The sequence below is a fragment of the Pseudomonas sp. GL-B-12 genome (genome assembly GCF_019955895.1).
In the GTDB taxonomy this organism is placed as follows: domain Bacteria; phylum Pseudomonadota; class Gammaproteobacteria; order Pseudomonadales; family Pseudomonadaceae; genus Aquipseudomonas.
In genome coordinates, this window is the sequence record NZ_JAHBCX010000008.1 from 1 (window position 1) to 110451 (window position 110451).

At 57.5% G+C, this 110451-nt stretch carries 96 protein-coding genes and 6 pseudogenes; 46 read left to right on the top strand and 56 right to left on the bottom strand.

What is annotated here, in order from left to right; all coding sequences use genetic code 11:
* Positions 1 to 663 precede the first annotated feature (663 nt).
* Positions 664 to 2868 (bottom strand): OsmC domain/YcaO domain-containing protein, encoded by a 2205-nt coding sequence (locus tag KGA85_RS04585; RefSeq protein WP_223459410.1) that lies wholly within the window; start codon positions 2866 to 2868, stop codon positions 664 to 666.
* Positions 2869 to 2945: 77 nt separating this feature from the next.
* Positions 2946 to 3824, bottom strand: a complete 879-nt coding sequence (ptrR, locus tag KGA85_RS04590; protein WP_223459412.1) for a putrescine utilization regulator PtrR — start codon at positions 3822 to 3824, stop codon at positions 2946 to 2948.
* Positions 3825 to 3924: 100 nt separating this feature from the next.
* Between ptrR and KGA85_RS04595 the strand changes: the two genes are divergently transcribed.
* The 9 genes from KGA85_RS04595 (at position 3925) to KGA85_RS04635 (ending at position 13267) form a co-directional block, all read left to right on the top strand.
* Positions 3925 to 5316: an aldehyde dehydrogenase family protein gene (locus KGA85_RS04595; protein ID WP_223459414.1), complete on the top strand. Its 1392-nt coding sequence runs from the start codon at positions 3925 to 3927 to the stop codon at positions 5314 to 5316.
* Positions 5317 to 5718: 402 nt separating this feature from the next.
* Positions 5719 to 6495 carry an ABC transporter substrate-binding protein gene (locus tag KGA85_RS04600; RefSeq protein ID WP_223459416.1) on the top strand — a complete coding sequence of 259 codons (777 nt, stop codon included), beginning with the start codon at positions 5719 to 5721 and terminating at the stop codon, positions 6493 to 6495.
* Between the two features lie 92 nt (positions 6496 to 6587).
* Positions 6588 to 7277, top strand: coding sequence for an ABC transporter permease (locus KGA85_RS04605; RefSeq protein ID WP_223533718.1), 690 nt, complete (start codon positions 6588 to 6590; stop codon positions 7275 to 7277).
* Positions 7278 to 7291: 14 nt separating this feature from the next.
* Complete coding sequence (locus KGA85_RS04610; protein ID WP_223459420.1) at positions 7292 to 7990, top strand: ABC transporter permease; 699 nt, start codon at positions 7292 to 7294, stop codon at positions 7988 to 7990.
* Positions 7991 to 7998: 8 nt separating this feature from the next.
* Entirely contained in the window at positions 7999 to 9111 is a 1113-nt protein-coding gene (locus KGA85_RS04615) for a succinylglutamate desuccinylase/aspartoacylase family protein (protein WP_223459422.1), read from the top strand.
* 18 nt (positions 9112 to 9129) lie between these two features.
* Positions 9130 to 9894 carry an ABC transporter ATP-binding protein gene (locus tag KGA85_RS04620; RefSeq protein WP_223459424.1) on the top strand — a complete coding sequence of 255 codons (765 nt, stop codon included), beginning with the start codon at positions 9130 to 9132 and terminating at the stop codon, positions 9892 to 9894.
* 119 nt (positions 9895 to 10013) lie between these two features.
* Positions 10014 to 10922 carry a MurR/RpiR family transcriptional regulator gene (locus KGA85_RS04625; protein ID WP_223459427.1) on the top strand — a complete coding sequence of 303 codons (909 nt, stop codon included), beginning with the start codon at positions 10014 to 10016 and terminating at the stop codon, positions 10920 to 10922.
* Between the two features lie 319 nt (positions 10923 to 11241).
* The gene (locus KGA85_RS04630) at positions 11242 to 12366 is read left to right on the top strand and encodes an acyltransferase family protein (protein WP_223535167.1); all 1125 of its coding nucleotides are present in this window, start codon (positions 11242 to 11244) and stop codon (positions 12364 to 12366) included.
* A 463-nt stretch (positions 12367 to 12829) separates the two neighbouring features.
* Positions 12830 to 13267: a transcriptional regulator gene (locus tag KGA85_RS04635; protein WP_223542946.1), complete on the top strand. Its 438-nt coding sequence runs from the start codon at positions 12830 to 12832 to the stop codon at positions 13265 to 13267.
* Here the strand turns inward: KGA85_RS04635 and KGA85_RS31250 are convergent.
* Complete coding sequence (locus KGA85_RS31250; RefSeq protein ID WP_317850319.1) at positions 13234 to 13590, bottom strand: hypothetical protein; 357 nt, start codon at positions 13588 to 13590, stop codon at positions 13234 to 13236. The two genes, KGA85_RS04635 and KGA85_RS31250, sit on opposite strands and share 34 nt — an antisense overlap.
* Positions 13591 to 14303: 713 nt before the next feature.
* Between KGA85_RS31250 and KGA85_RS04645 the strand changes: the two genes are divergently transcribed.
* The 3 genes and pseudogenes from KGA85_RS04645 to KGA85_RS04655 all read left to right on the top strand — a co-directional run bounded on the left by KGA85_RS04645 (position 14304) and on the right by KGA85_RS04655 (position 17567).
* A complete protein-coding gene (locus KGA85_RS04645; protein ID WP_223459433.1) occupies positions 14304 to 14978 on the top strand; it encodes an alginate O-acetyltransferase AlgF in 675 nt (224 codons plus the stop codon).
* An 18-nt stretch (positions 14979 to 14996) separates the two neighbouring features.
* Entirely contained in the window at positions 14997 to 16406 is a 1410-nt protein-coding gene (locus KGA85_RS04650; RefSeq protein WP_223535163.1) for an MBOAT family O-acyltransferase, read from the top strand.
* Positions 16406 to 17567: pseudogene (locus KGA85_RS04655) on the top strand (alginate O-acetyltransferase AlgX-related protein). Before KGA85_RS04650 ends, KGA85_RS04655 begins: the two are co-directional and overlap by 1 nt.
* Here the strand turns inward: KGA85_RS04655 and KGA85_RS04660 are convergent.
* Genes KGA85_RS04660 through KGA85_RS04675 form a run of 4 tightly spaced genes read right to left on the bottom strand, consistent with a single transcriptional unit; the run spans position 17564 to position 21134 of the window.
* Positions 17564 to 18403 (bottom strand): sugar phosphate isomerase/epimerase, encoded by an 840-nt coding sequence (locus KGA85_RS04660; RefSeq protein ID WP_223459437.1) that lies wholly within the window; start codon positions 18401 to 18403, stop codon positions 17564 to 17566. The pseudogene KGA85_RS04655 and the gene KGA85_RS04660 overlap by 4 nt on opposite strands.
* A gap of 1 nt (position 18404) precedes the next feature.
* Complete coding sequence (locus tag KGA85_RS04665; protein ID WP_223533716.1) at positions 18405 to 19646, bottom strand: NAD(P)/FAD-dependent oxidoreductase; 1242 nt, start codon at positions 19644 to 19646, stop codon at positions 18405 to 18407.
* A gap of 18 nt (positions 19647 to 19664) precedes the next feature.
* Positions 19665 to 19985, bottom strand: coding sequence for a MocE family 2Fe-2S type ferredoxin (locus KGA85_RS04670; RefSeq protein ID WP_007991153.1), 321 nt, complete (start codon positions 19983 to 19985; stop codon positions 19665 to 19667).
* Positions 19986 to 20021: 36 nt separating this feature from the next.
* Positions 20022 to 21134 carry a fatty acid desaturase family protein gene (locus KGA85_RS04675; protein WP_223459440.1) on the bottom strand — a complete coding sequence of 371 codons (1113 nt, stop codon included), beginning with the start codon at positions 21132 to 21134 and terminating at the stop codon, positions 20022 to 20024.
* A gap of 181 nt (positions 21135 to 21315) precedes the next feature.
* On the opposite strand from KGA85_RS04675, the gene KGA85_RS04680 reads away from it, so the two are divergent.
* Entirely contained in the window at positions 21316 to 22365 is a 1050-nt protein-coding gene (locus KGA85_RS04680) for a substrate-binding domain-containing protein (RefSeq protein WP_223459442.1), read from the top strand.
* A 31-nt stretch (positions 22366 to 22396) separates the two neighbouring features.
* Here the strand turns inward: KGA85_RS04680 and KGA85_RS04685 are convergent, their stop codons facing one another.
* Entirely contained in the window at positions 22397 to 24400 is a 2004-nt protein-coding gene (locus tag KGA85_RS04685) for a sigma-54 interaction domain-containing protein (protein WP_223533720.1), read from the bottom strand.
* A 211-nt stretch (positions 24401 to 24611) separates the two neighbouring features.
* Here KGA85_RS04685 and KGA85_RS04690 point away from each other — a divergent pair, with 211 nt between their 5' ends.
* From KGA85_RS04690 to KGA85_RS04700, 3 genes are all read left to right on the top strand, one after another.
* A complete protein-coding gene (locus tag KGA85_RS04690; protein WP_223542947.1) occupies positions 24612 to 25634 on the top strand; it encodes a Gfo/Idh/MocA family oxidoreductase in 1023 nt (340 codons plus the stop codon).
* On the top strand, positions 25631 to 26419 hold the full coding sequence (locus tag KGA85_RS04695) for a TIM barrel protein (protein WP_223542948.1): 789 nt from the start codon (positions 25631 to 25633) through the stop codon (positions 26417 to 26419). The genes KGA85_RS04690 and KGA85_RS04695 overlap by 4 nt, the downstream gene beginning before the upstream one ends.
* Positions 26420 to 26519: 100 nt before the next feature.
* Positions 26520 to 27446, top strand: coding sequence for a sugar ABC transporter substrate-binding protein (locus KGA85_RS04700; RefSeq protein WP_223459448.1), 927 nt, complete (start codon positions 26520 to 26522; stop codon positions 27444 to 27446).
* Positions 27447 to 27560: 114 nt separating this feature from the next.
* Here KGA85_RS04700 and KGA85_RS04705 read toward each other — a convergent pair whose 3' ends face one another.
* A complete protein-coding gene (locus KGA85_RS04705) occupies positions 27561 to 28013 on the bottom strand; it encodes an Lrp/AsnC family transcriptional regulator (RefSeq protein WP_223459450.1) in 453 nt (150 codons plus the stop codon).
* 185 nt (positions 28014 to 28198) lie between these two features.
* Here KGA85_RS04705 and KGA85_RS04710 point away from each other — a divergent pair, with 185 nt between their 5' ends.
* The 3 genes from KGA85_RS04710 to KGA85_RS04720 are packed head-to-tail and all read left to right on the top strand — an operon-like array spanning position 28199 to position 30183.
* The gene (locus KGA85_RS04710) at positions 28199 to 28816 is read left to right on the top strand and encodes a LysE family translocator (RefSeq protein WP_223542949.1); all 618 of its coding nucleotides are present in this window, start codon (positions 28199 to 28201) and stop codon (positions 28814 to 28816) included.
* Between the two features lie 25 nt (positions 28817 to 28841).
* Positions 28842 to 29684, top strand: a complete 843-nt coding sequence (gene panB / locus KGA85_RS04715; protein ID WP_223459454.1) for a 3-methyl-2-oxobutanoate hydroxymethyltransferase — start codon at positions 28842 to 28844, stop codon at positions 29682 to 29684.
* A 13-nt stretch (positions 29685 to 29697) separates the two neighbouring features.
* Positions 29698 to 30183 carry a MaoC family dehydratase gene (locus tag KGA85_RS04720; protein ID WP_223459456.1) on the top strand — a complete coding sequence of 162 codons (486 nt, stop codon included), beginning with the start codon at positions 29698 to 29700 and terminating at the stop codon, positions 30181 to 30183.
* A 105-nt stretch (positions 30184 to 30288) separates the two neighbouring features.
* Here the strand turns inward: KGA85_RS04720 and KGA85_RS04725 are convergent, their stop codons facing one another.
* The 12 genes from KGA85_RS04725 to KGA85_RS04780 form a co-directional block, all read right to left on the bottom strand.
* Positions 30289 to 31311, bottom strand: a complete 1023-nt coding sequence (locus KGA85_RS04725; RefSeq protein WP_007986627.1) for an ABC transporter permease — start codon at positions 31309 to 31311, stop codon at positions 30289 to 30291.
* Between the two features lie 56 nt (positions 31312 to 31367).
* Positions 31368 to 32933 (bottom strand): sugar ABC transporter ATP-binding protein, encoded by a 1566-nt coding sequence (locus KGA85_RS04730; RefSeq protein ID WP_223459458.1) that lies wholly within the window; start codon positions 32931 to 32933, stop codon positions 31368 to 31370.
* A 70-nt stretch (positions 32934 to 33003) separates the two neighbouring features.
* Positions 33004 to 33930, bottom strand: a complete 927-nt coding sequence (locus tag KGA85_RS04735) for a sugar ABC transporter substrate-binding protein (protein WP_007994285.1) — start codon at positions 33928 to 33930, stop codon at positions 33004 to 33006.
* 156 nt (positions 33931 to 34086) lie between these two features.
* A complete protein-coding gene (locus tag KGA85_RS04740) occupies positions 34087 to 35139 on the bottom strand; it encodes a Gfo/Idh/MocA family protein (protein WP_223459460.1) in 1053 nt (350 codons plus the stop codon).
* A gap of 110 nt (positions 35140 to 35249) precedes the next feature.
* On the bottom strand, positions 35250 to 36110 hold the full coding sequence (locus KGA85_RS04745; RefSeq protein WP_223533742.1) for a sugar phosphate isomerase/epimerase family protein: 861 nt from the start codon (positions 36108 to 36110) through the stop codon (positions 35250 to 35252).
* 135 nt (positions 36111 to 36245) lie between these two features.
* Positions 36246 to 37271, bottom strand: a complete 1026-nt coding sequence (locus KGA85_RS04750) for a Gfo/Idh/MocA family protein (protein WP_223455744.1) — start codon at positions 37269 to 37271, stop codon at positions 36246 to 36248.
* 42 nt (positions 37272 to 37313) lie between these two features.
* Positions 37314 to 39245 (bottom strand): 3D-(3,5/4)-trihydroxycyclohexane-1,2-dione acylhydrolase (decyclizing), encoded by a 1932-nt coding sequence (gene iolD / locus KGA85_RS04755; RefSeq protein ID WP_223455743.1) that lies wholly within the window; start codon positions 39243 to 39245, stop codon positions 37314 to 37316.
* Between the two features lie 151 nt (positions 39246 to 39396).
* Positions 39397 to 40218 (bottom strand): TIM barrel protein, encoded by an 822-nt coding sequence (locus tag KGA85_RS04760; RefSeq protein WP_223455742.1) that lies wholly within the window; start codon positions 40216 to 40218, stop codon positions 39397 to 39399.
* Positions 40219 to 40243: 25 nt separating this feature from the next.
* Complete coding sequence (locus tag KGA85_RS04765) at positions 40244 to 41746, bottom strand: CoA-acylating methylmalonate-semialdehyde dehydrogenase (RefSeq protein WP_223455741.1); 1503 nt, start codon at positions 41744 to 41746, stop codon at positions 40244 to 40246.
* Positions 41747 to 41790: 44 nt separating this feature from the next.
* The gene (gene iolB / locus KGA85_RS04770) at positions 41791 to 42600 is read right to left on the bottom strand and encodes a 5-deoxy-glucuronate isomerase (RefSeq protein ID WP_223448554.1); all 810 of its coding nucleotides are present in this window, start codon (positions 42598 to 42600) and stop codon (positions 41791 to 41793) included.
* Entirely contained in the window at positions 42597 to 43490 is an 894-nt protein-coding gene (iolE, locus tag KGA85_RS04775; RefSeq protein ID WP_223455740.1) for a myo-inosose-2 dehydratase, read from the bottom strand. Before iolE ends, iolB begins: the two co-directional genes overlap by 4 nt.
* 72 nt (positions 43491 to 43562) lie before the next feature.
* Complete coding sequence (locus tag KGA85_RS04780; RefSeq protein ID WP_223542950.1) at positions 43563 to 45500, bottom strand: bifunctional 5-dehydro-2-deoxygluconokinase/5-dehydro-2-deoxyphosphogluconate aldolase; 1938 nt, start codon at positions 45498 to 45500, stop codon at positions 43563 to 43565.
* Between the two features lie 311 nt (positions 45501 to 45811).
* On the opposite strand from KGA85_RS04780, the gene KGA85_RS04785 reads away from it, so the two are divergent.
* Together KGA85_RS04785 and KGA85_RS04790 are read left to right on the top strand one after the other, a co-directional pair.
* Entirely contained in the window at positions 45812 to 46732 is a 921-nt protein-coding gene (locus tag KGA85_RS04785) for a MurR/RpiR family transcriptional regulator (protein ID WP_223448551.1), read from the top strand.
* Between the two features lie 159 nt (positions 46733 to 46891).
* Positions 46892 to 48007 carry a Gfo/Idh/MocA family protein gene (locus KGA85_RS04790; RefSeq protein ID WP_223533744.1) on the top strand — a complete coding sequence of 372 codons (1116 nt, stop codon included), beginning with the start codon at positions 46892 to 46894 and terminating at the stop codon, positions 48005 to 48007.
* Positions 48008 to 48092: 85 nt separating this feature from the next.
* Here the strand turns inward: KGA85_RS04790 and KGA85_RS04795 are convergent, their stop codons facing one another.
* The 5 genes from KGA85_RS04795 to treP all read right to left on the bottom strand — a co-directional run bounded on the left by KGA85_RS04795 (position 48093) and on the right by treP (position 55528).
* Positions 48093 to 48389, bottom strand: coding sequence for a PTS transporter subunit EIIB (locus KGA85_RS04795; protein ID WP_223455737.1), 297 nt, complete (start codon positions 48387 to 48389; stop codon positions 48093 to 48095).
* A gap of 2 nt (positions 48390 to 48391) precedes the next feature.
* Positions 48392 to 50926 carry a phosphoenolpyruvate--protein phosphotransferase gene (gene ptsP, locus KGA85_RS04800; protein ID WP_223455736.1) on the bottom strand — a complete coding sequence of 845 codons (2535 nt, stop codon included), beginning with the start codon at positions 50924 to 50926 and terminating at the stop codon, positions 48392 to 48394.
* A 61-nt stretch (positions 50927 to 50987) separates the two neighbouring features.
* Positions 50988 to 52211 carry a maltoporin gene (locus KGA85_RS04805; protein ID WP_223455735.1) on the bottom strand — a complete coding sequence of 408 codons (1224 nt, stop codon included), beginning with the start codon at positions 52209 to 52211 and terminating at the stop codon, positions 50988 to 50990.
* 95 nt (positions 52212 to 52306) lie between these two features.
* Positions 52307 to 53956: an alpha,alpha-phosphotrehalase gene (treC, locus tag KGA85_RS04810; protein WP_223455734.1), complete on the bottom strand. Its 1650-nt coding sequence runs from the start codon at positions 53954 to 53956 to the stop codon at positions 52307 to 52309.
* Positions 53957 to 54085: 129 nt separating this feature from the next.
* A complete protein-coding gene (gene treP, locus KGA85_RS04815) occupies positions 54086 to 55528 on the bottom strand; it encodes a PTS system trehalose-specific EIIBC component (RefSeq protein ID WP_223455733.1) in 1443 nt (480 codons plus the stop codon).
* Between the two features lie 227 nt (positions 55529 to 55755).
* Here treP and treR point away from each other — a divergent pair, with 227 nt between their 5' ends.
* Positions 55756 to 56460, top strand: coding sequence for a trehalose operon repressor (gene treR, locus KGA85_RS04820; RefSeq protein WP_223455732.1), 705 nt, complete (start codon positions 55756 to 55758; stop codon positions 56458 to 56460).
* A 179-nt stretch (positions 56461 to 56639) separates the two neighbouring features.
* On the opposite strand, the gene KGA85_RS04825 is transcribed toward treR, so the two are convergent.
* The 6 genes and pseudogenes from KGA85_RS04825 to KGA85_RS04850 all read right to left on the bottom strand — a co-directional run bounded on the left by KGA85_RS04825 (position 56640) and on the right by KGA85_RS04850 (position 62861).
* Positions 56640 to 57080 (bottom strand): CBS domain-containing protein, encoded by a 441-nt coding sequence (locus KGA85_RS04825; RefSeq protein ID WP_150727255.1) that lies wholly within the window; start codon positions 57078 to 57080, stop codon positions 56640 to 56642.
* 101 nt (positions 57081 to 57181) lie between these two features.
* Positions 57182 to 57568, bottom strand: coding sequence for a nitrite reductase small subunit NirD (nirD, locus tag KGA85_RS04830; protein WP_223448538.1), 387 nt, complete (start codon positions 57566 to 57568; stop codon positions 57182 to 57184).
* A complete protein-coding gene (gene nirB / locus KGA85_RS04835; RefSeq protein ID WP_223542951.1) occupies positions 57568 to 60129 on the bottom strand; it encodes a nitrite reductase large subunit NirB in 2562 nt (853 codons plus the stop codon). The genes nirD and nirB overlap by 1 nt, the downstream gene beginning before the upstream one ends.
* A gap of 470 nt (positions 60130 to 60599) precedes the next feature.
* A pseudogene (locus tag KGA85_RS04840) lies at positions 60600 to 60737 on the bottom strand (short-chain dehydrogenase); the annotation flags it as partial.
* 80 nt (positions 60738 to 60817) lie between these two features.
* On the bottom strand, positions 60818 to 61408 hold the full coding sequence (locus tag KGA85_RS04845) for a Tar ligand binding domain-containing protein (protein WP_223455730.1): 591 nt from the start codon (positions 61406 to 61408) through the stop codon (positions 60818 to 60820).
* A 55-nt stretch (positions 61409 to 61463) separates the two neighbouring features.
* Positions 61464 to 62861 (bottom strand): coniferyl aldehyde dehydrogenase, encoded by a 1398-nt coding sequence (locus tag KGA85_RS04850; protein WP_223455748.1) that lies wholly within the window; start codon positions 62859 to 62861, stop codon positions 61464 to 61466.
* A gap of 237 nt (positions 62862 to 63098) precedes the next feature.
* On the opposite strand from KGA85_RS04850, the pseudogene KGA85_RS04855 reads away from it, so the two are divergent.
* From KGA85_RS04855 to KGA85_RS31355, 4 genes and pseudogenes are all read left to right on the top strand, one after another.
* Positions 63099 to 64083: pseudogene (locus KGA85_RS04855) on the top strand (flavin reductase).
* The gene (locus KGA85_RS04860) at positions 64080 to 65408 is read left to right on the top strand and encodes a spinster family MFS transporter (protein WP_223455729.1); all 1329 of its coding nucleotides are present in this window, start codon (positions 64080 to 64082) and stop codon (positions 65406 to 65408) included. The pseudogene KGA85_RS04855 and the gene KGA85_RS04860 overlap by 4 nt, the downstream one beginning before the upstream one ends.
* 107 nt (positions 65409 to 65515) lie before the next feature.
* Positions 65516 to 66148 (top strand): TetR/AcrR family transcriptional regulator, encoded by a 633-nt coding sequence (locus tag KGA85_RS04865; protein ID WP_223455728.1) that lies wholly within the window; start codon positions 65516 to 65518, stop codon positions 66146 to 66148.
* A gap of 954 nt (positions 66149 to 67102) precedes the next feature.
* Positions 67103 to 67408 (top strand): winged helix-turn-helix domain-containing protein, encoded by a 306-nt coding sequence (locus tag KGA85_RS31355; protein ID WP_223455726.1) that lies wholly within the window; start codon positions 67103 to 67105, stop codon positions 67406 to 67408.
* Positions 67409 to 67748: 340 nt separating this feature from the next.
* Here the strand turns inward: KGA85_RS31355 and KGA85_RS04875 are convergent.
* Positions 67749 to 67877, bottom strand: a pseudogene (locus KGA85_RS04875) (cell wall hydrolase); the annotation flags it as partial.
* Between the two features lie 335 nt (positions 67878 to 68212).
* Between KGA85_RS04875 and KGA85_RS04880 the strand changes: the two are divergent.
* The 3 genes from KGA85_RS04880 to KGA85_RS04895 all read left to right on the top strand — a co-directional run bounded on the left by KGA85_RS04880 (position 68213) and on the right by KGA85_RS04895 (position 69809).
* Complete coding sequence (locus KGA85_RS04880) at positions 68213 to 68455, top strand: hypothetical protein (protein ID WP_223455725.1); 243 nt, start codon at positions 68213 to 68215, stop codon at positions 68453 to 68455.
* A gap of 204 nt (positions 68456 to 68659) precedes the next feature.
* A complete protein-coding gene (locus tag KGA85_RS31360) occupies positions 68660 to 69112 on the top strand; it encodes an MAPEG family protein (protein ID WP_223542952.1) in 453 nt (150 codons plus the stop codon).
* Positions 69113 to 69599: 487 nt separating this feature from the next.
* A complete protein-coding gene (locus KGA85_RS04895) occupies positions 69600 to 69809 on the top strand; it encodes a hypothetical protein (RefSeq protein ID WP_223455723.1) in 210 nt (69 codons plus the stop codon).
* 54 nt (positions 69810 to 69863) lie between these two features.
* On the opposite strand, the gene KGA85_RS04900 is transcribed toward KGA85_RS04895, so the two are convergent.
* The 5 genes from KGA85_RS04900 to KGA85_RS04920 form a co-directional block, all read right to left on the bottom strand.
* A complete protein-coding gene (locus KGA85_RS04900) occupies positions 69864 to 70049 on the bottom strand; it encodes a tautomerase family protein (RefSeq protein WP_223455722.1) in 186 nt (61 codons plus the stop codon).
* Between the two features lie 69 nt (positions 70050 to 70118).
* Complete coding sequence (locus KGA85_RS04905; RefSeq protein ID WP_223455721.1) at positions 70119 to 71093, bottom strand: 2-hydroxyacid dehydrogenase; 975 nt, start codon at positions 71091 to 71093, stop codon at positions 70119 to 70121.
* A gap of 26 nt (positions 71094 to 71119) precedes the next feature.
* The gene (locus tag KGA85_RS04910) at positions 71120 to 71992 is read right to left on the bottom strand and encodes an oxaloacetate decarboxylase (RefSeq protein ID WP_223455720.1); all 873 of its coding nucleotides are present in this window, start codon (positions 71990 to 71992) and stop codon (positions 71120 to 71122) included.
* Positions 71993 to 72116: 124 nt separating this feature from the next.
* The gene (dctA, locus tag KGA85_RS04915) at positions 72117 to 73424 is read right to left on the bottom strand and encodes a C4-dicarboxylate transporter DctA (RefSeq protein WP_223455719.1); all 1308 of its coding nucleotides are present in this window, start codon (positions 73422 to 73424) and stop codon (positions 72117 to 72119) included.
* A gap of 102 nt (positions 73425 to 73526) precedes the next feature.
* Positions 73527 to 74696 carry a mandelate racemase/muconate lactonizing enzyme family protein gene (locus KGA85_RS04920; protein WP_159389631.1) on the bottom strand — a complete coding sequence of 390 codons (1170 nt, stop codon included), beginning with the start codon at positions 74694 to 74696 and terminating at the stop codon, positions 73527 to 73529.
* A gap of 99 nt (positions 74697 to 74795) precedes the next feature.
* On the opposite strand from KGA85_RS04920, the gene KGA85_RS04925 reads away from it, so the two are divergent.
* Entirely contained in the window at positions 74796 to 75674 is an 879-nt protein-coding gene (locus tag KGA85_RS04925; RefSeq protein ID WP_159389630.1) for a LysR family transcriptional regulator, read from the top strand.
* A 23-nt stretch (positions 75675 to 75697) separates the two neighbouring features.
* Here KGA85_RS04925 and KGA85_RS04930 read toward each other — a convergent pair whose 3' ends face one another.
* Entirely contained in the window at positions 75698 to 76288 is a 591-nt protein-coding gene (locus KGA85_RS04930) for a TetR/AcrR family transcriptional regulator (protein WP_223542953.1), read from the bottom strand.
* A gap of 167 nt (positions 76289 to 76455) precedes the next feature.
* Between KGA85_RS04930 and KGA85_RS04935 the strand changes: the two genes are divergently transcribed.
* The 4 genes from KGA85_RS04935 (at position 76456) to KGA85_RS04950 (ending at position 80429) form a co-directional block, all read left to right on the top strand.
* Complete coding sequence (locus tag KGA85_RS04935; protein ID WP_223542954.1) at positions 76456 to 77556, top strand: alkene reductase; 1101 nt, start codon at positions 76456 to 76458, stop codon at positions 77554 to 77556.
* Positions 77557 to 77630: 74 nt separating this feature from the next.
* Entirely contained in the window at positions 77631 to 78419 is a 789-nt protein-coding gene (locus KGA85_RS04940; RefSeq protein WP_223542955.1) for an SDR family NAD(P)-dependent oxidoreductase, read from the top strand.
* A 96-nt stretch (positions 78420 to 78515) separates the two neighbouring features.
* Entirely contained in the window at positions 78516 to 79385 is an 870-nt protein-coding gene (locus tag KGA85_RS04945) for an alpha/beta fold hydrolase (protein WP_223455714.1), read from the top strand.
* Positions 79386 to 79430: 45 nt separating this feature from the next.
* Positions 79431 to 80429, top strand: coding sequence for an NADP-dependent oxidoreductase (locus KGA85_RS04950; protein ID WP_223455713.1), 999 nt, complete (start codon positions 79431 to 79433; stop codon positions 80427 to 80429).
* A gap of 209 nt (positions 80430 to 80638) precedes the next feature.
* Here KGA85_RS04950 and KGA85_RS04955 read toward each other — a convergent pair whose 3' ends face one another.
* The 5 genes from KGA85_RS04955 to KGA85_RS04975 all read right to left on the bottom strand — a co-directional run bounded on the left by KGA85_RS04955 (position 80639) and on the right by KGA85_RS04975 (position 84417).
* Entirely contained in the window at positions 80639 to 81181 is a 543-nt protein-coding gene (locus KGA85_RS04955; protein ID WP_223455712.1) for a DinB family protein, read from the bottom strand.
* Between the two features lie 239 nt (positions 81182 to 81420).
* A complete protein-coding gene (locus KGA85_RS04960) occupies positions 81421 to 82170 on the bottom strand; it encodes a hydroxypyruvate isomerase family protein (RefSeq protein WP_223455711.1) in 750 nt (249 codons plus the stop codon).
* Positions 82171 to 82497: 327 nt separating this feature from the next.
* Positions 82498 to 82698: a hypothetical protein gene (locus tag KGA85_RS04965; protein ID WP_223455710.1), complete on the bottom strand. Its 201-nt coding sequence runs from the start codon at positions 82696 to 82698 to the stop codon at positions 82498 to 82500.
* An 83-nt stretch (positions 82699 to 82781) separates the two neighbouring features.
* The gene (locus KGA85_RS04970) at positions 82782 to 83240 is read right to left on the bottom strand and encodes a metallophosphoesterase family protein (protein ID WP_223455709.1); all 459 of its coding nucleotides are present in this window, start codon (positions 83238 to 83240) and stop codon (positions 82782 to 82784) included.
* 274 nt (positions 83241 to 83514) lie between these two features.
* Positions 83515 to 84417 carry a LysR family transcriptional regulator gene (locus KGA85_RS04975; RefSeq protein WP_223455708.1) on the bottom strand — a complete coding sequence of 301 codons (903 nt, stop codon included), beginning with the start codon at positions 84415 to 84417 and terminating at the stop codon, positions 83515 to 83517.
* 116 nt (positions 84418 to 84533) lie between these two features.
* Between KGA85_RS04975 and KGA85_RS04980 the strand changes: the two genes are divergently transcribed.
* From KGA85_RS04980 to KGA85_RS04995, 4 genes are all read left to right on the top strand, one after another.
* The gene (locus KGA85_RS04980) at positions 84534 to 84953 is read left to right on the top strand and encodes a nuclear transport factor 2 family protein (RefSeq protein ID WP_159389643.1); all 420 of its coding nucleotides are present in this window, start codon (positions 84534 to 84536) and stop codon (positions 84951 to 84953) included.
* Between the two features lie 3 nt (positions 84954 to 84956).
* Positions 84957 to 86024 (top strand): SDR family oxidoreductase, encoded by a 1068-nt coding sequence (locus KGA85_RS04985; RefSeq protein ID WP_223455707.1) that lies wholly within the window; start codon positions 84957 to 84959, stop codon positions 86022 to 86024.
* Between the two features lie 170 nt (positions 86025 to 86194).
* Positions 86195 to 86737: a histidine phosphatase family protein gene (locus tag KGA85_RS04990; RefSeq protein ID WP_223455747.1), complete on the top strand. Its 543-nt coding sequence runs from the start codon at positions 86195 to 86197 to the stop codon at positions 86735 to 86737.
* Positions 86738 to 86930: 193 nt separating this feature from the next.
* Entirely contained in the window at positions 86931 to 88124 is a 1194-nt protein-coding gene (locus KGA85_RS04995) for an MFS transporter (RefSeq protein WP_223535148.1), read from the top strand.
* Between the two features lie 155 nt (positions 88125 to 88279).
* Here KGA85_RS04995 and KGA85_RS05000 read toward each other — a convergent pair whose 3' ends face one another.
* Together KGA85_RS05000 and KGA85_RS05005 are read right to left on the bottom strand one after the other, a co-directional pair.
* Positions 88280 to 91411, bottom strand: coding sequence for an efflux RND transporter permease subunit (locus KGA85_RS05000; RefSeq protein WP_223535145.1), 3132 nt, complete (start codon positions 91409 to 91411; stop codon positions 88280 to 88282).
* The gene (locus tag KGA85_RS05005) at positions 91408 to 92517 is read right to left on the bottom strand and encodes an efflux RND transporter periplasmic adaptor subunit (RefSeq protein WP_223542956.1); all 1110 of its coding nucleotides are present in this window, start codon (positions 92515 to 92517) and stop codon (positions 91408 to 91410) included. The genes KGA85_RS05000 and KGA85_RS05005 overlap by 4 nt, the downstream gene beginning before the upstream one ends.
* Positions 92518 to 92733: 216 nt before the next feature.
* Here KGA85_RS05005 and KGA85_RS05010 point away from each other — a divergent pair, with 216 nt between their 5' ends.
* On the top strand, positions 92734 to 94191 hold the full coding sequence (locus KGA85_RS05010; RefSeq protein ID WP_223533622.1) for an efflux transporter outer membrane subunit: 1458 nt from the start codon (positions 92734 to 92736) through the stop codon (positions 94189 to 94191).
* Between the two features lie 90 nt (positions 94192 to 94281).
* Here KGA85_RS05010 and KGA85_RS05015 read toward each other — a convergent pair.
* From KGA85_RS05015 to KGA85_RS05025, 3 genes and pseudogenes are all read right to left on the bottom strand, one after another.
* A pseudogene (locus KGA85_RS05015) lies at positions 94282 to 95552 on the bottom strand (OmpP1/FadL family transporter).
* Positions 95553 to 95751: 199 nt separating this feature from the next.
* Positions 95752 to 96378: a TetR/AcrR family transcriptional regulator gene (locus KGA85_RS05020; protein WP_090454520.1), complete on the bottom strand. Its 627-nt coding sequence runs from the start codon at positions 96376 to 96378 to the stop codon at positions 95752 to 95754.
* A 136-nt stretch (positions 96379 to 96514) separates the two neighbouring features.
* Positions 96515 to 96922 (bottom strand): winged helix-turn-helix transcriptional regulator, encoded by a 408-nt coding sequence (locus KGA85_RS05025; protein ID WP_223542957.1) that lies wholly within the window; start codon positions 96920 to 96922, stop codon positions 96515 to 96517.
* Between the two features lie 101 nt (positions 96923 to 97023).
* Here KGA85_RS05025 and KGA85_RS05030 point away from each other — a divergent pair, with 101 nt between their 5' ends.
* Positions 97024 to 97773, top strand: a complete 750-nt coding sequence (locus tag KGA85_RS05030) for an NADPH-dependent F420 reductase (protein WP_223455702.1) — start codon at positions 97024 to 97026, stop codon at positions 97771 to 97773.
* A 231-nt stretch (positions 97774 to 98004) separates the two neighbouring features.
* Here the strand turns inward: KGA85_RS05030 and KGA85_RS05035 are convergent, their stop codons facing one another.
* Entirely contained in the window at positions 98005 to 98922 is a 918-nt protein-coding gene (locus KGA85_RS05035) for an AraC family transcriptional regulator (protein ID WP_159389636.1), read from the bottom strand.
* A gap of 165 nt (positions 98923 to 99087) precedes the next feature.
* On the opposite strand from KGA85_RS05035, the gene KGA85_RS05040 reads away from it, so the two are divergent.
* From KGA85_RS05040 to KGA85_RS05050, 3 genes are all read left to right on the top strand, one after another.
* Entirely contained in the window at positions 99088 to 100137 is a 1050-nt protein-coding gene (locus tag KGA85_RS05040; protein WP_223455700.1) for an NAD(P)-dependent alcohol dehydrogenase, read from the top strand.
* Between the two features lie 54 nt (positions 100138 to 100191).
* On the top strand, positions 100192 to 101214 hold the full coding sequence (locus KGA85_RS05045; RefSeq protein WP_223455699.1) for an alpha/beta hydrolase: 1023 nt from the start codon (positions 100192 to 100194) through the stop codon (positions 101212 to 101214).
* An 86-nt stretch (positions 101215 to 101300) separates the two neighbouring features.
* Entirely contained in the window at positions 101301 to 102500 is a 1200-nt protein-coding gene (locus KGA85_RS05050) for an MFS transporter (RefSeq protein ID WP_223455698.1), read from the top strand.
* A gap of 73 nt (positions 102501 to 102573) precedes the next feature.
* Here KGA85_RS05050 and KGA85_RS05055 read toward each other — a convergent pair whose 3' ends face one another.
* Entirely contained in the window at positions 102574 to 103317 is a 744-nt protein-coding gene (locus KGA85_RS05055; protein WP_223455697.1) for an SDR family NAD(P)-dependent oxidoreductase, read from the bottom strand.
* A 12-nt stretch (positions 103318 to 103329) separates the two neighbouring features.
* Complete coding sequence (locus KGA85_RS05060; protein ID WP_223455696.1) at positions 103330 to 103737, bottom strand: DoxX family protein; 408 nt, start codon at positions 103735 to 103737, stop codon at positions 103330 to 103332.
* A 143-nt stretch (positions 103738 to 103880) separates the two neighbouring features.
* Here KGA85_RS05060 and KGA85_RS05065 point away from each other — a divergent pair, with 143 nt between their 5' ends.
* The gene (locus KGA85_RS05065) at positions 103881 to 104213 is read left to right on the top strand and encodes a winged helix-turn-helix transcriptional regulator (protein WP_411741653.1); all 333 of its coding nucleotides are present in this window, start codon (positions 103881 to 103883) and stop codon (positions 104211 to 104213) included.
* A 115-nt stretch (positions 104214 to 104328) separates the two neighbouring features.
* Here KGA85_RS05065 and KGA85_RS05070 read toward each other — a convergent pair whose 3' ends face one another.
* The 3 genes from KGA85_RS05070 to KGA85_RS05080 all read right to left on the bottom strand — a co-directional run bounded on the left by KGA85_RS05070 (position 104329) and on the right by KGA85_RS05080 (position 107211).
* A complete protein-coding gene (locus tag KGA85_RS05070; RefSeq protein ID WP_223533624.1) occupies positions 104329 to 104865 on the bottom strand; it encodes a cupin in 537 nt (178 codons plus the stop codon).
* 380 nt (positions 104866 to 105245) lie between these two features.
* A complete protein-coding gene (locus tag KGA85_RS05075; protein WP_223542958.1) occupies positions 105246 to 106115 on the bottom strand; it encodes an oxaloacetate decarboxylase in 870 nt (289 codons plus the stop codon).
* A 166-nt stretch (positions 106116 to 106281) separates the two neighbouring features.
* On the bottom strand, positions 106282 to 107211 hold the full coding sequence (locus KGA85_RS05080; protein WP_223542959.1) for a LysR substrate-binding domain-containing protein: 930 nt from the start codon (positions 107209 to 107211) through the stop codon (positions 106282 to 106284).
* 229 nt (positions 107212 to 107440) lie between these two features.
* On the opposite strand from KGA85_RS05080, the gene KGA85_RS05085 reads away from it, so the two are divergent.
* On the top strand, positions 107441 to 108727 hold the full coding sequence (locus KGA85_RS05085) for a dicarboxylate/amino acid:cation symporter (protein WP_223455745.1): 1287 nt from the start codon (positions 107441 to 107443) through the stop codon (positions 108725 to 108727).
* Between the two features lie 10 nt (positions 108728 to 108737).
* Positions 108738 to 110249: an amino acid racemase gene (locus tag KGA85_RS05090; protein WP_223455692.1), complete on the top strand. Its 1512-nt coding sequence runs from the start codon at positions 108738 to 108740 to the stop codon at positions 110247 to 110249.
* Between the two features lie 59 nt (positions 110250 to 110308).
* Here the strand turns inward: KGA85_RS05090 and KGA85_RS05095 are convergent.
* Positions 110309 to 110451 (bottom strand): annotated as a pseudogene (locus KGA85_RS05095) (LLM class flavin-dependent oxidoreductase); the annotation flags it as partial.

Consider the following 110451-nt stretch of genomic DNA (forward strand, 5'->3'; position numbering starts at 1 on the left):
GCTCAGCAATCGTTGGTTACATCTTTGATTTCTCGCGGAGTAACTTGTGATGCTGATAATCTGTTGACTAGCAGTCTGACTCCACAAGCACCCACACGAATTGCTTGATTCAGTTGTTAAAGAGCGGTTGGTTAAGATCTTTCGTCTCAACCGAGGCGCGCATTCTACAGCAGCCTCATTTGCTGTCAAGTGGTATTTTTCAGAAGCTTTCAAAGTTTCCTTTGTAACTTCAACCACTTGCGCCTCAGATCTCTCGTCAGCGGGAGGCGAATTCTACAGCGTTACACGCCGCTGTCAACACCTCTTTTTCAACTCCCTTTCGGCTTCGATGACCTGAAGCAACCTGCTGCCGAAAACTGCGTAACTCATTGTTTACCAAGGAGTTTTCCGTTTCGACTGCGCCGGAAGTGGGGCGAATTATAGGCTTCCAGAATCTGCCGTCAAGCGTTGATTTAGGTTTTCTATCAATAAGCTGCAGAATGCAGCAAAACACGCCCCAAAGGACGCCTATATAGAAGAGCCAAAACGCCCTTCTATATAGAAGAGCTTCCTCACAGGCAGCCACAGCCATGTCATAGCCAAAAAGTGGGACCACAGCGTACAGACGATTAGCCGGCCGCCAAAAAACAAAAAAGCACCCGAGGTGCTTTTTTGTTATCACTATCAGCTGGACAAAGCCGCCACCCTCGCCCGCACCATGTGCAGCTTTTTGTAGCTGTCGATCAGGCGAAGGTGTCTGTCGAGCCCTTCCAGTTTCATGCTCGTCGGCGTCAGACCGTAGAAACGTACACTGCCATCCACGGACCCTATCGCCGCGTCCATCCGCTCGTTACCGAACATCCGGCGGAAGTTGACCTCGTAGTCGCTCAGTTCCAGATCATCGTCCAGCTGCATTTCCAGCACGACGTTCACGGCTTGATAAAACAAGCCGCGCTCGACGGTGTTGTCGTTGTATTGCAAGAAGGCTTCCACCAGATCCTTGGCCTGGTCAAACTTCTGCAAGGCGAGATAAATCAGCAACCTCAACTCCAGGATCGTCAACTTGCCCCAAGGCGTATTGTCGTCGAACTCGATGCCGATCAAGGTGGTGATGTCGGTGTAATCATCCAGCTCGCTGTTTTCCAAACCCTGGGCCAGCGTTCTCAGGCCGACTTTGCTCAGGCTGTGCAGATTGAGGATGTCAGCGCGGAACTGCAGCGCTTTGTTGGTGTTATCCCAGATCAAATCTTCTACCGGATAAATTTCCGAGTAATCCGGCACCAGAATGCGGCAGGCCTTGGCGCCGATGTGCTCATAGACCGCCATGTACACTTCTTTGCCCATGTCTTCGAGAATGCCGAACAAGGTGGCGGCCTCTTCGGTATTGGAGTTTTCGCCTTGACCGGAGAAATCCCACTCAACGAATTCGAAATCCGGCTTGGCACTGAAGAAGCGCCACGAGACCACACCACTGGAGTCGATAAAGTGCTCGACGAAGTTGTTCGGCTCAGTCACCGCCTGACCTTCGAAGGTTGGCTGAGGCAGATCGTTCAGGCCTTCGAAACTGCGGCCTTGCAGCAGTTCCGTCAGGCTGCGCTCCAGCGCCACTTCCAGGCTTGGGTGCGCGCCGAACGAGGCAAACACGCCACCGGTACGCGGGTTCATCAAGGTGACGCACATCACCGGGAACTCCCCGCCCAGCGATGCATCCTTGACCAGCACCGGGAAGCCCTGCTCTTCCAGGGCCTGGATACCGGCCAGAATGCCCGGGTATTTCGCCAGTACTTCCTGCGGCACATCCGGCAGGGCCATTTCGCCTTCGAGGATTTCGCGTTTGACCGCGCGCTCGAAGATCTCCGACAGGCACTGCACCTGAGCTTCGGCCAGCGTGTTGCCGGCGCTCATGCCATTGCTCAGGAACAGGTTTTCGATCAGGTTGGACGGGAAGTACACCACCTCATTGTCCGACTGGCGCACAAACGGCAGTGAACAAATGCCGCGCTGGGTGTTGCCGGAGTTGGTGTCGTACAGATGCGAGCCACGCAACTCGCCATCCCGGTCGTAAACCTTCAGGCAGTACTCGTCGAGGATTTCAGTCGGCAGTTCGTCCTTCGGGCCCGGCTTGAACCAGCGCTCGTCCGGGTAATGCACAAACGCCGCGTTGGCGATGTCCTCGCCCCAGAACTGGTCGTTGTAGAAGAAGTTGCAGTTGAGCCGCTCGATAAACTCGCCCAGCGCCGATGCCAGCGCGCCTTCTTTGGTCGCGCCCTTGCCGTTGGTAAAACACATTGGCGAGTGCGCATCCCGGATGTGCAGCGACCACACATTGGGAACGATATTGCGCCACGAAGCGATTTCAATCTTCATGCCCAGGTCGGCCAGGATGCCCGACATGTTGGCGATGGTTTGCTCCAGCGGCAGGTCCTTGCCCACGATGTAGGTGCCCGCTTCGCCAGTCGAGTGCGGCATCAGCAACGCCTGGGCATCGGCGTCGAGGTTTTCGACCTCTTCAATCACAAACTCAGGCCCGGTTTGCACCACCTTCTTTACCGTGCAACGGTCGATGGAGCGCAAGATCCCCTGACGGTCCTTGGCGGAGATGTCCGCCGGCAATTCAACCTGAATCTTGAAAATCTGGTTGTAGCGGTTTTCCGGATCAACAATGTTGTTCTGCGACAGGCGGATATTTTCGGTGGGGATATTGCGAGTTTCGCAATACAACTTCACGAAGTACGCCGCACACAACGCCGACGAAGCCAGGAAGTAATCGAACGGCCCCGGTGCCGAGCCATCGCCCTTGTAGCGAATGGGTTGATCGGCAATCACCGTGAAGTCGTCGAACTTGGCTTCAAGTCGAAGGTTGTCGAGAAAGTTGACCTTGATTTCCATGTGCGATTACCAGAATAACGAGCTAAACAATTTGGCCGCCATTATCCGGTTTTTCGGCACTGACCGTTAACTTTCCACTATTTTTCGATCAACACCACACCGCGTTCCTCAAGCAAGCGCACAAACATCGTCAGGCTCTGCGACACCGTCCCCCTACGCCACACCAGCCAAGTGCGTAAATAGCGGAACGACTCCGACAACGGCCAGACGCTGACCGTCGTGCACCCAGGCATGCTTTCGAGCATGCTGCGAGGCATCAGCGCCAGGCCGGCACCGGCGCTGACACAGGCCAGCATGCCGTGATAGGACTCCATTTCGAAAATCTTACCGGGCACCGCCGCACCATTGGCGAACCAGCTTTCGAAATGATGGCGATAGGAGCAGTTGGAGCGGAAGGCATAGATGTTTTCGCCATTCACATCCTTCGCCCGATGAATCGGCTCATGGTTGAGCGGTGCGATCAGGACCATTTCTTCCTCGAATGCAGGCACGCCCTCCAGTGCCGGATGCAGCACCGGACCATCGACGAAAGCAGCGGCCAGCCGCCCCGACAGCACCCCGTCGATCATGGTCCCGGAGGGGCCGGTGGACAGGTCCAGTTCGACCTTGGCGTGCTTCTGGTTATAGGCGGCCAATAGCTCTGGAATACGTACCGCTGCAGTACTTTCCAGCGAACCCAGGGCGAAGGCTCCCTGGGGTTCTTCACCCGCCACGGTGGCGCGCGCTTCCTGAACCAGGTCGAGAATACGTCGAGCGTAATCCAGAAAGCTCCAGCCGGCCGGCGACAGGCGCAGGCGACTCTTCTCGCGGATAAACAGGTCCACACCCAGGTCCAGCTCAAGCTGCTTGATTCTGGTGGTGAGATTCGATGGCACCCGATGGATATGTTGGGCAGCCACGCTGATGCTGCCGTGCTCGGCGACAGCCTTGAAGATTTCGAGCTGAACCAGATCCAAGTCATTCTCCAAACGTGAACGTTATGCTCAGTATTATTCAGTTTCCAGAAAACATATAGCCCCATAACCTGAGCACATTCCTACCTCGCAGGACGGTGCCATGACCAACGTATCCAGCCTTACCCATGCCATTTCGATCAACCCGACCACGGGCGAGCAGATCGGCCATTACCCTTTCGAATCCGATTCGGCATTACAGGTCGCGCTGACGCGGGCCGCTACCGGGTTTCGCGCCTGGCGCAGCAAGCCGGTTGAACAGCGCGCGCAGCTTTTGATCAACCTCGGCCAGGCCTTGCGCAACAATGCAGAGGCCATGGCGAACATGATCACCCAGGAAATGGGTAAGCCGATTGCCCAGGCCCGCGGTGAAATTGAAAAATGTGCGCAGCTCTGCCAGTGGTACGCCGAACACGGCCCCGCCATGCTGAGCCCGGAACCGACCCTGGTGGAAGGCGGCAAGGCACACATCGAATATCGCCCCCTGGGCCCGATTCTCGCCGTGATGCCGTGGAACTTCCCCATCTGGCAAGTCCTGCGCGGCGCGGTCCCCACGTTGCTCGCCGGTAATACCTACGTGCTCAAGCACGCGCCCAACGTCATGGGCAGCGCCTACTTGCTGCTGGACGCTTTCAGGCAAGCGGATTTTCCCGGAGGTGTTTTCGAGGTCATCAACGTCACCCCGGAAGGTGTATCCAAGGCTATCGCCGATCCACGCATCGCGGCCGTCACCCTCACCGGTAGCGTGCGTGCGGGCATGGCCATCGGTGCTCAGGCCGGAGCCGCATTGAAGAAATGTGTATTGGAACTGGGTGGCTCCGACCCATTTATCGTGCTCGACGACGCGGACCTCGATGAGGCGGTGAAAGCCGCCGTGATCGGGCGCTATCAAAACACCGGACAAGTCTGCGCCGCCGCCAAACGCCTGATTGTCGAGCAAGGCATTGTCGAGGAATTTACCCGCAAATTCGTCGAAGCCACCCAACAACTGGTTGTCGGTGATCCACTGGCTACCACCACCTATATCGGCCCGATGGCTCGCTTCGATCTGCGCGACGAACTGGACCAACAGGTGCGCGACACACTGGAAGAAGGCGCGACGTTGCTGCTGGGTGGAAAGAAGGCTGAAGGCCCCGGCAATTACTATGAGCCCACCGTACTCGGCGACGTGACCGATCAGATGACATCATTCAAACAGGAGTTGTTCGGGCCTGTGGCTTCAATCATCACGGCCCGAGACGCAGCCCATGCGCTGGCGCTGGCCAATGACAGTGAATTCGGTCTCACCGCCACCCTCTACACGCGCAATGCCGAACTCGCCCGGCAGATGGCAGGCGAACTTGAAACCGGCGGCGTGTTCATCAACGGCTATAGCGCCAGCGATCCGCGTGTCAGTTTTGGTGGCGTGAAGAAGAGTGGCTTTGGCCGGGAACTCTCGCATTTCGGCGTGCGCGAATTCTGTAATGCACAAACGGTTTGGCTGGATCGGCGCTAAGGACAGTGCAGTACTGCGAACTGGCTCAGTTTCCTACTGCTTCCCCGGAGCTCAGCCTGGCTGGCATTTTCTTATAGTTGCACTGAACGACAGGTATGCCGGGCTGGACCAGAATCCAGTGTGAGCTTATCCCGACAGCGCAAAAACCTTGATACCGGAATGAAAAAACGGGCGCCTTATCGGCGCCCGTTTTTTGTTCAAAGGTTCGGTGGCATAGGTGGGGTTACTGTCCACCAGTACCCTGCATGCCGCCTCATTTTGATATGTTTTTTTTCACGATGATTGATTTATGATTTTTATTATGTCATTTATACCCTCGTGAATCATCGGGACAGTCCACATTGCCAGACCGGACGGCAGCCCTCCCTACCACCCAAACGTCCCATCCAAGGAGTCAACAATATGTACAAGACAGAACTTCTAGGTGCTCTGGCACTGTGCGTCGCAAGCTTGCTGGCACACGCCGACGACGACAGCCTGCGTATCGGTATCGAAGCCGCCTACCCACCCTTCTCCTTCAAGACGCCAGAGGGCAACGTCAGTGGCTTCGATTACGACATTGGCAACGCTCTGTGCGAAGAGATGAAGGTCAAATGCGAGTGGGTCATCCAGGAATTCGACGGCATGATCCCGTCGTTGAAAGTGCGCAAGATCGATGCTGTTCTGTCGTCGATGTCGATCACTGAAGACCGTATGAAGTCGGTCGATTTCAGCAAAAAGTACTACCACACGCCGGGCAAGTTCGCGATGAAGTCCGGCAACGTGATCAACGACCCGCTGGTCGATCTCAAAGGCAAGAAACTCGGCGTGCAACGCTCCTCGACCTATGACCGTTTCGCCACCGAGCAGCTTGAGAAAGCCGGTGTCGAGGTCGTGCGCTACTCCTCGCAAAATGAAGCCTTCCTCGATCTGGCGTCGGGTCGTCTGGACGCCACGCTTGCAGACATCGTCAACACCGATGAGAGCTTTATCAAAACACCATTAGGTAAAGGTTTCGTGCTGGCAGGACCAGACATCAACGATCCGAAATACTTCGGCAGAGGCGCCGGGATCGCGGTGCGAAAAGGCGACAGTGCGAACGCTGCACGCCTGAGTGCAGCGATTGACGCGATCCGCGCCAATGGCAAGTACCAGCAAGTGATGGGCAAGTACTTCGCCTTCGATATCTACGGCGAATAAGCCTTACTCCGAAACCCTGGCGCCGGCCCCTTGCGGGCGCCGCTTTTGGCTTGTCTCGCGCGCCTCCCGGCGCTCGCTTGAGGAATTTCATCATGCTCCACGGCTACGGATCGAGCATTCTCGATGGCGCCTGGCTGACCATTAATCTGGCCCTGACCTCCATGACCATGGCCATTTCCCTGGGACTGATCGGCGCGGCCTTTCGTTTGTCGCCGTTTAAATGGCTGGCGGTCCTGGGCGAAGGTTATACAACCCTGATTCGCGGTATTCCTGACCTGGTGTTGATCCTGCTGATCTTCTACGGCGGCCAGGATCTGATGAACCGCATTGCCCTCGCACTCGGTTACACCCAGTACATCGACATCAATCCCTTCATCGCAGGCGTCTGCACCATGGGTTTCATTTTCGGTGCCTATCTCTCGGAGACCTTTCGTGGCGCCTTCATGGCGATCCCTAAAGGTCAGGGCGAGGCTGGCGCGGCCTATGGCATGAATGGCGCCCAGGTGTTCTGGCGAATTCTGGTGCCGCAGATGATTCGTTTCGCCATTCCCGGGTTCACCAACAACTGGTTGGTGCTGACCAAATCCACCGCGCTGATCTCGGTGATCGGTTTGCAGGACATGATGTTCAAAGCCAAAAACGCAGCGGACGCCACCCATGAGCCGTTCACGTTTTTCCTCGCGGTTGCCGCGCTCTACTTGATGCTGACCAGCGTGTCATTGCTGGTGCTGCGCTATCTGGAAAAACACTACTCGGTCGGCATCAAAGCCGCCGAACTGTGACAAGGAGCACACCCATGATTCTCGACTACAACCTGATCTGGGAAAACCTGCCGCTGTATTTCAACGGCGCATGGGTGACCCTGAAGGTGCTGCTGATTTCCTTGGCCGCCGGCCTGGTGCTTGCGGTTCCCATAGCGCTGATGCGCGTATCCCGATCACCGCTGATCAACTTCCCGGCCTGGCTCTACACCTACGTGATTCGCGGCACCCCGATGCTGGTGCAATTGTTTCTGATCTACTACGGGTTGGCGCAGTTCGAAGCGGTACGCCAAAGCGCGTTCTGGCCATATCTGTCCAGCGCCACCTTTTGTGCCTGCCTGGCTTTCGCAATCAATACCAGCGCCTATAGTGCGGAACTCCTGGCCGGCAGTTTGAAGGCCACGGCCCACGGCGAGATCGAAGCCGCCAAAGCCATGGGCATGTCGCGCCTGACCTTGTACCGCCGCATCCTCCTGCCGTCGGCCTTGCGCCGGGCGCTGCCGCAGTACAGCAACGAAGTGCTGATGATGCTGCAGACCACCAGCCTGGCGTCCATCGTCACGCTGGTGGATATCACCGGAGCCGCGCGAACCGTCAGTTCGCGTTTCTATCTGCCGTTCGAGGCGTTCATCACTGCCGGCCTCATCTACCTGGCCCTGACCTTCATCCTGGTTCGTCTGTTCAAGCTGGCCGAGCGCCGCTGGCTGGCCTATCTGGCACCGCGCAAGCACTAAGGAGCTTTATGAAGCACATTCAATACCTTTTGCCGTGGAGTGCATCGGGCACAGAACGAAAGTTGTCGCTGTTTCGTTTTGGTAGCGGGACGCGCAAGGCCTACATCCAGGCATCCCTGCATGCCGATGAGCTGCCGGGGATGCGCGTCGCTGTCGAACTCAAGCGCCGTCTGCAAGAACTGGAAGAGCAAGGTCGCCTGAGCGGAGTGATCGAGCTGGTGCCGATGGCCAATCCGATTGGTATCGCCCAGATGTTCCAGGCCACCCATCAGGGGCGCTTTGAATTCTCCAGCGGGAAGAACTTCAATCGCGACTTCCCGGAGCTCGCCGAGGTCGTGGCGCAGCAACTGGAAGGTCAACTGGGCGACGATGCCAACGCCAACATCGCACTGATCCGCCGCGCCATGATCGATGCCCTCACAAACATGCCGACACCGACATCGGAACTCGATGGCTTGCGGCGTCTGTTGATGCAGCATGCCTGTGATGCCGATGTAGTACTGGACCTGCACTGCGACTTCGAGTCGATCATGCTGCTGTATGCCATGCCGCAAAACTGGCCACGCTTGCGCTCATTGGCCGCCCGCCTCGGCGCCGGCGTGGCCCTGCTGGCCGAGGCCGCGGGAGGCAACGCCTTCGATGAAGCCTGCGCAATCCCCTGGCTGCACCTGGCCGAGCGCTTTGCGCAAGCCAGTATTCCGCTGGCGTGCGTGGCCACCACGATTGAATTGCGCGGCATGGCCGACACCGAGCGCGAGCAATGCGTCGACAGTGCACAAGCCATTCTCGGCTATCTCGCCGAGCAAGGCCTGATCAACGGAGACTGGCCTGCCGCGCCACCGAGCCGTTGTGAAGCGACACCGTTCGCCGGCGCGCAGTATGCCTATGCGCCGCACCCGGGGGTGGTCAGTTATCTGCAACCGTTGGGTGCCCACGTCAAGGTCGGCGATCCACTCTTCGAAGTGATTGATCCGCTGACCGATCAGCACAGCGTGGTGCACGCCAGCACTGACGGCATCCTTTATGCCCGTGAACGTCTGCGCTTTGCCCAGCCCGGTTTGTGGCTCGCCAAAGTGGCCGGCAGTACCGCCATTCGCCAAGGCCGCTTGCTCAGCGACTGACTCCAGAGAGTTGAAACCATGTACAAACTTGAAATTCAGGATCTTCACAAAAGCTACGGCGCCCACGAAGTGCTCAAGGGCGTGTCCCTGGAAGCGAAAGCCGGTGACGTCATCAGTATTATCGGCTCCAGTGGTTCTGGCAAAAGCACCTTCCTGCGTTGCATCAACCTGCTGGAGCAGCCCAACGCTGGCAACATCGTACTCAATGGCGAACAGCTCAAACTGGTGACCAATAAACTCGGCGGGCTCAAGGCTGCCGAACCCAGGCAGCTGCAGCGCATGCGTTCGCGGCTATCGATGGTGTTTCAGCACTTCAACCTCTGGTCGCACATGAGCGCCCTTGAAAACGTCATGGAAGCTCCGGTGCATGTGCTGGGCATTAACAAGAAAGAAGCCCGGGAAAAAGCCGAGCACTACCTGAACAAAGTCGGCGTGGCGCACCGCATGGACGCCTGGCCGGCGCATATGTCCGGTGGTGAGCAGCAGCGCGTGGCGATTGCCCGTGCACTGGCCATGGAACCTGAAGTGATGCTGTTCGATGAACCGACTTCGGCACTCGACCCCGAACTGGTCGGCGAAGTACTTAAAGTCATGCAGGATCTCGCACTCGAAGGTCGCACCATGGTGGTCGTGACCCACGAAATGGGCTTTGCCCGCGAGGTTTCCAATCAACTGGTGTTTCTGCACAAGGGGCTGGTCGAAGAGCGCGGCAATCCGCGTGAAGTGCTGGTCAACCCGCGGTCCGAACGCCTCCAGCAGTTTCTGGCCGGGAGTTTGAAGTAAGAGCGCCGCCCACTGCTCGGCGCTGCCCTGACAAGGTTGGCTTCGGATACACTCCAGCCAACCTTGTCAGGGCATCAGGCACAGCCCTTCTCTCACCTTCAGGAAATGTTGAGCCGGATATGCCAACCCCATCGAAAGACACCACTGTCTATGCCGCGCCGGTCATGCGCAAACTGACGGAAATCGTTTCCGAACTACCGCCGTCACTGCGCAAGGTGGCGGACTTTATCCTGCGTCACCCGCTCAAAGCCGCGACGCTGACCATCGAGGAGATGGCTCACGAAACATTGACCTCACCCGCCGCCGTCAACCGCCTGGCCAAAGCGCTGAACCTCGGTGGTTACAGCGGCATGAAGGCCGAGCTGGTCGCAACGTTGCAGCAAATGGTGTCGCCGGTCGACAAGCTGCGCAACGAACTTGCCCATCGCCCGGGCGGCGCGTTTGGCCTGCATGAGCAAATCCAGAGCGCCAGCAGCAACCTCGCCACGGCGGCGACCAACAACCATGAAGATGCCTTTGAAGCGTTCGTCACCCGCCTGACCGAAGCGCGTAAAATCTACATCCTCGGCTTTGGCAACAGCGTCTACTTCGCCGGTCTGGCCGCCTCGACCCTGATGCCCTTCTGTGCGGACGCCACCGCCATCAGCATGGAAGGCGGCAACGAAAACGCCGCTTACCGTCTGGCCGCAATCACCGATCAGGATGTATTGCTGGCGATCTCCCTGCCGCGCTATTCCCTCGACACCCTGCAACTCGCACGTTTTGCCAATGAGCGCGGCGCCTCGGTGCTGGCAATCACCGACTCACCCGCATCGCCTCTCACCAGCATTGCCGAACACGTGCTATTTGCCCCCGCCGACCATCCAGTATTGACCAGCTCCAACATCGCCGTGCTCGCATTGATCGAAGGATTGGTGGCGGGTGTGATGGCTCGCAATAAAGAAGCCGTCAAGCTGGCGACAGAGCTGACCGAGAGTGTGATGTCTTACCTGCATATTCCTTCCAGCAGTAAATCGACGAAAAAGTAATATTTCTTGGGGGGAGTCGCCCCCCGTAACACTGCGTACATCCTTGATGTCATGGTGCACGCACGACTACGCGCCTGGCGACACCATGCTGAAATCGGGAACAGGCGGGTTTAGAGCGGGCGTAAAAAGCCGAATCAGTCGCCGGCCACGGGGGAAGATTTGCAGCAATTACTGCGGTGTGATGCTCAAGTCCGCATCGCTTCGAATGTGGATCGTCCTGAAGAAAAACGACTGGCCACCGACTTATCGACAGCGCATGGCTTAGCTTATAGAATCGCGCGCCGAAAAAAATAAAACCTTCTTGATTCGCAGGTAGCGCATGACACCCTCCGTTAGCGAAACAAAGAATCTGGACATCGAGGTGTTGCGAGCCTATGCCATCGCTATTACTTTCGTTGCCCATCTCGGTCTTTTAAATCCGGATTGGTTTAAATGGACTACCTATTTCTGGCTGGGTGGAGGGGTAGATTTATTCTTCTGCATTTCCGGATTCCTTATAACGACATCATTGATAAAAGCATTGAACCAGCAAGATCAGTTCCTGCGTTTTGCCGGATCTTTTTGGACAAGGCGGTTGTTTCGATTGTGGCCCGCAGCGATCTTCTGGTCGACCATAACGCTGGCAATTTCATTTACCTTTGACGTCTCCAGGACATTTGGCTCACAAGAGAACATGGTAAATTCCTGGACATTCGGCATGTTGAATATCCAAAATATATACATCTGGTACACTAAAAACTCAAACAGCGTAACTCCACTATGGCACTACTGGAGCTTGTCGCTAGAAGAACAGTTCTATGTAATTCTCCCCATCATTCTGTTCTTCGTCCCTAATCGCAAATTATTGATCATCCCTTTTCTTGCAGTGGCAATTTACCATTCCACGCAGATACGTCCGTGGGGTACATTGCTTTGGTTTATTCGAAGTGACGCATTGCTTTACGGCACCCTAATCGCGTTGGCCTGGCATTACTACCCACAGCGGATATCAAGTATTTTCTCTGCCAACAAGAAAAAAACATTACAACTTGCATTATTGATCTGCATCCCCCTACCCATCATCACAGCAAAAATCGGCTGGACCCCCTACTACATGGGACTTGTCGCGATCACTTCAAGCCTGGTTGTGCTTCTGTGTTCGGGAAATCTAAACCTTACGGGCTCACATGGCCGCCTCCGAAAGATCGCCATTTACATCGGATCGCGCTCTTACTCCATTTATCTTGTTCACAACCCCATATTTGCAATTGTAAGAGAAATATGCCTTCAGTCAGGGTATACGGATCTCACACTTGAAACCGATAAAATATTTGCCGTCCTCATCGCGCTAGTACTAACTGGAGTGACTGCAGAGTTTTCCTACCAATTTGTGGAAACTCCACTTAGAAATTACGGGTCGCAGCTTTCGAAAGCAAAATTCAAGCGGGTGATGTTGGCCAACTAATGCTACTGGAGTAGCCGTCCTGATCAGCGAGACTGATTCAACGCGACGCGGTATTTTTTCAAAGATCTCGAGTCGCTGACTGCCAAGGATGCCAGCCGAACACTCAAAATAAAAAGGGGTCGGGGCGGAGTGCCCCCCCCTGGCTCCCCATCTTCTTTTTCATACTTCTTGAAAGCTTCGAGAGTTTCGAGAGTTTCACTCTGGACTTTTCCAAGCAGGAAAGCGGCGACGTGGCAGTGCTACGGCCTGAACTGGTGACGGTCAGCCACTTGTTTGTACGCCAGTCGGCAGAGTTGGCGGCAGCAGTGACTCACCGAATGCTGAAGACCTTGCTCGGCAATCACTGGCATCCTTCAGTGGTCCTCGACCCCTTTAAGTCCGCCCTTGCGGTTTTTTTTCGCGCACTACTTACAGTGGGCGCACTTCTTGGTGCTACGCTTTTCTTGTGCATGGAGAAAGCGCGATGCCAAACGATCTTACCCCCGCCCCGCTCAATCCTTCCGACGAAGACTTTATTGCCCTCGAACATACTATCGATGAGGTTGCTGCCTGGATCGACCAGCGCGGTTCTACGCGTGTATCTGATCGCATCAATATGCCAAAGTTACAAACCTGGGTGTTCAACAAACCCCAACGCCTGCTTTCTAACAATCTAACGATTATCAATTTAACTCGCATGGAATGCGCAGTGCTTGACTTATTAACAAGCAGCGAGGAGCGCGTTATCAGCAACGAGGAAATCCTTATGAAGTTAAATAAAGACCCTTATAATTACAAAGGATTGGCCATGTGCCTCAGTAGACTGCAAGCGAAATTCAAGAAGATCACTAAAGGCGACAACCTCCTCCGTTCAGTAAGAAGTCGTGGTTACTGCCTTATCCAAATAATAAACTCTGAATGAGCTTTAAGTCTCTGATTCATGGCTGAGACCTCTTTCACGAAGCAATGGCTCGCGATCAAGGCGATCAGTCCTTGATCGCCGCCGGTGATAGCGCCAATTCCTTGGGCCCGCGCCAGTCCCTCGCAAGTTACTCCGCTTGGGCTGCAAAACAGCAGGAGCTGACGGAGCAAGCCATCTGATAGCGCAGGAAGCGATAGAAGGAAGCAGCCAAAAAACGCCGCGCCGGGCATCGAAAAATTCACGCTTGAAGTTGCCAGCATGTTCAAACCGGACCTCAGCGGGTGATGAAAGAACATGGCATCAACAACCAGCAGGACATTCACCAACGGCTGCTGATCAACCTGATCAATTCAGACTACGATACAGCGGCATGGATGCAAGGGAATGTCACGACACCTTATGAGACAAGCAAAAAGTTGTCGCGAGCATTTAAGGACAAGAGCCTGGCGGAGTTAAAGCGCGATCCCGGAGACCTACCGAGCGATACTCGGTGATTGTTTTGTCCACAGGAGGTTTATGGCATCTGTTTCAAGTCTCAGGTTGTTACCGACCCTGAGCCAGAACAGTACGTCGTTAGGCGTTAACAAACTGAAAAAAATCCAGTGCCCCGACCCATCGGCCTTTTCCTCTACGTCTGCAACGTACAGCGCGACCTCGCTTTCGCTAAGTTCCAAGGCATCGGAGATTTCTCGCTGTGTCGGCTTTCTTACGCTGCTCATGGTGAAATCCATTTCTTGAACAAAGTGCTGAAAGCATAGCTGAACACCAAAACCTGGAGCCTCCGCCTGTCGCATCCAGTCACGGAGGGCGGCGCATGCAATGGAGGCGTCAGGGCATCGCTTTGGGTGGATGCCCAGGTGAAACACACCTGGCCAGGCAAGCGGTCATGACTTTACCCAGCGCAGCGCCATGTGTCCCGAACACGACCCCGAACAAAATTAATATTGAGCCTGCAGGTGAACGACGGGGGAGGAGTCGCTATGCCCGATTTTCAAATGGAACCCGCCGACACCGTCAGCAGTACAGGAGCCGGCAAATGACCCGATCCGCATGTGGCTGGGCGCTGTTCGCGCCCTTGATGCTGAGCCTGCACGCCCAAGCCGCCGACATTGCCCTGTACCCGACGGGCCCGGATCAGGACTCTGCCTTCCTGCGTGTTATCAACGCTGCCGACCGACCCTTGCAGCTGCTGGCCGAAGGCTCTCGGACAAGCCTCAAACTGGAAGGACCGAATGCCGTGTCCGACTACCTGCCCGTGCCCGCCAACCAGCCGATCAAGGGCACCCTGGAACTCAACGGCAAAAGCCAGCCGCTGGACATCCAGGTGGCAGCCGGCGAATTCGCCAGCGTGATCGCTTTGCCAGACAGCGCTCAAGGTATCCGCCAGGTCGTCATCCGTGAGCAACCCGACGACTTCAATAGCCTGAGTGCCTCGCTGGCGTTTATCAGCGCCGATCCAGCGTGCACCCAGGCCGGTTTGCGCGCTGCGGGGAAGAACGCCGACCTGTTCAAGGAGGTGGCCGACGGCAGCGTACAACGCCGAGCGATCAACCCGGTCAGCCTGTCGGTGCAATTGGTCTGCGCCCAAACCAACGTCGGTGCGCCGCTTGACCTGGGCCGGCTCAAGGCCGGCGAACGCTACAGCGTTGTGCTGCTACCTGGCGCAAACGGCCCATACCTGCTGCTCGCGACTGACGTCCTGGCTCACTGATCGGATCGCGCCACCACCATGGCTTTTGCCTCTCTCGAGTTTCTGACGTTGTTCCTGCCGCTGTTCCTGTGTGCCTATGCACTGTGCCCGGCGGCCTGGCGCAACGTCACGCTACTGATCGGCAGCTGGCTGTTCTATGGCTGGCTGAGCCCACGGTTCCTCGCGGTGCATGTGGTGCTGACGATCACGGCGTGGGTCGGCGGCTTGCTGATTGACGCCCTGCGGGAAGAAGGCAAGGGCCGCGTGCGGCTACTCGCGACGCTGATCGTGCTCAACACCTCGGTGCTGTGCTGGTACAAGTACGCCAACATCGTTGCCGGCACCTTAATCGATGCCGTCACCGGGTACGGCGCCATGCCCCTGGACTGGCAGCGGGTCGTCATGCCCGCCGGGCTGTCGTTTATCGTCTTGCAGGCGATTTCCTATCTGGTGGATGTACATCGCCGTACCGTGCCGGTTGAACGCAGCTTCATTAACTACGCCACCTATATTTCGATGTTCGGCCATTCGGTCGCCGGCCCCATCATTCGCTATGACTGGGTTCGGCGCGAGCTGAATCAGCGTTACTTCAACCGGCAGAATTTCTCGCTGGGCGCACGCCGCTTCATGGTCGGGATGTGCATGAAGGTCCTGGTGGCCGACACCCTGTCGCCGGTGGTCGACGTTGCGTTCAATGTACAGAACCCCAGCTTCTCTGACGCCTGGGTCGGCTGCCTTGCCTATTCCTTGCAACTGTTCTTCGACTTCGCCGGCTACAGCGCCATGGCCATTGGTCTGGGCCTGATGCTGGGCTTCCACTTTCCCGAGAACTTCGACCGTCCTTATCTTGCCAACAGCATCCAGGACTTCTGGCGCCGCTGGCATCTGTCGCTGTCCAGCTGGTTACGCGTCTATCTGTATATTTCGCTGGGCGGCAATCGCAACGGCACCTGGAAAACCTACCGCAACCTGTTCCTGACCATGGCCATTGCCGGCCTCTGGCACGGTGGCGATAGCTGGAACTATCTGCTGTGGGGCTGCGCCCATGGCCTCGCGTTATGCGTTGATCGTGCCTGGAACCGCTCCACCCTGCCCGCTGTACCGCCGGTGCTGTCCCATGGCCTGACTCTGCTGTTTGTGTGCCTGGCCTGGACACTGTTCCGCGCCCCCGACTTACATAGCGCGCTGAGCCTGTATGCCGGACAGTTCGGCCTGCAGGGCATCGCCCTCGGTGACGAACTGTCCACGACCCTGCGCCCGGTACACGGCATTGCGGGTTTGCTGGGTGTGTTCGGTGTCGTCGCACCGCTGCTGCGCCCTTACTGTGAGAAACGACTGGGCGGCCTTTTGCTCTACTCCGCCGCCCTTTGGCCCATCGCCGGTTTCATGCTGTCGTTCGCACTGATCGCCAGTCGCGAAACCGTCCCCTTCCTGTATTTCCAATTCTGATGACGATCCCAAAGCACACCCCGCCCCCCACTCAGCCAGATGATCCGACGACACGCAGCAGTCGGTTGGCAGGCGTAGCGCTGCTGATATTCCTGGTCGTCGGGCTGCTGTCCACTGGCCGTCTGCTCGTTTCAGGGCAGATCTCGCTGCTACCCGATAAAGTGCTGACCACGCAGATTCTTGACGGCGATATCACCCATCGGATCGCCAAGGAACTGTCGAACGCTCACTTTCCCACCACGCTCACCGAGCTGGAGCGCGGTGCCAGTTGGCTGCTCCTTAGCGACACGGGGCCAAGGGTTCGCTCGGGTTGTCCTGACTGGCTGTTTTTGGCCGATGAACTCAAGATCAATCACCAAGCGCAGCGCAATGCCGATGCCAATGCCAAGGTCCAGGCAGTGATTGATCTAAAGCAGCAACTCTCCCAGCGAGACATTAGCCTGCTGGTGGTCATCGTTCCCGACAAGAGCCGCATCGCTTCCGGGCAGCTTTGCGCACTGCACCGCCCAGCCGCTCACGAAGGGCGCATCCAGGCCTGGACCTCGAAGCTGGATGCGGGTGGCGTGTCGAATCTGGACCTCACCGGTGCGCTCACGCCACTGGGGGCCAGTGCCTGGTTGCGCACCGATACGCACTGGAGCGAATCCGGCGCGAAGGCCGCGGCCGAGGCTATCGCGCAGCGACTGAAGAGCCTGGGCATCAGTGCAACGCCACGCAGGTCGTTCAACGAAAGTCATGCCCCGCTCGCGGTGCGACCTGGCGATCTGGTCCATCTGGCGGGCATCGACTGGCTGCCGCTCAAATGGCAACCCGCAGCCGAAATGGTCGCCCAGACCAGCACCGACGAATTTCCCGTTGCGTCAGCCGCCAGCCCTGACACCGAGGCAGACCTCTTTGGCAATGCCGACCTCCCCGACACCGCACTCATCGTGCACTTCATTCTCACGCAACGCCAACTTCGCAGGGTTTCTGCAGCAGGCACTGGGCGCCCCCGTAGGTAACTTCGCCAAAGACGGCGGAGCGTTCTCTGGCGCTGCAAACAGCTACCTCAACAACCCGGCCTTCAAAGAAACGCCGCCAAGGCAAATCATCTGGGAGATCCCGGAGCGGGACCTGCAGTCGGCTTACATCGACCCCATTGCCTATCGCTCATTGCGCTAAGGCAATCGCATCCGGCAGTCGCTCCAAACCCCACGGATCAGCGCCTTCAAGATCAACGCCTCCTCCCAGCGATCCGTGATGTCACGCCCATCAGCCCCCGTGATCGCATAGGGTGGCGGGCCGAGTTCGCAGGTGAAGGACAGGCTGGCGGGTGTGTTCGGGCGGGCCAGCCAATCCTCGATCCCGTAGCGCCACCAGCCCAGGAATCGGTCCAGCCAGGGCCGATGTTGGGCGAAGCTCAAGGCCACCTGGACCTGTTCGCCGTTGGCAACCCGACCGTGAAAGCCCCAACTGTGGCGCAGGATGGTGAGGATCTGTTCGTCGTCTTCAGCCGTGGCCGACTCAGGTAATTCCCGGCCCACAACGTAGTGGGACAAGTCGGCCAACAGTTTGAGGTCAGGCATTTGCGCGAGAATGTCGAGGGTGAACAACAGGTCGCTGGTGAGGCGATAACGGTGGGTTTCCAGCAGGATCGGAAAGTCCACCTGCTCGGCCAGACGCTGCCAGCCTTCGATCAGTTCGATGGCTTGCGCCAGCGTGCGCGGCCGGACGTCGGCCTGCAACGTGAGGTGGTGGCAGCCGTAGCGGGAAACGACATCGAGCGCGGCCGCCAGATCATCCACGGTCCGGGGGAACAGTTGACCTTCGATTTGCAGGCCTTGCGCCTTGGCGGCGGCGCTCAGGCGTGCAGCCTGTGGCGCCTTCCAGAAATGGTCGGTGATGCCGTCGAAACCGGCGGCGGCGATTTTCTCCAGTAGCGCTTCAATGGAAAGGTCGCATTGGCCACGGTGATCTTGCATGGCCCACAAGGACTGAAACACCAGGAATTCGCGCATGTCAGTTCCTCGACAATTGTTTGAGCGATACATCGGCATCGGCTAAAGCGACCACCGAGAGGGGGTTATGGTTGGCGATCAGCCGTTCGCATAACTTGATGTCCTTGGCGACGCTATTGCCCTGGCCCCAGCCGCAAGCCCCCAGCAGACGTTGTTCGGCATCGAGGTAGAACAACAGGAAACCACCCCCCGGGGTTGTCCGGCTCGCCGTCGGTTCAGTGTTGGCGATGACGCCCACGGTTTGCAGCCCCCAGTCGTACTGATCGGACCAAAAACCGGGAATGACGTCGAAGGGCTGCTCGCCCCCCAGCAGGTTCAGAGCGGCGTGACGGCCCTGGGTTTCGGCGTTGCGCCAGGTTTCCTGACGCTGGAAAACCCCTTGCGGGTGCAGACGAAATTCACAGACGTCGCCTGCCGCAAAGATATCCGGCGCACTGGTGCGCAGCTGCGCATCGACGCGAATGCCCTGACCAACCTCCAACCCGGCGGCCATGGCCAACTCGGTGTTGGGTTGCATGCCGATGCCCACCACGACCAGGTCGCAGGGCAACAACTGGCCGTCGACCAATTGCACCGCTTCAGCGCGGGTGGAGCCCTGCACCGTTTCAATCGCCACGTTCAGCCGGACATCCACGCCCTGGCGGCGATGCAATTCCAACAGGACACTGGACAATCGCTCCGGCAGGACGCGGCCCGCCAGGCGCGGCCCGGCTTCGAGCAAGGTCACCGTGCAACCCAGGGCACGGGCGGTGGCGGCGACTTCGAGGCCGATAAAGCCACCGCCGATGATCACCAATCGGGCGCCTGGCCGCAGCGAATCGCGCAGTGCGACCGCCTCGTCATGGGTTCGCAGATAAAGTACGTTGGGCAGATGCCCGGGCACCGAGGGCAACAGCCGCACCCTGCCCCCGGTCGCGAGCAACAGACGGGCGTAATGCAACCAACTGCCGTCGGCCAACTGCAATCGATGCTGCTGCGGATCGAGGTTTTTCACCGGGTTAGCGGCCAGGTGTTCGATGTCCAGTGCAGCAAGTTGAGCGCTATCGCACAAACTGCAACCCGCCAGTTCAACCGTGCCCTGTAACAGCCCTTTGGACAGCGGCGGACGTTCGTAGGGCGGGTGGAGTTCGTCGCCGATAAGGATCAGGCGACCGCGATAACCTTCGGACCGCAGGGTCAGGGCCGCGCGGCCACCGGCATGCCCGGCGCCAACGATGACCAGTGGAGCATTGGCAGGATTCATGGCACAGACTCCGAGCAGTTAAACCGAAATAGCGAGCAAGACACGCCCCGCCTCGACCCGGACCGGATAGGTCTTGAGGTTGACGCACACCGGCGCACCCAGGGCTTTGCCGGAGCGGTAGTCGAAACGTCCGTTGTGCTTGGGGCACTCGATGACATGTTCCATCACCAGGCCGTCCGCGAGGTGGATGGACTCGTGGGTGCACAGGCCTGCGGTGGCGAAGAACTCGTCGTCTGCCGAGCGGTAGACGGCATAGGTGTGCGGACCATGGTCGAAACGAATGACATCTTCTTCATTTATTTCGCCCACGGCACAGACATCGATCCATTGATCGGTCATGGCGTTTTCTCTTGTAGTGGTACAGCCAGGAAGGTGTCAGGCCGGCGTTGCTTCAGGCTCTACCTGAGCGGTGGCGGCCGGCGCTGCGCGTTGTGGCAAAGGGCGACGGACATAATGGGTCGGGTCTTTGCGCTGCTTCCAGATGGTCGGAAGGATTTCTTTGAAGGCCTCGAACAGGCTGGCGTACGGCGGCGGGCAGTCGTGACGAATTTCTTCGTGAAGCTGCGCCAGCGCATGAAACGGCACCATCGGGTACATGTGATGCTCGAGATGATAATTCATGTCGAGGTACAGAAAGCGCAGCAGCGGGTTCATGTAAATGGTCCGGCAGTTGCTGCGATGATCGAGCACATCCTCGGCCAGGCCGACATGCTGCGTCAGGCCGAACAGGTAGGACAGCCAGCCGCCGTACAGGGTCGGCAAACCGATAAACATCAGCGGCAACCAGCTCTGCAGATACACTGCCGCCGCCAGAGTCAGCCCATAAATCACCAGCCAGATGCGCGCCGCCGTAAAGACCTTGGGCCACTCGGACTCGGGGATGAAGGTCTGCTCCTCTTCAGCCATTCGCCCGGACGCATGCCGGCAGACCGACCACATCGTCTTGATTGCATAAGGCATCCTGAACAGGCTCAGCACCATCATGATCAGGCTCGGCGGGCGCGGCTCGACGATCTCCGGGTCGCGCCCGACGATGATGGTGTCGGTGTGGTGCCGGGCGTGGCTCCAGCGCCAGACATGGGGCTCGAACATGAACATGAAGCTCGACAACTGGTAGACCGCATCATTCATCCAGCGGGTTTTGAATGCCGTTCCGTGACCGGTTTCGTGCCAACGGGCATTGGACGCCGTGCCGTAGAGCAGCCCATAGGCGAAGAAGAACGGAATGCACGCCCAGGAGCCCCAGAACCAGTAACCACCGAACCCGGTGACGACCATCGCCAGCAGCCAGATCGCGGTGTCGCGCAAGGCCGGGCCATCGCGGCGCTGCATCAGTTCCTTCATGCGTTTACGGGGAATGGGAGATTGATACCAGTTAGCCGAAACCAGGCCTTTTTGCGCTGCTTTAGCGGCTTCGGGCCCCGTCAACCGATAATCCCGAGGCACGGGTTTACCGGAGTTTTCAGATGCTGCGTGTTGTTCAGGCATTTTATTGTTCTCCGCAAGCTTGATGGTTTAAGGCACTTGCTTCGATGCGGGATCACATCGCTTGAGAAAAGATAGAGAGCACAAAGATTACCCTCAAGCCCTTGAATACATTCCCTATCAAGCTATCATCCAGGCCCATTGCAGCTTGATAGTTTTCTATCAAAGCGCCTGGGGGCTCGCCATGAACAACACTAAACGCCCAACCATCGCCACTGTCGCCGAGCATGCCGGTTTGAGTGTCGCCACCGTGGACCGGGTGCTCAATGCCAGGGCTCCGGTGAACCCGGCTACCGCCGAGCAGGTGTTCCAGGCCGCCGAGGCGGTTGGTTATTTCGCGGCCAGGCTGATCGGCCAGCGGATCCGCGAACGGCGCCCCAGTTATCGTTTCGGCATCCTGTTGCTCGGCACCGCCCAGGCGTTCTACGCCAACGTTGCCGCCGCCATCACCGAGGCGGCACAGCGTCAGGCCGGCGCCAACCTCATCTGCCAGTTCGAGTACGTCTTCGATCGCTCACCCAGCGCCATCATTGCCCAGATCGAACAACTGGCAGTGCAGTGCGATGGCCTGGCGGTGGTCAGCTTCGCTCACCCACTGATCAACGCCGCCATCGCTCAGATCAGGGCCGCGGGCGTGCCAGTGATCGCACTGCTGTCCGACATCCACGAGGCGGCAAATGAGCCTTATGTCGGTCAGGATAATCATGTAGTCGGACGCACCATGGGCTGGCTGCTGGCTCATACCTGCGGTGCCCACAAAGGCAGCGTCGGGGTACTGCTGGGCGGCCACCGTTTTCTCGGCCACCAGGCGCGGGTGGAGGGGCTGCGCAGTTATCTGACGGAGCACGCACCGGGGTTGCAGCTACTCGAAGCGGTGATCAACCTGGATAACTGTGACGTCACCGAAGAGGCCACTCTGGAACTGCTGGCGCGACATGACGACTTGCGGGGTTTGTGCGTGGTCGGCGGTGGCGGCGACGGCATCATCAGTGCCCTGTCGCAGCTACCAAAGCAGCCGTCGCTGTGCAGCATTCTTCAGGAATCGACCGAGCTGTCGCGCCAAGCCCTGGCCCAGGGATTGATCAGCCTGGTCATCGACTCCCAGCCGCGATTGCTGGCGGCTGCGCTGGTCGACTTGCTGATCGAACTGCAAACCACACCGGACTTCGATCCTGTCCGGCATCGAATCCATATTCCACTGCAGATCATGACTTGCGAGAACGCTCGAGGCTGAACCTGTGGCGAGGGCGTTTTTGGTTAACCCCTCAGCGCTCGGGTCCCGAGCGGAACGCATCGGCACTCAACCCAAACCGGTTCATCTTGTTGTACAGCCCGCCGCGGGAAACGTTCAGCTGTTTGGCGGCCAGGCGGATGTTGCCGCGGGTATCCTTGAGGGCCGTGATGATCGCGTTCATTTCATGGGTGCCGAGGTCCATGGCCGCCCGAGGCTCAGGCACGTTTCCCGGCGCCGAAGGCCGCAGTCTTTGCTTGATTTCGAGCGGTAGGTCTTCGGGTTGAATCAGTTCGGTCACTGCCAGATTGGTCGCCCGTTCAATGGTGTTTTCCAGCTCGCGAACATTGCCTGGCCAGTGGTAGGCGCAAAGAATATCCAGCGCCTGCGGCGAGATGCCCTGCACCGATTTGCGCAGCGAGCGTGCGCAACGACCAAGAAAATGTTGCGCCAGCAAGGGCACATCCTCGCGGCGCATCCTCAGGGGTGGAACCGTCAGATTCAGTACGTTGAGCCGGTAGTAAAGATCCTCACGGAACGCACCATCGGCCACCGCCTGACTCAAGTTGCGGTGGGTGGCGGCGATGATGCGGACATTCACCTGCCGGGATTTCTTTGCGCCCACCCGCGTCACCTCGCCTTCTTGCAAGACGCGCAGCAGGCTGACCTGGGCATCAAAAGACATGTCACCGATTTCGTCGAGGAAGATCGTCCCGCCATCGGCCAATTCGAACTTGCCAGCCGAACCGCCACGGGCCGATCCGGTGAAGGCGCCCTCGACATGCCCGAACAGTTCGCTCTGCACCAAATCTCGCGGAATGGCCCCGCAATTGACCGCCACAAACGGACCACTGCAGCGGTCACTGCCGTTATGAATCGCCTGGGCGAACAACTCCTTGCCGGTGCCGCTTTCGCCCAGGATCAGTGTGGTCGAGTCACTGCGACTGGCAATCCGTCCCAAGTGCAACGCGTCCTGAATGGCTCGCGAAGTGCCCTGAATGGTTTCGAAGGTGTAGCTGGCCTGAGTGCCGATGATCCGCCGGGTAATTTCCCGGATGCGTCGGTTCTCCCGCAGCGAAACGATGCGCCCGCCTTGTTCCAGTGAGCACACGGACACCAGGCACGCCAGCTGGCTGCGATCATGCAATTCAAAGGTGCAATCCAGATCTCTTATCCCTTCAGACTGCTGCCCTTCCCCGCCGCGCAGCAGAACCTCATTGGTCAGTTCGCTCCGGCCCAGACGCTGGAACGGACTGCCCAGCAAATCCAGGCCCACGCGAAACAATTGCCGGGCATAGCGGTTGAGCGCCTTGATGCAGCCGCGCTCATCCAGCACCACCAGTCCCTCGTTCAGCACTTCAAGCACGGTTTGTTGTTCTTCCAGCAAGGCCTGCAGCGCCATCTGCCGCGAAACCGCTTCGGCTGCGGCCTGGACGGTGCCCAGAGTATGGAAATGAAACCAGCCGGGCTCTGCGGTCAGGGTCAGCATGGCCAGTGTCCGGCCCTGGGCATCCCGGATCGGCGCGGCGGCACAATGCATGCGCCGCCGACGCAGATCGACCCCGAAGTTTTCCTCGGCCAGCACATACACCAATCGGTCTTCGGCAAGCGCCAGCCCCGTGCAGTTGGTGCCCTGCACCGACTCCAGCAGTTGGCTGCCCACCGGTGTGAGATCGAGGCCGCAGGAATACAGCATCGTTCCTTGGGCATCGGTCAGATTGATATGACCTCTGGGATTGTAGGCCAGCAATCCGCGCATGACCTCCGCTGCCGCTGCGATCAACGCGCGATTGGCTGCCAGCGTCGCGGCCAGATCGGTGGGGGCGACAAACCGGTACGCACCATCCTCAGGGTTGAGGCCTGCACTGACGCTGCGCAACCAGGAGTCCCAAATCACCTGCCTGACCCCGGCAGGTCGATCGATACACCCTCTCAGACACGCCAGCCAGGCCTGTTCCAGCTCTGCGATCGGTCCTTCGTTCAACGACGCCGGTCCGATTGCGGCGATGTAATCGAGGTCTTGCGCGCTGAAGGCCATCGGCTGTGGATTCACTCTGCGTCCCTATGTTCATATTTTCGACATGTCAGTATAGACATGTCATCTGAATGAACACTTAATTCAAACAACTATTATTAAACCATTAAATATCAATCACTTAAAAATTGGCATGGCGCTTGCTCCCTGCTTTGTACCAGCGAGGACATTCCTGCTGTCGAGTCGTTGAACAACAATAAAAGGGAGTCATTTCATGAGTGCATCCAAAGTCATCCGCCTGGGTCTCATCGGCGCCGGCCGCATGGGCAGCTTCCACGGTCAGACCGCGGCCCGGAACATTCCCGGTGCCTGCCTGGCCGCCATCGCCGACCCGACACCCGGCCAGGCCGCGCGCCTCGCCGCAGAGTTGGGTGTACAGCGGGTCTACACCGATCCACAGCAATTGCTCGATGACCCGGAAATCGACGGCGTGTTGATCGCCGCCCCGGCCCGCAGCCATGCCGAATTGGTGATTAGTGCAGCACGGGCCGGCAAAGGGGTGTTCTGTGAAAAACCCATGGCCATTACCCTGGACGAAGCCGACCGCGCCATCGCTGCGGCTGCCGATGCGCGAGTGACGCTGCAGGTCGGCTTCAACCGCCGCTTTGCCAAAAGCTTCCGGGCGGCTCACCTGGACGTGGTCGCCGGACGTATCGGTACGCCGCAACTGCTGCGCTCGCTGACACGCGATCCGGCCCTGAACAATCCCGCCGCCTCGCCGCAGTGGGTGATTTTCCTCGAAACCCTGATCCATGACTTCGATACCCTGCGCTACCTCAATCCCGGCGCCGAAGCGGTTGAGGTGTTTGTCATGGCCGATGCCCTGATCGCTCCGGACTTCAAGGACAAGGGGTTGCTCGACACAGCCGTGGTCACGATCCGTTTCGACAACGGCGCCATCGCCACCGCCGAGGCGAATTTCCAGGCGGTGTATGGCTACGACGTTCGGGGCGAAGTGTTCGGCAGCGCCGGCATGCTGAGCATGGGCAGCGTCAATGACTCCGACCTGGTTCGCTACCTGGCCACTGGCATCCAGGCAGACACCCAGCGTTTGGACACCGACCTGTTGCGTGATGCCTACGTGGCCGAGCTCAATCACTTTGTCGACTGCCTGCGCAGCGGCGAAAAACCACTGGCGAGCGGCGAAGATGCGAAAGCCGCACTGGCCATTGCCCGTGCCTGTATCGAGTCCTTCCAGCAGGGCAAAGCGGTGCGTGTGCAAGGAGGCCGTCCATGAGCTTCACTCCGTTCAAACTGTCGATCAGCGCCGAAATGGTGTTCCTCGACCTGCCGTTCACCGAACGGGTCAAACGCATTCATGCACTGGGCTTCAGCGCCGAAATCTGGAGCTGGACGACCAAAGACATTCCCGCCCTGGTCGCCACCGGCGCAGACTTCACTTCCATGACCGGCTACATCTCGGGCAATTTGACTGATCCCGAGGACATCCGGCACCTGCTCGACAGCGCACGGGAATCGCTGGCCGTTGCCGCCCAATTGAACTGCCCGAGCCTTAACCTGCATGGCACGGGTCTGGGCGATAAAGGCTTGCCAGTCAAACCCGTGGCTCACACCACCGGACGCATGTGGTTGAGCGCCTGCAAGACCCTGGAGAAAATCGCTCGCCTGGGCGAAGACGCCGGCCGGGTGTTCCTGCTGGAAAACCTCAATACCGAGGTGGATCACCCCGGCACGCCGTTCGCTCGCGCCGACGATACCCTGGCGCTGATCGAGGCCGTGGGCAGCCCTCATCTGAAGATGAACCTGGACCTTTACCATGCGCAGATTGGCGAAGGAAACCTGATCGAACTGATCCAGCGCGCCGGCAGCGCCATCGGTGAAATCCAGGTCGCTGACGTCCCTGGGCGCATGGAACCGGGCACCGGCGAAATCCATTACCCGGCCATTGCCAAAGCCTTGTTCGGTATGGGATACACCGGTGTCGTCGGGCTTGAGGGCTGGGCCAGCGGCGACAGCGAAGCGGCACTGGAACGTTTCCGGCAAGCGTTCACGCTGGGTTGAGGAGCCTGCGGCGCGCCTGGACGTTGACTCTACGCGCGCCAGCAACCCTCTCCCCTGATCTTGATGAATGTCGACTTATAACAACAAAAGGAAAACCATCATGCGTCGCTGCACACTACTTTTTGCCACGCTGCTACTCGTCTTCAGCCAATGGGCCGCCGCCAGCTATCGCATCGGTGTCAGCATTGCCAGGGTCGACGACAACTTCATGACCTATGTGCGCAGTGGCCTGGAGGAAGCCGCCAAAAAGGACAACGTCCAGATCCAGTTCGAGGACGCCCAAGGCGATGTGGTTCGCCAGCTCAATCAGGTCCAGGGCTTTCTCAACCAGAAAGTCGATGCGGTCATCGTCTTGCCCGTAGACACCGCCGCCACCGCCAACATGACCCGCGCCGCCGTCGAAGCGCAGACGCCACTGGTCTACGTCAACCGCCACCCGGACGAACGCGTCTTGCCCAAAGGCGTGGTCACCGTGGCGTCGAACGACATTGAGGCCGGGCAACTGCAAATGCGCTACCTGGCTGAAAAACTGGGAGGTAAAGGCACCCTCGCGATCATCATGGGCGACCTCGCGCAAAACTCCACGCACGACCGCACCGAAGGCGTCAAACAAGTGCTCAAGGACTATCCCGGGATCAAGATTGTCGAACAGCAAAGCGCCGAATGGCAGCGCAACAAAGGCATGGACCTGACCAGCAACTGGCTGCTGGCCGGCACGAGTTTTGATGCCATCGTCGCCAACAATGACGAGATGGCCATCGGCGCCGCCATGGCACTGCAGCAGGCCGGCAAAACCAAGGGCGAGATTGCGATTGTCGGCATCGACGGCCTGCCCGACGGCCTGGCGGCGATCAAGCGCGGGATGCTGGTGGCCTCGGTCTTTCAAGACCCCAAGGCCCAGGCGGCCACTGCGCTGCAAGCGGCCATCAAAATGATCAAGGGTGAGCCGGTCGAGACGGATGTCTGGGTGCCTTTCCAACTGATCACGCCGGAGCAGGTTGCCGTCTATGAGAAACATTACAAATAGCGCCCGGCGCTAACCGTTGACGCCGCTGTCCCGGTCGGGAATCAGCGGCGTTTTTCGTTGGGTGAACAGCGTTGTGCGAAATCGAAAGACCAAACCGCAGGGCTTGCCACGCCTTCACAAAGGAAGCGGCCTATCCTGAACGACCCGTTTCATAACGAGGGTCGAGGTCAACCGTTGTACGTTGGGCAAGGTCGAAAGGCTCTCATCGTATAGCTGCTGGAAGGCTGGCAAATCCTGAGTGATGACGTGCAGCAGGTAGTCCGGCTCCCCGAATAACCTCTGGGCATCGACCACTTGCGGGATCTCGATGAGCGCCGTCTCGAAAGCCTCGACAGCTTGCCTGTCTCCCTCACGAAGCGTGGCAAACACCATCGCTGAAAAATTCAGGCCGAGTGCGCCTGGGTCCAGCTGTGCCCTGTAGCCAAGCAACACACCTGACTCTTCCAGTGCCCGTACTCGCCGATGACAAGGGGAAAGGCTCAGCCCCACTCGCTCAGCGAGTTCAGTGACCGAAAGGCGACCATCTTTTTGAAGCTCAGCAAGAATCTTTCGATCAATCCTGTCCATATAGAAAAATCTCCCCTTACAGCGCACATGAACGATTACTTTTGAAATTTAATTCTAACAACATTTCATTATTCTTCCTCTCACCATTAACGCCGCACTCCCTTGACCAAAGATGAGGCGGCCTGTGATTCGCGGAGCGGGACGATGCAGAGAGCGGTGTGTCATCAACGGGAGTGCCTGGCGCCATGACCTTCAGTATTTTTGTTGCTTTCTGGGCGGTGTCGATTCTGTTCATCATCACGCCCGGTGCAGATTGGGCGTACGCGATTTCGGCGGGTTTGAAGGGCCAGGTCGTCCTGCCCGCTGTGGGCGGGCTTTTGTCCGGCCATTTGATTGCAACCGTAATTGTTGCCGCCGGTGTTGGCGCGCTGGTCGCCAATCACCCCATTGTCTTGACGGTGCTTACGGTTGCCGGGGCGGCTTATCTGTTCTGGTTAGGTATCAACATGCTTGTCCGTCCCTCTACACCCCATGCTGACGACATCCAGGTGTCGGGCTCCTGGAAGCGCTGGGCGCTCAAGGGGCTTTGCGTCAGCGGGCTGAACCCGAAAGTGTTCCTGCTATTCCTGGCGCTATTGCCACAATTCACCGACGCAACCGCTACCTGGTCTGTCCCAATGCAGATGATTGCGCTAGGGCTCGTCCACACCGTCAGTTGTGGCGTTATCTACCTGCTGGTGGGATTTGGCTCACAGGCCGTTCTCCAGGCACGCCCCGCCGCCGCTCAGTGGGTCAGTCGTTTCTCCGGAGCGGCCATGATCATCATCGCGGTCGTTCTGCTCACCGAGCAGATGTCGGGTTAATCCATTTTTCAGCGAGACAACCACAATGAGTGACCAACCTCCACCCTATGGCAGCGCCCCTCCCGCCCAACCGGCGACACGCGTGCGAATCCCGCATCTGAAACAGATGAAAGTGCAGGGTCAAAAATGGGCGATGCTCACAGCGTACGACATGTACAGCGCAGCCATTTTCGAAGAAGCCGGAATCCCTGTCCTGCTGGTGGGCGATTCCGCCTCGAACAATGTCTACGGCAATGAGTCCACGCTTTCAGTCACCGTTGACGAACTTATCCCTCTGGTTCGCGCGGTCAGCCGTTCGACACGGCGAGCACTGGTGATTGCGGATCTTCCTTTCGGCTCTTACCAGGCTTCGGTGGAACAATGCTTTCACACATCCGTTCGTTTCATGAAAGAAGCCGGTGCGCATGCGGTCAAACTGGAGGGCGGGATCGAGGTGCTGCCTCAGATAAAGAAGCTCGTCAGCGCAGGCATACCCGTCATGGCGCACATAGGCTTCACACCACAGATGGAACATCAACTGGGTGGCTATCGCGTCCAGGGCCGTGGCGAGGATGCGCAGCGCCTGATAGACAGTGCCAAAGAGTTAGAAGCAGCGGGCGCATTCGCTATCTTGATCGAGATGGTGCCGGGTGATGCAGGTCGAGCGATCACCGAAGCGATTTCAATTCCGACCGTCGGGATTGGCGCGGGTAACCAGTGCGACGCTCAGGTTCTGGTCTGGCAGGACATGGCCGGACTACGCACCGGCCGCATGCCGCGATTCGTCAAACAGTACGCCGACCTTCGCTCGGTACTTCACACCGCGGCAAGGGACTTTGCACTTGAAGTGGAAGCAGGAACATTTCCTGGCCCCGAACATACTTTTTAACCAGGGAGTCGTTATGAAGAGCCCAAGAGAACGTGCTGCCGAAGGGCTCCAGGTCGGAGACCGGTTCACGATAGTCCGCTGCTTTTCAGATGACGATATTCGTCAATTCGCGCAGATTTCCCGAGACTACAATCCGGTTCACTGCGATGCGCGCTACGCCGTGATACGCAGGTTCAAGGAGCCCATCGCCCACGGCCTTCTGACAGCCAGCCTCGTCACCGAAATTGGCGGGCAAATCGGTTGGCTGGCAACGGGGATGAGTTTCGCGTTCAAACGACCGGTTTATGCGGGAGAACAGATCACCTGCCACTGGCTCATCGCTGACATCGATGAACGCGGTCACGCGAAAGCCGAAATCAGAATACTCAACGCAGAGGGAATCACAGTGCTGGAGGCGACTACGACTGGAGTGCTACCCGGAGCGGAAGAACGTGAATGCCTCAAACAGATGATTGCTGACGGAGATCCCACCAACGGTGCTGCCGGATCCGCCAGTTGATAGCCTGGAATCGATGGCAAGCGGTTTATGGGTTTATTTGAATGCGTGATGGGGGTATTGCGAAGCGAGAGCCAGAAATGGCCCTCGCTGTTTTTGCAGTCAAATTCAGCGCTTGAGTTTGCGCTTGTTGCGGTACTGGTCGATGACCACCGCGACCACGATAATCAAGCCTTTGATGATGTCCTGGATGTAGGCATCGACCCCGACGAAAGTGAATCCGCTGGCCATCACCCCAAGGATCAGTGCACCGATGACCGTGCCGGTGATGCGCCCTACTCCGCCCGCCAAACTGGTACCACCGATGACCGCTGCGGCAATCGCATCCAGTTCATAGGACATGCCCATCCCGGCCTGGCCGGTGGCGGCACGGGCCGAAGCTACCACGCCCGCCAGCCCCGCCAGCAACCCGGCGATGCTGTAGACGATGACCAGATGGCGTTTGACGTTGATACCGGACGTACGCGCCGCCTGCATGTTGCCGCCGATGGCGTAGGTGTATTTACCGTACTTGGTGTAGCGCAGCGCGATATGGAAGATCACCGCCACCACCAGAAAAATGATCACCGGCATCGCGCCGTGACCGATGGCCGTGTAGGAGTCCGATAGCATGCTCACCGGCTGGCCTTCGGTGTAGTAACGCGCCAGGCCACGGGCCGAGACCATCATGCCCAAGGTGGCAATGAACGGTGGAATCCCGGTAATTGCAATGATGCTGCCGTTGATTGCCCCCGCCAGCAGCCCGACGCCGAGCCCGACAATCACTGGAATCCACACCGGCAAGTCAGTCAGCGACGGGAATACCGCCCGTGCGAAATCCGAGGTCTGCGCCAGGCTGGCGGCAATCATCGCCGACAACGCCAGCACCGAGCCTGAGGACAGGTCAATACCAGTGGTGATGATCACCTGGGTCACGCCAATCGCCAGCAGGCCGATGATCGACACTTGCAGGATCATCAATACCAGCCGCTGGGAGTTCATCAGGAAGCTCTGGTCGCGCACGATCCAGCCGAACACCTCGAACACCAGGCCGATGCCGATCAGCACGAGGAAGATGCTCAGTTCAGTCGGAAAGCGCCGGCGACTCTTGACCGGTGCCGTTGCTGGCTTGTTTTCCAGTATCGCATTCATAACCACTCCCCCTTCTATCGCGTCGTCGACGCTGGCCGAGCCAGCGCCGGCATCCATTAGTGAACCACGGACATGCCCGAGGCCAGTTGCATCACTCGTTCCTGAGTCGCTTCGCTGCGATCGAGGGTGCCCATCAGGTCGCCCTCGTGCATGACCATGACCCGGTCGCTCATGCCGAGCACTTCCGGCAGCTCCGAGGAAATCATGATCACCGCCATGCCTTCGCTGGCGAGGTAGGAGATAAGCCGGTAGATCTCGGCCTTGGCGCCGACATCGATGCCGCGGGTCGGCTCGTCGAGAATCAGGATTCGTGGGTTGGTCATCAGCCAGCGCGCCAGCAAGGCCTTCTGCTGATTACCGCCGGACAGCGTGTCGATGCACTGCTCGAGCGACGGGGTTTTCACCCGCAACTTCTTGCACATGTCTTCGCACAGGGCGCGCAGGGCTTTTTGCTGGATGAAACCGTGGCCGGCGTAGTGCGGCAGCACCGCCATTTCCATGTTCTCCAGCACCGACAGGCACGGGAACAGGCCGCTGAGCTTGCGATCCTCGGTCAACAGGGCGAAGCCCTTCTCGATGGCCATGTGCGGATCGGTAATGCGCACCACTTCACCGTCGAGGCGAATCTCGCCACCGTCGCTCGGGGTGATGCCAAAGATCGCCTCGGCGACGTTGGTCCGCCCCGAGCCCATCAACCCGGCAATGCCGAGGATCTCGCCGGCATGCAGATCGAAGGACACGTCCTTGAAAATGCCATCGAGCTTGAGGTCGCGCACCGACAGCAGCAGATCGCCGATCGGCGTCTCGCGTACCGGGAACAACTGGCTCAGTTCACGCCCGACCATCATTGAAATCAGGCTGTCGCCGTCCATGCTGTCGGCCCGCTGCAGGCCTATGTAAGCGCCATCGCGGAACACCGCCACTTCATCGGCGATAGCGAACACTTCGTTCATTTTGTGGGTGATGTAGATGATGCCTTTGCCCTGGTTTTTCAGGTCGGCAATGATCGAAAACAGGTGGGCGACTTCCTTCTCGGTGATGGCCGATGTCGGTTCGTCCATGATCAGGATGTCGGAATCGTAAGACACCGCCTTGGCGATCTCGACCATCTGCCGTTCGGCGATGCTCAGGTTGCCTACATGCTCTTCGGGGTCGAGGTTGATGCGCAGGCGTTCCAGCAGCTTCGCCGTGCAGCGGTGCATTTCGCGGTGGTCGATCATGTGGAAACCGTTGAGCTGCTCACGGCCGATCCAGATGTTCTCGGCGATGCTCATGTGCGGCATCAGGTTGAGTTCCTGATGGATCATCGCGATCCCGGCCTGCAGCGCCGCCAGGGGCGTTTCGAAGACCACCGGCTTGCCCCGCAGGCGCAGTTCGCCGGCGTCCGGCTGGTAGATGCCGGCGATGATTTTCATCAAGGTGGATTTGCCCGCGCCGTTTTCGCCCATCAGGGCCAGCACGGAACCGGGGCGTACCCGCAGCTGCACGTCGGACAAGGCCACCACCCCGGGGAAACCCTTGCTGACGTTGACGATCTCCAACAGGTACGGCTCATCGACAGGCGTTACAGTTGGCTGGACACCCATCAATGGGGTGCTCGAAGCAGTCGCTGAAGCGAACATGATCAGGTACTCCATCAGCAAGGTCGCGGTTGCCACCTTGCGTGTTTATTGTTGTTATTGAACGGACGGACTATTTGAACTGGTCAACGTTTTGTAGCGTGATCAAGCGATACGGCACCCACACGGCCGGCTCGACCGGCTCGTTTTTGGCCATTTTCACTGCCGTCTCGATCGAACCGTCGGCCTGACCCTTGGCGTCCTGGAACACCGAGACGACCAGAGAGCCCTTCTTCACCGCGTTCAAACCGTCAGGCGTACCGTCGACACCGGCGATCAGGATGCTGCCCTTTTCCACTCCGGCCTGTTGCAGGGCCATCGCGGCGCCAATGGCCATCTCGTCGTTGTTGGAGACGACCGCGTCGAACTTGCGGCCCTGGGTCAGCCAGTCGTTGACCAGGGTCATGCCCTTGTCCCTCAACCAGATGCCGGTTTGCTCTTGCTCGATCTTGATGTTCGGGTACTTGGCCAGCACCTCTTTGACGCCCTTGGTACGGTTGGTGGTGGAGTTGTTCGCCAGGTCGCCCAGCAGAATCACGATGTCGCCCTTGCCGCCCATTTTGTCGGCCAGGTATTGCATCTGCATCTGACCGGCCTCCAGATCGTTGGAGGCGACAGTGACCACGCCTTTGGGCAGGTTCAGGTCATCGGGACGGCGGTTGACGTACACCAGCGGAATGCCGGCCTTGACCGCCGATTCGGTGATTTTTTTGGTCGCGGCGGTATCCACCGGGTTAACCACAATGGCGTCGACCTTCTGACTGATGAAGCTTTCTACCTGGCTCAACTGCCGGACCACGTCGCTGCGCGCGTCTTCGAACTGCAGCTTGACGCCATCGGGATAGGATTTGGCTTTTGTGTCCATGGATTCGCGCAGGTAGGTCAGCCAGGTGTCATCGAACTGCGACATGCTGACGCCGATCTTCATGTCAGCGAGTGCAGCGCCGCTGGCGAACATCAGGGACAAGGCGAGTGAGGCGAAACGGATCTTGGTCTTCATGAAAAGTCTTTCTCCACATTCTTGTTGGTTTTATGGATAAGGCGTGACGATTTCAGTAAGCGGACAAGCGGGAAAAGAGTTGGAACCGGGTGCGAGGCAGCTCGCTGGAAATGACTTTATTGGAAAATATTTTCCATATCAACTCATTTTAGAATTTTATTCTGATTTTGTTCCATGACTTTCGAAGGCGCTCAATTGCACCACCTGATGGCGCTCGAAACTCAGCCGCGCAGCGTCTAGCACGCGGGTGGTCGCCAGTGCATCACGGGGCTCCACAGGCAGTGGGCCACCGCTCTGCAATGCGCCTTGCAGCTGTAAATAGAACTGATTCCAGCAACCACGCTCGGAGGGAACTCTTTCGCGCACTTCGCCCTGTTCGAACCAGCCCCAGCGGCGATGCTCTTCCACTCCCCAGCGTTCACCTTCGGATTTCGGTGTCAGCCCGGCGAGCGCCGACGCCTCCTGCCCGTCGAGACCATCGACGCTGTAGCAACCCTGAGTTCCGGTCACGCGAAAGCGCGGGCCGGGGGTGTTTTGCAGACAACTGCCGCCCAAATGCGAGATCACGCCGTTGGCATGGGTCAGGGACATAAAGAAGCCGTTATCGAACGTCTGGTCTTTCTCCAGATAATCCAGCTCGGCGTAGACCCGTGTCACCGGACCGAACAGCAACAACGCCTGATCCACCAGATGGCTGCCCAGATCCCGCAAGAAACCACCGCCACTGCCGTTGTTCACCGACTGTGGCGAATAGCGTTCGATCCGCGATTCGAAACGGGTGACCTGGCCCAGCGCACCGGACTCGATGAGTTTGCGCACGGTGAGAAAGTCCGAGTCCCAGCGCCGGTTCTGGTAGACGCTCAGTTGCACGCCCTGGCGCTGGGCCATGGTGATCAGGGTTTGCGCCTGTTGCGCGTCGGCGGCGAACGGCTTGTCGCTGACCACCGCCACATTGTGTTCGATGGCGTCGAGCACCAGCGCCGGGCGACCTTTGAGCGGTGTGGACACCACCAGCACATCGACCCCGATTTCGACCAGTTGGCCGATGCTGTCGAAGGCCGGCACCCCGGGGTGTTCTGCCGCCAGCAACTGGCGCCGCTCCGTTGAACGGGTAACCACACCGACGAAGGTTGCCCCCGGCAAACTGCTGATCAGTGGAGCATGGAAAAACCGGCCGCCATGGCCGTATCCGACAAGTCCGATGCGCATGATTAATTCCTGTATTCACACGACCCCGTAGGAGCGAGGCTTGCCCGCGAAGAGGCCCTCAAGATTGCTAAAAGCTTCGCGGGCAAGCCTCGCTCCTACGGGGGGTGGGGTTATTGGCAGAGTTCGCGGGTCACGCGTTCGAGCATCATCCGGTTGGACTCGTCCGGCCGGTCCTCCCAGGCGAACACCGAGACGGTGGCAATGCCATCGAACTTGATCTCGCGCAAGGTGCCGAAGAACGCGTCCCAATTGACCTCGCCCTGGCCGATGTCCAGATGCTGGTGCACGGTGGCGGTGACACCCGGCGGGTTGACGATGTAGCGCAAGCCCGAAGACGCCTTGTGGTTGTAGGTGTCGGCGATGATCAGGTGGCTCAGCCTGGAGCCGGCGTACTTGAGCATCGAGGCGATATCACCGACGCCATCGTCATAGAAAAACGTGTGCGGGGCAGCGTAGAGGTAGTTGATCCAGTCACGGTCCAGACCACGAATGATGTCCACCGACTCGTTATTGCGCTCGCAGAAATCATACGGGTGCGCCTGGATATCGAGCTTGATGCCTTCGCGTTCGAACTCCGGGATCAGCTCATCCATGGAGCGCATGAACTGGTTCTCGCACACCAGCGGGTTGTCCGACTGGCCGGTGAACTCGGTGTTGACCAGTTCGCAGTCCATCTCAATGGCAATCTGGATCGCGCGCTTCCAGTTGCGCACCGCGGCCACGCGCAAACCTTCGTCGGCAGCGGCCCAGTGGTACATCGGTAATAGAGAAGAGAGTTTGACCCCGGTGTCGCTCAGGGCTTTGCGAAATTCCTTGATCCGCGCCTTGTCGACCCGTGGGGCTTTGTAGAACGGCAGGAAATCTTCCCGGGGCGACAGCTCGATGTGTTCGTAACCGAGTTCGGCGACCTTGTCGACCATCTTGCCCAGGGGCAGGTTGCGGTACATGTAGGGATCTAGTGCGATGCGCATGTTTTTTGTTCTCCTTAACCAGAGATCGACACCTGTAGGAGCGAGGCTTGCCCGCGAAGGCGTCAGCGCATTCAACATTGATGTCGGCTGCACATCCGTCTTCGCGGGCAAGCCTCGCTCCTACAGGGATCATGGTTAGCCGTAGAAGTGTGGGCGCTCTGGCAGGCCGACTTTGACAATCGCCCCGCTGTTCTGCGCCTCGATGCACGCATCCGCCGCCACCGCCGCTGCGAAGCCATCCCACGCCGAAGGCCCGCCGACCTGCCCGGCGCGCACGCCATCGATGAACGCCTGCAATTCGACGTCATACGCGGCGATGAACCGGTCCTTCCAGTCCATCAGAATCGCATTGGACAGCTTCGCGCCACTGCGCAACTGCACCTGCGACGGTTCCGGCAGTTTGGCGATGCCGGTCTCCCCCACCACTTCGCACTGGATGTCGTAGCCGTACTGGCAGTTGACGAACACTTCCACATCGATGCGCGTGCCCTTGGCGGTTTCCAGCAGCACGATCTGCGGGTCTTTCAAATGGGCGTGGGCCTTGCTGGTCTTGCGCGGGAACACCACCTGCACCGACACGTAGTCGTCATCGAGCAACCAGCGCAGCACATCCAGTTCATGGATCAGGGTGTCGGTGATCGCCATGTCGGTCTTGTAGTTCTCGCCCACGGTCGGGTTGCGGTGGGCGCAATGCAGCATCAACGGCTCGCCGATCTGGCCGCTGTCGATCACTGATTTCAGCGCCCGATACCCCTCGTCGTACGGACGCATGAAACCGACCTGTACCAGCCGCTTGCCGTGAGCCACTTCGGCCTCGACGATCTTGCGGCAGCCTTCGGCAGTGACGGCCAGCGGTTTCTCGCAGAACACCGGCTTACCGGCGGCAATCGCTGCCAGCACGAACTCTTCGTGGCTCGGCCCCCAGGAGGTAACGAGGATCGCCTCGACTTCCGGCGCCTTGATCAGCGCATGACCGTCGGGATACACCTCGGCGGTCAGCTTGAGATCGGAAACGACCTTGGCCGCTTGCTGCAAATTGATGTCGGTGACCGCCACGACCTGGCTGTTGAGCAAGGTCTGGCTGCAACGACGGATGTGGTCCTGGCCGATGGCCCCGGTGCCGATGACGCCAATGCGCAGTGAATTAGAGAGCAATGACATGAAGATTCTCCTGTGAAAATTTGTTGTTGGTTTCAGGGGCAATCAGTATTGACGGGCCTTGGCCAGTCGTTCGTTCAGGGTCTTGGCCACCGCATCGGTACGGGCACTGGTGGAAACCTGCGCCACACCGACCCGCCACCACGACAGGTATTTGTGAATCATGGTCTTGGGCAAAACCTTGATATCGATCAGCGTCGAAACCGGCTGCAAGCGCGCATCCGCCAGTGCAGCCTTCAGCTCTTCAACGGTGGTCACTTTGTAAGTCTTGCAGCCATAGGCCGCCGCGCTCATGGCGAAATCCACCGGCACAAAGCCGCCATCGAGCTTGCCGGTTTGTGGGTTGCGGAAGCGGAACTCGGTGCCGAAGCTGTCCATGCCGTGTTCCATCTGCAGGTTGTTGATGCAGCCAAAAGTCATGTTGTCCAGGAGCACCACGTTGATCTTGCGCCGCTCCTGAATCGAGGTCGCCAGCTCCGAGTGCAGCATCATGTAGGAGCCGTCGCCCACCAGCGCATAGACCTCACGATCCGGCTCGGCGAGTTTCACGCCCAACGCAGCATTGACCTCGTAACCCATGCAGGAATAGCCGTACTCGACGTGGTAGGTGTTCACGCCCTTGCTGCGCCAGCTGCGCTGCAAGTCGCCAGGCAGGCTGCCGGCGGCGGCGACGATCACTGCGTCGTCCGCGAGGGTTTCATTGAGCACCCCGAGCACACGGCTCTGGGTCAGGCAGGAGCCGGTCAGCTCGATGAATTCGCGCAGCACCGCCGGGTCCATGTGGTCGTTGATTTCCGGGACGAAATCCTTGGCCTGGTATTCCACCTGATAGATGCGATCGACTTCCTCATCCAGTTGCGCCTTGGCCTGACGGGGTTGATCGCCCCAGCTCGAGCGATAATCACCCAGCACTTCGGCCAGCGCCGACAAACCGGTTCTGGCGTCCGCCAGCAATTGCACACCGTCGAGTTTCAGGGCGTCGCAGGGGCTGATATTGAGGTTGAGAAATTGCACCTGCGGGTGCTGAAACAAGGACTTCGACGCGGTGGTGAAGTCGCTGTAACGGGTGCCGATGCCAATGATCAGATCGGCGTCCCTGGCCAGCAGGTTCGCCGCGAGGCAACCGGTTTCACCGATGCCACCGACGTTCAGCGGATGGCTGGACACCACCGCGCTCTTGCCGGCCTGGGTTTCGGCGAAGGGAATGTCGAAGCGCTCGGCAAACGCCTGCAATGCGGCGTTGGCACCGGAATAACGAACCCCGCCGCCGCAAATGATCAGCGGTTTGCGCTTGCCTTTGAATAACGCCAGTGCATCGCCGAGCATGGCTTCGGTGGCTGGACGACGCTCGATGCGGTGCACGCGTTTTTGCAGGAAATAATCGGGATAGTCGTAGGCCTCGGCTTGCACGTCTTGTGGCAAGGCCAGGGTCACGGCACCGGTTTCCGCAGGGTCGGTGAGCACCCGCATCGCGTGGATCGCTGCCGTCATCAGTTGCTCGGGACGGTTGATGCGGTCCCAGTATTTGCTCACGGCCTTGAACGCATCGTTGGTGCTGATGCTCAGGTCGTGGAACTGCTCGATCTGTTGCAACACCGGGTCGGGCTGGCGGCAGGCATAGACATCGCCGGGCAACAGCAGCAAGGGAATACGGTTGGCCGTCGCCGTGGCGGCAGCGGTCAGCATGTTCGCCGCACCAGGCCCCACCGACGAAGTGCAGGCATAGATCTTGCGCCGCAGGTGCTGCTTGGCGAACCCGATGGCGGCATGGGCCATGCCTTGCTCATTGCGGCCCTGATGAACGACCAGGTCGCCGCTGTCCTGCTCCAGAGCCTGGCCCAGGCCCAGAACGTTGCCGTGGCCGAAGATGGTAAAGATCCCGGCGACGAATTTACTCTGGACCCCATCGACCTCGATGTACTGGTTATCGAGGAATTTCACCAGGGCCTGGGCCATGGTCAGTCTTGTTGTGGTCATATCTGATCCTTCAATACACGAAGAAAACCCTGTGGGAGCGAGCCTGCTCACGAAGGCGGCGGCACAGTCAATATTGATGTCGCCTGACACAGCGCTTTCGTCGGAACGCCGCCCGGAGCAGGCTCGCTCCCACATTTGATCCGCGTCGGCCTCAGGCCAGGGATTTCTGCAAGTGATCCATGCTCGCGCCGATCGCCTGTTCGATATCCGCCAGTCCATGCACGCTGTCAGCGAACGGTTCGAACGACAGGTAGCCGCTGTAGCCGGTAGCGAGCAAGGTGTCGATCTGCGCCGCATTGCCGAGGATGTCGCCTTCGCCCACCAGCACCCGGTGACCATCGCGAATGGTCGCCAGCGGGGCTTCGGCATCCTCGACCCCGGAGATGTGTACCAGCCCGGTCAGCTCTGGGAAAAACTCATGTTCGCTGGCCAGATGATGATGGAAGGTGTCATGCACCAGCCGGAACACATCTAGCCCGCCGATGGCCTTGACCGCCTCCACCGCTGTGCGTTTAAGGCGCAGCGAGCACTCTTCGAAACCCAGCGGCTCGATGAACCCGAGAATCCCGTGATCGCGCAGGATCGGCGCCAGCTGACTCAACGCCGTGCGCAGGCCTGAAGCGCGCTCGGCTTCGGTACGCGGGTCGGCACGATCGTTCAACGGGCACATGACCAGCCCTTGGGCGCCGCAGTCCCGGGCATAGGCAGCGAGTTTCGAGGCCTGCTCCCGGCGCTCGTCGTTCCACACATCAAACGGATACAGCGCGTTGATCGACAGCACGGTGATGCCTTTGGCCGCGCACAACTCACGCACACGCTCGGGTGCGGTGCCATCTTCGATCTCGACGCCTTTAAGGTCGTTGCGGATCTCGATGGCGTCGGCCTTGAGGGTCACCGCCAACTCGATGAACGCAGGCAGGGACAAACGTGGGGCGACCATACGGTTCAGGGCGAAACGCAGGGGTTTGCTCATTATTGTTGTTCTCCGCACAAGTGAATTATTTGGCTGTCGGCATGCTGAATTCAGGGCCCTTGGCGATGCTGTCGGGCCAGCGTTGCATCACGCTTTTGTAGCGACTGTAGAAGCGGATACCTTCTTCACCGTAGGCATGGTGGTCGCCGAACAGCGAGCGTTTCCAGCCACCGAACGAGTGCCAGGCCATTGGCACCGGAATCGGCACATTGATGCCGACCATGCCGACCTTGATGGTGCGGGCGAAGGCTCGGGCAATGCCGCCGTCGCTGGTGAAGCAGGACACACCGTTGCCGAATTCGTGGGCGTTGATCAGCTCCACCGCGCTGGCGAAGTCCGGCACACGCACGATGCCCAGCACCGGACCGAAGATTTCCTGTTGGTAAATGCTCATCTCGGTCGTGACCTTGTCGAACAGCGTCGCGCCAACGAAGAAGCCGTTCTCGGCGCCAGGCACCTTGAAATTACGACCATCGACAATCAGCTGCGCACCTTGAGCCACACCCTGGTCAATGAAGCCTTCGACCTTGGCCTTGTGCTCGGCCGTCACCAACGGCCCCATGTCGCTGTCGCTCTGCATGCCGTTGCCGACCTTCAGTTGATCGATGCGCGGCAGCAGTTTGGCAATCAGCTGGTCACCGACATCACCGACTGCCACGGCAATCGAGATCGCCATGCAGCGCTCACCGGCCGAGCCGTACGCCGCGCCGATCAAGGCATCCGCCGCTTGATCCAGATCCGCATCGGGCATGACGATCATGTGGTTCTTCGCCCCGCCCAGGGCCTGCACGCGCTTGCCCCGGGAGGTGGCTTGCTGATGGATGTACTCGGCAATCGGCGTCGAACCGACAAAAGAAATCGCTTCGATGTCCGGGTGTTGCAGCAGCGCATCGACCGCAGCCTTGTCGCCCTGGACCACGTTGAACACACCATCCGGCAACCCGGCTTCGGTGAGCAAACGGGCCATCAGCAAACTGGCGGACGGATCGCGTTCGGACGGCTTGAGGATGAAGCAGTTACCGGTAACCAGCGCCAGCGGGATCATCCACAGCGGCACCATCACCGGGAAGTTGAACGGCGTAACTCCGGCACAAACACCCAGAGGCTGGCGCAGGTTCCAGTTGTCGATGCCGCCGCCGATGTTGTCGCTGAACTCGGTTTTCAACAGGTTCGGCGCACCGCAGGCGTATTCGACGATTTCGATGCCACGGGTGACTTCGCCCTTGGCGTCCGAGAAAACCTTGCCGTGTTCGCGGCTGATGATTTCTGCCAGTTCATCGTGATGGCGGTCGAGCAATTCCTTGAACTTGAACATCACCCGCGAACGGCGCAGGGACGATTGCTCGGACCAGGCTGGAAAGGCCCTGAGGGCCGATGCGACTGCCTCGTCCACGGTGTTCTCGCTGGCCAGCCCGACCCGTGCCTGCACGCTGCCGGTGGCCGGGTTGAAGACATTGCTGAACCGCTCACTGCCGGTGTCTTGCACCTGACCGTCTATGTAATGGCCAATTACCGGGGCGTCGTTCATCGTTATTGTTCTCCGTGCAGATAGTGGAATTCAGACGTTGGAATTCAGAGATCCAGCAGCCAGCTGTGCTGCGGATCGTTATGGAACTGCCAGACGCGTTTCGGGCCGGCCATCACGTTCAGGTAATACGACTCGTAGCCGTACGGCACACTGACCGGGTGATAACCCTTGGGCACGACCACCAGGTCGCTGTTTTCCACGGCCATGGCCTGATCGATGCTGCGATCGTCGGTGTACACCCGCTGGAACACGAAGCCCTGGGGCGGGTTGATCTGGTGGTAATAGGTTTCTTCGAGAAAGCTCTGGTGCGGCAGGTCGTCGGTGTCGTGCTTGTGCGGTGGATAGCTCGAGGAGTGTCCGGACGGCGTGCGCACTTCGACCACCAGCAGTGAATGGGCGGGCTCGGTGTCCGGCAGGATGTCGCAGACGTAACGGGTGTTGGCGCCCTTGCCGCGCACGCTGCGCTTCATCGTGTCGGGTTTGATCAGGCGTGGGCCGAGGGTTTCGCTGGTCGAACCAGGCGCAGCGCACACGGCGATTTGCACATCACTCAGGGCGACCACCTGGGCTTGACTGCCGGGCGGCAAGTACGCGGCGAACGGAGACTTGTCTTCGAACACCGACTGCCGATCGCCAATGTTGTCCCAGTCGAACGCGCCCTGCCCCGGCGCTTCGCCCTTGATGCTGACCCGGCCGCTGAGCAGCACCAGGCACAGTTCTTTATCACCCGCCGAGACCGGCAGTGTTTCGCCCAGGCTCAAGCGGTAGGCGGCGAAGCCGACGTATTCCAGCTCACCGTTGCCCAACTCGACCATGGTGCGGCCGCGGGCGTTGCTTTTGACCAGCAGGCTCATGACGCGATCCTCTCGTCGAGCAACGCACGCAAGGTGTCGTAGCCTTTTTTCGCGTAGACATAACTTGGCGCCACCGCCGGGTCCTGCTCGGCTTCGACCACCAGCCAGCCGTGATAATCGGCGGCCAGCAGCACATCGAGCAATGAGCCGAAGTCGATATCACCATCGCCGGGCACGGTGAAGGTGCCGTTGATGATGCAGTCCGGGAAGCTCCACAGGTTGTTGCGCGCCAGCTGCACCACCGGCTTGCGCACGTCCTTGAAATGCACGTGGCAGATGCGGTCGATGTGTTTGCGCAGCACCTGCAAGGGTTCGCCGCCGCCCATGTAGCAATGGCCCGAATCGAACAGCAGGCCGACTTCGCTGCCGGTCAACGCCATCAACTTGTCGATGTCCGCCGGGGATTCGACGTAGGCGCCCATGTGGTGGTGATAGGCCAGGCGCACGCCCTGAGACAGGGTGAAACGCGCCAGTTCGGTGAGCTTGTCGGCGTACTCCTGCCAAGCCTGTTCGGTGTGCAAGCGCGGGCGTTCGACCAGAGGAATGCGCTGGCCCTGGATGGAGTCCGCGACCTCGCCATAGACCAGCACCTTGGCGCCGTTCTTCGCCAGCAACTCGACATGGCTGCCGATGGCGTCGATTTCCTCGGCCACGGAACGCCGTGCCAGACGGCTGGAATACCAGCCGGACACCAACGCCAGGTCATAGGGCCGCAGCACGTCGCCGACGCCTTTGGCATCCTTGGGGAATTTGCCGTTGAGTTCAAAACCTTCGTAACCGATTTCCTTGCCTTCGCCGAGGGCAGTGCTCAATGGCGTCTCGCCACCGAGGGACGGCAGGTCGTCGTTGCTCCAGGAGATCGGGTTGATGCCAATTCGGATAGCGGGCATGGCTGCACCTTTTATTGTTTTACACACATCAGTAAGAACGACACGGAACCCTGTGGGAGCGGCGGTGTTTCGTCAGGCGCGCGCCGCACGCCAGGCATCGATCAATTCGACAAAGGTGCCTTGCACCTGGCGAATCAGCGCCTCATCGTCGATTTCCCCGGCCAACCAAGCACGGCTCGGCTCCTGGAAAATCGTCCGGCCCACGGCAAACCCGCGGCAGGTCCGGCTCTGGCTGGCCTGTTGAAAGCCTTCGGCCAATGCTGATGCCGGAGCATTCAAGCCCAGCAGCACCACCCCTCGGCAGTACGGATCGCGCTCCTGGATCAGTTCGTCGAGTTGCTGCCACTCCTCGGCGCTTTGCGCTTCGATCTTCCACCACGCCGGGTAGATGCCCAGGTTGTAGAGGCGCTTGAGGGCGCGATACAGCACGTCCGGGTGGGCCGAGGGGTGATCCTTGGGCGGGATGATTTCCAGCAGCAGTTCATGACCGCTGACCTGGGACGCCTGATACAAACCCTTGATCTGCGCTTCCTGTTCCAGACGCAGCAGAGGCTCGTCGTCGGGATGAAATTGCACCAGGCACTTGATGATCTGTTCCTGTGGCCAGGCAATCAGGTTGCTGCCGATAGAGCGACCGTGTTCGAAGGCCAATGGCCGCGAACCCTGGACTTCCACCGGCCGCGCCACCCACCAGCCGCGACCGGTGGCGGCGTTCAGTGAATCCTGGCCGAAACGTTGATCGGCCAGCAGCCCGACATCGGCGTCGATGCCTTGCTCGCGCAAATCGGCTTCGACCCGCTCCACGGCCTGGATAAAAAGTTGCTTGAGTTCGCAGATGGCGTTGAGGTTGCGGCCGCCCTTTTGCGCCAGTTCCACCAGTTGCCAACGATGGTCGAAGGCAAAGATGAACAGTTGCTTCCACTGTTTGCGCGGCACGCTGACCTGATGCAGGCGCTGCAACACCGCGTCCTGGTCCGGACGGGTAATCGGCACCGGGCTGTTGAACAGGTAATCCAGTTCGGCGCGGGTCGGCATCGCCGGGGCGCAGGCATGGCGCGACACCACCAGGCCGCCACAGGCGTTGGCCAACTGGCAGCAGCGCTCATCGCTGGCGTCCTCCAGCCAACCACTGAGGAAGCCCGACATGAAGGCATCGCCGGCCCCCAGCACGTTAAGCACTTCCACACGCACGCCGGGATAAATCGCACCGTCTTCAAGACGGGCCGGGATCTCTCCATGAATCACCGTGCAGCCTTGCGGGCCGAGCTTGACCACCAGGGTCGCCGCGCTCAGGCGTCGGACATTTCGCAGCGCAGTGAGCAAATCCTCGGCACCACCGGCCATCAGGAACTCTTCTTCAGTGCCGACGATCAGGTCGAAACGCGGAAGGATTTTCTGCACATGCTGGCTGACGTTCTGGTCGGCGACGAAACGGGTCTCACCGTCCGCCTTGCCGGCCAAACCCCAGAGCACCGGGCGGTAGTCGATGTCCAGCACCCGTTTGACGTTGTGCTTCTGTGCATAGTCCAAGGCCTGGATGCTCGACTTGTACACACCGTCGGTGGAGAAATGTGTGCCGGTGATCAGCAAGGCTTTGCTGGAGGCGATAAAGGCTTCGCTGATGTCTTCGGCCCGCAGTGCCATGTCGGCGCAGTTTTCGCGGTAGAAAACCAAAGGAAAGGTTTCGCGGTCCTTGAGACCCAGCAGGACCATGGCGGTCAAGCGCTCCGGATCGACCTTGATGCCACTGACATCGCAGCCTTCACGGGTCAGGGACTCAACGAGGAAGCGCCCCATATGGTCGTCCCCTACCCGGCTCAGCATCGCCGACTTGAGCCCCAACCGCGCGGTGCCGAAGGCGATGTTGGCGGACGAGCCGCCGAGGTACTTGGCAAAGCTGCTTACATCCTCCAGCCGCGCCCCGACTTGCTGCGCATAGAGGTCGACGCCTAGGCGCCCCAGGCAAATCAGATCCAATTGACGCCCACTGGCAAAACGAGTCTGGCCCATGCTGGCTCCTGTTATTTTTATCAGCCTGCGTTCGGGGCGATGGCCGTACCGAACACTCTTGGTGGATGCAGACTAAAACGACCGGGACCGAACAATCAATAATTATTCCAAATAATTTTTACATGGAATATTTTTTCCAATAAGCTTTGGCACAAGCGTTCCAGAAGCAGTGCATCGTTTCAGCAAGCTTCACACTGCTGCAAGCTCAAGATTTTATTCGGGCCTACCCTGTAGACTGCGCACAGCCAACCTATTGTCAGGGGACGAGGTGAAAGATCGTCCCTATAAGAACAAGCCAGAAGGATTTCCTAATGTCCCGCACCGATCAGCCGGCTACGACCGAGAGCACGCCCGACAGCGATCTCACCAGCCCCCCGATCAATGCCGAGCGTCTGCTGCAGCTGATCACCGATGAATACGAAAGCCTGCCGCGCCAGCTCAAACGCATCGCCAGCTACATGAGCCAGCAGAGCGACCGGATCATGGTCGACCGCATCAGCGACATCGCTCGCGAGTGCGAAGTGCACCCGTCGGCCATCGTGCGGTTTTCCCAGCGTTTCGGCTTCAGCGGCTTCAGCGAAATGCAAGCGCTGTTTCGCGAGGCGTATACCCACAAGACCACGCCGGTGCAGAACTACCAGCAGCGCATTCGCAGCATGATTGCCAACAAGTCACAGAAGGCCAGCGGCGGCGATCTGGCGCGCGAATGCATCAACGCCACCCTGTCGGGTATCGAACGGCTGGGGCTGGAACTCGATGATCAGGCCTTCGACAAGGCCGTGGATCTGGTGGTCAACGCTGACAACATCTACGTGGTCGGCGTACGCCGCTCGTTCGCGGTGGCCGATTACCTGGTCTACAACCTGCAACACACCAACAAGCGCATCCACCTGGTATCGGGTCTCGGCGGCAGTTACCGCGAGCAGATGCGCAGCGTGCGCGCCAATGACCTGGTGATCGCCATCAGCTTCACGCCGTACGGCAAGGAAACCCAGCACTGCCTGCGCATCGCCCAGCATCATCAGGCGAAAACCCTGATCATCACCGACAGTAACCTTTCGCCTTTGGCCAAGCGCGCCAACACCGTGCTGCTGGTCAACGAAGGCAGCTCGTTTGCCTTCCGCTCGTTGAGTGCGACCTTGTGCCTGTGTCAGGCGCTGTTTATCGCCGTGGCTTATCGACTGGAACTGAAAGTCGATGAGATTCACGAGCAGGTCGGGTTCGAAGACTGACCGAGACACTGGCGTTACGGCGCCGCGCGCAGCGAAGAACTCCCACGTTTGCACGCGAGCGCTCAGCGGCCGCATGTAAATATTTATTCCATAATTGATGAAAAGGAATTTTTATTCTATAAACGGGCTTCCTGAAAACAAAAACCAAAGGATCCTGTCATGCGCGAACTCGGAATCGGACTTATCGGCACGGGTTTCATGGGTCGTGCCCATGCCCTGGCCTTTCGCAACGTCAGCGCAGCATTCGAACTGCCCTTCACGCTTCGCCTCGCCGCCCTGGCCGACGCCGATCCCGTTCGTGCCCAGGCATGCGCCACTGCCTGGGGCTTTGAGCAGGCCTATGGCGACTGGCAGCAATTGATCGACGACCCCAAGGTCCACCTGATCGCCATCACCACACCCAACCACCTGCACTACCCGATGGCCATGGCCGCGCTTGCCGCTGGCAAACCGGTGTACTGCGAAAAACCGCTGGCGGTGAACCTTGAACAGGCCAACGCCATGCACCTGGCGGCCAAGGATGCGGGCGTGGTCACCCGTGTCGGCTACAACTACCAGCACAACCCGATCATCGGCTTGGCGCGGGAGTTGATTCAGAGCGGCAAACTCGGTGAGATCATCAGCTTTCAAGGCGAATTCAGCGAAGACTTCATGGCCGATCCAGCGTCCCCCTGGTCGTGGCGCTGTGAGGCCGAACATGCCGGTGGCGCGCTGGCGGACCTGGGCAGCCACTTGCTGGGCATGGCGCGCTATCTGATCGGCAATGTCGAAGCGGTATGCGCCGATTCCCAGACCGTGCACCGCCAGCGCCCGGCCACAGCCGGTAGCCAGGAACAACGCACAATTGCCGTCGACGATCAGGCCCATGCGTTACTGCGCTTTGCCAGCGGCGCGCGTGGCACCTTCAGCAGCAGTTGGCTCAAGCACGGCTACAAGAATCACCTGAGTTTCGAGATCAGTGGCACCCAAGGGACCCTGTCATTCGATCAGGAGCGTTTGAATGAGTTACGCCTGTGCCGTGTCGGCCAGGACGGCTTCCAGCGTTTACTGGCCGGGCCGAACCTGCCCGGATATGCAGCGTTCAGTCCAGCACCGGGGCATCAGCTGGGCTACAACGAGTTGAAGACGCTGGAAGTGCATGAGCTGATCATGGCCTTGGCCGGGCACGGACAAGCCGGCACCGATTTCGAGCAAGCACTGGAAGTGGAGCGACTGGCGACGGCGATTAGATTGGCGGCACGGGAACAACGCTGGGTCAATATCAGCGAGATCTGATCGCCGATAAGGCTACCGCCAATAGGCGGTAGCAGGACGGACGCCCAGCGCCAGCCAGGAAATCCCCAGGGAGTAGCGCAGGCCGTCAGTCCCGCCTTGGGCACCGGGTTAATACATGCACCACGCCATCCGCCAGCACCATCACCCCCGGCACACCCGCCGCACGCAAGGCCTGTTCGTCCAGTCGGGTTACATCACGCAGCTGGACCCGCACTCGCGTTATCGCAATGCGCTGTCGCGATGCCAGGTTATCCAGCCCACCCAGCGCGGCGACCACGCTCGACGGCAGGTCCGTAGAAAGCAGGGCCGCCACCTTCGGCTCTTCCACCAGCAGATCCGGGGTCAATGCCCTCCAGAACGCCCGTTGCATTTTCTCGAACATGTTCAGTTCTCCAACACCTGTGAAGTTTCGACCATCGCCTGCTGCTGCGAAGACAAGGCCTCGCGGACCTGCTCAGCGCTCTCCAGCCCGAGTATCTGATGCGCGACAGCCTGACAGTCGCTGAGGTCGACCTCGCGAATCGCGGCCTTGATCGCCGGAATCAGCGGCACGCTGACCGACAGTTCATCCACCCCAAGCCCCAGCAACAGCGGTACCGCCAGAGTCTCCGAAGCCAGCGCGCCACACACCCCGACCCACTTGCCATGGGCATGGGCGGCCTTCACGGTGCTGGCGATCAGACGCAGTACCGAGGGGTGAAAACTGTCGGCCTGGCTGGCCAGACGTGGGTGATCGCGGTCCATGGCCAGGGTGTATTGGGTCAGGTCGTTGGTGCCGATGGAGAAGAAATCCACCTCGGGGGCAAACAGGTCCGCCATCAATGCCGCGGACGGGACTTCGATCATGATGCCCAGTTTCGGCAGCGCCTTGAGCCCGAGCGCCAGCGCCTCTTCTTCCAGCATCTGGCGCGCCAGGCGCAGCTCCGACAACTGGCTGACCATCGGCAGCATGATGTGCAGACGGGCCAGACCGGCGCTGCTCAGAATTGCCCGGAACTGCTCGCGCAACAGCTGCGGACGCTCCAGGCACAAGCGAATTCCGCGCATGCCCAGAAACGGATTGGCCTCGCTGTCCATTGGCACGTAGGCCAGCGGTTTGTCGCCGCCCACATCCAGTGTGCGCACCACCAGATTGCGCTCTGGCCCAAGGGCCCGGGCGATGGCGCTGTAGGTGACCGCTTGCTCGTCATGGCTGGGCGCGCTGTTGCGCTCCAGATAAAGAAACTCCGAACGCAGCAGACCGACACCCTCGCCGCCTAGCGCCATCGCCTGCTCGACCTCAAGCAGCGAGGCAACGTTGGCCGTCACCTCGAAGTGATGGCCGTCACGGGTACAGGCCGCCAGCGAAGCCTGCTCAAGTTCGCGCTGATGCCGTTGCCGTTGCTGCTGACGTTTGCCGTGCAGCTGTTCGATAGCCGACAGAGCAGGGTCCAGGTGCAACTCACCCTTATCCGCATCAAGCAGCACTCGGGTTCCGCTGGCCAGCGACAGCACCTGCACCGGTAAACCACACACCGCCGGCAAACCCAAGGCCTGGGCGAGTATCGCCACATGGCTGGTGGCACCACCGCCCACAGTGGCGAAACCCAACACCTTGTCGGTATCCAGGGCAGCGGTCTGCGACGGTGTCAGTTGCTCGGCAATCAAAATCGCCTGATCCGGCAACTCCCAGATACCGTCCGGCACCCCGAGAATCAGTTTGAGCACACGCTGGCCGACATCCATCAGGTCCAACGCCCGCTCGGCCAACAAGGTGTTGCCCAGCGACTTGAACAGCGCAGCGGTGGCTTCGGTAGCACTGTTCCAGGCAAACGCCGCGCTCTTGCCCTCGGCAATCAGGGCCTGGGCTTGCTCCAGCAGACTCGGGTCTTCCAGTAACTCCTGATGTGCCTTGAAGATATCTTCCTGCGCCTTGCCTTTCGCGTTGTCGCGCAAGTGTTGCAGTGCCTGCGTCGAGCGGGTCAGCGCACGCTCCAGCGACTCGCGCTCCACGCGTTGATCCGCGGCAAACTCAGGCACCTCCAGGGTTCGCTCAGCCACCTGCACCACCCGCCCAAAGGCCGAACCCGCCGAAGCACAGACTCCGCGCAACAGCTTCGTCGACACCTCCTGCGCCTGAGCCACCGGCGCTACGACCGCCACCGCAGTCACGGCCTCACCGCAGCCATCCGCTAGTAGTTTGGCCAACGTGCTGATTGCCAATTCGGCATCTTCGCCCACCGCACTGACCTGCAGCGCATCGCCGCGAACCGTCTGCAACGCCATGATCGCTACCAGGGACTTGGCGTTGGCGCTGTCCTGCTGCTTGTGCAGGCAAATGCTTGCCGCAAAACCTTTCGCCGCCTGCGCAAAGATCGCCGCCGGCCGCGCGTGCAGGCCATTGGCGTTGGGCAGGTGGACCGGTTTGGAGAACAGCGCTTCGCCCTCCTCCTGCGCAACGCTGGAACGCGGATCGCCGAGGCTCAGGCGCAACACGGGCTGGGCACACGCCACCAGGCCATTGTCGGGTGTCAGCAGGCTGAAGGGCTCGCCACTGACCAACAGCATCAAGGTCAACAGGCTGCGGGCATGCAGGGCTACATAGTCGGCATCGAACTCGATCAATGGCTGTCCGGCCTCGACACGCTGGCCCTGCTCGACCAAGGCGCGAAACCCCTTACCCGCCAGGTTCACGGTGTCCAGACCAATGTGCAGCAACACCTGTACGCCGCTGTCATCGGTGATGCTGATCGCATGGCCACTGTGTTGAAGGTTGCTGACCACGCCGGCCAACGGCGCGCAAAGGGTCTGCGAGGTCGGATCGATGCACAGGCCGTCGCCGATCACCCGGCTGGCGAACACCGGATCCGGCACGTGATCAAGTGGCACCAGCACCCCGGACAGCGGCGCCAGCAATTGCAATGGTTGGGTTATGGTCATGACTTCACCTGCGGTTTTGTTCTTGGAAGTGCCGATGGAGCGCGAGCTCCGACAGCATCGCTTATTTCCACCAGTACTCGACTTGCAATCCGACGTTCGCACCATGCAGCGCCGTGCCGAACGCGCCGGTATCGGACAACGCTGAACCTTGTGCCAGTTCATTGGCCGCACGTTTGGCCGCTTCGTTCCAGCTGGCATAGGTGTAGTACAAACGCACCTCGGGACGTTCCCAGAACCCCGGGCCTTTTGGCGACCAGGTCGGGACAAAAGAGAATTTACTCAACTTGCGCGTACCTCCTGGGGCCTCGACCTGATCGTGTCCCAGTTCAGTCACCAACTTGAATTGATCGGTGATCGCGTAAGCCGGGCGAACGCCCAGGGAAATCCAGTTCTGGCCGTTACCGTCCGGGCGGATATCCTTCTGATAGACCGCTTCGACCTGACCACCAAAACGCGGTGTCACTTGCCAGTCGAAGAACTCCACCAGCCGGTAGCTCTTGTTGCTGTCGTCCAGGCCCACATCGCCGGTGTAACCCAACCCGGTGCCAGGCCCTTCGCCGTATTGCAGCGCCAGTTTGTTCTTACCGCCGAGGAAGTTTTTCTGCACATGCTGGGCGGTGATGGCCCAACCTGCGTGTGCATCGCTGCGGTCAGGTTTTTCGATGTAACTGAGGCCAAACTCCAGCTCACCGCCAGGGTTGGTCTGAAAACCTGCGACGTTGAAATCCTGCCGGGTGACATAATCCTTCTGGTACAGGTTGTCCTTGCGCGAAAAGGCGTAGCTGTATTTCAGGTCACCGATCTTCACATCCTCGATACCACCACCGGTGGCGCTCTGGTTCCAGTAGTAGAAGTCGGAAATATGGATGTCGTTTCGTTTGTAGTAACGCCGACCGGCCCACAACGAGCCACCATTGAGACTCGGCAAGTTCGACCATTGTGCATACATCTGCGGCATGCGCACCGAGCCGTTATCACCGTTGAACGTCAGGTCTTTGTCGTACTGGTTGTACAACGAAGCCATGCCGTCGACGCTCAGCACCGAGCCGTCGTCCAGGGTGTACACGTCCTGACGCAACTCCAGCTCGGCGTACTGCTCGCACTCGTTGCCCAAGCGGTATTTCGACTGGGCACCCTGCAGTTGAAAACACTGCTGAGGACCGCTGTTGACCGAAGTCCCGACACCGCTACGCAAGTAACCGGCGAACTCCAAAGCCTGGGCCGAGAACGGCAACATCAGGCATGCGCACGATGCTGCAAGTTTGCGATTAATTGTGGTCTTCAAGAGCCGCCTCATTATTTTTATTGTGCTCATTCGGTAAAATCTGCGCGCAAGAAACCCCACGCAGTGCTCTGCGCGTTGTTTGAAGAGCGTGTTTTTTAGTGGTCGGTCAGGTGCAAGACGAACGACTCGTATGGCCGCAGGAACAGCTGTCGACTACGTGTCTCACAATCCGGGAAGTTGCTGATCACCAGGCGTTGCAACATGCAGTCGGTGATTACCTGCTCCGGCAACTCGACTTCACACGCCGTGCCATAGAAGTTATTCACCACCAGCAGGCGCTCGCCTTCGCCTTCACGCAGGTACACCCAGACCTGCGGGTGCGTGGGCAAGAGCTGGCGATACACGCCATCCTGAATCAGCGGTTCGCTGTGGCGCAGGGCAATCAACTGGCGATAGTGGTGCAACACCGAAGTCGTGTCGTCGAGTTGGTTTTCGACGTTGATCTGCGTGGCGTTGGCCGGCACGCCGATCCATGGTTCGGCACTGCTGAAACCGGCATTGGGTTGCGTGTTCCAGTGCATCGGGGTGCGACTGTTGTCGCGGGATTTCTGCATGATCGCGCTCATGCTCGACGCCTCGGACTCCCCGGCATCACGCTTGAGCCGGAAGATGTTCAGCGTCTCGACATCGCGGTACTGCTCGATGCTCTCAAAGCCCGGGTTGGTCATGCCCAACTCTTCACCCTGATAGATGAACGGCGTGCCCTGAAGAAAATGCAGCGCGGTGCCGAGCATCTTCGCCGACACCACGCGGTGTTCGCCGTCATCACCAAACCGCGAAACCACTCGCGGCTGATCGTGGTTACACCAGAACAGTGCATTCCAGCCGCCACCGGCCTGCATGCCGGTCTGCCAGTCGGAAAGGATGCGCTTGAGTTCGAGGAAGTCGAAGTCAGCGCGAACCCACTTCTGCAAGTTCGGGTAATCAACCTTCAGGTGATGAAAGTTGAAGGTCATCGACAGCTCTTTCGAGTCCGCTCGCGAGTAACGAATGCAATGTTCCAGGCTGGTGGAAGACATCTCGCCGACGTTGATCAGGTCATGGCCTTCGAAGACTTCACGGTGCATTTCCTGCAAGTAGTCGTGCACGTTCGGGCCGTCGGTGTAGAAACGCCGACCGTCGCTGTTGTCCTCGGGAAAGTCCGCCGGTTTCGAGATCAGGTTGATCACGTCCAGACGGAAACCGCCGACGCCCTTGTCACGCCAGAAGCGCATCATCTTGAAGACTTCAGCGCGCACCTGCGGATTATCCCAGTTCAGGTCGGCCTGAGTGTGGTCGAACAGGTGCAGGTAGTACTGACCGGTTTGCGCCTCGAACTCCCAGGCCGAACCACCGAACTTGGATTCCCAGTTGTTCGGCTGATCGCGCCAGATATAGAAGTCGCGGTACGGGTTATCGAGACTGCTGCGGGCCTGCTGGAACCACTGGTGTTCGATGGAGGTGTGATTGACCACGATATCGAGCATCAACTTGATACCGCGTTTGCCAGCCTCGGCGATCAGCAGCTCACAGTCAGCCATGGTCCCGTAGCTCGGGTCGATGGCGTAGTAGTCGCTGATATCGTAGCCATTGTCGCGCTGGGGCGAACGCAGGAACGGGGTGATCCACAGACAATCGACACCCAGCCATTGCAGGTAATCGAGCTTGGCCACCACCCCGAGCAGATCGCCCGTGGGGTTGCCGGCGTGGCTGTGAAAGCTTTTCGGGTAGATCTGGTAGATCACCGAACGCTGCCAGTCTTGCATGGCGTATTCCTTCAATTGGTTTTGTACTGGCCCTGAGGGCCTCATCGTCGGATCGCCGCCCGGAGCAAGCTCGCTCCCACAGTTGATCGCATTCCAATGTGGGAGCGGGCTTGCCCGCGAATGGATCTATCAGGCGACTCGATATCCAGGCCGGACAATCTTCATGCTCAAGCCACAGGTCAAAACGAACGGCACGACCATGGCGATGACCATCCCGACCACGAACATCGGGATGAACTGCGGGATGATCGAGATGAAACCGGGCAAGCCACCGACACCGATCGCCGAGGCCTGAACCTTGTTCAGCGACAGGAACATGCAGCCCAGCGCCGAGCCGATCAACGCCGCGTAGAACGGAAACTTGTAACGCAGGTTGACGCCGAACATGGCCGGTTCGGTGATGCCGAAATAGGCGGAAATGGCTGAGGTCGAGGCCATGCTTTTATCCCGCGCACTGCGGGTCATGTAGAACACCCCGAGTGCCGCGCTGCCTTGTGCGAGGTTGGACATGACGATCATCGGCCAGATGAAGGTGCCGCCCTGGGTGGAAATAAGCTGCAAATCGACCGCAAGAAACATGTGGTGCATGCCGGTAATCACCAGCGGCGCATACAGCAGACCGAAAATCGCCCCGCCGACCATCGGCGCGAGGTCAAACAAGGTCACCACGCCTTGGGTGATCAGAATCCCCAGGTGACGGGTCACCGGACCGATCACGGCCAGCGCCAACACCCCGGTCACGACGATCGTGGTAATTGGCACCACCAGCAGTTGAATGGCATTGGGTACCCGCGCCCGCAGCCATTTTTCAATGACGCTCATGACGTAGGCGGCCAGCAGGATCGGCAGAATCTGACCTTGGTAGCCGACCTTCTCGATCTTGAACCAGCCAAAAATATCGAAGTACGGCAGGCTCTGGCCGTCCAGCCCGGCCACCGCCTTGCCGTAGTTCCAGGCGTTGAGCAAGTCCGGGTGAACCAGCATCAGACCCAGCACGATGCCAAGGATTTCACTGCCGCCAAAACGCTTGGCTGCCGACCAGCCGACCAGCGCCGGGAGGAACACGAACGAGGTGTTGGCCATCAGATTGATCAAGCTCCAGACACCGTCCAGCGTCGGGTAGGCCTCAAGCAGGGTCTTGCCGGCAATGAACATGCCCTTGGCGCCGATCAGGTTGTTCACCCCCATCAGCAGGCCGGCAATGATCAGCGCCGGCAGAATCGGCATGAACACATCGGAGAACACCCGCACCAGGCGCTGCATGGCATTGGTTTTATCGACACCCTTTTGTTTCACGTCGGCGATGGTCGACGCAGCAAGCCCTGTCTGCTCGCGCAGCGCGGCGTAAACCTTCTCGACTTCGCCGGGACCGATGACGATCTGAAACAGGCCGCCGGTGAAGAACGAGCCTTTGACCAGGTCGATCTGATTCAGCGTCGTACTGTCGACCCGCTGTGGGTCTTTGAGGGCCAGGCGCAGACGCGTGACGCAATGTGCGGCCTGTTCAAGGTTGTCAGCACCACCGAGGCTATGAAGCAGCTCGCTGGCGATAGTCGCGTAGTCATGGCTCATGCTTTTCATCCACTGTGTTTTTTGTTGTTTGGCAGCACACCGAAGCGAAAAATACTCGTCTGTACGAGTTAAAGCAACAACTCGTACAGACGAGTTGGAATTTATTTATCGATGACCCGCCCAGCGGCGATATTTCCGACAGCCACGACCGCCCCGCCATTTGTGCAATAGACAAACCCTCACGCGTTCCCTAAGGTTCCTGCCTTGAGCACAACGCAGCCATTCCCATGAGCAAATACAACCAGATCTACAGCGATCTGCTTACCAGCATCACCACCGAACGACTGGAACGCGGCGCCCGACTGCCTTCCGAAACCGAATTGATGGACAGCTACCAGGCCAGTCGCGGTACTGTGCGCAAAGCCATAGAACTGCTTCAGGAACGCGGCTTCGCGCAAAAAGTTCACGGTAAAGGCACCTTCGTGCTGTCGCCCAATCCGATCGAATTCCAGCTCGGCGGTATCGTCAGTTTCCAGGAAACCCACCCAAGGCTGGGCAATGACGTCAGCACCGAGGTGGTAGCGTTCGAGCAGTTCCCCCTGCAAGGTGCCTTGCGTGAACACCTGAAAGCCGAAGAAGGTAGCCTGATCACGCGGATCAAACGCGTGCGTCGAATCGATGGCAAACGGGTCATCCTCGACATCAACCACTTCGTCGCCGATCTTATTCCGGGGCTGAATTGCGAGATTGCCGAGCATTCGATCTATGCCTTCATCGAACAGACGCTGCAACTGCAAATCAGCTATGCCCAGCGCACCATCGAAGCCGTACCGCGAGGCAAGGACGACCAGCAGCACCTTGATCTTGAGGGGCAGAGCCATGTGATTGTGGTCAGCAACCAGACCTTTTTGCAGGACGGCCGGCAGTTCGAGTACACCGAATCGCGGCATACCCTGGACAAGTTTTACTTTTCGGATGTGGCTAGGCGATGAAGGGGTATCAACATGCCTGCTGCAGAACAAGGTCAAGTCTTACCTTGATGTGGGTTATGACATAAAAGTTGATGAAGGAAACTGCAGTAAGCCATGCGGTTACGAAAGGGATGTTTATAACGGGTTATTTACCTGGGCCTGTACTCATAACCCTTCGATCCACCCTGCCCCCGGTCGTTTTAATGCCCGCGAATGTAGTGTTCCAGTTGCCGGATCAGCTCGGCCTGCTCGACGATGGCTTCTTTGACCAGATCACCAATCGACAACAGGCCAATCAGTTGGTCGCCCTCCACTACCGGTAGATGGCGCAGATGACTGTCGGTCATGACCGCCATGCAACGCTCAATGCTCTGCTGACTGTCTGCTGTCACGACGGGCGCGCTCATGATGGCCCGGACCGGCGTACCGACCGAAGAGCGCCCCTGTAGAACGACCTTGCGCGCATAGTCGCGTTCGCTGATAACGCCAACCACCTGCCCCTCCTCTATGACGGGTAGAGCACCGACATTTTTTTCCGCCATCATCTTCAACGCTTCAAGCACCATCTGGTCTGGCGCGATGCTATGCACCCGCCGGTTCTGCACGGCCTTGAGCTTCAGCAGTTGTGCGGCTGTTTTCATACGAACCTCCGATACTGTTTGTCATTGATCATCGACTCCGCCGGAGCCGGGTATACATCATTGATTGAATGAGCGCTCAGACCCCGGCGAAATCCACGTGGTCAGGCCACCGCGACCTCCACCTGGCCTTCGTTCAGGCGCACCGGCCAGACCCGCAGACGCTGCTGCGGATACTCCAGACAACTGCCGTCCTCAAGGCGGAAGTGCTGTTTGTAGAGTGGCGAGGCAATCACCAGATCGCCCTTGATGCTGCCGATCAGCCCGCGACCGATGACATTCGCCCCGGATTGCGGGTCATGATTATCGATGGCATAGAGGGTCTTGCCTTCGGCAGCCGGCAGGTAGAACAGCGCCACTTGTGCACCGTCGAGCCAGACGACGACGCCGGAGTTACTCACCAGATCCTCCTGGCTGCACACCGCTTGCCAGGCATCGGGATTGACCAGGGAGGAACTGGAATAGGCGCGCTGGGTATCGGACTGGCTCATCAGGCAATCTCCTCGATGACAGGGATAAGGTGGAGTTCAGCGGCCATGATCGGCCGGCGCTGACCGCGTTCCTGGACAAAATGGATGTCCGGGTCCGGGCGTTGATCGTTGACGAAGGTGCGGAAGCGCTTGAGTTTTTCCGGGTCTTTAAGGGCGTTGGCCCATTCGCATTCGTAGCGGTTGACCACCAGTTGCATCTGCGATTCGAGCTCAAGGCCAAGCCCCAGGCTGTCGTTGATGATCACGTCCTTGAGGTAATCCAGGCCGCCCTCCAGGCTCTCGCGCCAGACCGAGGTGCGCTGCAATTTGTCAGCGGTGCGGATGTAGAACATCAGGAACCGGTCGATGTAACGAATCAGGGTGGCGTCATCGAGGTCGGTGGCGAACAACTCGGCGTGGCGCGGGCGCATGCCGCCGTTACCGGCCACGTAGAGGTTCCAGCCATTCTCGGTGGCGATCACGCCCACGTCCTTGCTCTGCGCCTCGGCACATTCACGGGTGCAGCCAGAGACCGCGAACTTGAGCTTGTGTGGCGAACGCAGCCCCTTGTAGCGATCCTCGAGGGTCAGGGCCATTTTCACGCTGTCCTGCACGCCATAACGGCACCAGGTGCTGCCGACGCAGGACTTCACCGTGCGGGTCGATTTGCCATAGGCGTGCCCGGTTTCGAAACCGGCCTCGATCAACTCGGACCAGATGTCCGGCAACTGATGCAATTGTGCGCCGAACAGGTCAATGCGCTGCCCGCCGGTGATTTTTGTGTAGAGGTCGTACTTCTTCGCCACCACGCCAATCGCGATCAGCTTGTCGGCTGTGATTTCGCCCCCGGCGATGCGCGGCACCACCGAATAGGTGCCGTTTTTCTGCATGTTGGCCATGAAGGTGTCGTTGGTGTCCTGCAACGGCACCAGCGACGTGTCCATGATCGGCTGGTTCCAGCACGAGGCGAGAATCGAGCCCACCGCCGGTTTGCAAACGTCGCAACCGGTATGACCACGGCCGTGCTTGGCCAACAGTTCTTCGAAGGTGATCACCCCTTCTACCCGCGCCAGCGCATAAAGCTCCTGACGGGTATAGGCGAAGTGTTCGCACAGGCTCTTGTCGACACTGACGCCACGGGCAATCAACTCATGCTCGAAGACTTGCTTGAGCAGGCCGGCGCAACCGCCGCAGCCGGTGCAAGCCTTGGTCTGCGACTTGAGCTGGCCCAGGTCGGTACAGCCGCCATCGATGGCCGAACAAATGGAGCCCTTGGTGACGTTATGACATGAGCACACCGTCGCCGACTCGGGCAGCGCACCCGGGCCCAGGGTCGGCGCGCCTTCGGAGGACGGCAGAATCAGGCTGGCCGGTTCCGACGGCAAGACAATGCCGTTCTGCATGTATTGCAGCAAGGTGTCGTAATAACTGTTGTCACCGACCAGCACTGCACCGAGGACGTGCTTGCCACTTGCATCCACCACCAGGCGGCGATAGCTGGCGCTGGTTTCGTCGATGAATTGATAGCTGCGCGCGCCCGGGGTGTTGCCGTGGGCGTCGCCGATGGAGCCGACATCCACCCCCAGCAGCTTGAGCTTGGTCGACATGTCGGCACCGGTGAACGGCTCGGCGACTTCATTGCACAGACGGGCCGCGACGCTGCGCGCCATCTGGTAGCCCGGCGCGACCAGGCCAAACAGGCTGCCGTTCCATGAAGCGCATTCACCGATGGCGTAGATGTTCGGGTCGCAACTTCGGCACGTGTCGTCGATCACCACGCCACCGCGCGGACCGATCTCCAGCGCGCATTGGCGAGCCAGCGCGTCTTGAGCGCGGATACCGGCGGAAAACACGATCAGGTCGGTTTCGAGGAATTCGTCATTGGCGAAATTCATGCGATAGCGGTACTGCTCGCCCGCGCTGATCGATTGAGTGGCGCGGGACAGGTGTACACCGACGCCCAATCGTTCGATCTGCGCCTTGAGCGCCTGGCCACCGTGGTCATCCAGTTGTACCGGCATCAAGCGCGGCGCGAACTCCACCACGTGGGCTTCAAGGCCCAGGCTCTTCAATGCGTTCGCAGCTTCCAGGCCCAGCAAGCCACCGCCGACCACCACGCCGCGCCGGGCATTGGCCGCCGCCGCCCGAATGGCATCGAGGTCTTCCAGGGTGCGATAAACCAGGCGCGACTCACCTTCGGCGCCTTCGATTGGCGGAACAAACGGATATGAACCGGTGGCCAGAACCAATTTGTCATACGTGACGCAACCTTGCGAGGTGACCACCTGGCGACGGACACGGTCGATTTCCAATACCGGCACACCCAGATGCAGCGTAACGCCGGGCGTCTGGTAAAGCGACGCATCGGACAGCGCCAGCGACTCGGCATCACGACCGGAGAAGTACTCGGAAAGATGCACACGGTCATAGGCGCGCATCGGCTCCTCACTGAAGACGTGCAGCCGGTAATGGTCAAGCGCTCCCCGCTCGATCAGCTGTTCGACACAATGATGTCCGACCATGCCATTACCGATCACGATCAGCGTTTGCATCTTGTTCAACGTGGCAACATTGGAATTCATAGAAAGCACCCAGCCCGAGCCAATCACGGTTTTAAAAGCAAAAAAAAACGCCTGAAACCTTGCGGTTCCAGGCGTCTTTGCCTGTTCTTTTGCGGTGTTGAAACCAGACGTCTATGCCTGATCCACCGATGCTGCCCACGACCTGTTCGGCCAATCGATCGTCGTTGACCGAGGGGGCTGTCCACACGAATGCTCTCCAGGTGGACCTGATGTCAGCCTTGCAGCCTTTGTGCCAGTCAGCCACAGAGAGACTTCAACTATCTGGAAACACTGACTCTTGAGCCAGGGGGGATTGTCACAACGCTGGAGCTACCGCAGGCGAAAGCGCTTTGCGGCGCTTCCGACTGGTGCACGTTGTTATGCATGGCGCTTTATAAAAGTGCATGTACAGTTCGATTCCACAGCTCGTTAGAACTCAAGCCTGTTTCTGGCAATCCATATTGCAACGACCCAGACTTCGTTAAGACGGGCCCGCGCAAATAGCCCAGCAGATCCGTTTGCAACACCTGCGCATGAGCGTCAAGCGGAGTCTGCTCAATGCTGCCCACGGCACCGACGCCCGCGTTGTTGATCCAGATGTCGATTCTACCGTTACCAAACGCGGCGGCCGGCGGTGAGCAACTCCGGGCCAAGGTAATACTTGCCATCCAAAAAAAAGCCTGGGAATTGATCCAGAACGGCCGGGCATTCAAACCACATTGAAGCGGGCCGACAACTGATCCAGCGCCCGCGCCAGTTGCTCCAGATCAGACGCAACGACGGCACTGCGACCGGCGTTGGCCGACAGCGCGCCGGTGCCCGCGGAGACACTCTCGACCCGCGCGACCATTTCTCGTGTCACCCGCTCCTGCTCGGTGATCACCGTGGCAATGGTATCCACGCTACGGATCACGTCATCGGTGCCACTGCGAATCTGCGCCACCGAGTCACCGGCCTCATGCGCCAGGCTGACGCCGTCGCGTACGCGGCTGACCACCCGCCCCATGCCGTCGACCATAGCGCTCAGGGTTGCTTCGACGGGGCGGTCGAACGCCGCCACCAACGGACCTTCAGGGTCCTGCTGGATGGCGAGCAAAACCTGGCGCCGACTTTCATCAAGACGGTGCTGGACCTCGCCAAACATCAGCAGCGTCGCCAGATTGTCCTCGTTTATGGCCCGAAGGCTATCGCGCGCCTGCTGCAAGCCATACCCGCCAAAACCGACCGCCAGTACAAACAGCAACGTGACCAGCAGCGCCCATAGCCACAGGCGCTGAGCGATAGTGATTGTCTTGAACATAAACAATGGCTTATCTCGTGCTGCGGGCGGGGCACAGGATGCGCCCCGCTCTCGGTCAGTCAGCAGTTACGCTGGCCAGCATGGCCGCCAGGAAGTGCTCGCCATATGGCGGCAGGAGCCCCCATTCGCGGCGCGGGTCATGCTCCGGTGCCTTGAACACCGTGCGCTGGTGGCTGAACTCGAGAAACCCTTCGTGGCCATGGTAATGGCCCATGCCGGAGGCGCCGACGCCGCCGAACGGCGCATCGTGCATCGCCGGGTGCATCATCACGTCGTTGACAGTCACCCCGCCAGACAACGTGCGCTCCAGGACGTATCGCTGCTCTTGCTGGTCTTCGCCGAAGTAATACAGGGCCAGTGGGCGTGGCCGCGCATTAATGTCGTCAATGACGTGGTCGAGGTCTTCGTAGGTGAGCACGACCATCGCGGGGCCGAAGATTTCTTCCCGCATGATCACACTGTCCGGCGCCGGGTCGACCACCACGCGCAGGGGCCGGCGCCGATCCTGGGCGTTCACGACCAGCGGTTCGGGCAAGCACTCGATACGTGCGCCGCGGGCCTGGGCATCCAGTATGTAACCTTCGACGCGGTCCAGGTGCCGCTGATTGACCACCGCCACCACATCCGGGTTGCCGGCCACCGATGGGTTGAGTTCGCTGTAGGACACGCGCAGTGCTTCAAGGAAGGGTTCGAGCAGCGCCTTGGGCACATACACCAGATCCGGATTGATGCAGATCTGCCCGCCATTGCAGGCCTTCCCCACGGCGATACTGAAAGCGGTTTTGTTCAGGTCGGCGCTGCCGGTGACGATGACCGGCGACTTACCCCCCAGTTCCAGCGTCACCGGCACCAGGTTCTGTGCGGCGTTGCGCATGACCAACCGCCCCGTCGCGGTACTGCCGGTGTACACCAAGTGGTCAAACGGCTGAGCGCTGAAGGCTTCGGCCAGTTCCACTTCGCCGGTGACGACGGCAATCTCCAGCGGGTCGAGGTGTTCAGCGCACAGCTGCGCCAGCAACTCGGCCGTCCGAGGCACCACGTCCGACGGCTTGAGGATGGCCCGGTTGCCCGCCGCCAGCACTGAGGCCAAGGGGCTGAACAGGGTAAACAACGGCGCGTTCCAGGTACCGAGAATACCCACCGTGCCCTTGGGTTGGTGCATCACCCACGCCTTGGCGCCGAGCTGATCGTAAGGCGCGAAAGGCGCACGCGGATCATCCTGCATCCAACCATGCAGATGATCGCGCGCATATTTGAGCGAAGCCAGGGCGCCCAGCACGTCATTCATCAAGGAAAAACCGGCCGGCCGGCCGCCAAAATCCAGGTCAATCGCCTCGGTCAACGCAACATGGTGGCGGACCAACAGATCGATGACTTGCTGGAGTCGACGTCGGCGGGTGTCGGCGCTCACCGCACCAGCGCTGGCGAATGCGCTTTTTTGCCGGGATAACAGGCGGGCAAGCCCTTAGACGGATGATGTGACCGAACTCATTCGTGTCCCCTTACTGGTACTGGCCCCATGGCCGGGAAGCGCCCGATGCGCTTGCGGCCACCGTAGCCTTGCACCCCTCGCGACGCCTCGTCCGATCGGACGAGGATCGAGCAAATCTGTTAGTCCGTTGAGACGATGTTAAACAGTCTGCCGCGACCAATACTGGCCATACGAAAACCCCACCCCATGAGGCCAGTCATGGCAATGCAAAACGTCAGTTTCGATCCCCAGGCTTTTCGTGCCGCGCTCGGCACCTTTACCACCGGGGTCACCATCATCACCACCCAGACCGAAGACGGCTCACCCGTGGGGATAACGGCCAACAGTTTCAACTCGGTGTCGCTCAATCCGCCGCTGGTGCTCTGGAGCCTGTCCAAGCAGGCCCGCAGCCTGCCGGTCTTTACCAGCGGCAAACACTGGAACGTCCACGTGTTGTCCACCGAACAGGAAACCCTGTCGGGACGTTTCGCCACCCAGGGCGAGGACAAGTTTTCTGAAATCAAGTTGGACAATGGCGTCAGCGAGGCACCGCTGCTGCAAGATTGTACCGCGCGTTTTCAATGCCGCACCGCGTTCCAGTACGAAGGCGGCGATCATGTGATTTTTGTCGGTGAAGTGCTCGCCTTCGATCACAGCGACCGCGCGCCGCTGGCGTTCCAGAGTGGCCAATATGCTCTGGCGACCCGCAAGCCACGTAGCGAGCTGCGTCTGGCCACCACGCCCCCGCCCCCGGAATGCAGCTACACCGAGGACTTGCTCGGTTACCTGTTGGGACGTGGACATTACCAAGTGCTCAATAACCTGCGGCAGATGCTGAATAATCAGCAACTGGACGAACAGGCGTTTTTTTGTTCTTTCGATTTTGTGTATCCGCGACAACCTGACCCTTGAGGAAATCAATACCTTCGTTAACTACACTGGCCGCGCCGTCACGCTGGCCAGCATGCGTTTTCTCGAACGCCAGCGCCTGGTGGCGATCGAGGGCTCGGCAGAGTCGCTGCGGTTTGTCCTCACGGCCCAGGGCCGCGAGGTTTCACTGCATCAACTGGCGCTGGCCAAGGCCGTGGAAGAGGACCTCTCGGCCAAGCTCGGCCCTGCCGATGCACAAGCCTTGAAGGTCTTGCTCAAGCGCCTGATTGTCGTCAGTGACCCCGGCTTGCCGGATCTGTGGGCTCCGCGATGACCGCCCGCGAAGCTACGATACCGACGGCCAGGGTTGGCTGGGGCAGCCACAGCTTGCTGTTGCTGCTGGGCATGGTGTTCGCCGACAACTTTGTCGGGCGACAAATACTCGCGGTGATGATCGAACCGATCAAAGCCGAGTTCAGGGTCAGCGATACCGCCATCGGGTTGATCTCCGGTTTGGCGTTCGCGGCAGTCTATGCGCTCATGGGCCTGCCGGCGGGACGGCTGGTGGACCGCATGCCGCGGACCCGCCTGCTGGCCATGTCGTGCCTGCTCTGGGCCGTGGCGACAATGGCTTGCGGGCTGGCCGGCAGCTTCCTGGCGCTGGCCATTGCGCGGATGCTGGTGGCAGTCAGTGAATCGCCGACGACCTCGGCCTCGCTGTCGTTGATCGTTGACCTGTATCCACCCCAACGACGCTCATTAGCTATCAGTTGTTTTACCGCGGCACCGACCTTTTCCTCGATCATCGGTTTGAGTATCGGGGCCTGGGTGGTGGAGCACTATGGCTGGCGCAGTGCGTTTATTGCCATTGGCGTGCCGGCCCTGGTGTTTTGCACCCTCCTGACCTTTGTCGTGCGCGACCCGCAGCGTGGCCGTTGGGACCTCACGCCACACACTCACGCGCAGCCTGCGCTGCTTGGCATGGGCGCTGAAGCCCGCAAGCTCTGGGCCTTGCCGGCCTACCGTTACCTGATCCTCGCGGGCGGTCTGGCCACGCTCAGCTCCTATGCCATCGGCATGTGGAACACCAGCTTCCTGGTGCGCTCCCACGGCATGTCACTGCAACACGCCGGGCTGCTGGTCGGGGTGATCTGCGGTCTCTCGGCCGGGATCGGTGGTCTGTTCAGTGGTTGGTTAAGTGACCGACTGTGCCGCCGCCACCCACACTGGCAGGTTTCCATTCCAGTGTTGGGCCACCTGGCGGCCATCGCTGCGCTGATCCCTTATCTGCTCTGGTCCGATGCCCTGCTAGTGCGCTTGGGCGATGTACCGATTCCGGCCGCGATGCTCTGGTGCGCGCTCTATGCCTTCTTTGCCGTGTGGTGGCTCGCCCCGTCCTACAACCTCGTCACCCAACTGGTGCCGGCGGGTCGGCGCGGTACCGCCATGGCCCTGCAAACCATCGTCAGTACACTGCTCGGGATCGGCGTCGGGCCACTGATCACCGGATTGTTCAGCGATATGTTGCTACCGCTGTTTGGCCAGGAGTCGCTGCGGTATGCACTGCTGCTGTTGAGCCTGCCAGTGATTGGCGCGGTGCTGTTACTGATGCGCACCGCGAACCATGCTTGCAGAACGGGCTATCGCCATGCGGGATAAGTCTCGCGGCGCGAGTGTGAATACCCACGCTATGTGGAAATGAATGAACCTGCATCAATCACGAAGCGTATTGGCCACGCTCTCATTTTCCTAGTTGACGGATTCACATGCTAACTACCATCGCATCAGCCAATCCAGTACACAGCGCCCGCGATCGACTTCTTGACGCTGCGGTCGAACTTTTCGCCACACGCGGTTTTCAGGCAATCGGCTTGCGAGATCTGGCGAACCACCTGGGACTGCATGCCGGATCGTTATACCATCACATCGAAAATAAACAGTCCTTACTGTTCGAACTCATTGAGTCCGCCTTATCCGACTTATTGCTGGACACGACGCGTCGAATGAAAGGAGCACGGAGCCCTTGCAAACGTCTACACCTGTTTATTCAAGCCTTCGTCGCCTTTAACTGTAATGAAAAATACAAATTAGCTCTGATCACCCGTGAGTTTGTGAATCTTAACGAAGAACAAAAGCACCAGATTATCCAGCTAAAGAATAGATACTCGTCTCTTTTAAGCGCAGTTATAGCGGATGAGTGCAGTGAGAAAGGCAAGCTTGGCGGCGACATCTGCCCGACCACTAATGCAGTCATTGTAATTTTATTTGGGCAGTCGCAATGGTACAATATTGAACTAAGCGAACTGCAACTCACAGAAGCGCTCACAAGCCTTGTGAAGTGCATTATCGCACATAGCAAGAAGACCAAAGCACATGCAACGCTACAACGCACATTTTAAGGCAAGCGTTAGTTAGGCATTGCCAAAACATCGAGGTCGAGGCCACCTAATGCTTTATACAAGCCTTCAATACCTCCCACATAAAATCTCTTGCTCAAAAAGCATAGAGAACGAATTCAAAATAGCCTTTAGCAGCGAAGAATCTAAAAGGGCTAAAGGCATTGTCTATTTTTTCCTGTCAGAAAAACCAATACCTAGAGTTTCGGGCGAATCTCGAATACTTTACATTGGAAAAACAAGTACATCTTTACACTCAAGGTACTACCGACACTCACGGGCATTATCCTCAAATAAAAACGGTGCTTTTTACAGCCACATCATTGAGAAATATGGACCGATAACATTCGGATATTTCTTCTCAGAAGACCCAAGAATAGATGAGCATAAATACTTTAGTGAGTACTACGAAAGGCATCTTGAACATCCACCAAAATCAAAGGTTGGTTAAACTGCCTGACAAACGGTTCAAATCGCTCGCTTCGCTCACTGGGGGCGCGATTATCAATGTCTGCAAAGGGTCGATTGCTGCCTGCCGCAAAGGGCAACACCCCATAGCTGACGCTCAGGATTCCGCACTCTCAAACCCAGCCGCAAATTCGCACACCACTGACGAAAATCGGTACGCCTAGAGAGGGGCATGACTACTACGCAAAAACTGACTTAAGCAACGTTATGTGCCATTCCAGATCAATGGTAATGCATTGTCATGAAATGAAAAGGCACTGTCGCCAAATGAAAGGTTGACAGTTTCACCGCCTATAAACTCCTTCTCGTGAGCTGCACGGTAAGCCCAGCTATTCGGCTCGGCGGTTCGCAACTCCGGCCGTGTGACCTACAGTGCTAAAGAGAACAACAAGATGTGCGTCGAACTTGCTCGGCTCAACTCAGACAGTCAGCAATCGGATCCTGCCCTTCCCTAACAGACAACTACATTGAGAGCGAACCAGCCGCAATATGCCAAAGTTACAAACCTGGACGTTGAACAAACCCCAACGCCTGCTTTCTAACAATCTAACGACTATCAGTTTAACTCGCATGGAATGCTTAGTGCTTGAGTTATTAACAAGCAGCGAGGAGCGCGTTGTTAGCAACGAAAGTATCTTTATAAAGTTAAATAAGCACCCTGATAGTTACAAAGGACTGCCCATGTGCCTCAGTAGGCTGCAAGCGAAATTCAAGAAGCTCACTAAAGGAGACAACCTCCTCCGTTCAGTAAGAAATCGTGGTTACTGCCTTACCCAAGCAATAAATCCTGAATGAGTTTTAAGTCTCTGGTTCATGGTTGAAACCTCTTTCACGAAGCAATGGCACGCGATAAAGGCGATCAGTCATTCATCGCCGTCGCCGGTGATAGCGCCAATTCTTTGAGCTCGCGCCAGTCCCTCCCTAGGGACTCAGCCTGGGCTGCAGGATCACCCGTGCCAGCATCACCAGAATACCCAGCGCTGCAATCGCACCGCCAGCCTGAACGCTGGACATCTTCAAAGCATCTTTCCAATGACTAGTCAGTTGCATATTTTGTTGCCTCGGGTGTTGGGAAAGGTTCAGGCCAGCGCCTTCAGCACGACCTGGTAAAACGCAAACTTCAGTGCCGCGGGGTTCACGGCACATCCTTGAAGAAGACGTGATGACCGAGCCTCAGCGTCTCCTTGGCGCCATTCACCCAGGTAGGTGGCTTCGGCAGGGTGGTCGCGTAGTAATGGGTCGCCCCACCGGTGGTATCCGGTACCTTGAGGTGCATAGAAGTCGGAACACTTAAGGGAATTCACCGCATTAGACGTACGGCATGAAGCACAACCGTGCCGGGCTTTTCGTATCTGCCTCGTCACACCTTTGTCACACTTACCCAGCACAATGCAGTCAGCCAAAGGGATTTGGCCCATCTACAGAGAGCCCGGCCAATGTGCCGGGCTTTTTCGTATCTGCGACATGCTTTTCACGAAACGCTCACAGAATGGAGCGCAGATTGAACGGACAAAAGGATTTGACCCCGTACAGAAAGCCCGCCACTGAGCGGGCTTTTTGTTGCCTGCTACGCTTTTCGTAGACACAGGAAAAGCGGCCATGCCCCTACCAGACGATCCTACCCCCGCCCTACTCAGCCGACTCAATCAGAACATCATGGCCCTAGGTTGTGCCATTGAAGAGATAGGTATTTGGATCGACCAACGCGGCTCCACCGAAGTGTCAGATCGTATCAACGAGCATCTAGAGGTGCTGAAAGAAAGCAGTGATGCCATTGCCGAACTGTTGGTTGACCTTATAGCCAGGTGGAAGCCTGAAGAAGAGATTGATCCTGAAGACTGACGCTCACTCGAAAAATCGAAGCCCGCCAATGCGGGCGCTCTGTTGCCATGCCCCCTTCCCCTGCCCGCTTGCGAGTCGCACAGCTAGCTACCCGGGATTCCAGACAGCTCCTGATGCAGAACCGTTTTGCATCTATTCTGATTGCACGAAATAGCACTCCGGTTTCGTACCGCATTACTTCGTTGATGAATGGGTGTAACAGATATGACCAGCCCGACTGCTATCGCTCTGACTGGCTTTATTGGGTGGACATTGGCTCTGCTGATTCTAATGGAGCTCTTACGTGGCGGGCTTGCTGTCCTAAAGCGAATTCCCACAAACGAGTTCAAACCAGATAACTCCAATCTCTCACCCTTCATGCAACGCTTGGCGCGAGCACATGCTAATTGTGTCGAAGGTTTACCCCTGTTCGGCGGCCTACTTCTATTGGCCCTTGCCACCGACCAGACGTCAATTACCGATTCACTTGCTTTTCCCTTGCTTGCTGCTCGCGTCGCGCAATCTTCCCTGCACCTATACTCCCTGAGCATCCCAGTAGTGAATGTTCGTATATGGATGTTTTGCCATTCAGCTAGCTATCGCCGTCTATTGGTTGGTTCAGCTAGTGACAGGGTGGACCGGCGGACAGTAAAAGTGTTGGCGCCGACGCAGAATTGACCCAGTTACCGAGATGTCACTGACCCAATCTGATTCCTCGCGAACCAATACCTGTGCTGGATTTGTGCGGATTTGAAGATGGGTCAGTCTTGCGTCGGCACGTGGGGCAATCGGCATCGGCGTCAACAATCAGGCTTGAGTTCCGGGCTATCCGCTAACGAGCAAAAGGAAGCCCGTACGAAGGCAGTTTCATTGTTGGCACAAGCGGTCGGAGCCATTGTACTGTCGCGGGCCTGCCCAGATGATGCGCTGCTAGCCGACGAAATCCTGGACAGCTGTAAGCTGTCGCTCGCCATTTAGTTAGCGCCTAGAAGCATGTGTTTCGCCCGCAAGAGCCCTAATTGTTGGCGTCGATTGAACACTGACCTATGCGGATCTGCCCGGATACCTGTTTTCTGTTAGGGAAGCGGATTTCTCAGGCGCCAGGTGGCTTGAATCGAAATAGCACCCGCCTGCTACGCAGTCCTCTTTTCATGGAGGAAACACGATGTCGAATGCTGACTTACTACCTTCCCTGCTCTTCAAGATCAATCAGAACCAGCTAGCCCTCGAAGCCGCGATCATGGAGCTGACGTTGTGGGTCGAAAAGCGTGGCGCAGGTGAGGTTGGAGGCAACGTGCGCGGCGCGCTGCAAACGATCAGTAAGAATGAGGAGTTCATCAACATGACGTTGGCGGTACTCATGACCCCGGAGTGATCTACCTACAGCGTGCCCTCCAAAGCCGCACGGCTATTCCCCGGTGCTTCCAGCTCATCGATCACAGAAACGAATGCCACCCTTCGCTTTTAAATGGACTGGCGCCTCGACGATTTGCACGGTCACGATTTCTGCAGGTATTTCGTAGCTTGCTACCACGGCCTCGGTAACCTTTTTCAGAAGCAGATGGTGTTGCTCCTCCGTCTTACCTGCAGCGGCATAGACAATGACTTGCGGCATAGCGGTTCCTATTTCATTGAGATAAGTGCCTGTGTGCCTACCGCACATAGGAGGAGAATGAGTTAATTCTTATTGGCGTAATGCTTGCGAATTTACGAGGTCTCGCGGCCACTGGCCCTCAAGTCCCATCAATAAATTTTCCAGGGCTCGCTTTGCCATTGCGTTGCGCGTCTCGTTTGTTGCTGAGCCAATATGGGGTACAGTGACGACGTTTTTCAACTTGAAGAGCCTGGAGTCCGGCAAAGGCTCCTTCACGTAAACATCCAATCCCGCTGCCCGTATTGCCTTTGCTTCAAGTGCTTGAATCAGTGCCTCTTCATCAACCACTGGGCCCCGAGACACGTTGATCAAAATGCCTTCAGGCTTCATCTGCGCCAACTCGGAATGGCTGATGAGGTTCCTGGTATTGGAGGTCAATGGAACGACCGGGCACACAAAATCGGATTCGCCCAAAAGCGTTTCTTGTGTAACAAACCTTGCCCCCAGCTCTTGCTCCAGTTTGGGCTTGCGGGTTTTGCCGCTGTACAAAATATCCATACCGAAACCGAACCTACCTCTACGGGCGATGGCCTCTCCAATTTTGCCTAAACCGATAATGCCCAAGGTCTTTCCATGCACATCGCATCCGAAGTGGGATGCATCGATGGTCTTTGTCCAATTTCCGTCTTTCGTCCAGGCATCCAGCTCAGGGATACGCCGTGCTGTGGCGAGGATCAGAGCGAAAGCCAGATCAGCTGTTGTCTCGTTCAGCACATCCGGCGTGTTGGTCAGCATGATTCCTCGGCTATTGAGAAAGCTGAGGTCATAGTTGTCGTAGCCAACCGATATACTGGAAATAATCTCTAGTTTTTTTGCTAACGCGAGTTCGGCCTCACCCAGACGGCGATTTCCACCGATCAACCCATGGGCCTCGGGAAGAGCCGCTTGAAACTGAACGTCCATATCACCATCCTCTGGGTTGAGGATAATGATGTTGTACTGATCTTTATAAGTCTCGAGCAGGCTTGGAGAGACGCGACTGAAGGCCAGGATCGTTTTTTTCATGATGCTTTATTTCACCTGCTTCAAGCTCAATTAGAACCGTGTTCTGACTTCAAATAGGTCTTTGCCCACTCACGGTAATTATCCGACAGCGTGTATTTTGATAGCAGCTCTGGAAGCGAGAGCTCAGCGCCTTTGGATCCGCTCTGCTCGCGCAATGCCTCGTAACTTGCTTTGATCGCAGCCAAAAATGGGGCATGCCCATTGACCACGATCCGCACATTGGCTGCGCTCAGCTTCTCAACATCGCTCAGTGCAGGGTTTCCATAATTAATCAGCATGATTGGCACGGAAAGATGCGAGGTGAGCGCCTCCAAGTGTTGGAAATCCTTTACTCCGACAATGCAAATCGCATCGGCCCCAGCCTTTTGATAGGCCATAGTGCGTGCGATGGAATCTTCCAAAGTGGAAACGGCCACATTCGTACGGGCGATGATGCTGAGGGCATCATCTGACCGGGCAAATCGCGCAGCGTAAATCTTGCTTGCGGCCTCTTCCATTTCGATAAGCACGTGCGCTTGCTCATCGTATTTGGCCGGTAGGTGAGTATCTTCTAGCGTAAGAGCGGCAACACCGGCCTTCTGCAACTCGGTTACCGTTCGCATTACATTGAGCGCGTTGCCGAACCCATGATCAGCGTCTCCAATGATTGGGATTTGGCTGGCCCGTCCGACCCTGGAAACTTGCTCCGCATATTCATCAAGAGTGAGCAACGAGATATCTGGGGCACCGAGCACTTGAAGCGAGGCGACGGATCCACCCTGGATGGCGACCTCAAAGCCAAGGTCAGAGGCCATTCGAACCGAGATCGGATCGAACACTGATGCGGCAAATTTACAAACTGTTCCATGAAGTAAATCACCGAACGCCTTACGTAGTTCGTGATGGGATCGCTCAATCATTTTTTCGGCTCCATCGCAATTCAACTGAGAACTTCGCTTGAATGGTTCTATGTGAACGAGGCATCGAATAGCTACCGGTCATTGCGCCCTATCCGAAGAGGAATGACCGGGTAAGCGATGTTGACTACTTTTGCGTTGCTAACGCTCTACGCTCCGCCTTTGCGTTTTTCATCGCGGCAATTTCACGCTCACAGGCTTCTACATCGAACGAGTTGTCCCACTTGGCAATGGCGATGGTGCCGATACCGTTGCCAATCAGGTTGGTAACAGCTCGCGCTTCATTGAGGAACCTGTCGATGCCCAAGAGCAGGACAAGGCCTACCAACGGAATGGAGTGGATGGTTGTGAGCGTTGCCGCAAGGGTTATGAACCCGGCACCCGCCACGCCAGCGGAGCCTTTTGAGGTCAGCAGGAAGACGCCCAACAGAATCATCTGATCCATAAACGTCAGTGGCGTATTGGTTGCCTGTGCGATAAAAATCGCCGCCATGGTGAGGTAAATGCAGGTGCCATCCGCATTGAAGGCATATCCAGTTGGTAGCACCATGCCCACCACTGACTTCTTGCAGCCCAGCTTTTCAAGTTTCACCATCATTCGCGGAAGTACGGCTTCGGTTGAGCAGGTGCCAAGCGTGATGAGAATTTCATCTTTGAAATAACGAAGAAATTGCATAAGCGGCATGCCCGACCATCTAGCAACCGTACCCAGCACTACCACGATGAAAATCAAGGTCGTGATGTAGAGCGCGACCAGCAACTGGCCGAGTGACAGCAAGGTACCAATTCCGTACTTGCCTATAGTGAAAGCCATCCCAGCGCCGGCACCAATCGGAGCCAGACGCATAACCATTGCCACGATCTTGAACAGCCCTTGCAGAAACAGGTCGATGGTATTGATCAGCGGTTTGCTGGTTTCGCCCATTTGAACGAGGGCAACGCCCATCAAAACCGAAATCAAGATGACCTGAAGCATGACGCCATTCGAGAATGCGCCAATGAAGGTACTCGGGATTATGTTGAGAAAGAAATCGATTGTTCCGCCCTGCTCACTGGCGGCTTGGCTGTACTTGGCGATAGCGCTGGCATCAAGCGTGGTAGCGTTGATATTCATCCCAGCGCCTGGCTTTGCGATATTGACCACAATAAGGCCAATGACCAGCGCAATGGTTGAAAGGATTTCAAAGTAGAGCAGCGCTTTGACGCCGATCCGCCCGACTTCCTTGATGCTGCCCATCTTAGCGATACCAACGACGACGGTACCGAAAATAATAGGCGCCAACAGCATTTTGATGAGTTTGATAAAGCCATCCGCAAAAGGTTGGAGCTTGGCTCCGAATTGCGGTTCAAAGTGACCAATTGCTGCACCGATGACGATACCGATCAGCACCTGCACATACAGCTGGCTGTACCAGCGGGTCTTGGAGATTTCCACGGGAGCACCTCATTTTATTTTTGTGATGGGCGTGTGGCGTGGCGTCAGTGAGTGACGCCTGATAACGGCGGCCTCCTGCAAGAGGCCGCCGTTCGAGGGCTATCAGCCTTCGCCCAGCTCGCGCATTACTGCGTACAAGGCGGACTTGGCTTCGAAGCCGACACCTGGAATATCCGGCAGACCGACATAGCCGTTTTCCACACGAATCCCGTCAGCGAACCCGCCGAAAGGCTGGAACACGTCCGGGTACGATTCGTTACCGCCCAGGTGCAGACCCGCTGCGATGTTCAGGGACATCTGGTGACCACCATGCGGAACTACACGGCGGGAAGACCAACCCATTTCTTCCATCACCTTCAGGGTGCGCATGTACTCCACGAGCCCGTAGGACAGAGCACAGTCGAACTGTAGGTAGTCGCGATCAGGGCGCATACCGCCGTGGCGCAGAAGGTTACGGGCATCCTGGTGGGAGAACAGGTTTTCCCCGGTAGCCATTGGCAGTTCATAGTGATTTGCAAGCTCAGCCTGCAGCGCGTAGTCCAGCGGATCGCCAATCTCTTCGTACCAAAAGAGGTTGTACTTTTTGATGGCCTCCGCGTATGCAATACCTGTCTTCAGATCGAAGCGGCCATTGGCATCGACCGCCAGTCGACGACCGTCCCCTACCACTTCAAGTACCGCCTCGATACGACGGATATCTTCGTCCAGTGATACTGCACCAATCTTCATCTTGACGACGTCGTAGCCACGATCCAGATAGCTCTGCATTTCTGCCTTGAGCTTGGTTTGATCTTTGCCAGGGTAGTAGTAGCCGCCCGCTGCGTAGACCCACACCTTGTCATCTGCCACGCCGTCACGATAACGGTCGGCCAGCAGGCGATACAGAGGCTTGCCTTCAATCTTGGCAACGGCATCCCATACAGCCATGTCAATGGTACCCACTGCGACTGAACGTTCACCGTGACCACCTGGCTTTTCGTTAGTCATCAGAGTCTTCCAGATGGCAAACGGATCCAGGTTGTTGTTCTCGTGGTCGATGAGAGTATCTGGATCAGCTTCCGTGATACGCGCCAGGAAGCGATCACGCATCAGTGCACCTTGACCGTAGCGACCGTTGGAGTTGAAGCCGTAGCCGATTACTGGTTTACCATCGCGAATCACATCCGTGACGACAGCGACAACCGAGCAGGTCATTTTGGAAAAATCGATATAGGCGTTGGCAATTGGGGAGGCAATAGAAACAGTTTTTTCACGGATGTCTACGATACGCATGACGGGCTCCTCTTGTTGTTGGTGGCCCCACGTTATGCTTTGCGATGACACCCGCCCAATGCTATTAATGCCGAGCCCTATGCACAGGAGGCATGGCCCTTGGAACTCGTTTGGCTAGAAGATTTTTCAGCGTTGGCAGAGTACGGCAGCTTTGTTCGTGCCGCTGAAGCGCGCCACGTTACTCAGCCGGCATTCAGTCGCAGAGTCCGCTCACTGGAAAATTGGATGGGTGTTGAACTGTTCGTTCGCACGCCACAAGGTGCAACGCTGACCGAGGCTGGGAAGCAGATTTTGCCAAGTGCCCAGGAGACTGCCAGGCGCTTGTACCGAATGCGCAGCGAAGCCCAGGAAGTGGCGGGAATGGCTGCCAAGACTCTGCAATTCGCTGCAACCCATTCGCTGTCGTTCACTTTCTTCCCGAGATGGTTAAGAAGCACGGAAAACGGCGCTCCCATTGAGGCTGTGCGGCTGCATTCCGACAGCATGGCGGTCTGCGAGCAGATGCTGATTCAGGGCCAGGTGCAGTTCCTGCTTTGTCATCGTCACCCGGATGTTCCACCGCTGTTGACCCCTGATCAGTTCATAGGCAAAAAGGTTGGCGAAGATGTTCTCGTTCCATTGGCGAGCGCTTCTGCCAACTTTGAAAGTTCGCCCGCATCGTTGCCGTACTTGGCGTATACCCAAGAGTCCGGGTTGGGACGCATCGTGGCTCACCGGCTTAATGGAAAGGAAGATTTCCTTCACCTCAAGCCATTATTCAGTAGTCACCTCGCTGCGGTACTGATGTCCATGGCCCTGGAAAACAAAGGTGTGGCCTGGCTACCAAGGAGCCTAACCGAACAGGAAGTCACCGACGGACGTCTTGTACGAGCTCTTGATGAAAGCTGGGATATCCCCTTGGAAATTCACCTCACGCGTCCAACGGCTCCTATCAGCCAATCCGCTGAAGAATTTTGGGCGAAGTTGAGAGACTGCTGAATATCGTTCACGGAAGATGGTGCCTACTTTCCGGGGCAATGCTGAGCCAACGGCAATGAAGCAATTATCTCAGCGTGGCAAACCTCGAGTATTTCATCAGCCAGAGAAGAATCATCTGGGCAGGCGCGTGACAACATGACCGCACCGATTGCATGCGCCAACATGTCGATCATTTTTGCCCGTACCCCATCCTGCGGCGCGTCTTGCCTCGCGTTGTACTTTTCTTCGAGCGCTGCCAGCGTGCTTTCTACCCCGCTGGCAAAGGTGGCTTTCAACTCATCTGATTGACGCGCAGCGTCTCCACAAAGGGCCGCCATGGTGCAACCGCTGCCCCTGCCGTCTCGGTGATCCCTCGACACATACAGATCGATGAACTCAGCAACGTCGAGACCTTCGGAACTGGTCAGCGAATGCGAAAGACTGTTCGCTGCCGCTTCAGCCATCAGATCAGCCTTGGAGCCGAAGTGCTTGTAGAAACCGCCTTGCGTAAATCCGGCTGCTGCCATGAGTTCAGCCACCCCCACGCCATCGTAGCCACGCTCGCGAAACAGCTCTGAAGCCGTCTCAACGATGTGAGCTCGATTGGCGAGTGATTGCGCCTTGGTGATCTTCATTTCCTGCGCCTCTGCATCTCAAAGCAATGCCCTCATCATACTCTGATGTCGATCATAATCAAAAGCATTGACAGTTTTGAGTGTGATCGACATCATAAATGCGCCAACGCGAATCTTCCCTGGCACGGCGCATGTCGCCCTCATTAATCCACGAGTATGGAAACGATATGAACGATAAGACGTTATTTGAGCCGTACACGCTCGGCTCGCTGACACTTTCCAACAGAATCGTGATGGCTCCGCTGACGCGTAACCGTGCGGGAGAAGGCTTCGTCCCGAGCGAGTTCGCTGCAACCTATTACAGCCAGAGAGCCTCTACAGGCCTGTTGATCTCCGAAGCCTCGCAGATCTCGCAGCAGGGACAGGGCTACCAGGATACGCCCGGTATCTACACCCAGGCGCAGGTTGATGGCTGGCGCAAGGTCACCGATGCCGTCCACGCAAAAGGCGGACGAATTTTCCTGCAGCTGTGGCATGTCGGACGCGTATCGCACGTTGACCTGCAGGAGAACGGTGCCGCTCCGGTAGCACCCTCCGCTCTCCGTCCCGCGACCAAGGTGTTCGTCAACAATAGCTTCGTGGACGTTTCAGAGCCGCGAGCGCTTGATATCAGCGAGCTTCCCGGGATCGTCAATGATTTTCGCCAAGCGGCGGCAAATGCCATCGCGGCGGGATTCGATGGCGTAGAGATCCATGGCGCAAACGGCTATTTGCTGGATCAGTTCGTCAAAGACGGTGCCAATATCCGCACCGATGCCTACGGTGGCTCGATTGAAAATCGCGCTCGTCTACTGCTGGAAGTGACGGCGGCGGTAGTAGCCGAGGTCGGTGCAGAACGCACAGGCATCCGTATATCGCCAGTTTCGCCAGCCAATGGTGTCTCCAGCAGCGAACCGCAGGCCCAGTTTGACTACATTGTCGACCAACTCGATGCCTTGGGCATTGTGTACCTCCATGTGGTCGAAGGCGCGACTGGTGGGCCGCGCGATATTGCGCCCTTCGACTTTGGTTCTTTGCGCCAACGCTTCAAAAACACTTACATCGCGAACAATGGCTACGACGTGAATTTGGCCACCTCTCAACTCAACGATGACAAGGCCGACATGATCGCCTTTGGACGTCCCTTCATAGGTAACCCGGACTTGGTGGAGCGCCTTAAAACCGCTGCCTCTTTGTCGGCATTCGATCCTGCGACCCTGTATGGCGGCGGTGCAGAAGGCTACATCGACTACCCAACCCTTGCTGAATCCAGTACCCGGCACGGCTAAAAATCACGTCTGCGCACGTCCTCCGGACACCACGCATGACTCGCCTATCGATATCCGAAACTGAGGAACAATTCATGAGTATCCCTACCACTGTTCTCATTACCGGCGCCTCCACTGGCATCGGCGCTACCTATGCCGAGCGCTTTGCACAGCGCGGGCACGACCTCGTACTGGTTGCCCGCGACAAAGGGCGGCTGGATGCTCTTGCAGCCCGGCTGCGTGAGAAACACAACATCACCATTGATGTTCTCCAGGCTGACCTGACCCAAATCAGCGATTTGACCACGGTCGAGGCTCGCCTGCGCGACGACGCCAGTATTGGCATCCTGGTGAACAATGCAGGCGCCGCACAATCCGGCAGCTTTATCGAACAATCCACCGACAGCGTTGCTCAGTTGGTTACGCTCAACACTACCGCACTGGTACGGCTTGCCAGCGCCATCGCCCCACGCCTGGCACAAGCCGGGGACGGAGCGATTATCAACATAGGCTCGGTCGTTGGCCTGGCACCGGAGTTCGGGATGACGGTCTACGGCGCGACCAAGGCTTTTGTGCTGTTTCTTTCTCAAGGTATGAGCCTGGAGCTGTCGCCCAAAGGCGTCTACGTGCAAGCCGTTCTGCCGGCAGCCACTCGTACCGAAATCTGGGAGCGAGCGGGCATCGACATCAATACCCTCAGTGACGTCATGGAAGTGGGTGATCTGGTCGACGCCGCGCTGGTCGGTTTCGATCGTCGCGAGCCTGTGACCATTCCCCCCTTGCAGGACGCCGCCTGCTGGGATGCCTTGCAGGCAGCACGTCAAGGCCTGCTGTCGCAGATTCGGCAATCCGATGTTGCCGAGCGCTATCAAGCCGAGGCGTGATCATCGTGTAGCAGGCGCTGGTGCGCAGCTTTCGATGTAAAGCGCCTGCAACATGGCGTCTCACTTGCCACTTTCGATCCGCAGCACGGGGCAAACATGCACATTCAAGACACAAAACCTCATCCCGGATCGCGCACGCCGTTCGTCAATGCAGCGACCCAATCGATCAAGGTTGATGGAGCGGCGTTCGTTTACCGTGATATAGGCCCCAAGGACGGGTTGCCGCTGGTTTTGTTGAATCATTGGGGCGCAGTCCTGGACAACTTCGACCCACGGATCATCGATGGGCTCGCAAGCACCAGGCGCATCATCGCCACTAACTATCGGGGCATCGGCACATCAGGTGGCACCGCCCCTGCGACGGTCAGCGAAATGGCAAACGATGCCATCGCTGTGATTCGTGCGTTGGGGTTCGAAAAGGTCGACCTGCTGGGTTTTTCACTCGGAGGATTCGTGGCCCAGGAAATTGCCCTGAGCGCCCCTGACCTGGTGCGCAGACTGATTCTGACCGGTACCGGGCCTGCTGGCGGCACCGGCATCGACAAGGTCTGGTCAGTTTCATGGCCATTGATGCTTAAAGGTTTGCTGACGTTGCGCGATCCGAAGACCTACCTATTCTTCACCTCGACGGTCAATGGCCGGCGAGCCGCCAAGGATTTTCTGAATCGCCTGAAGGAGCGCAGGAAAGATCGCGACAAAAATCCAACGCCAACCGCTTTTTTGCGGCAGTTGAAAGCCATTCACGCATGGGGCAGGCAGCCCCCGCAGAACCTCAGTCGCATACAGATACCGACGCTGATCGCCAACGGTGACCACGACATCATGGTGCCCACGGTGAACTCTACTGACTTGGCGAACCGGATCCCGAATTCTCAACTGATCATTTACGAAGACGCAGGGCATGGCGGAATTTTCCAACATCATGCCGACTTCGTGGCGAAAGCAACGGCATTCCTGGATGCCTGAGGATGCTCCGTCATTCCCATTTGAAACTACGAGAGTTGAATCAACATGAAGGCATTTCTAATCGACCGTTACGGCAAGAATAATGGCCGTGTAGCCGAGGTGCCCGTACCTGAGGTGGGTGCCCATGACGTCCTGGTTCAAGTGCATGCCACAAGCGTCAACGTGCTTGATTCAAAGATCAGTACAGGCGAATTCAAACTGATCTTGCCGTACTCATTCCCGTTGATATTGGGCAATGACCTGGCTGGGGTCGTGGTCAGCGTTGGATCCGGTGTGCGGCGCTTCAAACCAGGTGACGAAGTCTACGCACGCCCTCCTCAGGAGCGCATAGGCACATTCGCCGAGCTGATTGCGGTGCACGAAGACGCACTCGCGTTGAAACCTAAAAACATCAGCATGGAAGAGGCCGCATCCCTCCCGCTGGTTGCACTGACGGCATGGCAAGTGCTGGTTGAAACCGCCAGGCTGAAAAAAGGACAAAAGGTGTTTATTCACGCCGGCTCGGGTGGTGTCGGCAGCATCGCCATCCAGCTTGCCAAGCATCTGGGTGCCTTCGTCGCGACCACCACCAGCACAAACAATGTGGGTTGGGTCAAGGCACTGGGAGCGGACATTGTCATCGACTACAAGAAGCACAACTTCGAAACCGTTTTGCAAGACTACGACGTCGTATTGAACAGCTTGGGCGCGGATGAGCTAGAAAAGTCGCTCACCATTCTGAAGCCTGGGGGGCAGCTCATTTCCATCTCCGGGCCGCCGACGCCACAGTTCGCTGAAGAGCAAAAACTGTTTTGGGGATTGGGTTTGGTGATGCGTATTTTGAGCAGCGGCATCCGCAGAAAAGCGCGCAAAAAAGAAGTCAGCTATGCATTCGTCTTTATGCGTGCCAGTGGTGCTCAACTGGGTGAAATCACTGCTCTCATCGAGTCCGGCATCATTAAGCCGGTGATCGACACAACCTTCCCTTTCGAATCGACAGTCGAGGCGTTGAGCTATGTCGAACAAGGAAGATCAAAAGGCAAGGTCATCATTAAAATTAAATAACTACCCGCCACCACTCGATGACCAGATTTCGGATTGAGGAGCATGTCTTGGCATTCCGATGATATGTATGTCAGCGGCGAACTCGGGGCGATTCAGTGCGAAGGTGTTCGTCATGGATTAAGCCAGGGCAATAGCCATGCAATCAGTGCGATCCGAATCGAATTGCCCTCTTTGGCTGTGAATTCTCAATACTGGTATCCAGCTTTTCTTCATACGCTGGATCGGGATGGGATGAGGACGACTAAATCTGTATCACCTATGTCGACACCGGCCTGTGAAAGCAGCGTAGTAACCTGGCCACGGTGATGGGTCTGATGGTTGAAGAAATGCATCACCAGGCCGTAAAAATCCTTGTCGGACACTACACCCTTCAAGCTGGCGTAATGGAGGGTGTGGTCTAGATCGGACTCTGTAATAGAGTTAGCCCATTCGACAATTATCTGATCAAGCCACTCTCGATATACTGAGAGTTCTCGAATAGTAGAGAACAACGCTTGGTCAAGGTTTTTCGGATCAGCAAGTCGCCTCACCGGCTCCAATGCCGAGTGGTTCGCTGGATGTTTGGCGAATCGCTTTAGCCACACAGTGTCTCCGGCTGCCACGTGGTTTAGCGTCCCGAGAATCGACCTGAAGTACGCTTTTCTATCAGCTGAGAGCTCATCATCGGACAAGCACCTGGCCGCTCCATAGATCTTTACGTTCATCCATTTGTTATAGGTCGCCATCAGGCAGATATGGCCGGTACGGCTCATGTGCTCATCCTTTGAGTGGGTATTTGAAAAGCGCTCCACGCTCATCGCAAAACCCAGTCTATTGCCGGGCATTCAAGAAGTATTTTCCCATAATCAGAGCCACGACTAGCACTGGATCAATAGCCGTCAGTACGGACCATCGAATCGCGGGCCTCAACGATCGATGGGTATCGGCCATCAAGCGCCTTTCAAAATTCTCCACCTGAGGAGTGCATCAGGGTAACTCGTGCCCGCAAGTGCTAAGTCCTTAGCTGCTTAATCCAGTCAAGGCTCGCAACGGTAGAGCGAGAAGGACGGTATTCACACCCGATCCATCCTGGGTAGCCACGCTGCTCCAGCGCCGTGAACAAGGCAGCAAAGTTGATGCTCCCCGTTCCCGGTTCGTGACGACCCGGACAGTCAGCAATTTGCACATGGACGGTTCGGTCATAAAATCGAGCCAGAACATCTGCTGCGTCTCCGGTCAAAAGCTGGGCATGGTAAAGATCGAGAATCAGCCCAACACTCGGGAAGGTCTCCAGCACCTGTTGCGCCCTGCTGAAGTCAGACATGTAATAGCCCGGCATCTCCTTCGAACTGATCACTTCGATAAGGGGCCGCAACCCCTGATCTTCGAAGTACTTGACTGCATACTCCAGGTTGCTCCCGAAGATAAGCGCAGCCTCTTCCTGCGTCGTAATTCCAGACATGATGTGGACATCCGAACAAGCCAGCACCTTTGCATAACTGGCGGCCTGGACCAGGCCAGCGCGAAACTCTTCTTCCTTGCCTTGCAGGGCAGCAATGCCTTTGGTGACACCCGCCGGTGCGGCGAACTGAATCAGAGGAAGAGCGTATTGAGCCAAGTGGTCGGCCAGGAGACTGGCGTCGAATTCATAGGGCGACGGAAACTCCACCGCCCGAAATCCAGCGGCAGCGGCGGCTTCGATGCGTTGAAGAAAAGGCAACTCATTGAATTGAAAACCGAGATGAGCATTGAACTTGAGCATTGAGTATACATCCATCCTGGGAAGAAACGAAAAGCCTGGAGCATCCTTTGTAGCGCCAACACTACACTATCGGAAGTGGTCCATACAGACAGACCAGAGCGAGCCTGTGCTTACCCTGCGGCGCTCATCATTGAAAACTGGGCAAAACAAATCAGATCGCAGGCTTCGACTGACTGGCTACCGTGTAACGTCGTGTGCCCACCGGCGGCCAGTGGAAAACGGGGGCTTATCGCTGTACTTCACTGCCCATGGCCTGCAGTTCGTTTTTATCGAAGAGCCGAGTTTTGGCCAGGCTATCAATTTGTCCGTTTACCCCAAGTTCCTGAGTCAATCATTGTTGACCTGGAGTTCATGCAGAAGAAATCCAAGTGATTCTGGGGCGGCGTGATAACTTTTTCCCGAGCGTTGTTCATCCCACGACATGGAATCATCGGTGCAGAAATCTCCAACACACTCCATGCGCAGCTCGACATCGAGAAGTCCAAGCGGTATCCAGAAGTAAGGCGTCTCGCGAAGAGCATTAGGCATGGTCGAGCCACATCGTGAGCAAAAGTCATTTCTGTACCCGCTGGGTTTGCGCCAACTAGTGATCGATTGTAGCCCCTCGCTCTTCACTCCAATAAGTGGATCAGTAGAGGTTCAATTGAGGTTGGCGTTATCTCAAGCAGAGCCAGCGTCACTGGCAACTTAAAGCGTCGCCGTCCCGCGCTACCTGGATTGAGAAATAGCTGTTCCCCACGCCATTCTATCCGTGGCTTGTGGGAGTGGCCGGTGATCACCAGCTTTATGCCTGTATCTAGTTCGACTGGGACATCGGCAATGTCATGTACCAACAGCGCCTGCCATCCGTTGACGTCGAAGCGTAGAAGATCAGGGAAATTGGCTGCCCACGGAGCGTCTTGATCATTGTTCCCACGCACCACGTGTAATGGCGCTATAGATGCCAATAGATCAAGAATCTCGGGGCTACCAATGTCGCCGGCGTGAATGATCTGCTCGCATCCCTCCAGGGCAGCAAGGGCTTCGGGGCGGAGCAAACCGTGAGTATCGGAAATCACGCCGACTTTCATGCAATTCACCAGAGCAAGCTCAGTAAGCTGACCACAGTGTAATGAGACAATTACCTGCGATGCGCGAGGTCTTCTCTACGGGCAGCAATCGGCCAGAAATAGTCACTCGCTAATTGGCCCGGCGTAAAGCGCAGGGCATGTTTATTAGTGCCATCCAGCTTTTGATGCTGCTCATCCTCGAAACAGGTTGGATAAATTGCGTCTTCCTTCGAATTGCCATACATGCCCGAGCACGGTGGCCCATACGCTGTAGAGATCGTTATTGTTCCGATACTCACGGGTCGCCCCCTAAGAGGTAACCTTCGACATTTTCTATGGATAGGGCTTCGAGCAGCACCTGCTCCAGGATGGCAAAAAAACATTTGATGTGGGCCTGCTTTAATGCCTGTGGCCGGGTCACCAGATAGACCTCCATATCTGGAAGGTGGAGATCCGGGAACAACCCGATCAGATCCTTCGCCAATATACGGGGCAGTACAGCCACCCCCATACCTCGCCTCACCGATTCGAGCTGCACGGCGAACGAGTTCACGCTGATCTGCGCGCGGTCCAGACCACCGGCCTTTACCGCACGCATTTGCGGCAACATGTCCAGCGGGGGAAGCAAGGCAATATTGACCGCAGTGGCCGGGGTCACCCCCGGAAACCGCTTCAGATAACCTGCATCAGCGAAGACACCGTAGGCGAGCCGGCCTATTGGTCGATAAATCAGCGACGGCTCACCCAGATGAGCTGTACGTACCGCAATGTCTGCCACGCCGCGGACGATCTTGTGAAAGTCGGCTGTTACCATCAGCTCCACCGAGCAACGCGGGTGCAGAGAAGTGAAGCGACTCGCGGCCTCCAGCACACAAGACGAGAACCCCTCTCCTGCACTGACCAGGACACTGCCAGATAGCTCTGTGTGCAGCTCGGATATGCCAGCAGCGGTTTGACGCCTCAAGCCAGCTTCCGCAGCCAGGGCAACTTCCACGAGGGATTGGCCCCGCGAGGTCAACCAGCATCCTTCAACGCCGCGCTCGACGAGTGGCTCGCCCAGTGCGACCTCAAGTTGGGTCAGGCGGCGGGACACGGTAGACGCCGCGATACCCAGCAACTGGCCAGCTTGAAGGAAGCTGCCACGCCGCGAGACTGCCAACAGCAGACGAAGATCGTCCCAATTTGCTTGCAACGCCATGCGTCCTGTCCTCCCTGGTCTGCATATGTGCAAATCCATTATGCAGTAGTCGCTGTTTTTCGGCAGAGGCCTCAAAGGTATATCTACAGGCCCTCGAAACGAATGGAATGGATTGTATGACTACTGGCCCCAACGACTATGCGGAGCGCGCCTCAAGAGCCTTCAATCGCCGTGATGTGGAGGCGATGCTTGCGTTGGTTTGCGAAGACTTCATCTACCTCGATGGTATGGGGATTCAAACCGGTCGCGAATCCATGCGCAAACGAGAGACTGCGCTGTTCGAAGCGTTCCCTGATGCCCAAGTGACCTTCACCCCATTCATGGTCGCTGACGATCTTTTGGCGCTGACTGCCTTACTGACCGGCACCTTCGCCGCACCCTTGGTGCTGCCAGGCCGGGTGATTCCACCCCATGGACGCCATATTACCGTGCACTACGCCGCACACTTCACCTTCAGAAACGGGCTGGCCATCCGTGAAGAGGCCTTCTTCGACAGTGCGGTGTTGATGCCGTTAGCCGAACAGGGTGAGGGTTGAGCCATGCGTAGCGCATTTGTTACTGGAGCAACCGGCTTGCTGGGCAACAACCTGGTGCGTGAATTGGTCGCTCGTGGCTACACGGTCAAAGGCCTGGTCCGCTCAAGAGCCAAAGGTGAACAGCAGTTCAACAATCTGCCGGGGGTGGAGCTGGTCGTTGGTGACATGGCCGATGTCGACGGATTCGCAGCATCGCTGCAAGGCTGCGATACGGTGTTTCACACCGCGGCGTTCTTTCGCGATAACTACAAGGGCGGCAGCCACTGGAAAGAACTTGAAAAGATCAATGTGTCTGGTACGCGGCGCCTGCTTAACCAGGCCTACCGCGCCGGTATACGACGGTTCGTCCATACGTCTTCCATTGCTGTGCTCGACGGCGCACCTGGTATGTCCATCGATGAGACATGTCTGCGGGCCGACGCCGACGCGGATGACTATTACCGCAGCAAGATCCTCGCCGACCGTGTCATCTTGTCGTTCCTGGAAGCACATCCCGAGATGCATGCCTGCATGGTCCTGCCCGGTTGGATGTGGGGTCCTGCCGACATTGGCCCGACCTCCTCCGGACAATTGGTCAACGATGTCGTGAACGGCAAGTTGCCCGGGCTGATCCCTGGCACCTTCTCCGTTGTCGATGCCCGTGATGTGGCAGGGGCGCTGATTGCTGCCGCCAAACAGGGCCGACGAGGTGAGCGCTATCTCGCGGCGGGCCGGCATATGACGATGCGTCAGCTGGTCCCTGTTCTAGGACGTATCGCTGGCGTCAAGACACCCGTTCGACAACTACCGCTGCCCTTTCTATACACCTTGGCGACTGTGCAGGAGATCTATGCGCGCCTGACCGGCAAGCCCATTCTGTTGAGCATGGCCACGTTGCGCCTGTTGATACGAGAGGAGTACCGCACCTGCTTCAACCACCGCAAGAGTGAACAGGAGCTTGGCCTGAGTTTCCGGGCGCTAGAGCTGACAATCACTGACACCGTGGCGTGGTACCGCGATCACGGCTGGTTTGAAAAGCACAGTGCGCGCGCCTCGAAGAAAAAAAGCTCATCGGTCATGGTCGACAACTGACTTTCGCAGACGGGATTACCGTCTAGTCCCAAAGCCGATAATCTCGAGCCTCATTGTGCGGTTTTATGCGGGTACGCGAGGCGTACCTTGAGCTCCCGAAACCGCACTTGCTGGTCATTTACCACACACCAGAACAAGGACGTAAAATGGTGAACAGGGAAATCATCCTGATGCGTCACGGCCAGCCAAAACTCGCCGCAACCGACAAGATCTCAGCGCTCGAGATGAAAGACTGGATCGAGCAATACGACCGATCGGAAATTACCCACCACCCGGTCCCGCATGCCAGTATGCAACTCGCCGCAACCGCCACGGTGATTGTTTCAAGCAGCGCGCCTCGTGCGCTGACCTCCGTCCAAGCGCTCGGCCTGAAGCCTGCACTGGTCGACGCACTTTTCTGCGAAGCACAACTGCCTTGTGGTCATTGGAAACTGCCACGGCTATCGCCGTTTAACTGGGCATTTATCCTTCGAGTCTTATGGCTGTGCGGTTACTCACGCAACGTCGAATCCGCCGGCACTGCGAGGATCCGCGCCGGCACCGCAGCCAAACGATTGCAGTCCCTTGCCAGCGATGGACCGGTTCTGCTGCTCGGTCATGGCTTTATGAATCGAATGATCGCCAATCAACTGGTAGCCGACGGATGGGCTCGCCAAAAAGGTAACGGCAGCCAGTATTGGAGTGCGACCGTGTATCAGTACGGCGGTGTGTAATAGGCGGCAGATGGTCGGCGAACTTGGCCATCATGACGTGGGCTAGCAGACCCGCTGTCGGGAGGCCCTTGTCGATGAAGTGCGCCGGTACCGGCGCTTGGATATCGTAAGGGGCAGCGCGGTCGTTAGTGTTCATTGATAATCGGCACGCTGCAGCTGCATTAAGGGACGATTCATTCAAGGGAGAGAAGTCGTGTCAGCCACATCTGGGAACAGCAACATTTTTCGACTGGCAACCGCCCAGGCATTGGCGGGTGGTAACTCAGTCATCGTCTATGCAACCGGCGCTATCGTGGGAGACATGCTTGCACCGGATAAAGCATTGGCGACGCTGCCTATCTCCATTTTTGTCGTGGGCATGGCGAGCTGCACGCTACCTGCCGGTGCCATTGCGCAGCGCTATGGGCGCAGTCTCGTGTTTATGCTGGGAGCGTTGTGCGGCATCCTGATGGGAGTGCTGGCTGCGATTGGCATTTATTTGTCTTCCTTCTTCATTTTCTGTACTGCGATGCTATTTGGTGGCGCTTATGCCGCTGTGGTGCTGACGTTTCGTTTCGCCGCCGCAGAATGCGTTCCAGAAAACAGGCAGCCCTGGGCGCTTTCAATCGTCATGGCTGCCGGGCTAGTGGCGGGTGTACTAGGCCCACAGACGGTCACCTATACGATGGACCTATGGGAGTCACACCTGTTTATCGCCACTTACGTTGCGGCCGCATTAATGGCAGTGGTTTCGGCGGCGGTGCTACTAGGTGTCAATTTGCCACGCCATGAGGCGGCTGTTCGTACTCCAGGTCGCCCGCTTGCGGTGATTGTTCGGCAGCCTCGACTCATCAACGCCATGCTCTGTGGCGTCATAACTTACACCTTGATGAATTTCCTGATGACTTCGGCCCCACTAGCGATGAAGCATGAGGATCTTTCACTGGAATCATCGAATCTGGCATTGCAGTGGCACGTAATTGCAATGTACGCACCCAGTTTTTTCACTGGAAATCTGATCCACCGTTTTGGGGCAAACCGCGTTGTGTTGATGGGGTTGATGTTAACCGGCACTTCTGTTGCTGTCGGGCTTGCCGGTGTGCAGTCCTACCACTTTTATCTATGTTTAGTGCTTCTAGGGATTGGTTGGAATTTCGGTTTTGTCGGCGCCTCTGCGCTCGTCCTTCAGAGCCATAAAACAAGCGAAAGAAACAGTGTCCAAGCGCTCAATGATTTCATTGTCTTTGGCGCCATGGTACTCGGCTCGTTTGCATCGGGAGGTATATTGAATCGATACGGTTGGACCGTTATCTGTGCGCTTGCCTTTGTACCTGTGCTGGTTGCTATAACGACGTTGATGTTGAGCGAGCATCGCGTCAGGTATTCAACTAAGGAACGCACAAGCTAGTTCCGCGGGACTGGCTTAGCCTCCAGGGCTCACATGGGGCACTACAACTGACCGAGCCCTGGGGCATCCTTAGCGATGGCGTCAGAAAGGCGTGTTTGCCGAACGCTCCCCTCAATCGTCCGAAAAACTGGTCATGTACCCCTGTGAGTGATTGGTCAGCTGGGTGCATTGGGAAATGCCGCCCTATCCACTAGGCTTGCTTGCTTATTCGCTGTTTCAGTTTGACCCGTATTGACAGGACGAATCTTGAACCAGATGGAGTACATCGCTGGCAGGAACACCAGCGTCATGATGGTGCCGACGAACGTGCCTCCGATAAGGGTGTAGGCCAGCGTCCCCCAGAAGACGGAGTGTGTCAGGGGAATGAACGCCAGGATTGCCGCCATCGCAGTCAGTAGTACCGGGCGGGCACGTTGTACCGTGGCTTCGACCACTGCGTGAAACGGGTCCAGCCCTTCTTGAATGTTGTGATGGATTTGCCCAATCAGAATCAGCGTATTGCGCATCAGAATGCCCGAAAGGGCGATTAAACCGACCAGTGCGTTAATCCCAAATGGCTGCTGGAAAATGAGCAGTGTCGGCACTACGCCAATCAACCCCAGCGGCGAGGTGAAGAACACCATGATCATCGCCGAGATCGAACGGACCTGCAGAATGATGACCAGCAGCGTCATGGCAATCATGATCGGGAACAACGGCAACATCGCTTTACCGGCCTTGCCCGACTCCTCGATTGCACCCGCCTGCTCAATCCGGTATCCGCCAGGCAGCTTGTCGATGACTGGTTGCAGCTCCTTCATGATCACGCTCGAGACGTCCGGTGGCTGCAAACCTTCGGCAATGTCACCGCGCACTGTGATGGTCGGCGTGCGGTCACGACGTCGGAGGATCGGATCCTCCATACGCACATCGACCTCTCCTACCTGGGACAACGGAATCCGCTGACCCGCCGCGCCCACCAGCGTAAAGCCTTCTATCTTGGCGGGATCGAGCCGGATATCACCCGCTGCGCGACCAACCACCTGCACCGAACGAATGTCCTCACGAACCGCGGTGATCGGCACTCCGGCCAGCAGGAACTGCAGTTGCTGCGCGACTGAGTTTGACGTCAATCCCACCGCCTCCAAGCGATCCTGATCCAGAGCGAAATGCAGCGTCAGCGTCAGCGGTCCCCAATCGGTGTTGACGGTTCTCATCATCGGGCTCGACTGCAACACGTCCTGTACCTGGCCCGCAATCTCGCGCAACGTTGACGGATCAGGCCCCATCACCCGGTAGGCAACAGGGAATGGCGAGTACGGCCCAAAAACAAGCTGAGTCACCCTGACCCGCGCTTCTGGGGCAAGCCCCTCAGCAGCTGCCTCGCGGATACGGAACTTGAGGGCCTCACGCTCCTCCTGACTGTCCGTCAGCACCACAATCTTTGCGAACGACGGATCAGGGAGTTCCGGCGCCATCGCCAGATAGAAACGCGGCGCGCCTTGCCCGATATAGGCCGTGACGATTTTTGCCTCACCCTGCTTTTGCAGCCAGGCCTCTATCTTGGCAGTGGTGGCGCTGGTCTGCTCAATGGAGGTCCCATAAGGCATTTGCACTTCAATCAATACCTCGGGACGGTCCGAGGTAGGGAAGAACTGCTTCTTGACCAGGCTCATGCCGAGGATCGCCACGACAAACGAAGCGATGACAGTGCCGGCCACCAGCCATTTGCGAGCGATGACCCGCGTCAAAATCCGGCGGAAGCGGTTGTAGTTAGGGGTGCTGTAGATGGCCGCGTGACCACCCTCTACCTTCTTGATGTTCGGCAACATCTTCACCCCCAGGTACGGGGTAAAAGCGACTGCAACCACCCAGGAGGCGATCAGGGCAATGCCCACGATCCAGAACATGTTGCTGGTGTATTCGCCGGCGGTCGATTGCGCGAAGCCGTTGGGCATAAAGCCGATAGCGGTCACCAGCGTACCGGAGAGCATCGGCGCAGCGGTATGACTCCAGGCGTACGCGGAAGCTTTGATGCGGTCGTAGCCCTCCTCCATTTTCACCACCATCATTTCGATAGCAATGATGGCGTCGTCCACCAGCAGTCCCAGCGCCAGAATCAACGAACCGAGGGTAATACGGTCAAAGTTCTTTCCAGTGGCCGCCATCACTACAAACACCACAGCCAACGTCAACGGCACAGCCGCAGCGACCACAACACCGACACGCCAGCCCATGCTGAGAAAGCAGACAAGCATTACCACAAGCAGCGCGACGAAGAACTTGACCATAAACTCGCCGACGGCCGAATCGATATTTACAGATTGATCGGTGACTTTGGAGAGCGTCATACCCAGCGGCATGCCTTCATTTATTTTGACTGTCTCCGCGTCCAACGCCTTGCCAAGGTCAAGACCGTTCCAGCCCTCACGCATCACGATCCCCAGCAACAAGGCCTCTTCACCGTTGTTACGCACGAGAAAGGTTGCTGGATCTTCATAACCACGTTCGATCGTCGCCACGTCAGAGAGTTTTAGCGTGCGCCCCTGGACCGCAATGGGTGTGTCACGAATCTTCTGCACCTTATCGAAGGCACCATCTAGCCGCAGGAAGACCTGAGGCCCATTGGTCTCGATGGAACCGGCGGGCGTGAGCACGTTTTGATTGTTGAGCGCGGCAAAGATGTCCTGTGGAGAAATGCCCAAGGTGGCCAGCCGATCGTGGGAAAAGGAAACAAAGATACGTTCGGGCTGCTCCCCAATAATGTTGACCTTCTTCACGCCTGGCACATGTAACAGTTGTTGGCGCAACGACTCCGCATCACGCACCAACAGTCGCTGAGGCTCGCCTTTGGCTTTCAGGGCAAGCAGCGCAAATGTCACGTCCGAAAATTCGTCGTTGACCATTGGCCCGATGACTCCCGCTGGCAGCTTGCGGACCTCATCGTCGAGCTTTTTACGCGCTTGATAGAACTCCTCCTGCACTTGTGAGGGCGGCGTGCTATCGAGCAATGACACCATCGTGAAGGCGAGGCCGGGACGGGTGTAGGTTTCCGTGCGGTCGTACCACTTCAGTTCCTGCAGGCGTTTTTCGAGTGGCTCTGCTACCTGATCCTGCATCTCCTGCGCCGTGGCGCCCGGCCAGGCGGTAATGACCGTCAACTGCTTGACCGTAAACGGAGGATCTTCCGCACGGCCCAGTTGAAAGAACGACAAGATGCCCGCGACGGCAATCAGGAAGATCAGAAACACCGTGATGGAACGCTCACGAACGGCGATCGCGGAAAGATTGAAGCGGCCCTCGCTCATGGACGACCCCCGGCAACTTTGGCGTCATCCTGTTGAGGCAGTCTCACCTCTTCACCCTCGCGCAACAGATGCGTACCTAACGCCACGATCTGCTCGCCGACCTGGAGATCGCCTGCGACTCGCGCTGAGTCGTCGCTCAAGCCCAAGACTTGAACAGGTCGCCAAGCCACCTTCGCCGGTGTACCGACGATGACCCACACGCCAGTGCCTTTACCCGGGTCATAAACGGCAGCAATCGGCACCTGCATCGAATTTCCCTGCGCGGCGCTTTCAGCGATCCGAAGCGTGACCGTCGAACCTATCGGTGCATTGGCCAGCGCGCCCTCAAGCACATACCGCGCCTCAAAGGTGCGCGTCATACGGTCGGCCGAGTCAGACAGCAGCCTCAGCTTCGCTGTAACTGCACCCGTGGTATTGCCATAAAGCGTCGCCTGCGCGGTGGATCCTGCTGCGGGGCGTAATGTCTCGGGCAGGTGCACGATGGCTTCGCGCTGCCCTGCCCGCGCCAGTCGAACCACGGGCTGCCCCGGGCTGACGACTTGCCCGGGCTCGGCGAGCGTCTCCACCACAACGCCATCGGAATCCGCAAACAGCACCGCATAACCAGAAGCATTGCGGGCTACGTCAGCCTGCGCTTCAGCGGCGCTGAGCTGCGCCTTCGCGGTATCCGCTGCGGCTTTGATCTGGTCGTAGGCCGATGCAGAAATAGCACCGGCGGCGACCAGGTCGCGATATCGAGCCTCGTCATCTGTTGTCTGCTTGGCTCGGGCTCGCGTGGCTATGACCGACTCTTGCTGTGCTCGCGCCTGCAACCCCAGGTCGATTGGGTCGAGGCGCATGAGCGGCTGACCACGTTTAACGGTCTGACCGGTGTCAACCAGACGCTCAAGCACCTTTCCTGACACCCGAAAGCCAAGGTCGCCCTGAACGCGGGCAGCCACTATACCAGTGAAGGAACGCGAGACGTCGGACGAAGCCTGAACAGCAGCGGACCTCACCAAAGGGGCATTCGTGCGCGGATCTTCAGCGGTGGATGAATCACCACATGCCGTCAGGACGAGAGGCAACAAGCAAGCGGCAATGGGGAAAGGTAGAAGCCGGCGCATAGGTTCCCTTACTTAAAAATAGGACGAGCGTCATATTCTCGATCTAGTGACGATTTGTGTCAATGGTCACATCCTGTCAATCATTTTGGTTTTCAACCAAAGCTTATGAATCACCATGAACACGGAGAAAAAGGTAATCGGCTCAAAGAACGTCAATTGACAGGTCGTGACTATTACGTAATATGGTCACAAATATCCTCTATTGAAGGAATCTCAATGCCTCCCCTCCGTCCAATTGCACTTTTGGTCAGCGCCGGCTTAATGGCCGGTTGCGCAGTCGGTCCGGATTTCCATCGTCCAGACGCTCCGCTTTCGGATCGTTACTTGGGTCAAGCTGCTGTCGAACAGCGGCCTGGAACGATGCCGGCCAGCCTTGTCGCTTGGTGGGAAGGCTTTGGTGATCCAGTGCTAACCGGGTTCATTTCCAAGGCACTAGAGCAGAATCTGGACCTGGCGCAGGCGTCGGCGCGAGTCACACAGGCGCAGGCCGGACTGGGTGCTGCAAATGCCGCGTTACTGCCTTCGGGGAATATCAGCAGCCAGGCTGCGCGCTCGTACCAGTCAATCGAGACGCCACTCGGCCAGGTGTTGAATTCGACACCTGGCTATGATCGGTACGGAAATTCCTACGAGGTCAACCTCGATGCCAGCTGGGAGGCAGATGTCTTTGGTGGCCTGCGACGCGGACGCGAGGCTGCTCTGGCCGAGTACCAGGCGTCCCAGGCGGGCGTCGCGGCCACACGACTGGCCATCGCCGCGCAGACCGCCGATGTCTACATCACTATTCGCGGATTGCAGACACGGCTGGACATTGCCAACAGGCAAGTCAAAACGCAGCAGGCGTTGCTAGAGAAAGTCCAATTGCTCTACAGCAAGGGACTCGCCGCCAACTATCAGGTTCGCCAGACCGAGGGTGAGCTATCACAGGTTCAAGCGACAGTGCCGGTCCTGCAAACCGGTCTGGATGCTGCGATGAATGCACTGGATGTCATGCTCGGCACCCCGCCAGGCACTCACCGCACACAACTTGCAATGGCAGCGAGCATTCCTGTAGCACCGCCGTTAAAAGCGATGGGAACGCCGGCCGATTTGCTGCGCCGCAGGCCTGATCTGATTGTGGCCGAGCGCCGTCTTGCGGCCTCAAACGCACGCATCGGGGAGGCGATTGCCGAGTACTACCCGAAGTTCTCCCTTAGCGCATTGCTGGGCAGTGCCACGGCGGTGTCCGCCGGCAATCTTTTTACCGGCGGCGCCAGCCAATCGGCGGGCCTGCTGGGACTGCGCTGGAGGCTCTTCGACTTCGGTCGCATAAACGCCCAAATCGACCAGGCCAAGGGACAGGAAGCCGAAACCCTGGCGGCTTACCGTCAGTCTGTGTTGCGCGCCACCGAGGATGTCGAGAACGCGCTCTCCTCACTGGTGAATCGGGAGGCTCAAGCAACCACACTCACCGGGGGAGAGGCGTCTCTTACTCAGGCTCGCCAATCGTCGTTCATTGCCTATGAGAAAGGCACGGCCAGCCTGATTGATGTCCTGCACGCTGACGAGACGATGCTGCAGGCTTCCGATGCTCGGGCGCAAGCGCGAACGGAGTCGGCACGAGCGGCGGTAGCGGTATTCAAGTCACTCGGTGGTGGCTGGCAACCTCGGGATGTCACGGTGACGAGTCGATGAAGCTTGAGGGGAAAGGCCCGAGATGTGTGCTTGAAGGTCGGGAGGCAACGCGTGCTCCCGACAGGACACTTATCGTGTAACAGCACTCAACTAGAAGCGGTAACTCACAGAAGTACCGAGCCCGCTCGCACCGTTCTTATAGTTGGCACTGTATGCACCTCGGGTCGCCGAGGTGTCATTGACCTGAACGCTCTCCTCCCACAGGTAGGAGTAAGCCACATCGATCGTGACATTCTCTGCCGGAGTCCAGCCAGCACCGAAGCTGATCACCTTCCTGTCGCCCGTCGGAATGCGCGGTCCACGATTGGTGTTATTGGTGGGTGACTGATCGACCGAAAAGCCTGCGCGAAGCACCCACTCGTCATTCAGTTTGTACGCCGTGCCGATGGCGTGAGCCCACGTATCATGCCAGTTCTGCTCTTCGGTAATGGTGCCCAGCGCGCCGCTCAACGCAGGGGGTAAACCCGTGTTCTCGATGGTTAATTCTTTGAAGCGACTCCAGCGAGTCCAGGTGCTCCCCACGTAAAGGGTCCAGTCATTATTAAGCTGATGAGTCACCGAGAGATCCACTGACTCCGGGGTATCCACATCCAGCGAAGCGTCATAACTCCGGCCGCTGACTCCCAACACGCTAAAGATGCCGTCAGTGACCTTGGTCTTGGCATCCAATTGATAACTGACCTTGGAATGGTAGGTCATGCCCAAACGGGTTCGGTCTGTAGCCTGCACCAGGATACCGGCGTTGAAACCGAGGGCAGTGTCGTCGCCAGTGCTTTTGAGTTTTCCGTCATTGCGACCAGGGCTAAGTGGATTGGGCACTATACCGGACAGCTCACCGCTGATACGGTTGATGGTCGGACCGAACCCGATCGAAACTTTATCGTAGAAGGCATAGCTGATGGTGGGCTGGAACGTAAGGGTCGTGACTTCGCTTTTATTGGCGTAGTAGCGCCCGGCGAAACCGCTGCCATAGTCAGTCATCAGACCGAAAGGTACATAAAAACCTACACCGAACGCCCAATGCTCATCGATAGGTTTGACGTAGTACCCCATAGGTACCGTGGTGGTTGGCACCATGTCGCCGTCTTCCTGGCCTCCGAATGTACTGCGGGTTTGGCTTATGTCGGACTTGGCGAAAAGAGTCGCCGTCCCAAGCTGACCTGCTCTCTTTTCAAGCGAGACATGCCCGCAGGGTTACCGAAGACTGTGCTCGCATCTTCAGCGGCGGAAGAACGACCGGCAAACCCGGAGCCCATCCCACTGATGCTTTGTTCATTGAGAGCGAAGCCGCTTGCAAAAACGTTTGAGGATGCGAGCACGACAGCAAGGCCAAATGGGGTCTTGAGCACTATTTTTTTCATTGTTTGAACTCTATGGGTATCACTGAGATGAAGCATTAGAAGCGATGGACCACCATATTTATTCATGTGACCAAATAAGTAAATAGTCACAATACAGATAAATAAAATGCCCTTCGACGGATGGAAGAAGGGCAAAGTGAAAAGCCGTTTGGTGATCTGTCGCGCCCCCCCCGGTATGCGGTAAACCTTTAGCCAAAGGTCAAGGCATGAGGCTACGCAAGATGAGATTGGAGGTAAGCGTGGGCGCCTCCTCGACGAAATCGAGGTTGTATTGCAGCAGCAATGGGTTGACGAATGGTCGCAACGCGAGATGTATCGCTTCTACTGTTTCATCCAGCGGAGTCTTGCGTTCAAATTCGCCAATCTCTCGCCCCTCCCGAACGATTTGCGACACGAAGCTTTTGATCTGTGCGTCATAAGCCTGCGTACTGGGCCAGCTTTCCGACGCCGCGAACGCTGCAATGTCATAGAGTTTTCGGTCGTTGAAGAACAGATTCACACCGGTGGCGATAACAGTTTTGACCAAACGTCGAAAGCGCTCCGTTGGAGACAGGCCTTCTACATTGATAGCCTGCTCCACTGCCGCGACGATTTCTGCCAGACAATTAGCGCAGATGGCCTCACCGATTGCTTGCTTGGAATCAAAGAATTTGTAGATGTAAGCCTTGGAAAACCCGATGGCCTTGGCCAGGTCGGAAACCGTGGTTTTGCTGTAGCCGTATTGACTGAAGTGCTCGTTGGCCGCCGCGACAATCTGGTCTCGAATGTCGTGATCGGCTGGGCCACGGGTGCTGGGCGAAGATGAAGATATTGATGGCTGATTCATGGAAATAGCTTACTCACCCTATCGAGGACTTACAAATTGTGACTAATTATATATATAGTCACAAATCGAACGTTTGAAAACCACAGTTGATCAGATTTGAAACGGGTTGACGTTTTGAGTAATCGCATATGGCGGATTAGCGTTCCAAAAGTTCCTTGTCGCTTACGCTAGACAGTCCCATCCCCTTCTCCTCGTGCTGGTGACGAAGCTCAGCCCAGTCTATAAGGGCAGTCATAGCCGGGCCGAGTGCATGACCCAGCACCGTCAGCGCGTACTCCACCCGCGGCGGCACCTCTGGGTATACGGTGCGTTGAACGATGTCATCCTGCTGAAGCCCTTTCAACTGCTGAATGAGCATCTTCTGCGTGACATCGGGAATGAGCTTTTCCAGTTCGGAGAACCGAAGCGGCCGGCCTTTAGCGGCCATCAGCTCATTGATGATCACAATTTTCCACTTCCCCTCCAGAACGCGAAGCGTAGCGTTTATAGCGGCAGACCAGGCCTGCCGTCGTAAAGGGTTCTCACATTCCCACTCGCGCTCCATCGATACTTACCTTTTGGTGGGTTACAGACAAAAACGTCGGTTCTTGCGGATCTTGCAGTGCTGATACTAACGTATCCGGACTTTGAATCCCTGGAGGCATTATGAAAATTGCGATCGTTGGTATTGGATCTATCGGCGGCCCCCTTACCCGAAAGCTTGTCACTGCTGGCCACGAGATCAGCGTCGCCAACTCTCGCGGAAAGGACTCGGTAAGCGCTTTTGCCAAGGAAGCGGGTGCTATTGCTTCCGATCTGAACGATGTCTTCGACGGCGCCGATGCTGTGATTATTTCCATTCCCCAACCAGCCATGGCGACTCTTCCCAAGAACCTTTTGGCCGCATTGCCATCCTCGGTTCCAGTGGTCGACACGAGTAATTACTACCCGGGCCTGAGAGACGAGCGCATCGCCGCTTTGGAAAATGGTCAAACCGAGAGCGTGTGGGTCAGCGAGCAGCTTGGCCGACCGGTAATCAAGGCCTTCAACAATATTCTTGCTTATTCGCTGGAAAATCTTGGTAAGCCAAAAGACGCCGAAGGCCGCCTGGGCGTAGCCGTTGCGGGGGACGATGAAAATCATAAGCGTCTCGTGATGCAACTTGTCGATGACGTTGGATTCGAGCCGGTCGACAGCGGCAGCCTCGAAGACTCATGGCGTCAACAGCCCTGCACGCCAGCGTACTGCTGCGATTACACCGCTGAAGAGATGCGCCCGGCGCTGAATGCTGCAGTCAAGGGAGCCGCCGCGCAGAAGAGAGAGGTGTTCTATGCGCAACTCCCTGCACTATTCGCCAAAAACCCTTCTCATCATGACGTCGTTGAATTTAATCGAAGCTTCAACGCGGCCAGTTGAACTCCTCGTAACCCACCGGCAGCTATCGGCCCAGGCACCCTGGTTGACCTTCCCGACAATCGCCAAGCGATGCTACGAAATCTAATGTCAGATCATTTCTACACCACCTCTGACGCCAGTCATCACCGCGACCACCTCGTGTAGGCAACCATAGCCCCTCATCATTCTGAGTGTCCGCAATGGGTTGTGGATTTAACCGGTCGATGTAGCCCCTTGTACGCACTGAAGGTCCTACCCCTGCCCTCGCAACGCCGAAATATCCCTCTTTGGGGGTACGCCAAACAGCCGGCTGTATTCACGGCTGAACTGCGATGGGCTTTCATAGCCGACCTTGAAAGCGGCACTGGATACGTCCTGGTGTTCATTGAGCATCAATCGCCTTGCCTCATTCAGTCGCAGCCACTTTTGATACTGCAAGGGGCTCATCGCGGTGAGTTGGCGGAAGTGGTGGTGAAAGGTCGGAGTGCTCATCTGCACTCGGGCCGCAAGTTCATCGACGCGAAGCGCCAAGGTGTAATTCAACTTCAACCAATCGATGGCTTTCGCGATCCGATAACCTTGGCCATCGACAGACGTTATTTGTCGAAGCCGGCTCGCCTGATCACTCTGCAAGAGACGGTAGTGAATCTCGCGCTGGATCAAGGGCGCAAGGACAGGGATGGACTCCGGCTCATCGAGCAGTGCCAGTAAGCGCTCAAATGAGGCCAGCATCGCTGGTGTCACGGCACCAATTCCTACCCCTTTCACAACTGATCGATCACGGGTTGGCGGCAGGTCACTTTGCGCTATCAGCTCAGCCAGAATGCGCAGATCGAGTTTCAACGTCAGCCCTAGGCATGGCTGTTCCGGGCTTGCCGCTAGCACTTCTGAATTGGCAGGTAAGTCCAACGAGGTGATCAGAAATCGCGACGTGTCGTAGGGGTAACCCTCGCCACCTACCCAGAGCTGTTTCTCACCCCGGGCGATGAGGATGATGCTTGGCTCGACCATGCAGACGATGGGCGGTGCTGGATGTTCGCGCCTGAAGAAGCCGAGACCTGTAATGGCCGTTCCGAAATCACCTGGTTTCGAGATCTGCGCGCCGATGATCTGCGCAAGCTTTTCTTGTGGCGATGTCTGTTGAGGAGCTGCATCGGGGTTGTTGTTCATATTCGTCTTGTACCTCTTCACTGAACTCTAACTCGCCAGCTACCGACCGTCCTGCAAAAAAACAGAGACTCATAGAATCAGGCAAGTAATCCAGCGCAATGCACTACAGAGGGTCTGGGCAGAGCGGGAGAATGTTCATCCAACAAACCCATCGAGGATGCTCCCATGCTTGTCAAAGCCTACGGTGCTCACGCGGGCGACAAACCCCTTGAGTCAATGCAGATCAACCGCCGAACGCCTGCAGCCCATGATGTTCAGATCGATATCGCCTTCTGTGGCATCTGCCATTCGGATTTGCATCAAGTACGCGCCGAGTGGGCAGGCACGCAATTTCCCTGCGTACCGGGGCACGAAATTGTCGGCCACGTATCAGCGGTGGGCGCACATGTAGCGGATTTTAAAGTCGGCGATCTGGTCGGTGTAGGCTGCATCGTCGACAGCTGCAAACACTGCGACGACTGTGAGACTGGCCTAGAAAACTACTGCGACGACATGGTTGGCACCTACAACTTCCCGACACCGGACGCACCCGGCTGGACGCTGGGCGGCTACTCGCAAAACATCGTGGTGCATGAGCGCTACGTGTTGCGCATCCGCCATCCCGAGGCACAACTGGCTGCCGTCGCTCCGCTGCTGTGCGCGGGCATAACCACCTACTCACCTCTGCGCCACTGGAACGCCGGCCCAGGCAAGAAAATAGGCGTGGTCGGCATCGGTGGCCTGGGCCACATGGGCATCAAGCTGGCTCATGCGATGGGCGCCCACGTCGTGGCGTTCACCACCTCTGAATCCAAGCGCGAGGCGGCAAAGGAGTTAGGCGCCGATGAAGTCGTCGTATCGCGCAAACCTGAAGAAATGGCTGCACATACCAAGAGTTTCGACTTCATTCTCAACACCGTCGCAGCCCCCCACGATCTTGATGCGTTTCTGGTGCTGCTCAAGCGTGATGGTGCGCTGACGCTGGTCGGCGCGCCCGCCTCGCCACACCCATCGCCGAACGTATTCAACCTGATCATGAAGCGTCGAACGATTGCCGGCTCGATGATCGGAGGCATCCCCGAAACGCAGGAGATGCTGGATTTCTGCGCCGAGCACAGCATCGTCGCCGAAATCGAACTGGTTCGAGCAGACCAGATAAATGAATCCTACGAGCGAATGCTCAAGGGTGACGTCAAGTACCGCTTCGTGATCGACAACTCCACATTGGTTGATTAAGCGCCTCAGATTCCAGAGCGCAAATGAACACCATCCAAAAGTAAGGAATATCGAATGAACAGACTCTTTCTTGCCCTGGGGCTGCTTATCGCCTCTTTTTCATCAATGGGAGCTGATATGTCTAACGGTGCTGACAACTTCTACAAAAGCGAAAAGGTAATCGCAGAAAAGGTCACCTTTAAGAACCAATACAAGATGAACGTTGTAGGGAACCTCTACATTCCTAAAGGGGTGGATCCCAAGACCAAGAACCCCGCGATCATCGTAGGGCACCCAATGGGCGCGGTGAAGGAACAGAGCTCCAACCTGTATGCCCAGAAGCTCGCCGAGCAAGGTTTCGTGACATTGGCGATTGATCTGTCGTTCTGGGGTGAAAGCGAGGGGCAGCCCCGTCAAGCTGTGTCGCCGGACATTTACGCTGAGGACTTCAGCGCAGCGGTGGATTTCCTGGGCACACGGCCTTTCGTTAACCGTGAGCGCATCGGCATCATCGGCATTTGCGGCAGCGGCGCCTTCGTCATCAGCGCGGCCAAGATCGACCCTCGACTGAAGGCAATCGCAACGGTCAGCATGTACAACCACGGCGACCTCTATCGCAAAGGTTTGGGTAATTCGACGACCCCAGAGCAGAAACGCACGGCACTCGCCGAAGCTGCAGAACAACGCTATGTGGAATTCACTGGCGGCGCTACCAAGTACACCGCCGGTGCCCCGTTGAAGCTGACAGGCAACGCCATAGGCGATGAGTTTTTTGACTTCTATCGCACTTCTCGCGGCGAGGTTACCCCTGCCGGCGCATCGCCGCAGACTTCCACCATGCCGACGCTGACCACCAATGCGAAGTTCTACAATTTCTACCCATTCGAAGACATCGAGACTATTTCGCCACGTCCCCTTCTCTTTATCACTGGCTCCGAGGCTCATTCTCGTGAATACAGTGAAGATGCCTACAAGCGTGCAGCGGAGCCTAAAGAACTGGTCATCATTCAGGGCGCCAACCACGTCGATCTCTACGACCGGGTCAGCCTTATTCCATTCGCCAAGCTGGCCACGTTCTTCAAAAGCAACCTGAAGTAGCCTCCTCGGTGTCCTGACTGGGCACCGAGTCCTTCGTAGCCTCGTTTTCTGGGCTGCGATGCTTCGCGCAATACAGGATTCAAACAATGACTGAACACATCATTCCAGCGCCCCATAAATCATGGGGTGCCGTATTCGCCATGTCGCTCGCCGCCTTAGTGCTGGTGGCATCGGAGTTCATGCCCGTCAGCCTGCTGACACCAATTGCCGCCGATCTGCATATCACCGAAGGACAAGCCGGTCAGGGCATTTCCGTTTCGGGGCTGTTTGCCTTATTCACCAGCCTTCTTATCCCTTTGGTGGCGGCGCGGGTTGACCGTAAACCGCTACTTCTTTCACTGACGCTGTTGATGATCCTTTCCGGAACAGTGGTCGCGTTCGCACCAAACTACGGGGTATTCATGATCGGGCGCGCGCTGATCGGTGTTGCGATTGGTGGCTTCTGGTCACTGTCAGCGGCAACCGCCATGCGCCTCATGCCTGATGACCAAGTCACACGCGCCATGGCAATCGTCAACGGCGGCAACGCTTTGGCGACTGTGATTGCAGCACCATTGGGCAGTTTTCTCGGCGCCTTGATTGGCTGGCGCGGTGCATTCTTGTGCATCATCCCAGTCGCGATAGTCGCTTGTGTATGGCTGTCTGTAAGCCTTCCACCGATGAAATCGCAAAGCGGTTCAGGCACTGGAAACGTCTTCAGGTTGATGAAAAGCGTACCGGTCGCGCTAGGCATGGTGGCGGTCAGTGTGTTTTTCATGGGCCAGTTCATGCTGTTTACCTATTTGCGCCCATTCCTTGAAACGGTCACGCACGTCAGTGTCTCCATGCTGTCTTTTATGTTGCTCGTTCTGGGCCTGGCGGGACTTGCCGGAACCTTCCTGATTGAAGCGCTCTTGAAAAATGGCCTGCATCGAACCCTCATCGTCATCCCGATCGTTATGGCGATGATTGCACTGGCGCTTGTTTCATTCGGTAGCTCGACGGCCACCACGACCGTCTTGCTTGGCGCATGGGGACTGGTTGCGACTGCAGCGCCCGTGGGATGGTGGACATGGCTGGCAAGAACGTTGCCAGACTCTGCTGAAGCGGGAGGCGGCTTAATGGTGGCGATCATCCAACTCGCTATTGCGTCTGGCGCAACTGTTGGCGGGCTGGTCTTCGACTCGAGCGGCTATCAAGCGACCTTCGAATTGAGCGCCACTTTGCTAGGCGTGGCGGCCGTTCTTGCCTTCCTGGCTGCACGCGCAGCATCGCGGGAGCCTGTTGCATCGGTAAGCATTGCTTGAAATAACCGCAAGACACGCCAAGGCATGTCTTGCGGTTTCGGTGGAGGATACGCTCGAAAATTGGACGTGACCGTCAACGTGCGCTGTCGATGATTTGGCCACCGTCTGGTGTCAGACTATAACCCGTCATGAACTGCGCATCCTTGCTGGCAAGGAACAGCACGACCGGCGCAATATCCTCTTCGGGCGATCCATAACGGCCAAGTGCGTTAGTGGGTGCGGGCGCATTGACCGCTGCCCCCCAAGTGTCTGCGACCGGCATGACATTGTTTACCGTTATCTTGTCAGCGCCCCACTCCCTCGCCGCCGAACGGGTCAGGGCACGCACCGCCTCCTTTGCCATGTTGTAAGGGGCGTAACCCTGCAAGCCGATGACACCGGCCAACGATGCAAAGTTGATGACTCTACCCTCCCCGCTGGCTTTCAGGTGTGGGTAGCAGGCTTGCATCGTCCGTAGATAGGCAATGGGCCCCATCTCTAGATTGCGTTGCAATTGCTCGGCCGACAGTTCGAGTACCGACGAAAAGACCGCCGAAGGGTCGAAGGCATTGTTCACCAGGATGTCGATCCGGCCATATTCAGCAACGACCTTTTCCACCGCGCTTTTGATCTGATCCGGGTCGGCGATATCACACACCACTCCGAAAGCGATGCCGCCCGCCGCCTGGATCTCGGCGACGACACCCGCGACATTTTCAGCCGTGCGAGAAACAACGGCCACTTTCGCTCCTTCTTCTTCAAACAGCTTGGCCGTCGCACGTCCGATGCCACGGCCTGCGCCAGTTACGATGGCTACTTTTCCATTGAGTCGGGACATGTGGATCTCCAGCTATTTAGGGATTACTAGATGTGCCGTTGTTACTTGGCCGTAGAGTGACGGCACTTCACGAGCAGCGTTTTGGGTGAGGAAAGAAGCGACCAGCAACACGAGGCAAATAGCTGCCGGCAGGGCACCACGAGGCTTGCGGACATTGATGTGCGCTAACGCCGAGAGCAGCAGGTGATAAAGCATGCCGGCATAGGCGAGGTCGCTTAGCGGCACGTTGATGCGCAACAGAATGGCGCCCACCGCCAGGATCTTCACTGCAATGAGAATCGGCATCAGGTTGGCGGGATAGCCGAGGTCGGCAAGTGCTTGACGAACCCATTCCCTTTTAACCAGGTACAGAGTCGCCGAGGCCAGATACAACAACGACAGCAGTGTCGTACTGATCCAATAAATGTAGATTTCAATCATGGGGTGTTCCTAAGCAAGCGTTAATGCGTCGACTTAGGTCAAAGATGTCGCCTAATATGAAAAGCTACAAGTAGGATGAAAAAGTGGTGCTTAGTATGGAAAACCAGACTATTGAAGACGATCAGATCAACATGCACGAGGAAATGCGCCGTGCATTTGCGCTCCTCTCAGGCAAGTGGAAGCTGGAAATCATGTGGTTGTTGAACCAGCGAATCTATCGCTTCGGAGAACTTCGCAAGGCGATCAGCGGCATCACCCAACATATGCTGACGGCACAACTTCGCGAGCTCGAAAACGATGGCCTAGTGTCGCGAACAGTCTTCGCGGAAGTGCCCCCGCGCGTCGAATATGAGATGACGGCAAAGGCCCGTGCGCTCGGGCCGACGATGGAGGCACTCGCGTTGTGGTGGAGCGAGTACGGGAAAAGCGTGCCGGTAAAGCCAAACTCGCGCGGTCGCAAACCTAAAAGCGGTTAAGCATTGAGTGTTGTTGTCCGATTAACCTACAAAACACTCCCAAGCAGGTATCCGCTAATCGCAGCCAATGGCTGCGTTATCAGCCCTGCTCGACCTGGCCTCAATGCGCACGGTTTTACTGTATGTGGTGGCCGACCCAATACTTACATACGGCGCCATGCACGCCTTGCACCGGGTCTTGATCTGGAAACGGCAGCACGTTGATGCTCGTCAGTTGCGACTTGCCTGGTGCCTCACGACATATGTCTGCGTGCTGTCCCGGCGGATAAGCGCCAACCACGAGAAAGTCGTCGCTGGAGTCCAAGTTGCAGTGGCCTGTACCAGCAGGTAGTAGCAACGCATCACCTGCCCTGACTTCAACTACAAAGCCATCAGGGCCGCCTAGCATCAAGCGAGCGTGGCCGCTGGCGATACCAAGCACCTCGTGCCCTTCAGTATGATAATGGTGATAGCCGTATACCCCGTTACGCCATTGCGGTGGCCAGCCATTAGCGCTGAAGGTTTCCTCAAACTGTGAAGCCAAATCGATGCGCCGACTTACAATCGCGTTGAGGTATATGAGTACAGGTAGGCGTGGGTTATTGGGAACCCAGCCATTGTGTTCAAGCATCAGGATTTGCATAGAAACTGCCCCAGATTGTGACCCGAACATTGGAAGATCTCCGGAGCGTAACAACGCTCGCTGACAGCTAAAACCAATCGGTGCACCCATCAGTGAATCCACAATCGATGACTACTCTTTAAGACAGACAGCTACTGGCTAGAAGCGCTCATAAGTTTTTCCGGCTCGAAAAATACTTCGCCCCCATGCTCAGAGCCAATGAGCAAGGCGAAAATACTTAGGGCTTCGAGCGCTTTGTTGAGAAGAAAAAAGCTTCCAGATCGCTCCGGAAGCAAACTGCTGAATACGCAACCGAGGGTGACCAAACCGCATGAGTGCGAGTGCTCTTCTCGGCACGCAAATCATGCTTGCGGATTCAAGCAGGAGGAAACCTGTAGGCAGAGCAACGGGAGCTGATCAGGAGATTTTCATCACTCCTGAACATCCATGAAGTCCCTGGCCCAATTCAAATATGTTTCCGGCAACGTGTAGGTAAAGGCCAGCTCGGTAGCGCTTAAGTTTGATGTGCTGCGAGTGAGCTGGCGTTGTTCACGAAGGCAGTCATAGGTCGCTTTAATGGAGGCGAAATAAGCACCATGACCTGCAACAATGATTCGTACACCTAGCTTGGCTAGCCGTTCGTTGTCGTTGAGTCTTGGACTTCCGTAAGTGACCAACATCAGTGGAATCGTGATGTGCTCTGCTATCTGTTCGAGGTGCGCAAAATCTTGTATGCCAACAACACAAATGCTATCCGCGCCGGCCTGTTGATAAGCGTGCGTTCGGTAAATGACCTCATGCACCGGTAAAGCTGATGCGTTGGTTCGAGCAATAATCGAAAGCTCTGGATCAATGCGTGCTTCCAGTGCGGCACGCACTTTGCCTACACCCTCTTCAGTGCTGATGAGGTCTGTAGATTTACACCCGAATTGAGCCGGAAGGAGGGTGTCCTCAATCGTGAGCGCCGCTATTCCTGCGCGCTCCAACTCCTGGACAGTTCGCATGACGTTGAGTGCATTTCCGTAACCGTGATCGGCATCAGCTATGACAGGCAACTGCGCCACACGGCCTATTCTGGCCGCTTGTTCGACAAATTCAGACAGGGTAATGAGTGCGAAGTCTGGTGCAGCCAGAACCTGCAGGGATGCAACTGATCCCCCCAGAATACCCACTTCAAATCCGAGATCGGCGGCAATGCGTGCTGACATCGGATCAAACACTGAAGCGGTCTGAAAACAGTTACTGGATGCCAGCAGCTCGCGAAACGAACGGCGTAATGCTTGATGGGAAACTCGGGGCATGAGCGCTCCTCACTGTGGCCGTCATCGTGTGAACGATCAGTGCCAACTCAAAAGTGCGGCGAGACTATCATGCAAAAAATAGGGGGTGATGACGATTCAGAATGACCCGATGCACAGATATCATTACCCATACTTGAGAGATGCTTTTCGAGCTTTGGAGCTTTGATCAACTGGCTGTTTTGCCATGAAGATCGCGGGAAGCTCCTTCGAGGGTTTTCCATAAGTTGCGCATCGTAGGGTTCTCATTCGTGATAGAGCAGTAGGAGCGTATCTCCAGTCGCGTGCTCCATTCATCACCACCTGCTTTTACCAACTGTCCTCGCTGAAGCTCGTCTATGACAGCGCTTTGTGGCAACCATGCCACCCCATAACCCTCGACTGCCATTCGCATCAGTAGCATCGTCATATCCGCCTCGTAGCACCGCTCCAAACTGCATGCAGTCGGGCCATTCTTTATGACGATGTCGGCAACACGACCTAGAAAAGTCGTAGCTGTATAAGCGAGGTGAGGAACTGTTTTGCTGGAGGTACCCGGTAAGGGATACAGCGGATTCCCATCGCCGTTAGGTGCGCACACAGGAATAAACGCGTCATGACCCAAGGTCAAACTCCCGAACTTTTCCGAATCGAGAAGAATGGGCGCCAAGGGGTGATGATAGACAATCATCAGATCACAACTACCCTCCTCCAGAGATATGACCGCGTCGTGGATGTTGGCGGCAACGACCCGTGCATTGAATTGCTCATTGTGCTGCTGAAATTGCTTCAGCCATTTCGGCAGGAATGTCATCGACAAACTGTGGCCTGCAGTGACCTGGATGGATCGCCCAGGCATCCGCTCTACCTCGCGAAGGCTTGAGCGCAGCCTCATTAACCCCGCCAATGCCTCGCGACTTTCTTCACAAAATGTGCGGCCAGCAGAGGTCAGTTGGACAGGATAGGTGCCACGATCCACCAACTCCGCACCGACCCATTCTTCGAGTGACTTTATACGCCTCGACAAAGCCGACTGGGTCACACAGCGAACCTCCGCAGCCCGAGAAAAATTCTTCCACTCCGCGATCGCCAGAAGATCATCCAGCCATTTGATTTGCATACCGACACCTCATGCCCCGAATGAGCAGTTTACTGCGACCTAATCAGGAAAAAGCAGCAGTTTCGAAAACTATTCCAAATGCGCATGAGGCTATCGGGATTACTCATCACGCCCTTCGAAGCCCGCCCCTAGAATCGAAAACGTTGGTGCGAGGCCACAGAGCTTCGACCGAATGACACTTGTCTCCTGCCAAGTAAAAAAAGCAAAAAAACCACTTGAGGAAAGCTCCGTGAAGAAAAATAAACTTCCGCGTCGGATCGCAATTGGCATTGCCTTAGGCGTGCTTGTCGGTTGGGCGTGCCACCACTTCGCAGGGAGCGAACAAAGCGCCAAAGAGATCGCGTCTTACTTCTCGATGGTCACCGACATATTTTTACGCATGATCAAGATGATCATCGCGCCTCTGGTGTTCGCCACCTTGGTCGGCGGCATTGCCAGCATGGGAAACTCCCGCTCCGTTGGGCGCATAGGCCTGCGAGCCATGGCCTGGTTCGTAACCGCTTCGGTGATATCGCTGGCAATCGGCATGGGCCTGGTGAACCTGTTCCAACCCGGCGCAGGACTGAACATGGAGGTCGTCCAGCATGCGGCGAGCCCCGTGGTGAACACCGGGGATTTCAGCCTCAAGGTTTTCATCAGTCACGTGTTTCCCCGCAGCATTGCTGAAGCAATGGCCAACAACGAAATCCTGCAAATCGTGGTGTTCTCGTTGTTCTTCGGGTTTGCCTTGGCGGGTGTGAAGCGAGCCGGTTACACAACGATTGTCGATGGCATCGAAGAGCTGGCCAAGGTGATGTTCAAGGTCACGGACTTCGTCATGGCCTTCGCGCCAATCGGCGTTTTCGCAGCCATCGCATCGGCGATCACCACTCAAGGTCTTGGCTTGATAGTCGATTACGGAAAGCTGATTGCCGAGTTCTACTTGGGCATCGTGATTCTGTGGTGCGTGTTGTTCGCTGCCGGCTACCTGTTCCTGGGGCGCTCAGTGTTTACCTTGGGCAAGCTCATCCGCGAACCTGTTCTGTTGGCATTTTCCACTGCCAGTAGCGAGTCCGCATATCCGAAAACCATGGAGGCACTGGAGAAGTTTGGTGCGCCGAAGCGCGTATCCAGCTTCGTTCTACCGTTGGGGTACTCGTTCAACCTTGATGGCTCGATGATGTATCAAGCGTTCGCCATCATGTTCATTGCACAGGCCTACAACGTCGACTTGAACTTCACACAGCAACTGCTCATCTTGCTGACGCTGATGATCACCAGCAAGGGAATGGCGGGTGTAGCCCGAGCGTCGGTGGTTGTGGTGGCGGCTACGCTACCCATGTTCAATCTTCCCGAAGCCGGTATTTTGTTGATCCTTGGCATCGACCAATTCCTCGATATGGCCAGGACTGCCACCAACGTGGTTGGCAATAGCATCGCGACGGCTGTGGTTGCCAAATCAGAACCACATGAAGAAGCTGAAGACGCGCCCGGCACTGAGTCTCCGCTCCCAATTCATACTGTAGCCACCGCCTGAGAACCTAAACATGAAAGGTAAATCGAAGCCGTCCAGTGGGTCATCGTTTGCACGCAAACTAGGTATCGTCGGTGGGCTTGGCTCACTGGCCGGCGGCGATCTTTTCTACAAGTTGGTGAAGTCCAGAGCTGTTCTGGAGGATCAAGGTCGCTATCACTTCCTCTTTGAGCAACACCCCTTCAAAGACGTCCTGATGCCCCTGGATCGGGGCGCCAGCATGACCTCCCGAAAGTTCTACGTATTTCAGGTTTGCCAGACGTTTGAGGCCAGCGAAGTCAATGCAGTCTTACTACCTTGTTTCGCCAGTCACACCTTTCGGGAGGAGATCCAGGAGGAAATTGGGATACCCGTTCTGGATATGATGGCGTCGTTACGCAAGCACGTGGATCATGTCGCTGCCCCCGGTACAACACTGGGCATCATCGCGTCCGACTATGTCAGGCACTCCGGGTTGTTTGAGCGCTATTTCGGCACTGATTTCAAGATCGTTTATCCAAACGATAACGAGCAATCCGGGTTGATGGACGCCATGTACGGAGTCAACGGCATCAAGGATGGACACCTTGACGGGGTACCGCTGGAGTGCGTTTATCAGGCCTGCCTCTCGCTTCAGGATCAAGGGGCCACAATCATCCTGCCTGGCATGACTGAGCTGTCGTTGGTCTGCGGTGATCTTCAACGGCGTGGCATCACTGTTCTGGATATCAACGAGATTTATGCCGCTTTCGCCACCTTGGAGAAAGGCCAGTCGACCCGTCCGCCTTTCAAACTTGGGATCGTGGGCGGAGTCGGGCCTGCGGCAACCGTCGACTTCATGGGCAAGGTCGTTGCGCATACACCGGCAGGTCGAGATCAAGAGCACATCAAAATGGTGGTCGAACAAAACCCCCAGATACCTGATCGCACAGCCAACCTGCTGTATGACGAAACCGACCCGACGATGGCGATGTACGCAACATGCAAACGACTCGAGAGTGCTGGAGCCAATGCCATAGCGATTCCGTGCAATACGGCTCATGCCTTCGTCGAACGCATCCAGGCGCACCTACGTGTGCCTATCGTGAACATGCTGACCGAGACGGTAGAGGCTATCGTGCAGCGATACGGCGTCGGCAAAACAGTCGGGCTGCTAGCGACCTCCGGCACCATCAAAAGTCAGGTTTATCACGAGGCAGCTCGGCAAGCAGGGCTTCAAATAATTGCCCCTGGTGTGGATTACCAAGCGTTGGTTATGGAGGCAATTTACGGAGAGCACGGCATCAAGGCAGGTTTCACAGAGGGCATATGCAAAGACCAGCTTCTGACCGCCGCAGAGCACTTATGTGAACTGGGCGCAGATGTGCTCATCCTGGGATGTACAGAGCTACCGCTGGTGCTCGATCATAGCGAATCCTACATGATCAAAAATCATGAAGTCGCACTGGTCGACCCGACAACCATATTGGCATTGAAGTGCATTGAACTTGCCCGTGAGAATACGGACAAGCCTCAGTCACTGAGCAAGCAACACCGAGTCGATTGATTACAACGGAGCTACGTCAAAGGAAGGCGTCTGTATTCAACGGGACAGGCACCTCCATCCTAAAAACCTTCATCGAAGCGGAATGAGGCGCCGTAGGCAGAATCCGGTAAATGGTTAGCGCCATCGTCCCGTAACCGCGAACGGAAAGTACCGCTCTGTGGTTCAGTACGATACAAGCCACGCTTTTGCAGTTCAGGAATGA

What these genes read in the sequence shown, in the direction of transcription:
- KGA85_RS04865 (WP_223455728.1), top strand. Translation starts at nt 65,516, where the DNA reads ATGCTAACTACCATCGCATCAGCCAATCCAGTACACAGCGCCCGCGAT.
- KGA85_RS04690 (WP_223542947.1), top strand. Translation starts at nt 24,612, where the DNA reads ATGAGTGCATCCAAAGTCATCCGCCTGGGTCTCATCGGCGCCGGCCGC.
- KGA85_RS05030 (WP_223455702.1), top strand. Translation starts at nt 97,024, where the DNA reads ATGAAAATTGCGATCGTTGGTATTGGATCTATCGGCGGCCCCCTTACC.
- KGA85_RS04605 (WP_223533718.1), top strand. Translation starts at nt 6,588, where the DNA reads ATGCTCCACGGCTACGGATCGAGCATTCTCGATGGCGCCTGGCTGACC.
- KGA85_RS04585 (WP_223459410.1), bottom strand. Translation starts at nt 2,868, where the DNA reads ATGGAAATCAAGGTCAACTTTCTCGACAACCTTCGACTTGAAGCCAAG.
- KGA85_RS04615 (WP_223459422.1), top strand. Translation starts at nt 7,999, where the DNA reads ATGAAGCACATTCAATACCTTTTGCCGTGGAGTGCATCGGGCACAGAA.
- KGA85_RS04740 (WP_223459460.1), bottom strand. Translation starts at nt 35,139, where the DNA reads ATGCGCATCGGACTTGTCGGATACGGCCATGGCGGCCGGTTTTTCCAT.
- ptsP (WP_223455736.1), bottom strand. Translation starts at nt 50,926, where the DNA reads ATGACCATAACCCAACCATTGCAATTGCTGGCGCCGCTGTCCGGGGTG.
- KGA85_RS04680 (WP_223459442.1), top strand. Translation starts at nt 21,316, where the DNA reads ATGAACAACACTAAACGCCCAACCATCGCCACTGTCGCCGAGCATGCC.
- KGA85_RS04660 (WP_223459437.1), bottom strand. Translation starts at nt 18,403, where the DNA reads ATGCGCGAATTCCTGGTGTTTCAGTCCTTGTGGGCCATGCAAGATCAC.
- KGA85_RS04635 (WP_223542946.1), top strand. Translation starts at nt 12,830, where the DNA reads ATGCCAAACGATCTTACCCCCGCCCCGCTCAATCCTTCCGACGAAGAC.
- treR (WP_223455732.1), top strand. Translation starts at nt 55,756, where the DNA reads ATGAGCAAATACAACCAGATCTACAGCGATCTGCTTACCAGCATCACC.
- KGA85_RS31360 (WP_223542952.1), top strand. Translation starts at nt 68,660, where the DNA reads ATGACCAGCCCGACTGCTATCGCTCTGACTGGCTTTATTGGGTGGACA.
- KGA85_RS05045 (WP_223455699.1), top strand. Translation starts at nt 100,192, where the DNA reads ATGAACAGACTCTTTCTTGCCCTGGGGCTGCTTATCGCCTCTTTTTCA.
- KGA85_RS04895 (WP_223455723.1), top strand. Translation starts at nt 69,600, where the DNA reads ATGTCGAATGCTGACTTACTACCTTCCCTGCTCTTCAAGATCAATCAG.
- panB (WP_223459454.1), top strand. Translation starts at nt 28,842, where the DNA reads ATGAGTGACCAACCTCCACCCTATGGCAGCGCCCCTCCCGCCCAACCG.
- KGA85_RS04980 (WP_159389643.1), top strand. Translation starts at nt 84,534, where the DNA reads ATGACTACTGGCCCCAACGACTATGCGGAGCGCGCCTCAAGAGCCTTC.
- KGA85_RS05075 (WP_223542958.1), bottom strand. Translation starts at nt 106,115, where the DNA reads ATGCCCCGAGTTTCCCATCAAGCATTACGCCGTTCGTTTCGCGAGCTG.
- KGA85_RS04760 (WP_223455742.1), bottom strand. Translation starts at nt 40,218, where the DNA reads ATGAGCAAACCCCTGCGTTTCGCCCTGAACCGTATGGTCGCCCCACGT.
- KGA85_RS04595 (WP_223459414.1), top strand. Translation starts at nt 3,925, where the DNA reads ATGACCAACGTATCCAGCCTTACCCATGCCATTTCGATCAACCCGACC.
- KGA85_RS04965 (WP_223455710.1), bottom strand. Translation starts at nt 82,698, where the DNA reads ATGCCTAATGCTCTTCGCGAGACGCCTTACTTCTGGATACCGCTTGGA.
- KGA85_RS04710 (WP_223542949.1), top strand. Translation starts at nt 28,199, where the DNA reads ATGACCTTCAGTATTTTTGTTGCTTTCTGGGCGGTGTCGATTCTGTTC.
- KGA85_RS04780 (WP_223542950.1), bottom strand. Translation starts at nt 45,500, where the DNA reads ATGGGCCAGACTCGTTTTGCCAGTGGGCGTCAATTGGATCTGATTTGC.
- KGA85_RS04735 (WP_007994285.1), bottom strand. Translation starts at nt 33,930, where the DNA reads ATGAAGACCAAGATCCGTTTCGCCTCACTCGCCTTGTCCCTGATGTTC.
- KGA85_RS05070 (WP_223533624.1), bottom strand. Translation starts at nt 104,865, where the DNA reads ATGTTCGGGTCACAATCTGGGGCAGTTTCTATGCAAATCCTGATGCTT.
- KGA85_RS04985 (WP_223455707.1), top strand. Translation starts at nt 84,957, where the DNA reads ATGCGTAGCGCATTTGTTACTGGAGCAACCGGCTTGCTGGGCAACAAC.
- KGA85_RS04910 (WP_223455720.1), bottom strand. Translation starts at nt 71,992, where the DNA reads ATGATTGAGCGATCCCATCACGAACTACGTAAGGCGTTCGGTGATTTA.
- KGA85_RS04705 (WP_223459450.1), bottom strand. Translation starts at nt 28,013, where the DNA reads ATGGACAGGATTGATCGAAAGATTCTTGCTGAGCTTCAAAAAGATGGT.
- KGA85_RS31355 (WP_223455726.1), top strand. Translation starts at nt 67,103, where the DNA reads ATGCCAAAGTTACAAACCTGGACGTTGAACAAACCCCAACGCCTGCTT.
- KGA85_RS04860 (WP_223455729.1), top strand. Translation starts at nt 64,080, where the DNA reads ATGACCGCCCGCGAAGCTACGATACCGACGGCCAGGGTTGGCTGGGGC.
- KGA85_RS04990 (WP_223455747.1), top strand. Translation starts at nt 86,195, where the DNA reads ATGCGTCACGGCCAGCCAAAACTCGCCGCAACCGACAAGATCTCAGCG.
- KGA85_RS04930 (WP_223542953.1), bottom strand. Translation starts at nt 76,288, where the DNA reads ATGAAGATCACCAAGGCGCAATCACTCGCCAATCGAGCTCACATCGTT.
- KGA85_RS04630 (WP_223535167.1), top strand. Translation starts at nt 11,242, where the DNA reads ATGACACCCTCCGTTAGCGAAACAAAGAATCTGGACATCGAGGTGTTG.
- KGA85_RS05040 (WP_223455700.1), top strand. Translation starts at nt 99,088, where the DNA reads ATGCTTGTCAAAGCCTACGGTGCTCACGCGGGCGACAAACCCCTTGAG.
- KGA85_RS04650 (WP_223535163.1), top strand. Translation starts at nt 14,997, where the DNA reads ATGGCTTTTGCCTCTCTCGAGTTTCTGACGTTGTTCCTGCCGCTGTTC.
- treP (WP_223455733.1), bottom strand. Translation starts at nt 55,528, where the DNA reads ATGAGCCATGACTACGCGACTATCGCCAGCGAGCTGCTTCATAGCCTC.
- KGA85_RS05000 (WP_223535145.1), bottom strand. Translation starts at nt 91,411, where the DNA reads ATGAGCGAGGGCCGCTTCAATCTTTCCGCGATCGCCGTTCGTGAGCGT.
- KGA85_RS04765 (WP_223455741.1), bottom strand. Translation starts at nt 41,746, where the DNA reads ATGAACGACGCCCCGGTAATTGGCCATTACATAGACGGTCAGGTGCAA.
- KGA85_RS04675 (WP_223459440.1), bottom strand. Translation starts at nt 21,134, where the DNA reads ATGCCTGAACAACACGCAGCATCTGAAAACTCCGGTAAACCCGTGCCT.
- KGA85_RS04670 (WP_007991153.1), bottom strand. Translation starts at nt 19,985, where the DNA reads ATGACCGATCAATGGATCGATGTCTGTGCCGTGGGCGAAATAAATGAA.
- KGA85_RS04685 (WP_223533720.1), bottom strand. Translation starts at nt 24,400, where the DNA reads ATGGCCTTCAGCGCGCAAGACCTCGATTACATCGCCGCAATCGGACCG.
- KGA85_RS04825 (WP_150727255.1), bottom strand. Translation starts at nt 57,080, where the DNA reads ATGAAAACAGCCGCACAACTGCTGAAGCTCAAGGCCGTGCAGAACCGG.
- KGA85_RS04795 (WP_223455737.1), bottom strand. Translation starts at nt 48,389, where the DNA reads ATGTTCGAGAAAATGCAACGGGCGTTCTGGAGGGCATTGACCCCGGAT.
- KGA85_RS04900 (WP_223455722.1), bottom strand. Translation starts at nt 70,049, where the DNA reads ATGCCGCAAGTCATTGTCTATGCCGCTGCAGGTAAGACGGAGGAGCAA.
- KGA85_RS04610 (WP_223459420.1), top strand. Translation starts at nt 7,292, where the DNA reads ATGATTCTCGACTACAACCTGATCTGGGAAAACCTGCCGCTGTATTTC.
- KGA85_RS04905 (WP_223455721.1), bottom strand. Translation starts at nt 71,093, where the DNA reads ATGAAAAAAACGATCCTGGCCTTCAGTCGCGTCTCTCCAAGCCTGCTC.
- KGA85_RS05035 (WP_159389636.1), bottom strand. Translation starts at nt 98,922, where the DNA reads ATGAACAACAACCCCGATGCAGCTCCTCAACAGACATCGCCACAAGAA.
- KGA85_RS05080 (WP_223542959.1), bottom strand. Translation starts at nt 107,211, where the DNA reads ATGCAAATCAAATGGCTGGATGATCTTCTGGCGATCGCGGAGTGGAAG.
- KGA85_RS04700 (WP_223459448.1), top strand. Translation starts at nt 26,520, where the DNA reads ATGCGTCGCTGCACACTACTTTTTGCCACGCTGCTACTCGTCTTCAGC.
- KGA85_RS05010 (WP_223533622.1), top strand. Translation starts at nt 92,734, where the DNA reads ATGCCTCCCCTCCGTCCAATTGCACTTTTGGTCAGCGCCGGCTTAATG.
- KGA85_RS05065 (WP_411741653.1), top strand. Translation starts at nt 103,881, where the DNA reads ATGCGCCGTGCATTTGCGCTCCTCTCAGGCAAGTGGAAGCTGGAAATC.
- KGA85_RS04950 (WP_223455713.1), top strand. Translation starts at nt 79,431, where the DNA reads ATGAAGGCATTTCTAATCGACCGTTACGGCAAGAATAATGGCCGTGTA.
- nirB (WP_223542951.1), bottom strand. Translation starts at nt 60,129, where the DNA reads ATGAATTCCAATGTTGCCACGTTGAACAAGATGCAAACGCTGATCGTG.
- KGA85_RS04975 (WP_223455708.1), bottom strand. Translation starts at nt 84,417, where the DNA reads ATGGCGTTGCAAGCAAATTGGGACGATCTTCGTCTGCTGTTGGCAGTC.
- KGA85_RS04750 (WP_223455744.1), bottom strand. Translation starts at nt 37,271, where the DNA reads ATGTCATTGCTCTCTAATTCACTGCGCATTGGCGTCATCGGCACCGGG.
- KGA85_RS04730 (WP_223459458.1), bottom strand. Translation starts at nt 32,933, where the DNA reads ATGTTCGCTTCAGCGACTGCTTCGAGCACCCCATTGATGGGTGTCCAG.
- iolB (WP_223448554.1), bottom strand. Translation starts at nt 42,600, where the DNA reads ATGAGCCTGCTGGTCAAAAGCAACGCCCGCGGCCGCACCATGGTCGAG.
- KGA85_RS04960 (WP_223455711.1), bottom strand. Translation starts at nt 82,170, where the DNA reads ATGCTCAAGTTCAATGCTCATCTCGGTTTTCAATTCAATGAGTTGCCT.
- KGA85_RS04745 (WP_223533742.1), bottom strand. Translation starts at nt 36,110, where the DNA reads ATGCGCATCGCACTAGATCCCTACATGTACCGCAACCTGCCCCTGGGC.
- KGA85_RS04880 (WP_223455725.1), top strand. Translation starts at nt 68,213, where the DNA reads ATGCCCCTACCAGACGATCCTACCCCCGCCCTACTCAGCCGACTCAAT.
- KGA85_RS04665 (WP_223533716.1), bottom strand. Translation starts at nt 19,646, where the DNA reads ATGAATCCTGCCAATGCTCCACTGGTCATCGTTGGCGCCGGGCATGCC.
- KGA85_RS05025 (WP_223542957.1), bottom strand. Translation starts at nt 96,922, where the DNA reads ATGGAGCGCGAGTGGGAATGTGAGAACCCTTTACGACGGCAGGCCTGG.
- iolE (WP_223455740.1), bottom strand. Translation starts at nt 43,490, where the DNA reads ATGCCCGCTATCCGAATTGGCATCAACCCGATCTCCTGGAGCAACGAC.
- KGA85_RS04645 (WP_223459433.1), top strand. Translation starts at nt 14,304, where the DNA reads ATGACCCGATCCGCATGTGGCTGGGCGCTGTTCGCGCCCTTGATGCTG.
- KGA85_RS05050 (WP_223455698.1), top strand. Translation starts at nt 101,301, where the DNA reads ATGACTGAACACATCATTCCAGCGCCCCATAAATCATGGGGTGCCGTA.
- KGA85_RS05005 (WP_223542956.1), bottom strand. Translation starts at nt 92,517, where the DNA reads ATGCGCCGGCTTCTACCTTTCCCCATTGCCGCTTGCTTGTTGCCTCTC.
- KGA85_RS04940 (WP_223542955.1), top strand. Translation starts at nt 77,631, where the DNA reads ATGAGTATCCCTACCACTGTTCTCATTACCGGCGCCTCCACTGGCATC.
- iolD (WP_223455743.1), bottom strand. Translation starts at nt 39,245, where the DNA reads ATGACCACAACAAGACTGACCATGGCCCAGGCCCTGGTGAAATTCCTC.
- KGA85_RS04790 (WP_223533744.1), top strand. Translation starts at nt 46,892, where the DNA reads ATGCGCGAACTCGGAATCGGACTTATCGGCACGGGTTTCATGGGTCGT.
- KGA85_RS05020 (WP_090454520.1), bottom strand. Translation starts at nt 96,378, where the DNA reads ATGAATCAGCCATCAATATCTTCATCTTCGCCCAGCACCCGTGGCCCA.
- KGA85_RS04695 (WP_223542948.1), top strand. Translation starts at nt 25,631, where the DNA reads ATGAGCTTCACTCCGTTCAAACTGTCGATCAGCGCCGAAATGGTGTTC.
- nirD (WP_223448538.1), bottom strand. Translation starts at nt 57,568, where the DNA reads ATGAGCCAGTCCGATACCCAGCGCGCCTATTCCAGTTCCTCCCTGGTC.
- KGA85_RS04725 (WP_007986627.1), bottom strand. Translation starts at nt 31,311, where the DNA reads ATGAATGCGATACTGGAAAACAAGCCAGCAACGGCACCGGTCAAGAGT.
- KGA85_RS04620 (WP_223459424.1), top strand. Translation starts at nt 9,130, where the DNA reads ATGTACAAACTTGAAATTCAGGATCTTCACAAAAGCTACGGCGCCCAC.
- KGA85_RS04920 (WP_159389631.1), bottom strand. Translation starts at nt 74,696, where the DNA reads ATGCGTATCGTAGACATCCGTGAAAAAACTGTTTCTATTGCCTCCCCA.
- treC (WP_223455734.1), bottom strand. Translation starts at nt 53,956, where the DNA reads ATGCAAGACTGGCAGCGTTCGGTGATCTACCAGATCTACCCGAAAAGC.
- KGA85_RS05055 (WP_223455697.1), bottom strand. Translation starts at nt 103,317, where the DNA reads ATGTCCCGACTCAATGGAAAAGTAGCCATCGTAACTGGCGCAGGCCGT.
- KGA85_RS05090 (WP_223455692.1), top strand. Translation starts at nt 108,738, where the DNA reads ATGAAAGGTAAATCGAAGCCGTCCAGTGGGTCATCGTTTGCACGCAAA.
- KGA85_RS04600 (WP_223459416.1), top strand. Translation starts at nt 5,719, where the DNA reads ATGTACAAGACAGAACTTCTAGGTGCTCTGGCACTGTGCGTCGCAAGC.
- KGA85_RS04945 (WP_223455714.1), top strand. Translation starts at nt 78,516, where the DNA reads ATGCACATTCAAGACACAAAACCTCATCCCGGATCGCGCACGCCGTTC.
- KGA85_RS04935 (WP_223542954.1), top strand. Translation starts at nt 76,456, where the DNA reads ATGAACGATAAGACGTTATTTGAGCCGTACACGCTCGGCTCGCTGACA.
- KGA85_RS05060 (WP_223455696.1), bottom strand. Translation starts at nt 103,737, where the DNA reads ATGATTGAAATCTACATTTATTGGATCAGTACGACACTGCTGTCGTTG.
- KGA85_RS04785 (WP_223448551.1), top strand. Translation starts at nt 45,812, where the DNA reads ATGTCCCGCACCGATCAGCCGGCTACGACCGAGAGCACGCCCGACAGC.
- KGA85_RS04970 (WP_223455709.1), bottom strand. Translation starts at nt 83,240, where the DNA reads ATGAAAGTCGGCGTGATTTCCGATACTCACGGTTTGCTCCGCCCCGAA.
- KGA85_RS04720 (WP_223459456.1), top strand. Translation starts at nt 29,698, where the DNA reads ATGAAGAGCCCAAGAGAACGTGCTGCCGAAGGGCTCCAGGTCGGAGAC.
- KGA85_RS04845 (WP_223455730.1), bottom strand. Translation starts at nt 61,408, where the DNA reads ATGTTCAAGACAATCACTATCGCTCAGCGCCTGTGGCTATGGGCGCTG.
- KGA85_RS04955 (WP_223455712.1), bottom strand. Translation starts at nt 81,181, where the DNA reads ATGAGCCGTACCGGCCATATCTGCCTGATGGCGACCTATAACAAATGG.
- KGA85_RS04625 (WP_223459427.1), top strand. Translation starts at nt 10,014, where the DNA reads ATGCCAACCCCATCGAAAGACACCACTGTCTATGCCGCGCCGGTCATG.